This is a genomic window from Bacillus sp. MT(2024) (genome assembly GCF_036362845.1).
In the GTDB taxonomy this organism is placed as follows: domain Bacteria; phylum Bacillota; class Bacilli; order Bacillales; family Bacillaceae; genus Bacillus; species Bacillus velezensis.
In genome coordinates this window covers 2,416,238-2,529,982 of the sequence record NZ_CP143632.1, presented here as the reverse complement: position 1 = coordinate 2,529,982, position 113,745 = coordinate 2,416,238, and the positions used below count along the sequence as shown (strand labels likewise).

General features: G+C 46.0%; 133 protein-coding genes, 1 tRNA gene, 1 pseudogene and 1 riboswitch (2 of these 136 only partly in view). Of the genes and pseudogenes, 106 read left to right on the top strand and 29 right to left on the bottom strand.

Translation table 11 applies throughout. The features are described from left to right. The 8 genes from hemW to mtaB all read left to right on the top strand — a co-directional run. Positions 1-944, top strand: partial view of a radical SAM family heme chaperone HemW gene (gene hemW / locus VP472_RS12305; protein ID WP_070082131.1) — the 3' portion only. It extends 196 nt beyond the left edge of the window; the window shows 944 of its 1,140 coding nt (coding positions 197-1,140); the start codon falls outside the window, past its left edge; the stop codon is at positions 942-944. An 80-nt stretch (positions 945-1,024) separates the two neighbouring features. Beyond that, entirely contained in the window at positions 1,025-2,056 is a 1,032-nt protein-coding gene (hrcA, locus tag VP472_RS12300; RefSeq protein ID WP_017418176.1) for a heat-inducible transcriptional repressor HrcA, read from the top strand. 59 nt (positions 2,057-2,115) lie between these two features. Then, positions 2,116-2,691 (top strand): nucleotide exchange factor GrpE, encoded by a 576-nt coding sequence (gene grpE, locus VP472_RS12295; protein ID WP_003152892.1) that lies wholly within the window; start codon positions 2,116-2,118, stop codon positions 2,689-2,691. Positions 2,692-2,715: 24 nt separating this feature from the next. Beyond that, complete coding sequence (dnaK, locus tag VP472_RS12290) at positions 2,716-4,554, top strand: molecular chaperone DnaK (RefSeq protein WP_003152893.1); 1,839 nt, start codon at positions 2,716-2,718, stop codon at positions 4,552-4,554. Positions 4,555-4,739: 185 nt separating this feature from the next. Beyond that, positions 4,740-5,867 (top strand): molecular chaperone DnaJ, encoded by a 1,128-nt coding sequence (gene dnaJ / locus VP472_RS12285; protein WP_003152895.1) that lies wholly within the window; start codon positions 4,740-4,742, stop codon positions 5,865-5,867. Between the two features lie 23 nt (positions 5,868-5,890). After that, positions 5,891-6,826: a 50S ribosomal protein L11 methyltransferase gene (gene prmA, locus VP472_RS12280; RefSeq protein ID WP_003152897.1), complete on the top strand. Its 936-nt coding sequence runs from the start codon at positions 5,891-5,893 to the stop codon at positions 6,824-6,826. 22 nt (positions 6,827-6,848) lie between these two features. Then, positions 6,849-7,619, top strand: a complete 771-nt coding sequence (locus VP472_RS12275) for a 16S rRNA (uracil(1498)-N(3))-methyltransferase (protein ID WP_007408275.1) — start codon at positions 6,849-6,851, stop codon at positions 7,617-7,619. After that, the gene (gene mtaB, locus VP472_RS12270; protein ID WP_025852978.1) at positions 7,619-8,974 is read left to right on the top strand and encodes a tRNA (N(6)-L-threonylcarbamoyladenosine(37)-C(2))-methylthiotransferase MtaB; all 1,356 of its coding nucleotides are present in this window, start codon (positions 7,619-7,621) and stop codon (positions 8,972-8,974) included. The genes VP472_RS12275 and mtaB overlap by 1 nt, the downstream gene beginning before the upstream one ends. A 37-nt stretch (positions 8,975-9,011) precedes the next feature. Here the strand turns inward: mtaB and VP472_RS12265 are convergent, their stop codons facing one another. Further along, the gene (locus tag VP472_RS12265) at positions 9,012-9,938 is read right to left on the bottom strand and encodes a Na/Pi symporter (RefSeq protein WP_070082128.1); all 927 of its coding nucleotides are present in this window, start codon (positions 9,936-9,938) and stop codon (positions 9,012-9,014) included. 171 nt (positions 9,939-10,109) lie between these two features. On the opposite strand from VP472_RS12265, the gene rpsU reads away from it, so the two are divergent. The 25 genes and pseudogenes from rpsU to VP472_RS12140 all read left to right on the top strand — a co-directional run bounded on the left by rpsU (position 10,110) and on the right by VP472_RS12140 (position 33,094). After that, the gene (gene rpsU, locus VP472_RS12260; protein ID WP_003152957.1) at positions 10,110-10,283 is read left to right on the top strand and encodes a 30S ribosomal protein S21; all 174 of its coding nucleotides are present in this window, start codon (positions 10,110-10,112) and stop codon (positions 10,281-10,283) included. A gap of 14 nt (positions 10,284-10,297) precedes the next feature. Next, positions 10,298-10,744, top strand: coding sequence for a GatB/YqeY domain-containing protein (locus tag VP472_RS12255; protein ID WP_003152958.1), 447 nt, complete (start codon positions 10,298-10,300; stop codon positions 10,742-10,744). A gap of 122 nt (positions 10,745-10,866) precedes the next feature. Continuing rightward, positions 10,867-12,183 carry an NfeD family protein gene (locus VP472_RS12250; protein WP_146277185.1) on the top strand — a complete coding sequence of 439 codons (1,317 nt, stop codon included), beginning with the start codon at positions 10,867-10,869 and terminating at the stop codon, positions 12,181-12,183. Positions 12,184-12,207: 24 nt separating this feature from the next. Continuing rightward, on the top strand, positions 12,208-13,200 hold the full coding sequence (floA, locus tag VP472_RS12245) for a flotillin-like protein FloA (protein WP_003152961.1): 993 nt from the start codon (positions 12,208-12,210) through the stop codon (positions 13,198-13,200). A gap of 27 nt (positions 13,201-13,227) precedes the next feature. Beyond that, complete coding sequence (locus VP472_RS12240; RefSeq protein WP_070082126.1) at positions 13,228-13,662, top strand: hypothetical protein; 435 nt, start codon at positions 13,228-13,230, stop codon at positions 13,660-13,662. A 56-nt stretch (positions 13,663-13,718) separates the two neighbouring features. Then, the gene (gene yqfC / locus VP472_RS12235; RefSeq protein WP_003152966.1) at positions 13,719-14,000 is read left to right on the top strand and encodes a sporulation protein YqfC; all 282 of its coding nucleotides are present in this window, start codon (positions 13,719-13,721) and stop codon (positions 13,998-14,000) included. A 17-nt stretch (positions 14,001-14,017) separates the two neighbouring features. Beyond that, a pseudogene (gene yqfD, locus VP472_RS12230) lies at positions 14,018-15,242 on the top strand (sporulation protein YqfD). Further along, the gene (locus VP472_RS12225) at positions 15,206-16,165 is read left to right on the top strand and encodes a PhoH family protein (protein ID WP_003152970.1); all 960 of its coding nucleotides are present in this window, start codon (positions 15,206-15,208) and stop codon (positions 16,163-16,165) included. The pseudogene yqfD and the gene VP472_RS12225 overlap by 37 nt, the downstream one beginning before the upstream one ends. Positions 16,166-16,245: 80 nt before the next feature. Further along, positions 16,246-18,378, top strand: coding sequence for an HD family phosphohydrolase (locus VP472_RS12220; RefSeq protein WP_015387990.1), 2,133 nt, complete (start codon positions 16,246-16,248; stop codon positions 18,376-18,378). Further along, complete coding sequence (ybeY, locus tag VP472_RS12215) at positions 18,379-18,852, top strand: rRNA maturation RNase YbeY (RefSeq protein ID WP_003152973.1); 474 nt, start codon at positions 18,379-18,381, stop codon at positions 18,850-18,852. Further along, entirely contained in the window at positions 18,833-19,207 is a 375-nt protein-coding gene (locus VP472_RS12210; RefSeq protein WP_038461537.1) for a diacylglycerol kinase family protein, read from the top strand. Before ybeY ends, VP472_RS12210 begins: the two co-directional genes overlap by 20 nt. Positions 19,208-19,330: 123 nt before the next feature. Continuing rightward, positions 19,331-19,741 carry a cytidine deaminase gene (locus VP472_RS12205; protein ID WP_003152976.1) on the top strand — a complete coding sequence of 137 codons (411 nt, stop codon included), beginning with the start codon at positions 19,331-19,333 and terminating at the stop codon, positions 19,739-19,741. Continuing rightward, positions 19,722-20,627, top strand: coding sequence for a GTPase Era (gene era, locus VP472_RS12200; RefSeq protein ID WP_007408285.1), 906 nt, complete (start codon positions 19,722-19,724; stop codon positions 20,625-20,627). The genes VP472_RS12205 and era overlap by 20 nt, the downstream gene beginning before the upstream one ends. Positions 20,628-20,782: 155 nt before the next feature. Further along, entirely contained in the window at positions 20,783-20,926 is a 144-nt protein-coding gene (locus tag VP472_RS12195; RefSeq protein WP_007408286.1) for a YqzL family protein, read from the top strand. 36 nt (positions 20,927-20,962) lie between these two features. Beyond that, entirely contained in the window at positions 20,963-21,730 is a 768-nt protein-coding gene (gene recO / locus VP472_RS12190; RefSeq protein ID WP_003152982.1) for a DNA repair protein RecO, read from the top strand. Between the two features lie 301 nt (positions 21,731-22,031). Next, positions 22,032-22,919, top strand: a complete 888-nt coding sequence (gene glyQ, locus VP472_RS12185; protein ID WP_003152984.1) for a glycine--tRNA ligase subunit alpha — start codon at positions 22,032-22,034, stop codon at positions 22,917-22,919. Continuing rightward, on the top strand, positions 22,912-24,951 hold the full coding sequence (gene glyS, locus VP472_RS12180) for a glycine--tRNA ligase subunit beta (protein WP_146277183.1): 2,040 nt from the start codon (positions 22,912-22,914) through the stop codon (positions 24,949-24,951). The genes glyQ and glyS overlap by 8 nt, the downstream gene beginning before the upstream one ends. A 100-nt stretch (positions 24,952-25,051) precedes the next feature. Beyond that, entirely contained in the window at positions 25,052-25,690 is a 639-nt protein-coding gene (ccpN, locus tag VP472_RS12175; protein WP_003152989.1) for a transcriptional regulator CcpN, read from the top strand. A 25-nt stretch (positions 25,691-25,715) separates the two neighbouring features. Then, a complete protein-coding gene (locus VP472_RS12170) occupies positions 25,716-26,528 on the top strand; it encodes a pyruvate, water dikinase regulatory protein (RefSeq protein ID WP_146277181.1) in 813 nt (270 codons plus the stop codon). A 255-nt stretch (positions 26,529-26,783) separates the two neighbouring features. Continuing rightward, entirely contained in the window at positions 26,784-27,290 is a 507-nt protein-coding gene (locus VP472_RS12165; protein WP_014418404.1) for a YaiI/YqxD family protein, read from the top strand. A gap of 21 nt (positions 27,291-27,311) precedes the next feature. After that, complete coding sequence (gene dnaG / locus VP472_RS12160) at positions 27,312-29,123, top strand: DNA primase (RefSeq protein ID WP_003152996.1); 1,812 nt, start codon at positions 27,312-27,314, stop codon at positions 29,121-29,123. Between the two features lie 192 nt (positions 29,124-29,315). Continuing rightward, the gene (rpoD, locus tag VP472_RS12155; RefSeq protein ID WP_003152998.1) at positions 29,316-30,437 is read left to right on the top strand and encodes an RNA polymerase sigma factor RpoD; all 1,122 of its coding nucleotides are present in this window, start codon (positions 29,316-29,318) and stop codon (positions 30,435-30,437) included. Positions 30,438-30,787: 350 nt separating this feature from the next. Then, on the top strand, positions 30,788-31,150 hold the full coding sequence (cccA, locus tag VP472_RS12150; RefSeq protein ID WP_003152999.1) for a cytochrome c550: 363 nt from the start codon (positions 30,788-30,790) through the stop codon (positions 31,148-31,150). Between the two features lie 125 nt (positions 31,151-31,275). Beyond that, positions 31,276-31,980 carry a tRNA (adenine(22)-N(1))-methyltransferase gene (locus VP472_RS12145; protein ID WP_146277492.1) on the top strand — a complete coding sequence of 235 codons (705 nt, stop codon included), beginning with the start codon at positions 31,276-31,278 and terminating at the stop codon, positions 31,978-31,980. Continuing rightward, positions 31,973-33,094, top strand: coding sequence for a Nif3-like dinuclear metal center hexameric protein (locus VP472_RS12140; RefSeq protein ID WP_077722603.1), 1,122 nt, complete (start codon positions 31,973-31,975; stop codon positions 33,092-33,094). Before VP472_RS12145 ends, VP472_RS12140 begins: the two co-directional genes overlap by 8 nt. Before the next feature lie 21 nt (positions 33,095-33,115). Here the strand turns inward: VP472_RS12140 and VP472_RS12135 are convergent, their stop codons facing one another. Together VP472_RS12135 and vrrA are read right to left on the bottom strand one after the other, a co-directional pair. Continuing rightward, positions 33,116-34,060 (bottom strand): 4-hydroxy-3-methylbut-2-enyl diphosphate reductase, encoded by a 945-nt coding sequence (locus VP472_RS12135; RefSeq protein WP_003153006.1) that lies wholly within the window; start codon positions 34,058-34,060, stop codon positions 33,116-33,118. Between the two features lie 122 nt (positions 34,061-34,182). Continuing rightward, a complete protein-coding gene (gene vrrA, locus VP472_RS12130) occupies positions 34,183-34,878 on the bottom strand; it encodes a VrrA/YqfQ family protein (protein WP_146277177.1) in 696 nt (231 codons plus the stop codon). A gap of 165 nt (positions 34,879-35,043) precedes the next feature. On the opposite strand from vrrA, the gene VP472_RS12125 reads away from it, so the two are divergent. Together VP472_RS12125 and VP472_RS12120 are read left to right on the top strand one after the other, a co-directional pair. Next, positions 35,044-36,360: a DEAD/DEAH box helicase gene (locus VP472_RS12125; protein WP_017418162.1), complete on the top strand. Its 1,317-nt coding sequence runs from the start codon at positions 35,044-35,046 to the stop codon at positions 36,358-36,360. 11 nt (positions 36,361-36,371) lie between these two features. Beyond that, positions 36,372-37,265, top strand: a complete 894-nt coding sequence (locus VP472_RS12120; RefSeq protein WP_069473506.1) for a deoxyribonuclease IV — start codon at positions 36,372-36,374, stop codon at positions 37,263-37,265. A 27-nt stretch (positions 37,266-37,292) separates the two neighbouring features. Here VP472_RS12120 and VP472_RS12115 read toward each other — a convergent pair whose 3' ends face one another. Beyond that, positions 37,293-37,547 carry a DUF2624 domain-containing protein gene (locus VP472_RS12115; protein WP_003153013.1) on the bottom strand — a complete coding sequence of 85 codons (255 nt, stop codon included), beginning with the start codon at positions 37,545-37,547 and terminating at the stop codon, positions 37,293-37,295. Positions 37,548-37,665: 118 nt separating this feature from the next. Between VP472_RS12115 and VP472_RS12110 the strand changes: the two genes are divergently transcribed. Both VP472_RS12110 and VP472_RS12105 read left to right on the top strand, forming a co-directional pair. Next, entirely contained in the window at positions 37,666-38,547 is an 882-nt protein-coding gene (locus VP472_RS12110; protein WP_003153016.1) for a YitT family protein, read from the top strand. A gap of 123 nt (positions 38,548-38,670) precedes the next feature. After that, a complete protein-coding gene (locus VP472_RS12105) occupies positions 38,671-39,081 on the top strand; it encodes a zinc uptake transcriptional repressor Zur (protein WP_003153018.1) in 411 nt (136 codons plus the stop codon). Between the two features lie 30 nt (positions 39,082-39,111). On the opposite strand, the gene VP472_RS12100 is transcribed toward VP472_RS12105, so the two are convergent. Next, the gene (locus VP472_RS12100) at positions 39,112-39,693 is read right to left on the bottom strand and encodes a hypothetical protein (protein ID WP_094247727.1); all 582 of its coding nucleotides are present in this window, start codon (positions 39,691-39,693) and stop codon (positions 39,112-39,114) included. A gap of 133 nt (positions 39,694-39,826) precedes the next feature. On the opposite strand from VP472_RS12100, the gene VP472_RS12095 reads away from it, so the two are divergent. Next, positions 39,827-40,204, top strand: a complete 378-nt coding sequence (locus tag VP472_RS12095; RefSeq protein WP_087920773.1) for a DUF308 domain-containing protein — start codon at positions 39,827-39,829, stop codon at positions 40,202-40,204. Positions 40,205-40,237: 33 nt separating this feature from the next. On the opposite strand, the gene ispG is transcribed toward VP472_RS12095, so the two are convergent. The 3 genes from ispG to VP472_RS12080 all read right to left on the bottom strand — a co-directional run bounded on the left by ispG (position 40,238) and on the right by VP472_RS12080 (position 42,647). Continuing rightward, positions 40,238-41,356, bottom strand: a complete 1,119-nt coding sequence (gene ispG / locus VP472_RS12090) for a flavodoxin-dependent (E)-4-hydroxy-3-methylbut-2-enyl-diphosphate synthase (RefSeq protein ID WP_169510269.1) — start codon at positions 41,354-41,356, stop codon at positions 40,238-40,240. 132 nt (positions 41,357-41,488) lie between these two features. After that, positions 41,489-41,791 carry a LysM peptidoglycan-binding domain-containing protein gene (locus VP472_RS12085; RefSeq protein ID WP_069473505.1) on the bottom strand — a complete coding sequence of 101 codons (303 nt, stop codon included), beginning with the start codon at positions 41,789-41,791 and terminating at the stop codon, positions 41,489-41,491. A 91-nt stretch (positions 41,792-41,882) separates the two neighbouring features. Then, positions 41,883-42,647, bottom strand: coding sequence for a DUF1189 domain-containing protein (locus VP472_RS12080; protein ID WP_060562627.1), 765 nt, complete (start codon positions 42,645-42,647; stop codon positions 41,883-41,885). Between the two features lie 157 nt (positions 42,648-42,804). On the opposite strand from VP472_RS12080, the gene VP472_RS12075 reads away from it, so the two are divergent. From VP472_RS12075 to pstB (VP472_RS12035), 9 genes are all read left to right on the top strand, one after another. Next, on the top strand, positions 42,805-43,287 hold the full coding sequence (locus VP472_RS12075; RefSeq protein ID WP_017418157.1) for a DUF456 domain-containing protein: 483 nt from the start codon (positions 42,805-42,807) through the stop codon (positions 43,285-43,287). Between the two features lie 166 nt (positions 43,288-43,453). Continuing rightward, on the top strand, positions 43,454-44,059 hold the full coding sequence (sodA, locus tag VP472_RS12070) for a superoxide dismutase SodA (protein ID WP_003153025.1): 606 nt from the start codon (positions 43,454-43,456) through the stop codon (positions 44,057-44,059). A 117-nt stretch (positions 44,060-44,176) separates the two neighbouring features. Next, positions 44,177-45,466: an MFS transporter gene (locus VP472_RS12065; RefSeq protein WP_014305429.1), complete on the top strand. Its 1,290-nt coding sequence runs from the start codon at positions 44,177-44,179 to the stop codon at positions 45,464-45,466. A gap of 101 nt (positions 45,467-45,567) precedes the next feature. Next, entirely contained in the window at positions 45,568-47,715 is a 2,148-nt protein-coding gene (gene pbpA / locus VP472_RS12060; RefSeq protein ID WP_146277175.1) for a penicillin-binding protein 2A, read from the top strand. Positions 47,716-47,870: 155 nt separating this feature from the next. Then, positions 47,871-48,773, top strand: coding sequence for a phosphate ABC transporter substrate-binding protein (locus tag VP472_RS12055; RefSeq protein WP_146277490.1), 903 nt, complete (start codon positions 47,871-47,873; stop codon positions 48,771-48,773). 48 nt (positions 48,774-48,821) lie between these two features. Next, positions 48,822-49,751 carry a phosphate ABC transporter permease subunit PstC gene (gene pstC / locus VP472_RS12050; RefSeq protein WP_007612605.1) on the top strand — a complete coding sequence of 310 codons (930 nt, stop codon included), beginning with the start codon at positions 48,822-48,824 and terminating at the stop codon, positions 49,749-49,751. After that, a complete protein-coding gene (gene pstA, locus VP472_RS12045; protein ID WP_007408306.1) occupies positions 49,751-50,635 on the top strand; it encodes a phosphate ABC transporter permease PstA in 885 nt (294 codons plus the stop codon). The genes pstC and pstA overlap by 1 nt, the downstream gene beginning before the upstream one ends. 18 nt (positions 50,636-50,653) lie before the next feature. Next, complete coding sequence (gene pstB / locus VP472_RS12040) at positions 50,654-51,460, top strand: phosphate ABC transporter ATP-binding protein PstB (protein WP_146277173.1); 807 nt, start codon at positions 50,654-50,656, stop codon at positions 51,458-51,460. Between the two features lie 65 nt (positions 51,461-51,525). After that, the gene (gene pstB / locus VP472_RS12035) at positions 51,526-52,254 is read left to right on the top strand and encodes a phosphate ABC transporter ATP-binding protein PstB (protein WP_217365500.1); all 729 of its coding nucleotides are present in this window, start codon (positions 51,526-51,528) and stop codon (positions 52,252-52,254) included. A 97-nt stretch (positions 52,255-52,351) separates the two neighbouring features. On the opposite strand, the gene VP472_RS12030 is transcribed toward pstB (VP472_RS12035), so the two are convergent. Both VP472_RS12030 and VP472_RS12025 read right to left on the bottom strand, forming a co-directional pair. Then, the gene (locus tag VP472_RS12030; protein ID WP_003153042.1) at positions 52,352-52,816 is read right to left on the bottom strand and encodes an endolytic transglycosylase MltG; all 465 of its coding nucleotides are present in this window, start codon (positions 52,814-52,816) and stop codon (positions 52,352-52,354) included. After that, positions 52,813-53,166, bottom strand: coding sequence for a hypothetical protein (locus VP472_RS12025; RefSeq protein WP_003153047.1), 354 nt, complete (start codon positions 53,164-53,166; stop codon positions 52,813-52,815). Before VP472_RS12025 ends, VP472_RS12030 begins: the two co-directional genes overlap by 4 nt. Positions 53,167-53,513: 347 nt before the next feature. Here VP472_RS12025 and rpmG point away from each other — a divergent pair, with 347 nt between their 5' ends. From rpmG to VP472_RS12010, 3 genes are all read left to right on the top strand, one after another. Then, positions 53,514-53,663, top strand: coding sequence for a 50S ribosomal protein L33 (gene rpmG, locus VP472_RS12020; RefSeq protein WP_003153056.1), 150 nt, complete (start codon positions 53,514-53,516; stop codon positions 53,661-53,663). A gap of 78 nt (positions 53,664-53,741) precedes the next feature. Further along, positions 53,742-54,296, top strand: coding sequence for a 5-formyltetrahydrofolate cyclo-ligase (locus VP472_RS12015; RefSeq protein WP_129091554.1), 555 nt, complete (start codon positions 53,742-53,744; stop codon positions 54,294-54,296). Positions 54,297-54,366: 70 nt separating this feature from the next. Further along, positions 54,367-54,540, top strand: coding sequence for a hypothetical protein (locus tag VP472_RS12010; protein WP_003153061.1), 174 nt, complete (start codon positions 54,367-54,369; stop codon positions 54,538-54,540). A 76-nt stretch (positions 54,541-54,616) separates the two neighbouring features. Here the strand turns inward: VP472_RS12010 and nhaC are convergent, their stop codons facing one another. Beyond that, positions 54,617-55,981, bottom strand: coding sequence for a Na+/H+ antiporter NhaC (gene nhaC, locus VP472_RS12005; RefSeq protein ID WP_076984004.1), 1,365 nt, complete (start codon positions 55,979-55,981; stop codon positions 54,617-54,619). Positions 55,982-56,178: 197 nt separating this feature from the next. Between nhaC and VP472_RS12000 the strand changes: the two genes are divergently transcribed. The 5 genes from VP472_RS12000 to VP472_RS11980 all read left to right on the top strand — a co-directional run bounded on the left by VP472_RS12000 (position 56,179) and on the right by VP472_RS11980 (position 60,026). After that, complete coding sequence (locus VP472_RS12000; RefSeq protein WP_007408313.1) at positions 56,179-56,388, top strand: YqgQ family protein; 210 nt, start codon at positions 56,179-56,181, stop codon at positions 56,386-56,388. Positions 56,389-56,423: 35 nt separating this feature from the next. Continuing rightward, a complete protein-coding gene (gene glcK / locus VP472_RS11995) occupies positions 56,424-57,386 on the top strand; it encodes a glucose kinase GlcK (protein WP_017418148.1) in 963 nt (320 codons plus the stop codon). A gap of 82 nt (positions 57,387-57,468) precedes the next feature. After that, positions 57,469-58,596, top strand: a complete 1,128-nt coding sequence (locus tag VP472_RS11990; RefSeq protein WP_146277169.1) for a M14 family metallopeptidase — start codon at positions 57,469-57,471, stop codon at positions 58,594-58,596. 72 nt (positions 58,597-58,668) lie between these two features. Continuing rightward, positions 58,669-59,706 carry a YqgU-like beta propeller domain-containing protein gene (locus VP472_RS11985; RefSeq protein ID WP_146277167.1) on the top strand — a complete coding sequence of 346 codons (1,038 nt, stop codon included), beginning with the start codon at positions 58,669-58,671 and terminating at the stop codon, positions 59,704-59,706. 5 nt (positions 59,707-59,711) lie between these two features. After that, positions 59,712-60,026 (top strand): MTH1187 family thiamine-binding protein, encoded by a 315-nt coding sequence (locus VP472_RS11980; protein WP_003153073.1) that lies wholly within the window; start codon positions 59,712-59,714, stop codon positions 60,024-60,026. A gap of 32 nt (positions 60,027-60,058) precedes the next feature. On the opposite strand, the gene VP472_RS11975 is transcribed toward VP472_RS11980, so the two are convergent. Then, on the bottom strand, positions 60,059-60,232 hold the full coding sequence (locus tag VP472_RS11975) for a DUF2759 domain-containing protein (protein ID WP_003153076.1): 174 nt from the start codon (positions 60,230-60,232) through the stop codon (positions 60,059-60,061). A gap of 154 nt (positions 60,233-60,386) precedes the next feature. Here VP472_RS11975 and VP472_RS11970 point away from each other — a divergent pair, with 154 nt between their 5' ends. Further along, positions 60,387-61,025 carry an MBL fold metallo-hydrolase gene (locus VP472_RS11970; protein ID WP_003153077.1) on the top strand — a complete coding sequence of 213 codons (639 nt, stop codon included), beginning with the start codon at positions 60,387-60,389 and terminating at the stop codon, positions 61,023-61,025. Positions 61,026-61,065: 40 nt separating this feature from the next. Here the strand turns inward: VP472_RS11970 and VP472_RS11965 are convergent, their stop codons facing one another. Next, positions 61,066-61,311 carry a DUF2626 domain-containing protein gene (locus VP472_RS11965; RefSeq protein WP_003153078.1) on the bottom strand — a complete coding sequence of 82 codons (246 nt, stop codon included), beginning with the start codon at positions 61,309-61,311 and terminating at the stop codon, positions 61,066-61,068. Positions 61,312-61,547: 236 nt separating this feature from the next. On the opposite strand from VP472_RS11965, the gene VP472_RS11960 reads away from it, so the two are divergent. Further along, a complete protein-coding gene (locus VP472_RS11960; protein ID WP_003153079.1) occupies positions 61,548-61,928 on the top strand; it encodes a Spx/MgsR family RNA polymerase-binding regulatory protein in 381 nt (126 codons plus the stop codon). Positions 61,929-61,991: 63 nt separating this feature from the next. On the opposite strand, the gene VP472_RS11955 is transcribed toward VP472_RS11960, so the two are convergent. Continuing rightward, a tRNA-Gln gene (locus VP472_RS11955) sits at positions 61,992-62,062 on the bottom strand. Positions 62,063-62,133: 71 nt separating this feature from the next. On the opposite strand from VP472_RS11955, the gene VP472_RS11950 reads away from it, so the two are divergent. After that, entirely contained in the window at positions 62,134-62,964 is an 831-nt protein-coding gene (locus tag VP472_RS11950) for an STAS domain-containing protein (protein ID WP_070082115.1), read from the top strand. A 37-nt stretch (positions 62,965-63,001) separates the two neighbouring features. Here VP472_RS11950 and VP472_RS11945 read toward each other — a convergent pair whose 3' ends face one another. Further along, on the bottom strand, positions 63,002-64,303 hold the full coding sequence (locus VP472_RS11945) for a hemolysin family protein (RefSeq protein WP_070082114.1): 1,302 nt from the start codon (positions 64,301-64,303) through the stop codon (positions 63,002-63,004). A 145-nt stretch (positions 64,304-64,448) separates the two neighbouring features. On the opposite strand from VP472_RS11945, the gene VP472_RS11940 reads away from it, so the two are divergent. From VP472_RS11940 to VP472_RS11900, 9 genes are all read left to right on the top strand, one after another. After that, positions 64,449-65,399, top strand: a complete 951-nt coding sequence (locus tag VP472_RS11940) for a magnesium transporter CorA family protein (protein WP_071391609.1) — start codon at positions 64,449-64,451, stop codon at positions 65,397-65,399. A gap of 191 nt (positions 65,400-65,590) precedes the next feature. After that, complete coding sequence (gene comGA / locus VP472_RS11935) at positions 65,591-66,661, top strand: competence type IV pilus ATPase ComGA (RefSeq protein WP_070082113.1); 1,071 nt, start codon at positions 65,591-65,593, stop codon at positions 66,659-66,661. Beyond that, positions 66,648-67,685 (top strand): competence type IV pilus assembly protein ComGB, encoded by a 1,038-nt coding sequence (gene comGB, locus VP472_RS11930; protein WP_063174751.1) that lies wholly within the window; start codon positions 66,648-66,650, stop codon positions 67,683-67,685. The genes comGA and comGB overlap by 14 nt, the downstream gene beginning before the upstream one ends. Before the next feature lie 4 nt (positions 67,686-67,689). After that, complete coding sequence (gene comGC / locus VP472_RS11925) at positions 67,690-67,998, top strand: competence type IV pilus major pilin ComGC (protein WP_003153087.1); 309 nt, start codon at positions 67,690-67,692, stop codon at positions 67,996-67,998. After that, positions 67,988-68,425, top strand: coding sequence for a competence type IV pilus minor pilin ComGD (comGD, locus tag VP472_RS11920; protein WP_025852922.1), 438 nt, complete (start codon positions 67,988-67,990; stop codon positions 68,423-68,425). Before comGC ends, comGD begins: the two co-directional genes overlap by 11 nt. Continuing rightward, positions 68,409-68,723 carry a competence type IV pilus minor pilin ComGE gene (gene comGE, locus VP472_RS11915; protein WP_015388003.1) on the top strand — a complete coding sequence of 105 codons (315 nt, stop codon included), beginning with the start codon at positions 68,409-68,411 and terminating at the stop codon, positions 68,721-68,723. The genes comGD and comGE overlap by 17 nt, the downstream gene beginning before the upstream one ends. 13 nt (positions 68,724-68,736) lie before the next feature. Next, on the top strand, positions 68,737-69,132 hold the full coding sequence (comGF, locus tag VP472_RS11910) for a competence type IV pilus minor pilin ComGF (protein WP_094247733.1): 396 nt from the start codon (positions 68,737-68,739) through the stop codon (positions 69,130-69,132). Beyond that, positions 69,133-69,510 (top strand): competence type IV pilus minor pilin ComGG, encoded by a 378-nt coding sequence (gene comGG, locus VP472_RS11905; protein ID WP_094247734.1) that lies wholly within the window; start codon positions 69,133-69,135, stop codon positions 69,508-69,510. A 56-nt stretch (positions 69,511-69,566) separates the two neighbouring features. Further along, a complete protein-coding gene (locus VP472_RS11900) occupies positions 69,567-69,746 on the top strand; it encodes a YqzE family protein (protein WP_003153093.1) in 180 nt (59 codons plus the stop codon). 39 nt (positions 69,747-69,785) lie between these two features. Here the strand turns inward: VP472_RS11900 and VP472_RS11895 are convergent, their stop codons facing one another. Next, positions 69,786-70,115 carry a DUF3889 domain-containing protein gene (locus tag VP472_RS11895; protein ID WP_003153097.1) on the bottom strand — a complete coding sequence of 110 codons (330 nt, stop codon included), beginning with the start codon at positions 70,113-70,115 and terminating at the stop codon, positions 69,786-69,788. A 258-nt stretch (positions 70,116-70,373) separates the two neighbouring features. Here VP472_RS11895 and tapA point away from each other — a divergent pair, with 258 nt between their 5' ends. The 3 genes from tapA to tasA all read left to right on the top strand — a co-directional run bounded on the left by tapA (position 70,374) and on the right by tasA (position 72,450). Further along, positions 70,374-71,045 (top strand): amyloid fiber anchoring/assembly protein TapA, encoded by a 672-nt coding sequence (gene tapA / locus VP472_RS11890; RefSeq protein ID WP_070082109.1) that lies wholly within the window; start codon positions 70,374-70,376, stop codon positions 71,043-71,045. Beyond that, on the top strand, positions 71,017-71,601 hold the full coding sequence (gene sipW / locus VP472_RS11885; protein ID WP_012117977.1) for a signal peptidase I SipW: 585 nt from the start codon (positions 71,017-71,019) through the stop codon (positions 71,599-71,601). The genes tapA and sipW overlap by 29 nt, the downstream gene beginning before the upstream one ends. Before the next feature lie 63 nt (positions 71,602-71,664). Further along, positions 71,665-72,450 (top strand): biofilm matrix protein TasA, encoded by a 786-nt coding sequence (gene tasA, locus VP472_RS11880; protein WP_094247735.1) that lies wholly within the window; start codon positions 71,665-71,667, stop codon positions 72,448-72,450. Between the two features lie 47 nt (positions 72,451-72,497). On the opposite strand, the gene sinR is transcribed toward tasA, so the two are convergent. From sinR to VP472_RS11860, 4 genes are all read right to left on the bottom strand, one after another. Next, positions 72,498-72,833 (bottom strand): transcriptional regulator SinR, encoded by a 336-nt coding sequence (gene sinR, locus VP472_RS11875; protein WP_003153104.1) that lies wholly within the window; start codon positions 72,831-72,833, stop codon positions 72,498-72,500. 33 nt (positions 72,834-72,866) lie between these two features. Continuing rightward, positions 72,867-73,040, bottom strand: coding sequence for an anti-repressor SinI (sinI, locus tag VP472_RS11870; RefSeq protein ID WP_003153105.1), 174 nt, complete (start codon positions 73,038-73,040; stop codon positions 72,867-72,869). Between the two features lie 176 nt (positions 73,041-73,216). Continuing rightward, a complete protein-coding gene (locus VP472_RS11865; RefSeq protein WP_014305407.1) occupies positions 73,217-74,011 on the bottom strand; it encodes a YqhG family protein in 795 nt (264 codons plus the stop codon). Between the two features lie 17 nt (positions 74,012-74,028). Continuing rightward, entirely contained in the window at positions 74,029-75,699 is a 1,671-nt protein-coding gene (locus VP472_RS11860) for a DEAD/DEAH box helicase (RefSeq protein ID WP_128574830.1), read from the bottom strand. A gap of 144 nt (positions 75,700-75,843) precedes the next feature. Continuing rightward, positions 75,844-75,944: riboswitch (glycine riboswitch) on the top strand. Positions 75,945-76,122: 178 nt separating this feature from the next. Between VP472_RS11860 and gcvT the strand changes: the two genes are divergently transcribed. The 3 genes from gcvT to gcvPB are packed head-to-tail and all read left to right on the top strand — an operon-like array spanning position 76,123 to position 80,052. Next, positions 76,123-77,223, top strand: coding sequence for a glycine cleavage system aminomethyltransferase GcvT (gene gcvT / locus VP472_RS11855; RefSeq protein ID WP_094247736.1), 1,101 nt, complete (start codon positions 76,123-76,125; stop codon positions 77,221-77,223). Positions 77,224-77,237: 14 nt separating this feature from the next. Continuing rightward, complete coding sequence (gcvPA, locus tag VP472_RS11850; protein WP_077722590.1) at positions 77,238-78,584, top strand: aminomethyl-transferring glycine dehydrogenase subunit GcvPA; 1,347 nt, start codon at positions 77,238-77,240, stop codon at positions 78,582-78,584. Beyond that, entirely contained in the window at positions 78,577-80,052 is a 1,476-nt protein-coding gene (gene gcvPB, locus VP472_RS11845; protein WP_014305403.1) for an aminomethyl-transferring glycine dehydrogenase subunit GcvPB, read from the top strand. The genes gcvPA and gcvPB overlap by 8 nt, the downstream gene beginning before the upstream one ends. 52 nt (positions 80,053-80,104) lie before the next feature. Here gcvPB and VP472_RS11840 read toward each other — a convergent pair whose 3' ends face one another. Beyond that, the gene (locus VP472_RS11840; protein WP_007408335.1) at positions 80,105-80,485 is read right to left on the bottom strand and encodes a rhodanese-like domain-containing protein; all 381 of its coding nucleotides are present in this window, start codon (positions 80,483-80,485) and stop codon (positions 80,105-80,107) included. A gap of 193 nt (positions 80,486-80,678) precedes the next feature. On the opposite strand from VP472_RS11840, the gene VP472_RS11835 reads away from it, so the two are divergent. The 3 genes from VP472_RS11835 (at position 80,679) to VP472_RS11825 (ending at position 83,033) form a co-directional block, all read left to right on the top strand. Continuing rightward, the gene (locus VP472_RS11835) at positions 80,679-81,515 is read left to right on the top strand and encodes a lipoate--protein ligase family protein (protein WP_129091565.1); all 837 of its coding nucleotides are present in this window, start codon (positions 80,679-80,681) and stop codon (positions 81,513-81,515) included. A 99-nt stretch (positions 81,516-81,614) separates the two neighbouring features. Next, positions 81,615-82,043: a transcriptional regulator MntR gene (gene mntR / locus VP472_RS11830; protein WP_007408338.1), complete on the top strand. Its 429-nt coding sequence runs from the start codon at positions 81,615-81,617 to the stop codon at positions 82,041-82,043. A gap of 114 nt (positions 82,044-82,157) precedes the next feature. Continuing rightward, a complete protein-coding gene (locus VP472_RS11825) occupies positions 82,158-83,033 on the top strand; it encodes a patatin-like phospholipase family protein (protein ID WP_015388011.1) in 876 nt (291 codons plus the stop codon). Here the strand turns inward: VP472_RS11825 and VP472_RS11820 are convergent. Further along, a complete protein-coding gene (locus VP472_RS11820) occupies positions 83,030-83,425 on the bottom strand; it encodes an SA1362 family protein (protein ID WP_017418130.1) in 396 nt (131 codons plus the stop codon). The two genes, VP472_RS11825 and VP472_RS11820, sit on opposite strands and share 4 nt — an antisense overlap. Before the next feature lie 34 nt (positions 83,426-83,459). Further along, entirely contained in the window at positions 83,460-84,416 is a 957-nt protein-coding gene (locus VP472_RS11815; RefSeq protein WP_025649854.1) for a DUF1385 domain-containing protein, read from the bottom strand. 221 nt (positions 84,417-84,637) lie between these two features. Here VP472_RS11815 and VP472_RS11810 point away from each other — a divergent pair, with 221 nt between their 5' ends. The 26 genes from VP472_RS11810 to spo0A all read left to right on the top strand — a co-directional run bounded on the left by VP472_RS11810 (position 84,638) and on the right by spo0A (position 106,997). Then, positions 84,638-85,168: a YqhR family membrane protein gene (locus VP472_RS11810; protein ID WP_003153121.1), complete on the top strand. Its 531-nt coding sequence runs from the start codon at positions 84,638-84,640 to the stop codon at positions 85,166-85,168. 131 nt (positions 85,169-85,299) lie between these two features. Then, positions 85,300-86,361, top strand: coding sequence for a M24 family metallopeptidase (locus VP472_RS11805; protein WP_146277165.1), 1,062 nt, complete (start codon positions 85,300-85,302; stop codon positions 86,359-86,361). Between the two features lie 24 nt (positions 86,362-86,385). After that, positions 86,386-86,943, top strand: coding sequence for an elongation factor P (gene efp / locus VP472_RS11800; RefSeq protein ID WP_003153123.1), 558 nt, complete (start codon positions 86,386-86,388; stop codon positions 86,941-86,943). Positions 86,944-87,090: 147 nt separating this feature from the next. Continuing rightward, positions 87,091-87,372 carry a YqhV family protein gene (locus VP472_RS11795; protein ID WP_003153124.1) on the top strand — a complete coding sequence of 94 codons (282 nt, stop codon included), beginning with the start codon at positions 87,091-87,093 and terminating at the stop codon, positions 87,370-87,372. Positions 87,373-87,448: 76 nt separating this feature from the next. After that, the gene (spoIIIAA, locus tag VP472_RS11790; RefSeq protein ID WP_146277163.1) at positions 87,449-88,372 is read left to right on the top strand and encodes a stage III sporulation protein AA; all 924 of its coding nucleotides are present in this window, start codon (positions 87,449-87,451) and stop codon (positions 88,370-88,372) included. Next, positions 88,366-88,881: a stage III sporulation protein SpoIIIAB gene (spoIIIAB, locus tag VP472_RS11785; protein ID WP_146277161.1), complete on the top strand. Its 516-nt coding sequence runs from the start codon at positions 88,366-88,368 to the stop codon at positions 88,879-88,881. Before spoIIIAA ends, spoIIIAB begins: the two co-directional genes overlap by 7 nt. Before the next feature lie 22 nt (positions 88,882-88,903). Beyond that, the gene (spoIIIAC, locus tag VP472_RS11780; protein WP_003153142.1) at positions 88,904-89,110 is read left to right on the top strand and encodes a stage III sporulation protein AC; all 207 of its coding nucleotides are present in this window, start codon (positions 88,904-88,906) and stop codon (positions 89,108-89,110) included. A gap of 12 nt (positions 89,111-89,122) precedes the next feature. Next, positions 89,123-89,512: a stage III sporulation protein AD gene (gene spoIIIAD, locus VP472_RS11775; RefSeq protein WP_071392571.1), complete on the top strand. Its 390-nt coding sequence runs from the start codon at positions 89,123-89,125 to the stop codon at positions 89,510-89,512. A gap of 32 nt (positions 89,513-89,544) precedes the next feature. Continuing rightward, a complete protein-coding gene (spoIIIAE, locus tag VP472_RS11770) occupies positions 89,545-90,753 on the top strand; it encodes a stage III sporulation protein AE (RefSeq protein WP_003153145.1) in 1,209 nt (402 codons plus the stop codon). 16 nt (positions 90,754-90,769) lie between these two features. Beyond that, on the top strand, positions 90,770-91,390 hold the full coding sequence (gene spoIIIAF, locus VP472_RS11765) for a stage III sporulation protein AF (protein ID WP_015388014.1): 621 nt from the start codon (positions 90,770-90,772) through the stop codon (positions 91,388-91,390). Beyond that, entirely contained in the window at positions 91,383-92,075 is a 693-nt protein-coding gene (gene spoIIIAG / locus VP472_RS11760) for a stage III sporulation protein AG (RefSeq protein ID WP_003153148.1), read from the top strand. Before spoIIIAF ends, spoIIIAG begins: the two co-directional genes overlap by 8 nt. A 3-nt stretch (positions 92,076-92,078) precedes the next feature. Continuing rightward, complete coding sequence (locus tag VP472_RS11755) at positions 92,079-92,729, top strand: SpoIIIAH-like family protein (protein WP_003153150.1); 651 nt, start codon at positions 92,079-92,081, stop codon at positions 92,727-92,729. Positions 92,730-92,882: 153 nt separating this feature from the next. Further along, positions 92,883-93,362, top strand: a complete 480-nt coding sequence (accB, locus tag VP472_RS11750; protein ID WP_070082099.1) for an acetyl-CoA carboxylase biotin carboxyl carrier protein — start codon at positions 92,883-92,885, stop codon at positions 93,360-93,362. Between the two features lie 14 nt (positions 93,363-93,376). After that, complete coding sequence (accC, locus tag VP472_RS11745; protein WP_007408348.1) at positions 93,377-94,729, top strand: acetyl-CoA carboxylase biotin carboxylase subunit; 1,353 nt, start codon at positions 93,377-93,379, stop codon at positions 94,727-94,729. Between the two features lie 21 nt (positions 94,730-94,750). Beyond that, positions 94,751-95,158 carry an Asp23/Gls24 family envelope stress response protein gene (locus tag VP472_RS11740; RefSeq protein WP_003153156.1) on the top strand — a complete coding sequence of 136 codons (408 nt, stop codon included), beginning with the start codon at positions 94,751-94,753 and terminating at the stop codon, positions 95,156-95,158. A gap of 264 nt (positions 95,159-95,422) precedes the next feature. Then, positions 95,423-95,815: a transcription antitermination factor NusB gene (gene nusB / locus VP472_RS11735; protein ID WP_061890719.1), complete on the top strand. Its 393-nt coding sequence runs from the start codon at positions 95,423-95,425 to the stop codon at positions 95,813-95,815. Between the two features lie 11 nt (positions 95,816-95,826). Then, positions 95,827-96,678: a bifunctional methylenetetrahydrofolate dehydrogenase/methenyltetrahydrofolate cyclohydrolase FolD gene (folD, locus tag VP472_RS11730; RefSeq protein ID WP_146277157.1), complete on the top strand. Its 852-nt coding sequence runs from the start codon at positions 95,827-95,829 to the stop codon at positions 96,676-96,678. Between the two features lie 123 nt (positions 96,679-96,801). After that, positions 96,802-98,148, top strand: coding sequence for an exodeoxyribonuclease VII large subunit (gene xseA / locus VP472_RS11725; protein ID WP_003153166.1), 1,347 nt, complete (start codon positions 96,802-96,804; stop codon positions 98,146-98,148). Beyond that, positions 98,145-98,399, top strand: coding sequence for an exodeoxyribonuclease VII small subunit (locus tag VP472_RS11720; RefSeq protein WP_007408352.1), 255 nt, complete (start codon positions 98,145-98,147; stop codon positions 98,397-98,399). Before xseA ends, VP472_RS11720 begins: the two co-directional genes overlap by 4 nt. Further along, positions 98,389-99,279, top strand: a complete 891-nt coding sequence (locus VP472_RS11715) for a polyprenyl synthetase family protein (protein WP_043867281.1) — start codon at positions 98,389-98,391, stop codon at positions 99,277-99,279. Before VP472_RS11720 ends, VP472_RS11715 begins: the two co-directional genes overlap by 11 nt. Positions 99,280-99,422: 143 nt before the next feature. Continuing rightward, positions 99,423-101,324 (top strand): 1-deoxy-D-xylulose-5-phosphate synthase, encoded by a 1,902-nt coding sequence (gene dxs / locus VP472_RS11710; RefSeq protein WP_024085592.1) that lies wholly within the window; start codon positions 99,423-99,425, stop codon positions 101,322-101,324. Next, positions 101,321-102,166 (top strand): TlyA family RNA methyltransferase, encoded by an 846-nt coding sequence (locus VP472_RS11705; RefSeq protein ID WP_003153172.1) that lies wholly within the window; start codon positions 101,321-101,323, stop codon positions 102,164-102,166. The genes dxs and VP472_RS11705 overlap by 4 nt, the downstream gene beginning before the upstream one ends. 94 nt (positions 102,167-102,260) lie before the next feature. Then, positions 102,261-102,710: a transcriptional regulator AhrC/ArgR gene (ahrC, locus tag VP472_RS11700; RefSeq protein ID WP_003153173.1), complete on the top strand. Its 450-nt coding sequence runs from the start codon at positions 102,261-102,263 to the stop codon at positions 102,708-102,710. 31 nt (positions 102,711-102,741) lie between these two features. After that, on the top strand, positions 102,742-104,472 hold the full coding sequence (gene recN, locus VP472_RS11695; protein ID WP_146277155.1) for a DNA repair protein RecN: 1,731 nt from the start codon (positions 102,742-102,744) through the stop codon (positions 104,470-104,472). Between the two features lie 163 nt (positions 104,473-104,635). Continuing rightward, a complete protein-coding gene (gene spoIVB, locus VP472_RS11690) occupies positions 104,636-105,916 on the top strand; it encodes a SpoIVB peptidase (protein ID WP_007408360.1) in 1,281 nt (426 codons plus the stop codon). Positions 105,917-106,196: 280 nt separating this feature from the next. After that, positions 106,197-106,997: a sporulation transcription factor Spo0A gene (gene spo0A / locus VP472_RS11685; protein ID WP_003153177.1), complete on the top strand. Its 801-nt coding sequence runs from the start codon at positions 106,197-106,199 to the stop codon at positions 106,995-106,997. Positions 106,998-107,144: 147 nt separating this feature from the next. Here the strand turns inward: spo0A and alr are convergent, their stop codons facing one another. The 6 genes from alr to VP472_RS11655 form a co-directional block, all read right to left on the bottom strand. After that, on the bottom strand, positions 107,145-108,326 hold the full coding sequence (gene alr, locus VP472_RS11680) for an alanine racemase (protein WP_146277153.1): 1,182 nt from the start codon (positions 108,324-108,326) through the stop codon (positions 107,145-107,147). A gap of 174 nt (positions 108,327-108,500) precedes the next feature. After that, positions 108,501-108,713, bottom strand: a complete 213-nt coding sequence (locus tag VP472_RS11675) for a spore germination protein (protein WP_014305392.1) — start codon at positions 108,711-108,713, stop codon at positions 108,501-108,503. 126 nt (positions 108,714-108,839) lie between these two features. Continuing rightward, the gene (locus VP472_RS11670; RefSeq protein ID WP_003153183.1) at positions 108,840-109,052 is read right to left on the bottom strand and encodes a spore germination protein; all 213 of its coding nucleotides are present in this window, start codon (positions 109,050-109,052) and stop codon (positions 108,840-108,842) included. A 126-nt stretch (positions 109,053-109,178) separates the two neighbouring features. Next, complete coding sequence (locus VP472_RS11665) at positions 109,179-110,297, bottom strand: NADH-dependent flavin oxidoreductase (protein ID WP_003153184.1); 1,119 nt, start codon at positions 110,295-110,297, stop codon at positions 109,179-109,181. 93 nt (positions 110,298-110,390) lie between these two features. Then, entirely contained in the window at positions 110,391-110,528 is a 138-nt protein-coding gene (locus VP472_RS11660) for a hypothetical protein (protein ID WP_014470646.1), read from the bottom strand. Between the two features lie 290 nt (positions 110,529-110,818). Beyond that, on the bottom strand, positions 110,819-111,451 hold the full coding sequence (locus VP472_RS11655; protein ID WP_014418348.1) for a helix-turn-helix domain-containing protein: 633 nt from the start codon (positions 111,449-111,451) through the stop codon (positions 110,819-110,821). Between the two features lie 146 nt (positions 111,452-111,597). Between VP472_RS11655 and ytaF the strand changes: the two genes are divergently transcribed. The 4 genes from ytaF to VP472_RS11635 form a co-directional block, all read left to right on the top strand. Further along, positions 111,598-112,221: a sporulation membrane protein YtaF gene (gene ytaF, locus VP472_RS11650; RefSeq protein ID WP_070082095.1), complete on the top strand. Its 624-nt coding sequence runs from the start codon at positions 111,598-111,600 to the stop codon at positions 112,219-112,221. Positions 112,222-112,530: 309 nt separating this feature from the next. After that, positions 112,531-112,848, top strand: a complete 318-nt coding sequence (locus tag VP472_RS11645) for a hypothetical protein (RefSeq protein WP_003153192.1) — start codon at positions 112,531-112,533, stop codon at positions 112,846-112,848. 18 nt (positions 112,849-112,866) lie between these two features. After that, the gene (locus tag VP472_RS11640) at positions 112,867-113,493 is read left to right on the top strand and encodes an N-acetylmuramoyl-L-alanine amidase family protein (RefSeq protein ID WP_003153193.1); all 627 of its coding nucleotides are present in this window, start codon (positions 112,867-112,869) and stop codon (positions 113,491-113,493) included. A gap of 87 nt (positions 113,494-113,580) precedes the next feature. Further along, positions 113,581-113,745, top strand: the beginning of a protein-coding gene (locus tag VP472_RS11635; RefSeq protein WP_094247796.1) for a glycerophosphodiester phosphodiesterase. The gene runs 573 nt beyond the window's last position; only the first 165 of its 738 coding nucleotides appear in the window; the start codon lies at positions 113,581-113,583; its stop codon lies off the right edge, out of view.

Below are 113,745 nucleotides of genomic sequence, written 5' to 3'. Positions count from 1 at the left end.
TCTCACCCGCCCAGCTGGAAAAATTGATGGATTCCATTCACCGCGTGCTGAAACCTTCTGACGGACTCATAGAATTTGCCGCGGAAGCGAATCCGGATGATTTGTCCCCGGAAAAATTAAAAATCATGAAAAATGCCGGTGTCAATCGGCTGAGCTTCGGTGTTCAAACCTTTGAAGATGAGCTTTTACAAAAAATCGGCAGAGTGCATAAACAAAAGGACGTATTCACTTCCTTTGAACGTGCGAGGGCTCTCGGCTTCGACAACATCAGTCTCGATTTAATGTTCGGCCTGCCGGGTCAGACGCTGGCCGATCTTGACAATTCCGTCAAAACGGCTTTGTCTCTTGATGCGGAGCATTATTCCGTTTACTCGCTGATCGTAGAGCCGAAAACGGTGTTTTATAATTTAATGCAAAAAGGCCGCCTGCATCTCCCGGCGCAAGAACAAGAGGCCGAGATGTATGAAACGGTCATGAGGCAGATGAGCGAAGCGGGCATCCGTCAATACGAGATCAGTAACTTTGCAAAGCCCGGATTCGAGTCGCAGCATAATCTGACGTATTGGAGCAATGAAGCGTATTTCGGTTTTGGCGCAGGCGCTCACGGATATATCAGCGGCACGCGCACCGTCAACGCCGGGCCTGTGAAACATTACATTCAGCTCATCGAAGAAAAGGGGCTGCCTTATCGTGACACGCACGAGGTGACACGTGAGGAGCAGATTGAAGAAGAAATGTTCCTCGGTCTCAGAAAAATGTCCGGCGTACAAAAGCAAGCTTTTCTCGATAAATTCGGACGCTCGGTTGACGAACTGTTTCCCGATGTTCTCAAAGATTTAACCGAAAAAGGCCTGATCTGTGACACGGAAGAATCGGTTGCATTAACGCATGAGGGCAAATTATTAGGAAATGAGGTTTTTGGCGCTTTTTTGGGTGAGTTATAATTGACATTTTTCTTTTGGTTTGTTACTTTTGATATAGAATTAGCACTCGCTGACCTTGAGTGCTAACAGGGGTGATGATGATGTTAACAAATCGTCAGCTGTTGATCCTGCAAGTGATTATTAATGATTTTATACAATCAGCGCAGCCTGTAGGATCAAGAACTCTTTCAAAAAAAGACGAGATTACATTCAGCTCTGCAACGATCAGAAACGAGATGGCTGACTTGGAGGAATTGGGCTTTATTGAAAAAACCCATTCATCCTCAGGACGGATTCCGTCGGAAAAAGGGTACAGGTATTATGTCGATCATTTGCTGTCACCCGTCAAGCTGACAAAAACCGATCTGGATTTAATTCACTCGATATTTAAAGAAAAAATCTTCGAGCTGGAAAAAACAGTCCAAAAATCAGCGCAAATCCTGTCCGACCTGACAAACTACACATCGATTGTCCTCGGGCCGACGCTGAGCGAGAACTATCTTAAACAGATTCAAATCGTTCCGATCCAGCCGGATAAGGCGGTCGCCATCCTCGTCACGAACACGGGGCATGTCGAAAACCGCACCATCAATTTCCCGGCTAAAGTGGATTTGGCCGATATTGAAAAACTGGTCAATATATTAAACGATCGATTAGCGGGCGTGCCGATGGACGAACTGAATGAGCGCATTTTTAAAGAGGTTGTCACATATTTAAGGCAGCATATCGCCAACTATGACAGCATACTTGAATCGCTCCGCTCCACATTCCATCCGGCGGCCCACGTTGAGAAATTGTTTTTCGGCGGAAAGATCAACATGCTGAATCAGCCGGAGTTCCATGATATTGAAAGGGTCCGCTCGCTCTTATCTTTAATTGAAAAAGAGCAGGATGTTCTGAAGCTGTTTCAGTCATCAAAAGCCGGGATTTCAATCAAAATCGGGAAAGAAAACGACTACGAAGAAATGGAAAACTGCAGCTTAATCACGGCCACTTATACAGTTGATACGAAACAGATCGGATCAATCGCGATTATCGGGCCGACGCGCATGGATTATTCAAGAGTCGTCAGCCTGCTGCAGCACGTGACTTCGGACTTGTCAAAAGCATTCACAAGTTTGTATGATGAATAAGGGAATTTTGGCAATCATTTTCAGTCATCTTTTTACAGCATTTGAGGGAGGTGAACACAATGTCAGAAGAAAAACAAACCGCAGAACAGGTTGAAGCAGCAGAACAAGAAGAAGTGACAGAACAGGCAGAACAAGCGGCTTCACAAGAGCAGCATGAAGAAACGGCAGGTCAGGAAGAAGCCCTTCAGCACCAAATTGATGAATTGCAGGGTTTGCTTGATGAAAAAGAAAACAAGCTTTTGCGTGTTCAAGCAGACTTTGAAAACTATAAACGACGCAGCCGCCTTGAGATGGAAGCTGCTCAGAAATACCGTTCTCAAAACGTCGTAACGGAAATCCTTCCGGCTCTCGACAACTTTGAACGGGCGTTACAGGTAGAAGCTGAAAGCGAGCAGACAAAAAGCTTGCTGCAAGGTATGGAAATGGTCCGCCGCCAGCTGATGGACGCACTTGAAAAAGAAGGCGTTGAAGCCATCGAAGCTGTCGGTCAGGAATTTGATCCGAACCTTCACCAAGCCGTCATGCAGGTGGAAGATGAAAACTTCGGCAGCAATATTGTTATCGAAGAACTGCAAAAAGGCTACAAACTGAAGGATCGCGTCATCCGTCCTTCAATGGTAAAAGTGAATCAATAACTACATAGCAGGAGGTAATTCAAAGTGAGTAAAGTAATCGGAATTGACTTGGGTACGACAAACTCATGTGTGGCAGTGCTTGAAGGCGGAGAGCCTACAGTTATCGCCAACGCTGAAGGAAACCGTACGACTCCGTCAGTCGTTGCATTTAAAAACGGCGAGCGCCAAGTAGGGGAAGTGGCGAAACGCCAATCAATCACAAATCCTAACACAATCATGTCTGTTAAACGCCATATGGGTACTGACTATAAAGTGGAAATCGAAGGAAAAGACTACACGCCTCAAGAAGTGTCAGCTATTATCCTTCAGCATCTGAAAGCATACGCTGAAAGCTACCTCGGCGAAACAGTTTCAAAAGCCGTTATCACGGTTCCTGCATACTTCAACGATGCAGAGCGCCAAGCGACAAAAGATGCCGGTAAAATCGCCGGTCTTGAAGTAGAGCGTATTATCAACGAGCCGACTGCAGCAGCGCTTGCATACGGACTTGATAAAACGGACGAAGACCAAACGATTCTTGTTTACGACCTTGGCGGCGGTACGTTTGACGTATCTGTTCTTGAACTTGGCGACGGCGTGTTTGAAGTCCGTTCAACTGCCGGTGACAACCGTCTTGGCGGGGACGACTTTGACCAAGTCATCATCGATCATCTCGTAGCAGAATTCAAAAAAGAAAACGGCATTGATCTTTCAAAAGACAAAATGGCGCTTCAGCGTTTGAAAGATGCGGCTGAGAAAGCGAAAAAAGATCTTTCCGGCGTATCATCTACACAAATTTCTTTACCATTTATCACAGCGGGAGAAGCAGGTCCTCTTCACCTTGAGCTGACACTGACCCGCGCTAAATTCGAAGAGCTTTCCGCTCACCTTGTTGAGCGCACAATGGCTCCTGTCCGTCAGGCTCTTCAAGATGCGGATCTTTCTGCGAGCGAAATCGACAAAGTTATCCTTGTCGGCGGATCAACACGTATTCCTGCCGTACAGGAAGCAATCAAAAAAGAAACGGGTAAAGAAGCGCATAAAGGCGTAAACCCTGATGAAGTTGTAGCGCTGGGTGCAGCGATTCAAGGCGGCGTCATCACGGGAGACGTAAAAGACGTTGTTCTTCTTGACGTTACACCGCTTTCTCTCGGTATTGAAACAATGGGCGGCGTGTTCACGAAACTGATCGACCGCAACACGACAATTCCGACGAGCAAGTCTCAAGTATTCTCAACTGCAGCTGACAACCAAACGGCTGTTGACATTCACGTGCTTCAAGGTGAGCGCCCGATGTCTGCGGACAACAAAACGCTCGGCCGCTTCCAGCTTACTGATATCCCGCCTGCACCGCGCGGCGTACCGCAAATCGAAGTTTCTTTCGATATTGACAAAAACGGTATCGTAAACGTAAGAGCGAAAGACTTAGGCACAGGAAAAGAACAAAACATTACAATCAAATCTTCTTCAGGTCTTTCTGATGATGAGATCGAACGCATGGTAAAAGAAGCGGAAGAAAACGCTGACGCTGATGCGAAGAGAAAAGAAGAAATCGAAGTCCGCAACGAAGCTGACCAGCTTGTGTTCCAAACGGAAAAAACATTAAAAGATCTGGAAGGCAAAGTGGACGAAGAGCAAGTGAAAAAAGCAAACGACGCGAAAGACGCGCTGAAAGCCGCTATCGAGAAAAACGAAATTGAAGACATCAAAGCGAAAAAAGATGAGCTTCAAACAATCGTTCAAGAGCTTTCTATGAAGCTTTATGAAGAAGCGGCAAAAGCGCAGCAGGCTGAAGGCGCAGCAAACGCTGAAGGCAAAAAAGCGGATGACAACGTTGTCGATGCGGAATACGAAGAAGTAAAAGACGACGAAACGAAAAAATAAGTTCTTTCCCGCATGGCTTTAGGCGGAAGAACACACAGCATATTCTGATTCAACAGACAGAAAGTCAAAGTCAGGCATCTCTTGGCTTTGACTTTTTTTCTTGCCCGGGATAAAAGGAATTGAAAAAACATAATTCAAAATGATACAATCTAATTTATGTGAGAAATTCGGGAGAGTGAAGCGAGATGAGTAAGCGTGATTACTATGAAGTGCTTGGGGTAAGTAAGAGCGCTTCAAAGGATGAAATCAAAAAAGCCTATCGGAAGCTTTCAAAAAAATATCATCCTGATATCAATAAAGAATCCGGAGCAGATGAAAAATTCAAAGAGGTAAAAGAAGCGTACGAAGCGCTCTCAGACGACCAAAAACGCGCTCAATATGACCAATTCGGCCATACAGACCCTAACCAGGGATTCGGCGGCGGTTTCGGAGGCGGCGGAGACTTCGGCGGCTTCGGTTTCGATGACATATTCTCAAGCATCTTCGGAGGCGGCACGAGACGCCGTGACCCGAATGCGCCGCGGCAAGGCGCGGATCTGCAGTATACAATGACCCTGTCATTTGAAGACGCGGCTTTCGGAAAAGAAACGATCATTGAAATTCCGCGCGAAGAGAATTGCGAAACATGTAAAGGATCGGGCGCAAAGCCGGGAACAAAGCCGGATACGTGCTCGCACTGCGGAGGTTCAGGCCAGCTGAACGTCGAACAGAACACGCCGTTTGGCAAAGTGGTTAACCGAAGAGTCTGCCACCACTGTGAAGGAACAGGAAAAATCATCAAAAACAAGTGTTCTGACTGCGGCGGCACGGGCAAAGTGAAAAAACGGAAAAAAATCAATGTCACGATTCCTGCCGGTGTGGATGACGGACAGCAGCTGCGCGTTCCGGGCCAAGGTGAACCTGGCGTAAACGGAGGGCCTGCGGGAGATCTGTTTGTCGTATTCCATGTGCGCGCCCACGAGTTCTTTGAACGCGATGGAGACGATATTTATTGCGAAATGCCGTTAACGTTTGCCCAAGCGGCACTCGGAGACGAAGTGGAAGTGCCGACGCTTCACGGAAAAGTGAAATTGAAAATACCTGCCGGCACACAAACCGGCACGAAATTCAGATTAAGAGGCAAAGGCGTTCAGAACGTCCGGGGCTACGGACAAGGCGACCAGCACATTGTCGTCCGCGTCGTCACACCGACGAATCTGACAGACAAACAAAAAGACATCATCCGCGAGTTCGCTGAAGTCAGCGGAAACCTGCCGGATGAACAAGAAATGAGTTTCTTTGACAAAGTAAAACGCGCATTTAAAGGCGAGTAATGATTGGATAGGAGTTGGTAGTTTTGAAATGGTCCGAAATCAGCATTCACACAACACATGAAGCGGTCGAACCCATCTCAAATATTTTGCATGAAGCTGGTGCGAGCGGGGTTGTCATCGAAGATCCGCTTGATTTAATGAAAGAGCGTGAGAATGTTTACGGGGAAATCTACCAGCTCGACCCCAATGATTACCCCGATGAGGGTGTCATTGTCAAAGCGTATCTGCCGATCAACAGTTTCCTCGGCGAAACGGTGGACGGCATTAAAGAGACGATTAATAATCTGCTTTTGTACGACATTGATTTAGGCAGAAACACAATCACCATTTCTGAAGTTAATGAAGAAGAATGGGCGACAGCTTGGAAAAAGTATTATCATCCGGTGAAAATTTCTGAAAAATTCACGATCGTGCCCACATGGGAAACGTATACACCCGTGAATACCGATGAACTGATTATCGAAATGGATCCGGGCATGGCATTCGGTACGGGAACGCATCCGACAACCGTTCTGTGCATTCAGGCGCTTGAGCGTATCGTTCAAAAAGGCGACCGTGTCATTGATGTCGGCACCGGTTCAGGAATTTTAAGCATCGCGGCCGCCATGCTTGAGGCCGAATCGGTTCATGCATATGACCTTGATCCGGTCGCTGTTGAAAGCGCGCGTCTGAATCTAAAATTGAACAAAGTGAGTGATACGGCCGAAGTGAAGCAGAACAATTTGTTAGACGGCATCACGGGCGAACATGATGTCATTGTCGCAAATATTTTGGCGGAAGTGATTCTCCGCTTTACATCACAGGCGTACGATCTGCTCAAAGACGGAGGCCATTTTATTACTTCAGGCATTATCGGCCAGAAAAAACAGGAAGTAAAAGAAGCGTTGGAAAAAGCCGGCTTTACCATCACAGAAATTCTGTCTATGGAAGATTGGGTCAGCATCATCGCGAAAAAATAACAGTTAGTAGGTGTCACAGCGTATGCAACGATATTTTATCGAGCTCACGAAGCAGGAGATGGACGAAACTCCCGATTTTCAAATTACGGGGGAAGACGTCCACCATATAGCGAACGTCATGAGAATGAGTGCGGGAGACCGGATTATCTGCTGTTCGAAAGACGGCCATGAAGCGTTATGCCTGCTTAAAGAGGTTTCTAAAGACCATATATCATGCAGCATTGCTGAATGGACGGGTGAAAACCGTGAACTGCCTTTGAAGATCAGGATCGCCAGCGGCCTTCCGAAAGGCGATAAGCTTGAATGGATTATCCAAAAAGGGACCGAGCTGGGGGCTAGTATGTTCATCCCCTTTCAAGGCGCCAGATCCGTCGTTAAGCTAGACGACAAAAAGGCAAAGAAAAAGCGGGAGAGATGGGCGAAAATCGCGAAGGAAGCGGCGGAGCAATCGTACCGCAATGAAATTCCCGAAGTGAAAACCGTTCATACGTTCCGGCAGCTGCTTGAAATGGCGGAGAATGTCGATAAATGTGTCGTTGCATACGAGGAGTCATCAAAGCAGGGGGAAACGGGCGCTTTCGCCGCGGAGCTTAAAAGCCTTCCGCAAGGTTCGTCTCTTTTAATCGTATTCGGCCCTGAAGGCGGTCTGACTGAGTCTGAAGTTCATCAGCTTTCAGAAAAAGGCGCCGTCTTATGCGGCCTCGGACCGAGAATTTTACGGACTGAAACTGCGCCTCTTTACGCGTTAAGCGCAGTTTCCTATCATACAGAGTTATTAAGAGGTGATCAGTAATGGCAACTGTTGCTTTTCATACCCTTGGCTGCAAGGTCAATCATTATGAAACAGAAGCAATCTGGCAGCTGTTTAAAGATGCGGGTTATGAACGAAAAGAATTCGAACAGACAGCAGATGTATATGTCATTAATACATGTACGGTAACAAACACGGGAGATAAAAAAAGCCGTCAAGTCATCAGACGGGCGATCCGCCAAAATCCTGACGGCGTCATCTGCGTAACAGGGTGCTATGCGCAAACCTCTCCGGCAGAAATTATGGCCATCCCGGGTGTTGACATCGTCGTCGGCACGCAGGATCGTGAAAAAATGCTCGGTTACATTGAGCAGTACAGGGAAGAGCGTCAGCCGATCAACGGCGTCGGCAATATTATGAAAGCACGCGTGTTTGAAGAGCTGGATGTTCCCGCTTTTACTGACCGCACAAGAGCGTCGTTAAAAATCCAAGAGGGCTGCAACAACTTCTGTACGTTCTGCATTATCCCTTGGGCGCGCGGCCTGCTTCGTTCCCGCGATCCGGAAGAAGTCATTAAACAGGCGCAGCAGCTGGTGGATGCCGGCTATAAAGAAATCGTCCTGACGGGGATTCATACGGGCGGCTACGGCGAAGATATGAAAGATTATAATTTCGCCAAGCTTCTCCGCGAGCTTGATACACGTGTAGAAGGACTGAAGCGGATCAGAATTTCATCTATTGAAGCAAGCCAAATCACTGATGAAGTGATTGAAGTGCTGGACGCGTCTGATAAAATCGTCCGCCACCTTCATATCCCGATTCAGTCAGGATCAAACACCGTTCTGAAACGGATGAGACGCAAATATACGATGGAATTTTTCGCGGACCGTTTAAATAAGCTGAAAGAAGCGCTGCCGGGTCTTGCCGTCACATCTGATGTCATCGTCGGTTTCCCGGGTGAAACGGAAGAAGAATTTATGGAAACATACCGGTTCATTAAAGAACATAAGTTTTCAGAGCTTCACGTATTCCCTTACAGCAAACGCACCGGAACACCTGCGGCCAGAATGGAAGACCAGGTTGACGAGAACGTGAAAAACGAACGGGTGCATAAGCTGATTGCGCTGTCTGACCAGCTTGCCAAAGAATACGCCTCCGATTATGAAGGAGAGGTTCTGGAAATCATTCCGGAAGAGGCATTTAAAGAGTCTGATGAGGACGGCATGTTCGTCGGCTATACGGACAATTACATGAAAGTCGTCTTCAAAGGCACGGAAGATGTAATCGGCAAACTTGTCAAAGTCAAAATTCAAAAAGCGGGCTATCCGTATAACGAAGGACAATTCGTCCGCGTCGTTGAGGGTGAAATGACCCGGAACATGCGCATGTCTTCATAACAGATAAAAAAACCGGTGCCTTCCCGCATCGGTTTTTTTACGGTTTCGGAGGAATCATCCTGTCAATCAGCCGGTAAAACAAATGTGTGAACGGCAGAAACAATAAGGCGGTGACTACGTTAAATAACAGGCTGAAATGCGCAATCATCTGCGCGGGATCATCAGACAGGCGCTCCGTAATACCTGCTGATGCAGACAGGAAGGGAAAGACGAGCAGTACGCCGAGAATATTAAACACTACGTGAGCACCGGCGGTCTGTCTGGCGGCATAACCGCCTGAAACAGCAGCCATGACGGCCGTGACGCATGTCCCGATATTAGATCCCAGAACGACGCTGACCGCTTGTTCAATGCCGATCACCCCTTCGTTCATAAAACTCATCAAAATGCCGATGCAGACGGAGCTTGAATGAATGATTGCCGTCAATATCATACCGATAAAAAGAGCGGACCAGCTCGAATCATTCACATGGCGCAAAACCTCCGCCCCCGCCTTCATTTCTGTCAGCGGAACGGCAAGCCGGCTGAAGCATGTGATGCAAAAAAAGATGATGCTGAGACCGAGGAAGCTTATACCGATCTGCCTGAACGGATATTTACGGATGAGGATAAACACAAGGCCTCCGATAAAAAGCACCCAAATGAGCACGTCCATCTTTATGGCTAAAAACTCCGTCGTAAACGTGGAGCCGACATTCGTGCCGAGAATCATCGGAATGGTCCGTTTAAAAGATAAAGCGCCTGCGCTGACAAAGCCGATGACAATGACCATGAAGGCTGAGCTGCTCTGAAGAAAACCGGTGAATATGATGCTTATGAGAAAAGCTTTCAAAGGGTGGTCGGTAAATAAGAGCAGGCTTTTCTCAATTTTTGAATACGTTAATGCGATCAGGCCCTGCCTGAGCAGGCTCATTCCGAGTAAAAAAAACAGGATAAGTGCGGTAAAGAGAATCAGTATTATCAAACGAAACACCCCTTTCCATCATTATATAGACAAGCAGCCTTATTCATGACGGAAAAGTGAGCTCGCTTAGTTGACCTGACTGATGGCTTATATTATAATGTCAAAGTACATGTTTATATATGTATCTTTTTAAAGGTAGTCGATTGGTGTATTCGGAGGGAGGGAAAGAGAATGTCAAAAACGGTCGTTAGAAAAAACGAATCGCTTGAAGATGCTCTTCGTCGCTTCAAACGCAGTGTATCAAAGACAGGTACTTTGCAAGAAGCAAGAAAGCGCGAATTTTATGAAAAACCTAGCGTAAAGCGCAAGAAAAAGTCAGAAGCTGCTAGAAAACGCAAATTCTAAAAGAGGGTGGATTTATGAGTCTTCTTGAGCGACTTAACCAAGATATGAAGCTGTATATGAAAAGCCGTGAGAAAGACAAACTGACTGTCGTTCGAATGGTGAAAGCTTCACTTCAAAACGAAGCAATTAAGCTTAAGAAAGACAGTTTGACCGAGGATGAGGAACTTACTGTCCTATCTCGTGAACTTAAGCAACGTAAAGACTCCCTCCATGAATTTTCAAACGCTGATCGTTTAGATTTAGTAGATAAAGTTCAAAAAGAGCTGGACATTTTAGAAATTTATTTACCGAAGCAGCTTTCTGAAGAAGAGCTGCAGACAATTGTAAATGAAACCATCGCTGAAGTCGGTGCGAGCTCCAAAGCGGACATGGGCAAAGTGATGAGTGCTATTATGCCTAAAGTAAAAGGTAAAGCTGACGGCAGCGTAATTAACAGACTTGTCAGCAGTCAATTATCTTAATTGACAAGAAAAAAGACATCTTTCCTAGAGAGATGTCTTTTTTTATACATAAAAAAATGAAACTAAAGTACATTTGTTACGTATATAAAGAAGAACGAAACGGGAAGGAGGGTATATTTGCCTTGTTCCGAAAAAAAACCGGAATTGCTGTTGCTCTATTGGGCTTATTTGTATTATCTTTATTAGGGGTTCAATTGAACGCGAAAGCTGATCATCCATCGGTTTATGTCATCCCGGTTGAGAAAAATGTCGAACAGGGGCTCGCCTCGTTTTTATCGCGTTCTTTCAAAGAAGCGAAGGAGTCCGGCGCGTCACACATTATTCTTGATATCAATACACCGGGAGGCGCCGTTCAATCAGCCTTGGATATTGCGGATATCATCGGCCGCGCGGATGTGCCTGTTACCGCTTACGTTAATAAACGGGCGCTTTCTGCCGGAGCGTATATAGCGCTTCAGGCAGATGAAATCTATATGGCGCCGGGCGGAAAAATGGGTGCCGCAGCCATCATCGACGGAAAAGGAAACGCGGCGGACAAAAAGGCTCAATCACTGTGGCATGCAGAAATGGAGGACGCAGCGGTTAAAAACAACCGCAATCCGAAATACGCCCTGGCCATGGCAGATCCCGCCATCAATGCAAAGGAAGCGGGCGCCCCAAAGGGAAAACTGCTGACACTGACAGCTGAAAAAGCCAAGGAAGTCGGATATTCGGAGGGCACGGTTTCAAACCTTGATGCTTTATATACAAAGCTCGGTTTTGACAAAGCGGATGTTCACCATGCAAAAGAAGGTTTTGTCGGCAAATTGGGCAGATGGCTGACAAATCCGTTTGTTGTCCCCGTCTTATTAACGCTTGCTTTGCTTGGTTTGACCATTGAATTGTTCTCGCCGGGCCTCGGAATACCGGGTGCCGTCGGACTGACGGCCATGCTGCTGTTTTTCACCGGGCATATCGCTGCCGGATTCGCCGGCTATGACAGCGTATTCTTATTTTGCACGGGCTTGGTTTTTATCCTTTTAGAGATATTTCTGCCCGGAGGCATAATCGGTCTTATCGGTATTGCAGGCGTCATCGCGAGTCTCTTTCTCGCTGCGGGCAGCTTTACCGTAATGGCGGTTTCTCTCTTGATCGCCATTGCTGTGTCTATTACAGCCTTTATCATATTAACAAGGGTGTTGGGGAAACGAATGAAATTCTTTAAAAAATTAATATTAACTGATTCAACAAGCACGGAGAGCGGTTATGTTTCAAATCAGAACCGGACGGAGCTGTTGGGGAAAGTCGGCATTACCGCTACAGCCCTCAGACCGTCAGGCACCGTCATTATTGATGATGAACGTCTGGATGTCGTCTCGGAAGGATCATTCACTGAAAAAGACAGACAGGTGAAAGTAGTGAAAGCGGAAGGCTCACGCATTGTCGTGAGAGAAATATAGATGATAACCTTGAGGAGGAATTAGATGGAACTGTCAAGTTTGGCGATTTTAGCAATAGTTGCAGCTGCCATAATCGTGTTAGCCATATTCTTCACCTTTGTACCGGTGATGCTATGGATTTCGGCGCTTGCGGCAGGAGTCAGAATCAGCATTTTCACTTTGGTCGGAATGAGGCTGCGGCGCGTCATACCAAGCCGCGTTGTCAATCCGTTAATTAAAGCGCACAAAGCCGGCCTATCCGCAACAACAAATCAGCTCGAAAGCCATTATCTGGCCGGTGGTAATGTTGACAGGGTGGTCAATGCCCTGATTGCGGCACAGCGCGCCAATATTGAGCTGACATTTGAACGCTGCGCAGCCATTGACCTGGCCGGGCGTGACGTATTGGAAGCCGTACAGATGAGCGTCAATCCGAAGGTCATTGAAACACCGTTTATCGCGGGTGTCGCCATGGACGGAATTGAAGTAAAAGCAAAAGCCAGAATCACCGTAAGAGCCAATATCGAGCGCCTTGTCGGAGGAGCGGGAGAAGAGACGGTTGTCGCCCGTGTCGGAGAAGGGATTGTCTCGACAATCGGTTCCTCGGGTAATCATAAAAAAGTGCTTGAAAACCCTGATATGATTTCGCAGACCGTACTTGGCAAAGGGCTGGATTCAGGCACCGCCTTTGAAATTCTTTCGATTGACATCGCCGACGTTGATATCGGCAAAAACATCGGAGCGATTCTTCAGACGGATCAGGCAGAAGCAGACAAAAACATTGCGCAGGCCAAAGCCGAAGAGCGCCGCGCCATGGCGGTCGCCCAAGAGCAGGAAATGCGCGCTCGCGTAGAAGAAATGCGTGCAAAAGTCGTGGAAGCAGAAGCCGAAGTGCCGCTTGCGATGGCAGAAGCGCTGCGTGAAGGAAACATCGGCGTCATGGACTATATGAACATAAAAAATATCGACGCGGATACGGACATGAGGGATTCTATCGGCAAGCTGACGAATGACCAGCAAGATGAAGACCAACAATAACCTCTCTATTAAGGAGGGAGCCGCTATATGCACGAGATTCTGACAAATCCGCTCGTCATTGCCGCCGTCATCGGCATTATATCGGCAATATTCGGCAAGAAAAACAAAGATGAAAAACGGCCGCCGGGTACACGTCCCGAAAATCAGGCAAAAAAGCAGGATCAAAAACAGCCGCAGAAAGAGCATAAGCCGGAAGCGGAAGAATTGCCTGCCGTTTCAGAAGAGAACCCTTTTGAGCAAAAAAGAAGGGAAGCTGAAAAGCGCCTAGCGGAGACGGAGCAGATGTTTAACGGGCTTGAACATAAGCTGACATCTCAACGCGCACGAAACGCATCTCTGAAGAAATCAGCCCTCAAAATAAATAAAGAAACTGCGGTCCAAGGCATCATATTCAGTGAGGTTTTGGGTCCGCCCCGTGCAAAAAAACCGCATCGGACCATGCGGAACATCGGTAAAAAATAAAGTGTTAGAACCCCTTTTCAAATCATACATATGAGATGAAAGGGGGTTCTTTTTTTATGGGGCAAAGAAAGAATCGTGTAAAGGCATGGCTGACAAGAGCATTGGAAATTCCCCCGGACGTTATGATGGATCTGCCTCGTATTACGATGGTCGGCAGACTTCATATCTACATAGAGAATCACAGAGGCCTCCTGCTGTTCAGCGAAGAAGAAGTCAGGCTGATGCTCAAGCAGGGGCAATGTATCATATCAGGAAAAAACTTGGTCATTAAGGCAATCCTTCCTGAGGAAATCCTTTTGGAAGGCACGATAGATCACGTACGATATGTCGATTCATAAAGCCGGGGGGAAATAATGTGAAAAACAAATGGCTGTCATTTTTTTCGGGTAAAGTCCAAATGGAAGTCAAAGGAAAAGGGATTGAACGGCTGCTGAATGAATGCACGAGAAACGGAATCGCCATCTTTGCGGTGAAAAAAAAGCAAGACTGTGTTCTGCTGATGATTCAGCTTCAAGATGTACATGCTTTCAGAAGAGTCATCAGAAAACATGAATGCAAAGCAAGCTTTACAAAAAGAAAGGGTCTTCCCTTTCTGCTTCTCAAATCAAAATTAAACCTGGGCTTCACTGCGGGATTTGTGATGTTTTTCATTATATTGTTTCTTTTGTCCAACATGATTTGGGACATTGATATTAAAGGGGCCAAGCCCGAAACCGAGCATCAGATGGTAAAGCACCTTGAAGAAATCGGTGTGAAAAAAGGCCGTTTGCAATTTTTAATGATGACGCCGGAGAAAATCCAAAAATCATTAACAAACGGCATTGATAATATTACGTGGGTCGGTGTGGAATTGAACGGGACAGCCCTTCATATGAAAGTGGTCGAAAAAAACGAACCGACAAAAGAAAAGTACGTGAGCCCCCGCCATATCGTTGCCAAAAAGAAGGCGGTCATCAAAAGGATGTTCGTGCAAAAGGGGCAGCCGATGGCTTTTGTGAACGATCATGTTGACAAAGGACAGCTTCTCGTCTCAGGACTGATCGGAAATGAAGACCGGAAAGTCGCCTCAAAAGCGGAAATTTACGGAGAAACATGGTACAAGTCTGAAGTAACCGTGCCTCTTGAAACATCATTTACGCTATATACGGGTAAAGTAAGGACGAAGCACAAGCTGTCTTTCGGATCATGGGGCGTGCCTTTTTGGGGCTTTGAATTTAATGAGGAGCCGCTGAAACATCCGAAAACAGAGGAAGAAAAGCACCCGTTTCAATTTCTGGGGATGAAGCTTCCGGTGTCTTACGTTCAAGAACAGACAAGAGAAAGTGAAACAACCGTGCGGACTTATACGAAAGGCGAAGCGGTTCAGGCCGGTATCAAAATGGGAAGACAAGATGTAGAAAAGCGATTAAACGGCAGCGGAGAGGTGGAAAGTGAAAAAGTTTTGCACCAATCCGTTGAGAATGGTAAAGTAAAGTTGATTATTCTCTACCAAGTTATAGAAGATATCGTTCAAACCACACCTATTGTTCAGGGAGACTAAAGAATGGCAGAACATTTACTTGCGATTAATCACAAACTGAAAAGCCCGGACGAAGCACTTTCTTTGTTCGGCAGCCAAGATGCCTTTTTACATTTAATGGAGAAGGATCTGGGCATTAGCCTCATCACACGCGGTGAAACCATTTACGTTTCCGGGAATGATGAAACATTTGAGATCGCTGACAGATTATTGGGCTCGCTCCTTACTTTAATTCGCAAGGGGATCGAGATTTCGGAACGTGATGTGCTGTATGCCGTGAAAATGGCAAAAAAAGATGAACTGGACTATTTTGAAAGTATGTATGAAGAGGAAATAACGAAAACGGCAAAAGGCAAACCGATCCGTGTCAAAACCCTCGGCCAAAGAGAATATGTGGCGGCGATGAAGAAAAACGACATGGTGTTCGGCATCGGGCCGGCGGGAACCGGCAAAACTTATTTGGCGGTCGTAAAAGCGGTGCATGCTTTAAAAAACGGCCACATTAAAAAAATCATTTTAACAAGACCCGCTGTGGAAGCCGGCGAGAGCCTCGGTTTTCTGCCCGGAGATTTAAAGGAAAAAGTAGATCCTTATCTGCGCCCGCTGTATGACGCGCTCCATGATGTGCTCGGAAGCGACCATACGGAGCGTCTTATGGAAAGAGGGGTTATTGAAATCGCCCCGCTTGCCTATATGAGAGGGCGGACGCTTGACGACGCGTATGTGATTCTTGATGAAGCCCAGAATACCACTCCCGCTCAAATGAAAATGTTTTTGACGAGATTGGGTTTTGGCTCTAAAATGATCATTACGGGCGACGTAAGCCAAATTGACCTGCCGAAAGGCGTCACATCGGGACTTGCAGTAGCGAAGGATATGCTGAAGGACATAAACGGCATCTCCGTTATTGAACTTGACCAGACAGATGTGGTCAGGCATCCGCTTGTTGCAAAAATTATTGAAGCTTATGATAAGCAAAAGTAATGCGAAAATGACCCGATCTCCCGTTATCGGGTCATTTTTATATGATGTGTTCCTGATGTTTCAGGGAGGAGGTTCTTGTTTTGAAAAAGAAGGGAAAGGGCAAAAGCGCCCGGGAACGGTTCCGCAGTTTCAGACATGCCCGCTCAGCCCATGTGCTGCTGTACCTGCTGCTTTCAGCGATCATGTTTGGTTTGCTCTTTATTCATGTAAAACCTGAATCACTTAATTTGGATTTGTTTTCAGTCAGTGATAAGACGATTTACGCGCCCGCCACAGTGGAAGATCAGCAGGCGACGGAATCGAAAAAACAGGCGGCCGAAGATGCGGTGGAAGATCAATACACTCTAAAAAAAGGCTATACCGACAACCGGCTTGACCTGATCACTTCCATTTTTGACAGCATCGGCGAAGTGAAAAAAGATGCGGAAAAAGACAAAAAGTCACCTTCGGAAAAATCACTGGTCAAATCGGTGAAAAACAAGCTGACACAGGATGTCAATGAATCCGTCTCGGAAGATGCCATTAAATCGCTTCTCCATGCAAACAATGAAGATTTCTCATTTGTGAGGGATTCCGTCATTACCGCGGTGAATACGGTGATGAGCAGTGAAATTCCTTCTGAAAAGCTTGCCGAAGCGAAGGATAAGGTCGCAAAAGAGCTCAAAAGCGCTTCTGTGCCGTCAAAATATTTAGCGGCTGCGACTGAAATCGGAAAATACGCGGTCATCCCGAATTACGTATTTGATCCGAAAGCGACGGATGAAAAACGCCAGGAAGCGTCAGACAGCGTCCAGCCGGTACAGATCAAACAGGGACAGGTTCTCGTGGAAGAGAATGATCTGATCGACCGGGAAGTATACAGGAAGCTTGAACTGACGGGGCTTTTGAATAATTCCAACCTGTTAAAACCGATCAGCGGTCTGCTTCTGATGATCGGGCTGTTTATTGCCACGCTTGTCTACTATTTTGAGAAACAGCAGCAGGAGCTTAAGCTGAAAAATAAATCTCTTTTGCTGTTTTCTATCATTACAACGCTTATTCTCGTCATTATGGAAGTCGTCAGTCTCTTTCAGAAGATTGAATACACCAATATCGGCTATCTTGTGCCGATCGCCGCCGGCGCGATTTTAATCAGGCTGCTGCTCAATGAAAGGCTCGCCATTTTAGGAAGCATCATTCTGGCGATCTGCGGCAGTATGATGTTTAATCAGGGTGTGACGGGAACATTTAATTACGTCATCGGCATTTACTATTTAATCAGCAGCATTTCAGGCATTCTGTTTTTGGGGAAACACAATGCGAGATCAAAAATATTGCAGGCGGGACTGTTCGTCTCATTTATTAATATGATTATCGTGCTGTCGCTTTTATTAATACAAAATACGGCGCTGTCACCTGTTGAAATCGGAACGCTGATGCTGATGGGGGTCGTCTCGGGACTTGCTTCATCCGTTTTAATTATCGGTCTGATGCCGTTTTTTGAGACGGGATTCGGCATTCTTTCAACGATGAGGCTGATTGAACTGTCTAATCCGAATCATCCCCTGCTTCGAAAGATTTTAACGGAAACACCCGGTACATATCATCACAGCGTCATGGTGGCAAATCTGTCGGAAGCGGCTTGTGAAGCCGTAGGGGCAAACGGTCTTTTGGCACGGGTCGGAGCGTATTATCACGATCTCGGCAAAACGAAACGTCCGCAATATTTTATTGAAAATCAGATGAATATGGATAATCCGCATGACAAGCTGTCTCCGCAGCTCAGCAAAAATATCATTATCGCACATACGACAGACGGTGCGAATATGCTCAGAAGCTATAAGTTTCCGAAAGAGCTTGTGGATATCGCGGAGCAGCATCACGGAACGTCCCTTTTAAAATTCTTTTATTATAAAGCGAAAGAAAAGGGCGACCAGATTACAGAGAAAGAGTTCCGCTACCCGGGGCCGAAGCCGCAATCGAAAGAAGCGGCTATTATCTCAGTGGCCGACAGCGTTGAAGCCGCCGTCCGTTCCATGCATAATCCCAATCCCGAGCGGATCGAAAAACTGGTGCGGGGAATTATATCCGATAAGCTTCAGGACGGACAATTCTCAGAATGTGATCTCACGTTCCGAGAACTGGATACGATCGCCAAAACACTATGTGCGACTTTAAAAGGAATTTTCCACTCCCGGATTGAATATCCGGAGGCTACGAAGAAGGTGAAATAAATGGGTTTACTCATAGATATTGTTGATGAAACGAACAGCGTCTCAGCTGATGCGCTCCAAGAAGTGGAGAAGCTGCTCCAATTCGCGGCGGAAAAAGAAGGCGTTCAGGATCAGGCTGAAGTATCGGTCACGATTGTGACAAATGAAGAAATCAGAGAAATCAACAGAGACTACCGGGGAAAAGACACTCCGACTGACGTCATTTCATTTGCGCTTGAAGAAGAAGGCGAAGACGAGGTTGAAATCGTAGGCGCCGACATGCCGCCTGTTTTAGGAGATATTATCATCAGCGCAGACAGAACGAAAGAGCAGGCGGAAGAGTACGGCCATTCGTTTATGAGAGAGCTCGGTTTTCTGGCCGTGCACGGCTTTTTGCATTTGCTTGGCTATGATCACATGACAAAAGAAGAAGAGGAAGAAATGTTTTCAAAGCAAAAGGATTTGCTGGATGAGTATGGACTCACGAGATCATAAAAATGAGTGGAGCAGGTTCCTGAAGAGCTTTGTCCATGCATGGAGGGGAATCTGGAAAACGGCGCGGGCAGAGCGGAATTTTCAATTTCATATTACCGCGGCCTGCGCCGTTATCGTTTGCGGTTTTCTCACCGGGCTGAGCACAGCCGAATGGGCCGTTGTTTTGGTGCTGATCGGAGGGATGCTTGCTTTGGAGCTTTTAAATACGGCGATAGAGCATGTTGTGGATTTAGTTACCGATCAGTATCACCCGCTCGCAAAAGCGGCAAAAGACGCGGCCGCCGGAGCCGTTTGCGTCTTTGCCGTGATATCGTGTATCATTGGTTTACTCATCTTCCTGCCGAAGATATGTTAGCAGAAGATTCTTACAATTATTTTACATTGCCAAAAATGGGCGTGAAAAACCGATCATAATTATGTAAAATAAAAGTGACAGCGGTATCATACAGGATAAAGGTAAGAGAGGAATTAAGTACACATGAACAGACAAGAATTGATTGCAGAAGCATTAAAAGCACGGGACACAGCGTATGTACCGTATTCAAATTTCAGAGTGGGAGCCGCTCTTCTTACCAAAGACGGAAAAGTGTACAGAGGCTGCAACATTGAAAATGCGGCATACAGCATGTGCAACTGTGCTGAACGCACGGCGATATTCAAAGCTGTTTCCGAGGGGGATACGGAATTTGCGATGCTCGCCGTGGCTGCGGATACTCCGGGACCGGTTTCGCCGTGCGGAGCCTGCAGACAAGTAATTTCCGAGCTGTGCTCAAAGGATATGCTTGTTATTCTGACCAACTTACAAGGACAAATAAAAGAAATGACTGCGGAAGAATTATTGCCGGGCGCATTTTCATCGGAGGATTTACATGACGAACGAAAGCTTTAAATCAGGATTTGTATCTATCATCGGAAGACCGAACGTAGGAAAGTCTACCTTTTTAAACAGGGTCATCGGTCAAAAGATCGCCATCATGAGCGACAAACCCCAGACGACAAGAAATAAAGTCCAAGGGGTGCTGACAACCGGCACGTCGCAGACCATTTTTATTGATACACCGGGCATTCACAAACCGAAGCACAAGCTTGGCGATTTTATGATGAAAGTGGCGCAGAATACGCTGAAAGAAGTTGACTTGGTGTTATTTATGATTAACGCCGAAGAAGGGTACGGAAAGGGCGACGAGTTTATCATTGAAAAGCTCGGACAGACGTCCACGCCGGTCTTTCTGATCGTAAACAAAATTGATAAGATCCACCCTGACCAGCTGCTTCTTTTAATTGATGAGTACCGTACGCGCTATCCGTTTAAAGAAATCGTGCCGATCTCAGCTTTGGAAGGGAACAACGTTGAAACCCTTCTCGCGCAGATTGAAGCGTATTTACCGGAAGGGCCTCAGTTCTATCCGAGCGATCAGGTGACTGACCATCCCGAGCGGTTCATTATTTCTGAACTGATCAGGGAAAAGGTGCTCCATCTGACAAGGGAAGAAGTGCCGCACAGCATCGCTGTCGCTATCGAGTCCATTAAAGGGCAGGAAAACGGCTCTGTCCATGTCGCCGCCACCATTGTGGTCGAGCGGGATTCTCAAAAAGGCATCGTCATCGGGAAAAAAGGAGCACTTCTGAAAGAAGTCGGCAAAAGAGCGCGGGCTGATATTGAAGCGCTGCTGGGTTCACGCGTTTACCTCGAATTATGGGTGAAAGTGCAGAAGGACTGGCGGAATAAAATGTCTCAGCTGCGTGATTTCGGCTTCAAAGAGGATGAATATTAATTCATCTGAGGCGCATGCCTGATGTGTGGGATTACCTCACAGAAACAGGGATTCGTTAGCAAAATTTGTTTAACATGAAAAGGAGGACATCAGGTCAAGATAAGGGTAAGAATTTGGATTGGCAAGCTAGTTTAATGATGAAAGGTGGGTTTTTTGTGTTGAATTTTACCTGGAACGTATTTTCTCAAACAGGAAGTGTTGATACGTACCTTCTTTTTAAAGAACTGGAAAAAGAGAACCTGGAAAGACCCGAAGAACCGGAAGATGAGCTAGCCCGAATTGATTTTCCAATTTTGTAAACCTCTTGGCCCCTCCCGTTGTTGGAAGGTGCGGAAATGCTGACTAAATGTGAAGGAATCGTGCTCCGTACGAATGACTACGGGGAGACGAATAAAATCGTGACATTGCTGACGAGGGAACACGGCAAAATCGGCGTCATGGCAAGGGGCGCCAGGAAGTCAGCCAGCCGGCTGTCAGCAGTCAGCCAGCCGTTTTTGTACGGGTCATTTTTAATGCAAAGAACATCCGGACTCGGCACGCTCCAGCAGGGTGAAATGATTCTCAGCATGAGAACGATCAGAGAAGATTTATTTTTGACGGCGTATGCCGCTTTTATCGCTGAACTCACTGACAAAGGAACGGAAGAGAAGAAACCGAACCCCTATTTATTCGAATTGATTCTTGAATCCTTTAAGAGGCTGAATGACGGGACTGACCCGGACGTGATCACCTTCATCGTGCAGATGAAAATGCTCGGCGTCATGGGGCTGTATCCGGAGCTGAATCATTGTGTCCACTGCAAAAGCGGGGAAGGGACGTTTCATTTTTCGATAAGAGATAACGGTTTTATCTGCCACCGCTGCTTTGAAAAGGATCCGTACAGAGTTCCGATTTCGCCGCAAACGGCAAGGCTGCTAAGGCTTTTTTATTACTTTGATATCGGAAGGCTCGGCAGCGTCTCGTTAAAACAGGAAACCAAAAACGAAATTAAACAGGTCATTGATCTGTATTACGAGGAATATTCAGGACTTTATTTAAAGTCAAAACGGTTTTTAGACCAGATGGAAAGCATGAAGAACCTTTTGGATGAAAACAAAAGTTGACATTCTGCCCATCTTTTTATATGATCATTTATTATAAAATATGTTGCAGTGACAGAAAGAAGTACTTGCGTCCAACTCATACAAGCGACCTTAGGACAGTGTAAGCTAAGGATGAGCGCGCAACGAAAGGCATTCTCGAGCAACCCTTTAAAAAGAGGCTGAGTGATTCACATCCTCAGCAACTAGGGTGGAACCGCGGGAGAACTCTCGTCCCTATGTTTGCGGCCGGCAAGCATAGAGACGGGAGTTTTTTGGTTGCCGCCGCACTTGTAAAAGAATGGAGAAAGTGGAGGTGCTTGAAATGAACATTCAAGATATGATTTTAACCTTGCAGAAGCACTGGTCGAATGAAGGCTGTGTGCTCATGCAGTCGTATGATGTGGAGAAAGGCGCAGGCACAATGAGTCCGTATACATTTTTACGAAGCATCGGGCCGGAGCCGTGGAGAGTGGCTTACGTTGAGCCGTCCAGACGGCCTGCGGACGGACGGTACGGTGAAAACCCGAACAGGCTCTATCAGCATCACCAATTTCAAGTCATTATCAAGCCGTCGCCTGATAACATTCAAGAGCTTTACCTTGATTCATTGCGTGCGCTCGGCATTGACCCGCTTGAACATGATATCCGTTTCGTAGAAGACAACTGGGAAAACCCGTCTTTAGGCTGTGCAGGTCTCGGCTGGGAAGTATGGCTTGACGGGATGGAAATTACTCAGTTTACATACTTCCAGCAGGTGGGCGGAATTGAATGTAAACCGGTGTCCGTTGAGATCACATATGGTATTGAACGTCTCGCGTCATATATTCAGGATAAAGAAAACGTCTTTGATCTTGAATGGACGTCAGGATTTACTGTGAAAGATTTATTTATGATGGCTGAATATGAGCATTCCGTTTATACTTTTGAAACATCTGACGTGGATATGCTTTTCCATTTGTTCAGCACCTATGAAAAAGAAGCGATCAGACAAATGGATAACGGGCTTGTGCATCCGGCCTATGATTATGTGCTGAAATGCTCTCACACATTTAATCTGCTTGATGCAAAAGGCGCGATCTCGGTGACAGAGCGGACGGGTTATATCGGCCGTGTCCGCAACTTAGCGAGAAAAGTGGCAAAAACGTATTATGAAGAACGGGAAAAATTAGGGTTCCCAATGCTTAAAGAGGAGGGCTCTTCCCATGAGTAAACAAGACTTGCTTTTAGAGATCGGACTCGAGGAAATGCCGGCGCGGTTTTTACATGACAGCATGGTGCAGCTCGGTGAAAAGCTGACCGGCTGGCTTGCTGAAAAAAATATCGCCCACGGCGAAGTGAAACTTTTTAATACGCCGAGACGTCTGGCAGTATATATAAAAGACGTAGCAGAAAAACAGGCTGATATTCAGGAAGAAGCAAAAGGCCCTGCGAAAAAAATCGCTCTGGATGCTGACGGAAACTGGACAAAAGCCGCTATCGGATTTTCAAAAGGCCAAGGCGCCGGAGTGGATGACCTGTATATAAAAGATGTAAACGGCACGGAATATGTCTTCGTTCAAAAATTCCAGGCGGGACAAGAGACGAAGACACTTTTACCGCAGCTGGAAAATTTGATTGCCGGAATGCATTTTCCGAAAAACATGCGCTGGGGCACGCAGGATCTGCGTTATATCCGTCCGATCAAATGGATTGCCGCCCTCTTTGGAAAAGATGTCATTCCGTTTGAAATCACAAATGTCGAGACGGGCCGGAACACGCAGGGACACCGCTTTCTCGGCCAAGAAGTATCTGTTGATGCGCCGTCATCATACGAAAAGCTGCTGAAAGAACAAAGCGTCATTGCTGACCCGAAAGAACGCAAACAAATGATCCAAAGCCAGCTGGATGCGCTTGCGGCCAAGAAGAAATGGAACATTCCGGTCGATGAGGATCTGCTGAACGAAGTCAACCATCTGGTGGAATATCCGACGGCGCTTTACGGATCTTTTGAATCCGAGTTTCTTTCTATCCCTGAAGAAGTGCTCGTGACAACAATGAAAGAGCATCAGCGCTACTTCCCGGTAAAAGATGAAAACGGGAATCTGCTTCCTCATTTTATTACGGTGCGAAACGGGAACAGCCATGCAATTGAAAATGTTGCCCGCGGAAACGAGAAAGTGCTGAGAGCAAGGCTTTCAGATGCTGCGTTCTTCTACAAAGAAGACCAAAAGCTGAACATTGATGAGAACGTGAAGAAACTGGAAAATATCGTTTTCCATGAAGAGCTCGGCTCCCTTGGAGATAAAGTAAGAAGAGTGGTCACCATTGCGGGCAAACTTGCCGTCCGCCTGAAAGCGGATGAACAGACGCAAAAACTTGTGAAGCGCGCCGCAGAGATTTCTAAATTTGACCTGGTTACACATATGATCTATGAGTTCCCTGAGCTTCAAGGCGTGATGGGAGAAAAATATGCGCGCATGCTCGGTGAAGATGAAGCCGTCGCTGCCGCTGTCAATGAGCACTATATGCCGAGAGCGGCCGGGGGAGAAGTGCCTTCAACCTTTACCGGCGCGGTCGTGGCGTTAGCTGATAAACTGGACACGATTGCTTCCTTCTTCAGCATTGACGTAATTCCGACAGGTTCTCAGGATCCGTACGGATTGCGCCGTCAGGCAAGCGGCATTGTTTCCATTCTGATCGACCGCAACTGGGGCATTTCTTTTAAAGAACTGCTGTCGTTGACAGAAACGGAAAAAGAAAATGAACTCCTCGATTTCTTTACACAGCGTCTGAAATACGTCTTAAACGCCGAAGACATCCGTCATGACGTTATTGAAGCCGTTCTGGACAGCACAGAACTTGAGCCGTATGCAGCCGTTCATAAGGCAAGAGTGCTTGAGAAGCACCTCGGCACACCCGGCTTTAAAGAAACGGCTGAATCACTCGGCCGGGTTATCTCCATCAGTAAAAAAGGCGAGAGCCGCGATATCAAGCCGGATCTGTTTGAAAATGAACAGGAGAAAAAGCTGTTTGACGCTTATGAAAAAACAAAAGACAGTGTCGCGGAAAGCTTTGCCTCCAAAAACTATGAACAGGCGCTTGCCGTGCTCAGCGGATTAAAAGAGCCGATCGAAGATTACTTTAATCACACGATGGTAAATGCGGACGATGAAGCATTAAAAACCAACCGTTTAGCGCAAATGACCGCTCTTGCAGATGTAATCAAGTCTTTTGCTAATATGAATCATCTTATTGTAAAATAAAGAAAAAGACGGTTGCTGTGTGATCGGCAATCGTCTTTTCCCCTTTTACATAAACATCACAGAATGAAAACATAGATAAAGAAACCCTTCCATAAAGGTGGTGAGTACGATCGAATTAAATAAACGGCAAGAACAAATTTTACAGATTGTAAAGGAAAACGGCCCGATTACCGGAGAGCATATCGCAGAACAGCTCAATTTAACGAGGGCCACGCTGCGGCCGGACTTGGCCATACTCACCATGTCAGGCTTCTTAGAGGCCCGTCCGCGGGTCGGTTATTTTTATACGGGGAAAACGGGAAATCAGCTGCTTGCGGATAAATTGAAAAAGCTGCAAGTGAAAGATTTTCAATCGATCCCTGTTGTCATCAATGAAAATGTCTCGGTATACGATGCCATCTGCACCATGTTTTTAGAAGATGTCGGCACGTTATTTGTCGTAGATCGTGATGCTGTCTTAGTCGGTGTGCTGTCACGCAAAGATTTGCTGCGGGCGAGCATCGGCCAGCAGGAACTTGCCTCAATACCGGTTCATATTATCATGACAAGAATGCCGAATATCGCCGTCTGCCGGCGTGATGATTATGTGATGGACATCGCCAAGTATTTAATTGAAAAACAGATCGATGCCCTGCCCGTTATTAAAGATACGGATAAAGGCTTTGAGGTCATCGGCCGGTTTACCAAAACGAATATGACTAAGATACTTGTCAGTTTATCAGAAAATGAAATCATATAAGCTTGAAAACTAACGGGGGGATAACATGGACAATCGCATCATTTATGTAGTATCAGACTCAGTCGGAGAAACCGCCGAACTCGTTGTAAAAGCCTCGCTTAGCCAGTTTAACGGCTCAGCCGATGATACGCATATCAGACGAATACCTTATGTGGAAGATATCGGCACCATTAATGAAGTCGTGTCTCTCGCCAAAGTGGACGGCGGCATTATTTGTTTTACGCTCGTTGTTCCTGAAATGCGCAAATACCTGGTTGAACAAGCGGAAAAAGCGAATGTGCTGTATTACGATATTATCGGTCCGCTCATCGATAAAATGGAATCGGCTTACGGTCTGACCGCCAAATATGAACCGGGCCGCGTCCGGCAGCTTGATGAAGATTATTTCAAAAAGGTCGAGGCGATCGAGTTTGCCGTCAAATATGACGATGGCAGGGATCCAAGAGGCATTTTAAAAGCCGATATCATCCTGCTCGGAGTATCCAGAACGTCTAAAACCCCATTATCACAATATCTTGCCCATAAGCGTCTGAAAGTGGCCAATGTGCCGATCGTTCCTGAGGTCGATCCGCCGGAAGAACTGTTCAGCGTTGATCCGAAAAAATGCATCGGCTTAAAAATCAGCCCTGATAAACTGAACCATATACGTAAAGAACGGTTAAAATCTCTCGGCTTAAATGACAAAGCCATTTACGCCAATATCAACAGAATTAAAGAAGAGCTGGAGTATTTTGAGAAAATCGTGAACCGGATCGGCTGCCAAGTCGTTGACGTTTCGAATAAAGCGGTCGAAGAAACAGCGAACATCATTCATCATCTCAAAACAAAGGGCCGATAACTCAGGACGCTTTATCCTGGGTTTTTGGGTATGCAAATAGGGAATAAACAAAAAGGATGGCATCTTCGCGAAGTTTGTATTATAATAAAAAATTGTGATAAAATGTTTATTTTTAGGTTTAAGCTTCGTGTGATACGAATAAACTATTATGGGTAAGATGTCAAGAATAACTCCCGGAAATTTTTCGACAAAGCTCAAAATAGATCCGCAGTCATGGAGCATATGCGATTTCGCTTGTTTTTATGCAGGAGATTGATGGAGGGATGGAGAATTAGTCTTCTAAATGAAAAAGAAAAGACGATTTTTGTCGATGCAGACGCATGCCCCGTAAAAGAGGAAATAATGCTCATTGCATCGCAATTCAGCGTTCGGGTTATTTTCGTCGCATCATTTGAACACTACCAGCTTTCCAGAAGCAAAGACGAGAACTGGGTATACGTTGATCCTCATAAAGAAGCGGCAGATTTATATATCGCAAACCATGTGAGATCGGGAGACGTCGTAGTCACGCAGGATATCGGTTTAGCATCTCTTTTGCTGAACAGAAATATTGCCGTCTTATCGGAAAGGGGCCGTTCTTATACTGAAGACACGATTGACTTCGCTCTGATGAGCCGTCATATGTCAGGCAAAATGAGAAGAAGCGGCATTCATTCCAAAGGACCTAAAAAATTAAATAAAGAAGATCGGAATCGATTTGTTACCCTGCTTAAAAAAATCCTGTCGAATGATGAAGGGATTTCAAATCAAAACATCGAATAATGTACGACGGAGTGTTATAAGATGGGAAACCGCATACCAGATGAAGTAGTTAATCAGGTGCAGCAGTCAGCAGACATTGTTGAAGTCATAGGTGATTATGTCCAATTGAAAAAGCAAGGCCGCAACTACTTTGGGCTCTGTCCGTTTCACGGGGAAAACACGCCCTCGTTTTCCGTCTCCAGCGATAAGCAGATCTTTCATTGCTTCGGATGCGGAGCGGGCGGGAACGTTTTCTCTTTCTTACGGCAGATGGAAGGCTATTCATTTACGGAAGCTGTTTCTCACCTTGCGGATAAATATCAGATTGATTTCCCTGATGATATAACGATTCACTCTGCATCCAGGCCTGAATCTTCCGGAGAGCAGAAGATGGCGGAAGCCCACGAGCTTCTGAAGAAATTTTACCATCATTTGCTAATAAATACAAAGGAAGGCCAGGAAGCGTTAGATTACCTTTTATCAAGGGGTTTTACGAAAGAGCTCATAGATGAGTTTGAAATCGGCTACGCGCTGGATTCCTGGGATTTCATGACGAAATTCTTGAAAAAGCGCGGTTTTGAGGAAGAAATGATGGAAAAAGCGGGTCTGCTGATCAGAAGGGAAGACGGCAGCGGGTATTTTGACCGTTTCAGAAACAGAATTATGTTTCCCATTCATGATCACCACGGAGCCGTGGCGGCTTTTTCAGGAAGGGCGCTCGGAAGCCAGCAGCCGAAGTATATGAACAGCCCGGAAACGCCGCTGTTTCATAAATCTAAGCTGCTGTATAACTTTCATAAGGCGCGCCTGCCGATCAGGAAAGAGGAGAGAGCCGTTCTGTTTGAAGGCTTCGCTGACGTCATATCCGCCGTCAGCTCAGGCGTAAAAGAAAGTATCGCCACAATGGGGACGTCGCTCACCGAAGAGCATGTGAAAATCCTCAGAAGAAATGTTCAGGAGGTCATTCTCTGCTACGATTCGGATAAAGCCGGGTACGAAGCTACGCTGAAAGCGGCCGGCCTGCTCCAGAAAGCCGATTGTAAGGTAAGAGTAAGCATGCTGCCTGACGGGCTTGATCCTGATGATTATATCAGAACCCGGGGCGGAGAAAAATTCCGGACCGATATCATTGATGCAAGCGTTACGGTCATGGCTTTTAAAATGCAATATTTCCGCAAAGGGAAAAACTTATCTGACGAAGGAGACCGGCTCGCTTACATGAAAGAAGTGCTGAAAGAAATCAGCGCTCTTTCCGGGTCGCTTGAGCAGGAAATGTATGTGAAGCAGCTCGCCTCTGAATTTTCTCTTTCGGTAGAATCTTTGACGGAACAGCTTTCCATCTACGCCAGACAAAACGCCCCCGGCGACAAAAACGCCGAACCGCAGACAAGACGGGCCCGGGTGACGACAAAAGCGAAACGGCGCCGTCTCCGTCCCGCCTATGAGAACGCGGAAAGACTTCTGCTCGCTCATATGCTGAGAGACCGAAACGTCATAAAGAAAGTGATTGAGCGTGTCGGCTTTGAATTTAACATTGACGGACATCGTGCGCTGGCAGCATACCTGTACGCTGTTTATGAAGAGGGTGCTGACATGACGCCGCAGCATCTTATGGCGAGAATGCAGGATGAGGAAATCAGCCAGCTGCTTTCAGATATAGGGATGCTCCAAGTAAACGAGGAGCTCTCAGAGGCCGAGTTATCCGATTACGTAAAAAAAGTGTTGGATCACCGAAAATGGTCAATGATAAAGGAAAAAGAAGCAGAAAGAGCGGATGCGGAGAGGCAGAAAGACTTCGTGAAAGCTGCGTCTCTGGCTCAAGAAATTGTTGCATTGAACCGATCATTAAAGTAACACCAAAAAGAGGCTTGCGTTCTGATTGGCAATGATTCCTTGCGGAGGAGCAAATAGATCGCTTAACCTCATCATGAATTGTCATTTATTATCCGCAGCCCTGCATGCTGAAAAAGAGAGAAGGCTTCCGGGTCGGATAAGAAACATACCGCTTTTAGAATTCGTTGCAAGCTTTGGAAGGAGGGATCCATAATGGCTGATAAACAAACCCACGAAACAGAAACAGAACTTACATTAGACCAGGTAAAAGAGCAGCTTACTGAAACTGGAAAAAAACGTGGCGTTTTAACATATGAAGAAATTGCTGAACGCATGTCCAGCTTTGAAATTGAATCAGACCAAATGGATGAGTATTATGAATTTTTAGGAGAACAAGGTGTTGAATTAATTAGTGAAAATGAAGAAACGGAAGATCCTAATATTCAACAGCTTGCCAAAGCCGAAGAAGAATTTGACCTTAATGACCTCAGCGTACCGCCTGGCGTAAAGATCAATGATCCAGTCCGCATGTACCTTAAGGAAATCGGACGGGTAAATCTTCTTTCTGCTAAAGAAGAAATCACCTACGCTCAAAAAATTGAAGAGGGTGACGAGGAATCTAAACGCAGACTGGCTGAAGCAAACCTTCGTTTAGTTGTCAGCATTGCTAAACGGTATGTCGGCCGCGGCATGCTTTTCTTAGACTTGATCCAAGAAGGAAACATGGGTCTCATGAAAGCCGTCGAGAAGTTTGACTACCGTAAAGGATATAAATTCAGTACGTATGCGACTTGGTGGATCAGACAGGCGATTACACGCGCCATCGCTGACCAGGCGAGAACAATCCGTATCCCGGTTCATATGGTGGAAACCATCAACAAATTAATCCGGGTGCAGCGTCAGCTTCTTCAGGATCTTGGCAGAGAGCCCACACCGGAAGAGATTGCTGAAGACATGGATCTTACGCCTGAAAAAGTCCGTGAAATATTAAAAATTGCTCAAGAGCCAGTTTCTTTAGAAACGCCGATCGGTGAAGAAGACGACTCACATCTCGGTGATTTTATCGAAGACCAGGAAGCGACATCTCCGTCGGATCATGCGGCATATGAGCTATTAAAAGAACAGCTGGAAGATGTGCTGGATACGTTGACAGATCGTGAAGAAAACGTGCTGCGTCTCCGTTTCGGTCTGGATGACGGACGCACAAGAACTTTGGAAGAAGTCGGCAAAGTGTTTGGAGTAACGAGAGAGCGTATTCGCCAAATTGAAGCAAAAGCGCTTCGCAAATTGAGACATCCGAGCAGAAGCAAACGTCTGAAGGATTTTCTCGAATAGAATGGAACGGGTCTTTTTGATCCGTTCTTTTTTGTGTATAAGATATATGGATAATATACCTTTATTTTACTGGATAAGCATATGTTTTGCAAATGAGTTCGGAAAAAATGCGGCATGTCCTGGGAGGGGGAAAATGAGATAAGTTTATTTATATTCTTTATTGTAAGCGTATACAATTCATTATACAATAGAATAAAGATAATTTTGTGATAAACAAAACAGTTATTTTTGCTTTTTGTATAAATTGTGAAATCAATGAAATTGCTGAGCAAGACCATTTACTTTTTGTAAAAATAAGTTAGAATTAGAAGTGTTTACATAGGGGGAGAATGAAAAAGGGGGATGGAGATATGAAGTGGAATCCGCTGATTCCTTTTTTGCTCATTGCAGTGCTGGGAATAGGGCTGACTTTCTTTTTAGCTGTAAAAGGCAATGGAGATGCGCATCAGATCGCAAGCGGCGGTGAAAGCAAAAATGCCGAGAAGGAAACTGCAAACGCTTCACCTGAAGAGATTTATAAAGCGAACTGCATCACCTGTCACGGGGAAAACTATGAAGGTGTGTCAGGGCCGAACTTAAAAGGCGTCGGCAAAAGAAAAGATGTCGCTGAGATTAAAACAAAAATTGAAAAAGGCGGCAACGGGATGCCTGCGGGCCTTGTGCCGGCCGAAAAGCTGGATGACATGGCAAAATGGGTTTCTGACATTAAATAAAGCTTTACCGGTCCCTATATAAAAGACATATGAAAAACTCTATCCGCCGCTTGGATTCCGGGCGGTTTTTTTATATGATAGTAAAGGAAAAAGAACCTGAGAAAAGTTGTGATATTGTGAATGAAATGAAGTTATCTAAAAGATTGCAGTCTGTGGCGGAATTTATCCCTCCGGGTGCCCTGGTTGCTGATATCGGGTCAGACCACGCGTATCTTCCTTGCTATGCCGTTTTGAATCATTTGGCAAGCCGCGCAATCGCCGGTGAAATTACAGACGGACCGTTTCTATCCGCCAAACAGCAGGTGGAAAAACTGGACTTAAGCACTCTTATCTCCGTAAGGAAAGGTGACGGGCTGAGCGTCCTTGAAAAAGGAGAAGCCGGCGCCATTACGATCGCTGGCATGGGCGGAGCGCTGATCGCTCATATTTTGGAGTCGGGAAAAACGAAATTGACGGGGCGTGAACGGCTGATTCTGCAGCCGAATATTCATGCCGTTCATATAAGAGAGTGGCTGTATCAGGAAGGTTATGAACTGCTTGATGAAGTGATTCTCGAAGAAGACGGAAAGTGTTATGAAATCCTCGTTGCGGAAACTGGCGACCGTGATGCGCCGTATCGGGACGTGCCGATGGCTGCCGGAATGCTTGCGGGTCCGTTTTTATTAAAAGAGAGGAATGAAGTGTTTCTTCGGAAATGGAGCCAGGAACTTAAGCATACTGAACAAATTTATGAACAGATCAGCCGCAGCGCAAAGCATGAAAATCATGAAAAATTAGCTGAATTGAAAGAGCGGATTTCTCTGCTGAAGGAGGTAATCGGACATGCCTAAACATGTGAACGGACAGGAAATCATCCAGCTGTTTGAACAATTTTCACCGAAGGCTTATGCGGTGGAAGGAGATAAAATCGGACTGCAGATCGGTACATTGAATAAGCCGGTGAAAAATGTCATGGTGACACTGGATGTTTTGGAACAAACGGTAGATGAAGCCATTGAGAAAAAAGTTGACTTAATTATCGCCCACCATCCGCCGATTTTTCGGCCGCTTAAACAGATCACCACTGATCAGCCGGGCGGAAGACTGATTGAGAAATGTATAAAGCATGATATTGCCGTATATGCGGCTCATACGAATCTTGATGTAGCGGACGGCGGTGTTAACGATCTGCTTGCCGAAGCTCTCGGCCTGACAGACACAGAAGTGCTCGTCCCGACATATTCGGACCCGATGAAAAAACTTGCCGTATATGTTCCGAAAGACTATGAAGAAGCTGTAAGAACCGCACTCGGCAACGCCGGAGCGGGACATATCGGCAATTACAGCCATTGCGCGTTCTCTTCTGAGGGAATCGGGAGCTTTAAGCCGCTGGAGGGGGCAGACCCGTTTATCGGACAGACGGGAGAGCTGGAACTCGTCCATGAAGTGAGACTTGAGACCGTTTTTCCGGCAAGTATGGAGAAAACCGTCGTAAAAGCGCTGAAAAAAAGCCATCCGTATGAAGAGGTGGCGTATGATATTTATCCGGTGGAGCAGTCTCCGCTTGAAAAAGGCCTCGGCCGGATCGGAAAACTTCAGCAGGACATGACGCTTGAAGAGTTTGCTCTGTTTGTGAAAGAAAAGTTTGACGTTAACGGAGTCCGGATGGTCGGAGAGCGAAACAGCAAGGTGAAAAAAGTCGCGGTTCTTGGCGGGGACGGAAATAAATATATTTATCAGGCAAAGCGGAAAGGTGCAGATGTTTACGTGACGGGCGACCTTTATTTTCATGTAGCGCATGATGCGATGATGATGGGATTAAACGTCGTGGACCCGGGGCATTATGCTGAAAAGATCATGAGAAAAGGCACGGCTGAGAAGCTTACGGCGATGGCCGTAGAGAAAAACTATGACGTGCGCATTTTCGCTTCCGAAACAGATACAAACCCATTTACCTTCCTATAAAAAAAACTGAGGCCCCGGGCCTCAGTTTTTTATTTTTACTTTCGGAAGGATTTTTTTGAGCGGCACACTGTGTTCAAGCTGCCATGTCGATTCATCGTTGTGGTCAAACTGCTCTAAAAAGCGGATGACTTCCTTTGTAATCGGTGTCGGTGTTGATGCGCCCGCGGTAACGGCGACGGTATTGACGTCTTTCAGCCATTCGAGCTTCAGTTCACTGATGTCTCCGATTCGGTAGGCTTTTGTTCCGGCGATCTCTTCTGACACTTGAGCCAGCCTGTTGGAGTTATTGCTTTTCGGATCGCCGACAACAATGGTTAAGTCCGCTTTTTTTGCCTGCTCCGATACAGCCTCTTGACGAACCTGTGTGGCCAGGCAGATTTCCTGATGGTATTCCACGTGCGGGTACTTTTCTTTGACTGATTCCATAATATCGTGGACGTCCCACTGGGACATTGTCGTTTGGTTTGTAACGATTAATTTCTCAGCCTGAATATCGAGATTTCTCACGTCTTCTTCTGTTTCAACGAGATGAACGATTTCAGGAGCGACGCCGACGGCTCCTTCAGGCTCGGGGTGGCCTTTTTTGCCGATGTATATGACATGATAGCCTTCAGCTTTTACTTTTCGGATTAAGTCATGTGTTTTCGTGACGTCCGGGCATGTGGCGTCAATCGTAACAAGCCCTTTTTCCTCAGCAGCTTTTCTTACTTCCGGAGATACCCCGTGAGCCGTGAAAATAACGGTTCCTTTTTCCACCTGCTTTAAAATCTCCAGACGGTTTGTGCCGTCAAGCGTGTAAATGCCGTCTTCCTCAAACGCATCTGTGACATGCTTATTATGAACAATCATTCCGAGTATATATATAGGTCTTGGCAGTGTTTTATCGAGTGACGCGTTTTTGGCTATGACCATGGCATCAACAACGCCGTAACAGTAGCCGCGCGGCGATATTTTGATAACGTCCAATGTAGATGTCCTCCTATCAAAAGTGAGTGTAGAGGCAATATAAAAAGCCGTAGTTAAACGGCTCAAATCTTGCATTCTTCTGATCTCATTATAGCTAATCTTTCGTGAGATATCAAAGAATGTTAAATATATAATTTCGGCTTTGATCTGCCCGATGTTCTTTTTGGACGCGGCTGTTCCGCTGATTCTGCCTGTGCGGCGTCTTTTTCTTTTGAAGCGGATGCTTTTTCAGACGTCTTCTTTGATGTTTTGGATGAGGCGTCTGATTTGTTTTCATCTTCTGTTTCATCTGTTTTTTCAGCTTCATCCTTTTTGTCCTGTTCGTCTGTTTCTTTTGTCTCGTCAGATTCATTCTCATCATCGCTGCTGCTTAATTGGCTGTAAAGCTTCATCATGGCGGGCAGACTCCGTACTAAAGGACCGTACTGCTGGATCATCGGCGTAACCTGCTGCGCCACGCCGAGCACCTTCTGAACGTTGCCGAGCATGCTCGACAGGGATGCCGGACTTGCCAGGTTCTGTATTCCCTGCAGTCCTGCACCTGCTCCTCCGCTGGCCGCCGCCGGTGCCGACGCGGCAGCGCTTCCTCCTCCTGAACCGGGTAAAAAACGGGAAAGCATCCCTTTTAAGCCCCCTCCGCCGCCCGTGCCTGCGTTTCTCAGGCCCGCTCCGGCAATCTGCTGCTGAGGGAAAAGCTGCCGGCCCTGCTGCATCAGCTGCCGGCCCGGCAATGACGGTCTTCCTCCCATCCTCATACGCGGATTCATCAACGGCCGGCCCTGCTGCGCCATATTTCTCATCGGCTGCTGTGGAAACATACTTGTACCTCCTTTCTGTCTCTCTGCTATTACAATATGCATCGGAGGGGGCATTTGCTTTTCTGTCTCGAAAACAGGATTCCCCCAAGACATGGTGTTTTTAAATAAAATCGGTTATAATGTGATGATGGACACAGAATGTGCCGCTTTAAGGAGCTGGGAAAAATGAAAGAAACTAAATTTGATGGATACAACTTAAAACCGTTTATTATAGATGCAGTTCACCGCCTTGGTTTTTATGAACCGACAGATATTCAAAAGCGGCTGATACCTGCCGTACTGAAAAACGAAAGCGTGATCGGGCAGTCCCAGACGGGGACGGGGAAAACCCACGCCTATTTATTGCCAATTTTGAATCGGATTGATCCGGGTTCTGATACGGTGCAGGCTGTTATCACGGCGCCGACGAGAGAGCTTGCCAATCAGATTCATCAGGAAGCGCTCAAAATCACACAGGGTGCGGAAGATGAGCCGATCCGGACAAAATGTTTCATCGGCGGGACGGACAAGCAAAAATCAATTGATAAGCTGAAAACACAGCCTCATCTCGTCGTCGGAACGCCGGGCCGGATCGCGGATCTGATTAAGGCGCAGGCATTGAACGTCTATAAAGCGCAGTCTCTCGTCATTGACGAAGCTGATCTGATGCTTGACATGGGCTTTTTAGAAGACGTTGATTATATCGGATCGCGGATGCCGGAAGAACTTCAGATGCTTGTGTTCTCAGCTACGATTCCGGAAAAGCTGAAGCCGTTTTTGAAAAAGTATATGGAAAATCCGAAGTACGCGCATGTTGAGCCGAAAAGAATCACAGCCGAAAAGATTGAACATGTTTTGGTTCCTTCTAAACAGCGTGATAAAGACAAACTGCTTTTTGATATGATGTCTCATCTGAACCCTTATCTGGGCATTGTGTTTGCCAATACGAAAAACACGGCTGACCATATTGCGAAATACCTGACTGAAAAGGGCATGAGGATCGGTCTTCTGCACGGGGGATTAACGCCGCGTGAGCGTAAGAAGGTAATGAAGCAGATTAATGATCTGGAATTCACTTATGTCATTGCGACAGACCTTGCGGCAAGAGGAATTGACATTAAAGGCGTAAGCCACGTCATCAACTATGAGCTTCCGGACGATCTGGATTTTTATGTTCACCGCGTCGGGAGAACCGCACGCGCCGGTTCATCAGGCCAAGCACTGACCATTTATGAGCTTTCTGACGAAGATGCGCTCGTAAGACTCGAAAAGATGGGTATTGTGTTTGAATATGCGGAGCTTGTAAACGGCGAATGGAAGAAAGGCGATGACCGCCACCGCCGCAAAAATCGCAAAAAGACGGCAAATGAGGCTGACCAAATGGCGAAACGCCTTGTGAAAAAGCCGAAAAAAGTAAAGCCGGGCTATAAAAAGAAAATGAGCTACGAAATGGAAAAAATCAGAAAGAAGCAGAGAAGAAACCAATCTAACAGAGGAAAGTAGGGGGAATCGGGTTGCTGAAAATAGGCTCACACGTCTCAATGAGCGGAAAACATATGCTCCTTGCCGCAAGCAAGGAAGCCGTTTCATACGGGGCGAACACATTTATGATCTATACGGGCGCTCCCCAAAACACGCGCCGCAAAAAAATTGAAGACTTGAATATCGAAGCGGGCCGCGCCCATATGAAGGAAAACGGCATCGACGAGATTGTCGTGCATGCGCCGTACATCATTAACATCGGAAATACGACAAATCCGGCAACGTTTGAGCTGGGCGTTGATTTTCTGCGTTCTGAAATTGAAAGAACGGCAGCGATCGGCGCGAAACAGATCGTGCTTCATCCGGGAGCGCATGTCGGAGCCGGGGCTGAAACGGGCATCAAAAAAATCATTGAAGGTTTAAACGAAGTGATTGTTCCCGGTCAACACGTGCAGATTGCGCTGGAGACAATGGCGGGCAAAGGATCAGAATGCGGAAGAAGCTTTGAAGAGCTGGCCGAGATCATTTCGGGGGTTACGCATAATGAACATCTATCCGTCTGCTTTGACACTTGCCACACCCATGATGCAGGATATGATGTCGCCAATGATTTTGACGGCGTTCTTAACGAGTTTGATAAAATCGTCGGCATCGATCGGATAAAAGTCCTTCATGTGAATGACAGTAAAAATATTAAAGGCGCCCGGAAAGACCGCCATGAAAATATCGGGTTCGGAGAGATCGGTTTTGACGCTCTGCAGTACATCGTTCATCACGAGCAGCTTGCCGATATTCCGAAAATCCTCGAAACACCGTATGTAGGCGAAGACAAGAAAAATAAGAAGCCGCCGTACCGTTTTGAAATCGAAATGCTGAAAGAAAAGCAGTTTGATCAGGAGCTTCTTGAAAAAATATCAGCTCAATAAAAAAGGAGGGGGAATTGCCCTCCTTTTTTATCCTGAGAATTGATTGAAAAGTTCGTCAACTTTCCGAGCCGTTTCTTTTGAGGTTATCGTTTCCACTTTTTTCAGCAGGCGCAGCCGCTCCTGTTCATCAAAAATATTGATGTTTTTTCCGTGCATCAGAGCCGCTACCTCAGCCGCTTGACTTCTCGTAATGCTGATTCCGTATTGCTTGGAATATTTCAGAAGATCGTCCGCAGTGACTTGATTGAGCCGCTGCAAAATAATTCTTTGTATTAAAATCATCGATACTTTCACCTCTTTAGACATAATGTATTGAGCAAATCATTAAAATGTTACGGCTTTTAATGGTAAAATGAAGTTGCTTACTGTTTAAAATAGTTATTACAGGAAAGGAGATTTTATGACCCCAAATAAACAGCACAAAAGAGAATCATTTTTACACTTTATCTTCAGGGTCATCATGATTCTGATCGGGGCGGGTTCAGCCGCCGTAAGTATTGAATTGTTTCTGGTCCCTAATAATTTTATCGACGGAGGCATTATCGGTGTTTCATTAATTTTAGACCACCTCTTTATGTCCAATCCCCTCCTCAATTTCGCCTTATTCGTTGTGTTACTCAACATTCCATTTATGATTTTCGGATATAAATATATCGGAAAAACATTTCTCATCTCTACTGTTATCGGAATTGTCGGTTTAGCGCTGATTGAATCCTCCTTGCACCATGTGGAGGCCATTACGACCCAGCCTATTTTGGCGACGGTATTCGGCGGGCTTTTGCTCGGTTTCGGGGTAGGCCTTGTCATCCGAAACGGAGGCTCGATGGACGGTACTGAAATACTCGGTATCCTTCTCACAAAAAAGCTGCCCTTCTCAGTCGGAGAATTCGTTATGCTCATCAATGTGTTTATTTTTATTTGGGCCGGTTTTGTGTTCGGTCCGGAGCAGGCGATGTATTCTTTCATGACTTATTATATTGCCATGAAAACGATTGACGCCGTCATCCAGGGGCTTGATGAAACAAAAGCGGTCATTATTGTGGCAGATCAGTATGCGGAAATTTCAGATGCAATCTTGCATCGGCTTGGAAGGGGAACCACCAAGCTTCAGGGAAAAGGCGGATATACGGATGAATCCAAAGAAGTCATTTACGCGGTCGTGACAAGGCTTGAAGTGACTAAATTGAAATCCATTGTGTTTGAAATTGATAAAAACGCCTTTATTACGATCATGAATACCCATGAAACGAGGGGCGGTAAGTTCAAAACCGCGATTCACTAGGCTTTCATTTACTTTTCATCATTTTATAGGTATAATTTGATACATCATAAGAAAATGGCCTGCTGTTCAGACAGCTGCCATTTTCTTTTTGGAGCGATACCGTGTTGTAAAGGGGAGGTCCTCATGAACGTACAAGAAGCGTTGAACCTGCTGAAAGAAAAAGGGTATAAATATACGAGTAAGCGAGAAGACATGCTGCAGCTTTTTGCTGATTCTGATAAATATCTGACCGCCAAAAACGTGCTTGCCGCATTAAATGACGACTATCCGGGTCTGAGCTTTGATACCATATACAGAAATCTTTCGTTATATGAAGAACTCGGCATTTTGGAAACGACGGAGCTTTCCGGAGAAAAACTGTTCCGTTTTACATGCTCTTATACCCATCATCATCACCATTTTATCTGTTTAACCTGCGGGAAAACGAAGGAAATTGAGTCCTGTCCGATGGATAAGCTGCACGATGATTTGGAAGGGTATGAAATCAGCGGCCATAAGTTTGAAATTTACGGCACCTGTCCGGCGTGCCGATAAAAAACCTCCTGCTTATACAGGAGGTTTTTTTCAGCTTTTAACATGCTGAAAGCTGTGTTTGTTTTTATGAACCCAGGCGACGGCTTCAAGCCAATTCTGCACCCTGATAATATTGGAATCGATGGGGAGCTGATTATATGGGGAGTTAAAAAGGATAACCGGAATGCCTGCTTCTTTTGCGATCATTGTCGCGTTGCCGTGGTGATCTTCGAAAAATAAATCAATGCCGTGTTTTTTGACGGCTTCCACTTTGTGATGGCCTCCGACAAGCTCAATGTGATCGTAATGAATGTCCCGGTTTGCAAACCAGTCCAGCGTAACATCTTCTAAGTGGCCGCGTCTTGCCGTAATGTAGATAAGACGGTGCTCTTCTTTCAGTCCGTCCAGTGCCTGCTTGGCAAATTCCGCGAGCTTCGCTTCTTTATATATGGCTGCTTCATGAACGTTCATCCATTCCCAAAATTCCTCGTCTGTAATGTTCAAAAGCTTCGTCAGATCATAATCAGTCATATCATCCAAGGTAATGGAAAGATGAAATGAGCGGTTTAAATAAGGGACAAATGTATCCTGTGCCGTAACTGTGCCGTCAATATCTATACCTAACCGTAACATGTCCACACTCCTATAAATTCATCCCTTCAAGTGTAACATAAACAATTAACAATACCAGAAAAGTTTAGCAAACATGAATTCGTAAAAAACGCGGAAACTAAAAAAGCTCCTTTCATAAAAGAAAAAGGGGGAATTGAAGGTGGCATACGATTACGAAAATCGAAAAGGCAACGATTACTATGTAGATCATGGATCGGAAGGAACCGATATCACGCGTGATGTTTATTCAGAAGAAACAGCGGCCGAAATCTCAGAGCCATATCGTGCTTCTGACCGGGCAGCAGACCGTGATGATAATCGGGACGGAGTAAGTGAAGGCCGGGGGATAGGGTATGCAGCATTGGCTATTTCTATCATTTCCCTGTTTGTGCTCCCTGTTTTATTAGGGGCATGCGGCATTATCGTCGGCTATATCGCCAGAAGAAGAGGAGCAGGCGCTTTAGGCGGATGGGCGATGGGAATCGGTATTGTTTCCCTTGTGCTTGGCATCTTCATTACACCGTTTTTTTAACACAACGCAAAAAAAAGCTTGGCGGAATATCCGTCAAGCTTTTTGTGTTTCTTGTTCTGCTTTTGCTTTTTCTGCTTCAAGCTTTGCATAGTGTTCTTCTGCCAGCTTGTCGATTTCTTTTTTGAGCTCTTCGACCATTGTTTCTTCAGGGACTTTGCGGACGATTTGGCCTTTGCGGAAAAGAAGTCCTTCGCCGCGCGCGCCGGCAATCCCGATATCGGCTTCTCTTGCTTCTCCCGGTCCGTTAACGGCACATCCGAGAACCGCTACTTTAATCGGCGCTTTGACTTTAGAAATGTATTCTTCCACTTCATTTGCGATGCTGATGAGATCAATTTCGATCCGTCCGCATGTCGGGCATGAAATAAGTGTAGCCGCGTTTGAAGCGAGACCGAATGATTTCAGCAGTTCTCTGGCTACTTTCACTTCTTCAACCGGGTCGGCGCTCAGAGAGATCCGGAGCGTGTTTCCGATTCCTTTGCTTAAAATCGCTCCGAGTCCGGCCGCGCTTTTTACCGTTCCGGCAAACAGCGTGCCCGATTCTGTAATTCCGAGGTGAAGCGGATAATCAAATGCTTTTGACGCTTTTTCGTATGCTTCTATGGCGAGATTAACGTCAGAGGCTTTCATGCTGACGATGATGTCATGAAAGTCAAGGTCTTCCAGGATTTTGATATGATGAAGCGCACTCTCAACCATTCCGTCAGCAGTCGGATAGCCGTATTTTTCTAAAATACGCTTTTCCAAAGATCCCGCGTTTACGCCGATCCGGATCGGAATTCCTTTTTCTTTCGCCGCTTTTACGACGGCTTCCACTTTTTCGCGCCGGCCGATGTTACCCGGGTTGATTCTGATTTTGTCGGCCCCGCCCTCAATTGCTTTTAATGCAAGCTTGTAGTCAAAATGAATATCGACAACGAGAGGGATGGAAATTTGTTTTTTGATGTCGGCAATCGCGTTAGCGGCGCGTTCGTCCGGACATGCCACCCGGACAATTTGGCAGCCGGCTTCGGCTAAACGGTTGATTTCCGCAACTGTTGCTTCTACGTCGTGTGTTTTAGTCGTCGTCATACTCTGAATGACGACTTCGTTATTTCCGCCTATTGTTAAAGGTCCCACTTTGACGGGACGCGTTTTTGTACGATGTGTGATTTCACTCACTTGTCAATCGCTCCTTAATTGTAGTTACCGCTTTTGCAGGCTGAGCCTTTTACATGTCAGGCAACTTCTATTTACATATTATATTGTAACAGTGTATTTGCCGAACTGACAAGAAATTAACGTTTAATTGCGGTAGACGGGGAATTTATAAGCGGTGCCTGCCTGAATGGCATTTGCTTTTACATTCGGATTCAGCGCCTCAAAATCTTGTGCAATATCATCTGGCGCTTTATGTGCGCCGACTATCGACATCACCGTATCGCCTTTTTTGACCGTAACCGTTCTGTATGAAGCTTCCTGTTGGGCTGGCTGTGCCGCCGCTGCGTATGCTGGAAGGTTTTGAGAAGGGATCGTGCCGATTTTAAGATCGTAAAAGATAATGAATATCACAAATAAACTGCCGAATACAAAAGTAAGCCGCTTCATTCCAACCGCCTCCCGCATACATTTTTACTTCATTGTATGCTTGTCCCGTTTTGTTCATGACAAAAAAGAAGACCGCCGGGGGCAGTCTTTGTTACACAGCTGTTTTACTTCGCGGTATCTCTTTTAAGACGAGGAAAAGGATGATAAAGTTTACAAACCAATTCACTAAAAATTCACTCGGCACCGTAATAACAAGCGCGCGCATGATCGTAAAGAATATGGTCGAAAGTGTAATGGAATAAGCCGAAAGCTTCCAGAGCTGCTGGTAATTCAATGTCTTTCTTTGCGCATTTTTCAATATCAGGCCGATGACGGCGAGAAATGATACTTCAATGAATTTGCCGGCCGCTGTCATGATGAACAGCAAAACGGACAGGACGGTGACGATCATTGTTTTATTTTGGTTTAATGCTGATATGATTTCTTTTTTTGTGATATCGGCAGGCATCAGCGAATAATTCATTTCTGTCGCCTGTCCGTCTACAGCAAGCACCATTTTATTTTTCAAAATGCCGATCGCATTTTGTTTCGCCGCTATTTGTTTAGCGCCGTAAGCATCTGTGGGATCAAATACGATGACGAACCCGTTCGCTTCCGTTTCCTTAGAGGCGGATGCTTTCGTCTGCAATTCTCCGTTTGAAATGCTGAAATCAGGGAAATCTTTCTTTAACACGGTTTTGAAACCGTTCATTGAGTTTACGGTGCCGGAGCAAAGGTAATAAGCGCTTGGCAGCGTAAAAAGGACAGACAGCAAAAATACATAAAGGATCGCTTTTCCTATCCCCTGAAACCGTGTTTTTGCAATATCTGCCGGAGAGTATGTACTTTTCAATAAAGCCGTAAATATGTTCAACATCTTCACTTCCTAGCCTAAACTGGTATATGTTGCTTATTGTATCGTTCACAGGGGATGAACACAAGTGAGAGTATTTAAAGCGGTGATAAGGAATCATACATAATAAGATAAAGCGGGAAGCGGTGTCGCCCGCAAAACAAAGGAGGGTGTTTTTGTCATGAGTGTTTTGTATTGGCTGATTATCATTGCGGTCTTCGTCATTGCTTTTATCGGGCTTGTATATCCGGTGATTCCAAGCGTTATTTTTATTGTGGCCGGTTTTCTTCTCTACGGATTTTTGTTTTCCTTCAGTCCTTATTCTTACCTGTTTTGGCTCATTGAGGCGGTATTTGCGGCCGTTTTATTTGCAGCTGATTATGTGTCAAATTTACTTGGCGTTAAAAGGTACGGAGGAAGCAGGGCGGCAATCTGGGGAAGCACGATCGGATTGTTGATCGGGCCCTTCGTTATTCCTGTGGCAGGCATTATAATAGGCCCGTTTATCGGTGCTGTCTGCGCTGAGGTGTTTGTTCATCAAAAGGATATCAAGTCCGCGGCAAAAGTGGGGCTCGGCTCGTTAATCGGCTTTTTAACAAGCGTGGCGGCAAAAGGCGTCATTCAGCTCTTTATGATCGGATATTTCTTATGGACGGTGCTTTAGAAAGGTTTAATTTCGGCAGTGAACGGATAAAGTGTAATATGTCTGCTGGAATCGCCGGATTGTGAGCTTTTTCATTGATTACCATGCTTTCTTTTGTTACATTGAGATTAGAAAAGTTCGCGTTAAGCGGCATTTCAGTACATATATTTAAAGGAGGAAAAAAATTATGGCTTACAAACTTCCAGAATTGCCTTACGCTTATGATGCTTTAGAACCTCATATCGATAAGGAAACGATGACGATTCATCATACGAAGCACCATAACACATACGTGACAAACCTCAACAAAGCGATCGAAGGATCAGCGCTTGCAGAGAAATCTGTAGATGAGCTTGTTGCTGATTTGAACGCAGTGCCGGAGGACATCCGCACAGCTGTCCGCAACAATGGCGGCGGACATGCCAACCACTCTTTATTCTGGACTCTTTTATCTCCGAACGGCGGAGGCGAACCGACTGGTGAGCTTGCTGAAGAGATCAAAAGCACGTTCGGAAGCTTCGATCAATTTAAAGAAAAATTCGCCGCCGCAGCTGCCGGCCGTTTCGGTTCAGGCTGGGCTTGGCTTGTTGTAAACAACGGCAAACTTGAAATTACAAGCACGCCAAACCAAGATTCACCGCTTTCAGAGGGTAAAACGCCTGTCCTCGGTCTTGATGTTTGGGAGCATGCGTACTACCTGAACTACCAAAACCGCCGTCCTGATTACATTTCAGCTTTCTGGAATGTTGTGAACTGGGATGAAGTTGCCCGTCTTTACAGCGAAGCAAAATAAATAGTTCGATCAAACAAGGTCTCCCGCGGGAGGCCTTGTTTTTTTATTGACTTTGAATCCTTTTACATATCTCAGTTTGAGTGAGACAAACTAATGTGTAGTAAAGGGGAGTCAATGATGAGCAAAATAAAAAAAATTATCGGCGACATCGAAATAAATAAAGGGCTGCTGCTGTTATTGACGATTGGCGGCCTTTACTCATTGGGCATCGCGCTGTCAAATACATTTGTCAACGTGTATTTGTGGAAGCAGTCGGGAAAATTTATTGATTTGGCCATATACAATTTGTCGGTCGTAACGATGCAGCCGGTTACCTTTCTGCTGGCCGGCCGGCTGGCTAAAAAAATTGACAGGGTGTTTATTCTCAGGTTCGGCGTTATCTTTTTGGCCGCTTTTTATTTAAGTGTGCTGCTTGCCGGAGAAACTGCGGCTTCCCGTCTCGTTTTGATAGGGGCCGTGCTCGGAGTTGGATACGGCTTTTACTGGCTGGCTTTTAATGTGCTGACGTTCGAAATTACGGAACCGGAAACGAGAGATTTTTTTAACGGGTTTTTAGGCATTTTGTCTTCATCGGCGGGCATGATCGGTCCGATTGTGGCCGGATATGTCATTTCAAGACTTGAAAACAATACGGGTTATACAATCATTTTCAGCCTGTCGCTCGGCTTATTTGCCCTTGCCGTGGTTATGAGCTTTTTTCTGAAGCGGAGGGAGTCGAAAGGCCGGTTTATGCTGAAAAAAGTTTTTGATGAGCGCCACACGAATCTGAATTGGCGCCGGATTACCAACGCGCACTTTTTTCAAGGCTTGAGAGAAGGGATTTTTGTTTTTTTAATCAGCGTATTTGTATTCATTGCGACAAACAGTGAGCTGGCGCTCGGAACATTCGGTCTCGTCAATTCCGCGGTTTCTTTTTTTGCCTATTATTTTGCATCAAGGCTCATCAAAAAAAGAGCGCGGAAAAAGGCGATTCTTATCGGCGGATTGATCTTGTACGGCGCCCTGTTTCTTATCATTTTTAAAATGAGCTTCACGACGCTCCTTTTGTACGGAGTGTTTATTGCGATCGGCTATCCAGTTCTGCTCGTGCCGTATGTCTCGCTTACATATGATGTGATAGGCCGGGCGCGGCTTGCCAGAAAAGCCAGAATTGAATACATTGTGCTCAGGGAGTTATTTTTAAATGCGGGCCGGATCGTTTCCATCCTTTGTTTCCTTGTAATCGTTACATTATTCAAGGAAAAAGTGGGAATACCGGCGGCGCTCGTGCTGCTCGGAGCCGGCCATCCGCTGATTTATTACTTTATAAAAGACATCAGACTGGATACGGAAACTTCTGATGAAACAGTAGAAGAAGACCGACAAAAACAGGCGGCGGAACCGAATTTTATAAAAGGAGAAAGATAAAAGGGTTATCTGTAGAAAAATATCGAAAAAACCTTTAGAATGAAAAATGGCACCTGAACAGAAGGTGTCATTTCTTTCTGTAAATAAGAAAAGGTGATGTCATGAGGAGAAATAAAAAGAAAATAGCTGTAAACAAAGAAAAGAAAAAATCACTGCCGATCCGGCTTAATTTTTTGTTTTTGGCCGCGTTTCTTATTTTTACTTGGATTATCGTCGAGCTTGGCATCAAGCAGATCGTTCAGGGTGATGATTATAAAAACGCCGCTAATAAGCAGGAGGAGTCTGATGTCAGCACGGCGGTTCCGAGAGGGAAAATATACGACCGGAACCTAAATCCCATCGTAACGAATAAAGCATTAAATGCGATTACATATACACGTTCAGCCTCAACCACCCAGGCGCAGCGTTTAAAAATCGCAAAAAAACTGTCGGGTATGATTAAGGTAAGCACCAAAAAGGTGACTGAGCGGGATAAAAAAGACTATTGGATGTTAACGAGGCCTGATGAAGCGAAAAAACTGATTACGGCCGAAGAAAAGCAAAAAGCTGAAGACAAAAAACTGTCTGAAGATGATTTATATCAGCTTCAGCTGAAACGTATCACAGACAAACAGCTGAATGAGCTCACTTCAAAAGATATGCAGATCCTTGCGATCAAAAGGCAGATGGATTCAGGCTACTCACTGACGCCTCAATACATCAAAAATGAAGGGGTGTCGGCAAAAGAAATGGCCGTCGTCAGTGAACATTTAGATGAACTGCCGGGAGTTGACGTGACGTCTGACTGGGAACGGTCTTATCCTTATAAAAGCCTGATCCGGACATTGCTCGGCAGTGTATCCAGTGCGAACGAAGGTCTTCCTTCCAATCTGCTGGATCACTATCTGTCACTCGGCTACAGCCGGAATGACAGGGTCGGAAAAAGCTATTTAGAATATCAATATGAAAGCCTGCTGCAGGGTCAAAAAGAGAAAGTGCAGAACTTAACCGACTCATCCGGAAATGTCACGGGCAGCAAAGTGATTTCAAAAGGACAGGCCGGCAAAGACCTTGTTTTATCCATTGATATGGACCTGCAGAAATCCGTTGAAAAAATCATTGAGAAAAATTTAAGATCGGCAAAAGCGAGACCGAGCACGAAGCTTCTTGATCGGGCCTTCGTCGTCATGATGAACCCGAAAAACGGAGAAGTGCTGACGATGGCCGGCAAGCAGATTACGAATGACCATGGAAAGTACAAAATTAATGATTATGCCCTCGGCGCAATGACTTCCTCCTACGCAATGGGATCGGCGGTCAAAGGAGCGACGGTGTTGACCGGACTGCAGACGGGCGCGATTAATTTGAACACCGTTTTCCAGGATGAACCTATGTATTTCAAGGGAAGTAAAAACCCGAAAAAATCATGGACGAATTTAGGACCCGTAGATATCCAAAAAGCGCTTCAGGAATCATCAAACGTGTTCATGTTCAAAACGGCGATTGCTGTTGGTAAAGGGGAGTACAAAAAAGGCCAGTCCCTGCCGCTTGATATGAAGGCATTCGATACTTTCAGATACTACTTCAATCAGTTCGGACTCGGAGTTAAGACGGGGATTGATCTTCCGAATGAAGCAACCGGGTACCAAGGGACACAGCGAATTTCCGGGCTTCTGTTAGACTTTGCCATCGGACAGTATGATACGTTTACACCGCTGCAAATGGCGCAGTATGTATCAACGATCGCCAATGGAGGCTATCGTTTGAAACCTCAGCTTGTAAAAGAGGTCAGACAGCCTGATTCGAAAAAAGGAATCGGAGCCGTTGTAGAGTCTGTTCAGCCTCAAGTACTGAATAAGATTGATATGAATCATGCAGACATTAAAGAAGTGCAGGCAGGTTTCAGACGTGTCATGACAAAAGGGACAGCCGCAACTGATTTTGCGACGGCAACATACAGTCCTGCCGGTAAAACGGGTACGGCGCAATCTTTCTATGATGGTCCCGACAAATCAGAGACAGGTGAAGGAACGTATAATACGACTCTTGTCGCGTATGCACCTGCTGATAATCCGGAAGTGGCTATTTCTGTAGTCGTTCCTTGGGCCTATATTAATTACAGCGATCGATATTCGATTACGAATGATATAGGAAGAGCAGCTCTGGACAAATACTTTGAGCTGAAAAAGAAACAAGAAGATAATAATACGAAGCAGAAAAACGAAGATAAAATTCAGGAAAACGCTGAAAACGGCAATACAAGCAACTAACAGAAAAACGCTCACAACCTGTGAGCGTTTTTTTTATACAAAAAAACATCCGGATTTACAAAACCTTAACACTTGATTTATACGCATTTTACAAGAACCCTTTACTCTATACGTGTAGGACAAATTACACATTAAATGCAGGGGGAATTCAGGAAATGAAAAAAAACAAATGGATGCTTATGCTTCTGATGGCAGCTGTTATGATTGTTGCTGCAGCATGCGGAAATGCAAAGGAAAGCGGCAAGACAGACAGTCAATCTGCAAGTGAGGATAAAAAAGCATCAGGTTCTTTAACCATTTCTGGTTCATCAGCCATGCAGCCGTTAGTACTGGCAGCGGCGGAAAAGTTTATGGAAAAACATCCGGATGCTGATGTGCAGGTGCAAGCGGGAGGTTCAGGAACAGGACTTTCGCAAGTGTCTGAAGGGGCAGTGCAAATCGGCAACTCAGATGTCTTTGCTGAAGAAAAAGAAGGCATTGATGCGAAAGACCTAAAAGACCACCGAGTAGCGGTAGTGGCGATGGCGGCTGCGGTCAACCCCGGTGCGGGCGTAAAGGATATAACCAAAAAACAGCTGACAGACGTCTTTACAGGCAAAATTAAAAACTGGAAAGAGCTTGGCGGTAAAGATCAAAAAATTACACTCGTGAACCGTCCTGATTCATCTGGAACACGCGCTACGTTCGTCAAATATGCTCTTGACGGAGCAGAGCCTGCAGAGGGCATTACAGAGGATTCCTCCAATACAGTCAAAAAAATCATTGCGGAAACGCCGGGAGCAATCGGTTATCTGGCATTCTCTTATATAAACGATAACAAAGTAACGCCTTTATCGATCGGAGGCATCAAACCGGAAGAGAAAAACGTCGTCACAGGCGAGTATCCGATTTGGGCTTACGAGCACTCTTATACGAAAGGTGAAGCGTCAGGCCTTACAAAAACGTTTCTTGACTATATGAACAGCGATGAAGTACAGAAAAGTATCGTAAAAGATCAGGGCTACATTCCGATCTCTGATATGAAAGTCACACGTGACGCAAACGGCAAGCAAAGCTGAGGGGAGGGCGGGCTCCCCGCCTCTTCTTCTTTATAGGAGTGTAAACAAATGATAAATCACAGAGAAAAAGAGTCTGTAAGCGAACGCTTAATAAGCTCAAAACAAAACAGGCAATTGGATGAAGTCCGCGGAAGGGTGATTGTGTCTGTGTGTGCCGCGATTATCATTGCGGCATCAGCGGCGATCACAATTTTTCTCGGCATAAAGGGGCTGCAATCTTTTTTTGTAAATGGTGTAAGCCCGATTGAGTTCTTAACAAGTCTGAATTGGAATCCAACCCAGGCAAAACCTGAGTTCGGCGCGCTGCCTTTTATTTTCGGATCATTTGCGGTCACGGTTCTGTCCGCTCTGATCGCAGCGCCCCTCGGTATTGCGGGTGCCGTGTTTATGACGGAAATTGCGCCGACTTGGGGAAAAAAGGTGCTGCAGCCGGTAATTGAGCTGCTTGTCGGCATTCCGTCCGTCGTTTATGGATTCATAGGTCTTACAGTATTGGTTCCGTTTATCGGCTCTTTTAAATCAAGCGGAACGGGTCACAGCCTTCTGGCGGGGACGATCGTACTCTCGGTAATGATTCTGCCGACTGTTACATCGATTTCCGCTGATGCGCTTGCGTCACTTCCGAAACACCTTCGCGACGGTTCATACGCGCTTGGTGCGACGAGGTGGCAGACAATCAGAAAGGTGCTTATCCCGGCGGCGTTTCCGACATTGCTGACCGCTGTCGTGCTCGGGATGGCAAGAGCGTTCGGAGAAGCACTCGCCGTACAGATGGTTATCGGAAATACAAAGCTTCTGCCGGAAAGCCTGCTTGATACGGCGGGAACATTAACGACGATTATCACGTTAAACATGGGCCATACCACATACGGCAGTATTGAAAATAATACGTTATGGTCTATGGGGCTTGTTCTTCTCATCATGTCGTTTCTGTTTATATTGCTCATACGCTACTTGTCATCTAGGAGGAAAGTGTAATGAACCGGAAAATAACGGATAAATTGGCCACCGGTGTATTCGGGTTATGCGCCGCTGTAATCGCGGCGATTTTGGCAGGATTGTTTTTGTACATTCTTATTCACGGCGTCTCTGAAATCTCCTTGCATTTTCTTACGTCAAAATCGAGCGCCATTGCGTCAGGCGGCGGAATACGGGATCAGCTTTTTAACTCCTTTTACATTCTGTTTATCACCATGCTGATCACGATACCGCTTGGTGTGGGGGGCGGAGTCTTTATGGCTGAATATGCGCCCCAAAATAAAATCACCGATTTTATCAGAACGTGTATTGAGGTGCTGTCTTCGCTTCCGTCCATTGTCATCGGGATGTTCGGCATGCTGATGTTTGTAAACCTGACCGGATGGGGCTACACGATTATCGGGGGCGCGCTCGCATTAACGGTCTTTAACCTTCCCGTTATGGTCCGGGTGACAGAAGGCGCGCTCACTGCAGTCCCTAAGGAGCTGAAAGAAGCTTCTCTCGCTTTAGGCGTATCGAGATGGCATACCGTCAAAACGGTGCTGATTCCGAGTGCGATTCCTTCGATTTTAACCGGCGCCATTCTCGCATCAGGAAGAGTATTCGGAGAAGCGGCCGCATTGTTATTTACAGCGGGGCTGACAACGCCGCGGCTGAACTTTACGGATTTGAACCCGTTTTCTGAATCATCTCCTTTCAATATTTTCAGGCCGGCTGAGACGCTGGCGGTTCATATATGGAGTGTCAATACGCAGGGAATCATCCCTGACGCCGAAGCGATTGCAAACGGCGGCTCGGCGGTGCTGGTGATTTCGGTTCTCTTGTTTAACCTTTGTGCGAGATGGCTCGGGTCTGTCATTTATAAAAAGCTTACGGCAAATTAATCGGAAAGAGGCGAAAACATGATTGATCACATCATCAGGGAACAAGCGGAACAGACAAAGCGTTTGCCGGAGTCTTCGATTTTGGAAGTGAAGCATTTATCAATTTATTACGGTGACAAACAAGCGGTAAAAGACGTAAACATGAATATTGAAAAACATGCGGTGACGGCTCTGATCGGTCCGTCCGGCTGCGGGAAATCAACATTTTTGAGACAGATTAACAGAATGAACGATGCCATTGCTTCGGCAAGAAGCGAGGGAGAGATCCTTTATGAAGGGCTGAATATTTTGGGTGAAGCGATTAATGTCGTGTCTCTCAGACGGGAGATCGGTATGGTGTTTCAAAAACCGAATCCGTTCCCGAAATCCATTTACAATAACATCACACATGCGCTGAAGTATGCGGGGGAACGCAGGAAAGCCGTTTTGGATGATGCGGTCGAGGAAAGCTTAACGAAGGCGGCGCTTTGGGATGAAGTCAAAGACCGGCTTCATTCATCGGCTCTGTCGTTATCAGGCGGCCAGCAGCAGCGCCTTTGCATCGCCCGTACGCTTGCGATGAAACCTGCCGTGCTTCTTTTAGATGAACCGGCATCCGCTCTGGACCCTATTTCAAACGCCAGAATCGAGACGCTTTTGACAGAACTGAAAAAAGATTATTCGATTATTATCGTTACGCATAACATGCAGCAGGCGCTGAGGGTGTCTGACCGAACGGCTTTCTTTTTAAACGGGGAAGTGGTAGAAGACGGGCAGACAGAACAAATTTTTACGAGTCCTAAAGCGCAAAAGACAGATGACTACATTAACGGAAAGTTCGGATAGGGGGAAGGACTGTGAGACTTGTGAAGGAAGCGGTGCACACACAGAATTTATTTGATATTCACGGCATGAACGTATGGTACGGAGCCCATCAGGCTTTAAAAGACATTACGATCGGTTTTGAGGAGCGGAAGGTAACTGCGATCATCGGTCCGTCCGGCTGCGGGAAATCCACTTTTATTAAAACATTAAATTTAATGCTGCAAATGGCTCCGAATGTCAAAGTGACAGGCGACATGATCTATAACGGGCGCAATCTGCTGAAGGAAAAGACGGATGCGGCAGAATTAAGAAAACAGATCGGTATGGTGTTTCAAAAAGGCAATCCGTTTCCGCAGTCAATATTTGAGAATGTCGTGTACGGTCCGAGAATTCACGGCGAAAAAAATAAAAAGAAACTGCTTGAAATCGCTGAGGAATCTTTAAAAGCAGCTGCGCTCTGGGATGAAGTGAAGGATCGCCTTCACCAACAGGCGCTTTCACTGTCAGGCGGTCAGCAGCAGCGGCTGTGCATCGCAAGGGCGCTCGCCACCAAACCGGACGTCCTTCTGATGGATGAACCGACGTCCGCTCTTGATCCCGTGTCCACGCGGAAAATAGAAGAGCTGATTTTGACATTGAAAGAAAAGTATACAATCGTCATTGTGACTCATAACATGCAGCAGGCTGCGAGGGTCTCTGATCAAACCGCGTTTTTCTATATGGGCGAACTGGTGGAGTGGGGCGATACAGGCAAAATATTTTCTCAGCCGGATCATCACAAAACACATGATTATATCACCGGAAAATTCGGATAAAAAAAAGGGCCCGGCCATTGACCGGGTCCTTTTTATATGCCTATTAAAAAAGCCTGCCGGCCGTATCCATCTGAATGGACGATGCCTGCAAGCTTTTTTAGCGGGTTAATGTTTTGACGATTTTTTTAAAGCTCATATCTGAGTCGACTTTGAAATGGCCGGCGCGGATTTCTTTGTGGTAGCCTGCGTCAATGACGTAATCATTGAAGTCTTTCGCTGAAGGAATAATCCCTTCTTTTTCAAGAATGGATGACACATCAGCAGTGCTCATTCCGTCTTTAATCGTCAGTTTGTATGTTACTTTTTTCTTTTTAGCGTCTGTGTTTTGGTCGTTGTTTAATGATTTTTCTTTAGAATCAAGCAGTTTTTGATAGTCATCCCGGTTGACGGAGACTTTGTGCTGATCGTCGAGGTAGCTGTTTACTTCTTTTTCTGTCAATGCTGTTTTTTCAGTTTTAACGGCGGCTGCCTGGTCATGGTCAGTCAAATAGAAGACAGCGGCGAGAACGGCCGTCGCTAAAATCATGCCTGCTGCAAAAGCCTGAATGCCCCGTTTTGTCATACGAGCACCTTCTCATTATCTTTAATAATGGTATTGACGTCCTCGACAGACACGTGCTCCGCTTTTGCGATGGCTTCCGCAGACATTCCGTTGTTATATTTTGAAATGATTTGTTTGGCGATTTTTTGGTTAATGCCGCTGCTTTTGGCTTTGCGGATCACGAGGTTGGTTTCCAGCAATTCTTCTTCAAGCACCGTCATTTTCTTTTTCAACTTGTAAATTTCCTGCATGGCGGAAAGCTGAAGCGTTTCTAGCTCCTGTTCCACGTCTTTCATCGGATCTCTTTGAGAATATGAGAATGCAATAAGCGCTATACTGACGATAAACAACGCAATAATAGCAATTTCCACGTTTCATCACCTTCTATTATTAATTTGCCCTTCTTTTTTATACCATAAAACGCCGCCATTCTAAAGGAAATAGAGAAAAAAACGGAATTTTGTCGGAAAATCTTTTTTACTCGGGGAGCAAACGGTTATTTCTCTATAGATTTCGTATCGGAAAGCCCTTTTTTGTCCTGTTTCGTCATATTTTGCCTTCTTCTGACGCAAGCTCATTCAGAGGATCAGAAGCGTAAACTGATGTTTTCTGCACTTAAACAACATTTCATGTAAATCAGCTCTAGCATTCCGTCCATTATAGTGGTATTATATATAAGTCTGAATAAGTAAATGATATTTAGTTTGGAGGGAAAATAATGCGCGTTAATATTACTTTGGCTTGCACTGAATGTGGTGAGCGTAACTATATTTCTAAAAAGAACAAACGCAACAATCCGGACCGCGTTGAATTTAAAAAATATTGCCCACGTGATAAAAAATCTACGTTACACCGTGAAACAAAATAAGCTGTTTAACACAGCGGAAAAAGCTGGAGCTTTCAATAAAGTTCTGGCTTTTTTGTCTTTCAGGGAGGTTTGAGAAACGTGAAAGCACAAATCAGAACCGATATAAAAGCAAAGCTTTCTGACATGACAGAAAGTGAATGGGAGAAAAAATGCCGCAGCATGCGTGAAACGCTGTTTTCTTTAAAAGAATGGAAACAGGCCCGCATGATCGCCGTTACTATCTCGACACGCCTGGAAATTCCGACACGGCCGATCATTGAACAGGCCTGGCAAGAGAAAAAACAAGTCTGTATCCCAAAATGCTTTCCGCAGACGGGAGCAATGGAGTTCCGTACATTTTCTGCGTATGATCAGCTGGAAACCGTATATGCGGGCCTCAGTGAACCGATCGAGAGTCTGACGGAAAAAGCCGCCCAAAATGACATTGACCTTGTGATTGTGCCCGGCGTGGCTTTTGACCGGGAAGGCTTCAGAATCGGATACGGCGGAGGATATTATGATCGGTACCTGTCCGGTTATAAAGGCCGTACCGTGTCGCTTCTCTTTGACTGCCAGCTGACAGACCGCATTCCCCGCATGCCCCACGATATTCCGGTCGATATGATCGTGACTGAATCTGAAACCATCGCTTAATCGCATAAAAAACTTCTTGCACCGGAATAATTCTCGCTGTTTGACAAACGATAGGGGCAGGAGGGATAAGATGAAAAAATTGTTGATCTACTCATTATGCGCCGTATCTGTTTTAGCCGTTTACCAAAACCGCTACCGTCTGATGAACAGCGTGCTCAGCCAGCCGGGGATCAGACGGACATTCATTCATTTCTTTTTAAAAATACCGTTTATCAGAAACAAATTCATTCAGCAGGCATTTTAAACAAATCCCGTTTTTTCAGCGGGATTTTTTGCATAAGAAAACCTGCCGGTAAAAAACGGCAGGTTTTCTCGTATTGTCAGCTTTTTTTCAGGAAACCGAGCAGAATTGAGATCATAGGAGAAATGTACAGGAAAAAGGTAAACGGCAGGTAGTCGATGACGGAAACCCCTAATGCGCTTGCCATAAAAGCGCCGCTTACTCCCCAGGGAATCAGCGGGTTGATCAATGTTCCGCCGTCCTCAAGCGACCGCGCAAGGTGAATCCGCTTAATGCTGAGCTTGTCATATAAAGGTTTATAAGATTGACCCGGAATTAAGATCGACAAATACTGCTCACCTGTCGCAAGGTTTACGCCTATACTTGAGAAGACGGTCGCCATGACAAGACGTCCTTTCGTATGCACGCCTTTTATCAATCCTTGAAGCAGCGCCGCGATCAGGCCCGTTTTTTCCATCAGGCCGCCGAGCGCAAAGGCGATCATGATCAGAGAGACTGATCCCATCATCGATTGGAGCCCGCCTCTGTTGATAATGCTGGCCACAGCCTGGTCGCCGGTTTTAAACGCCGTCCCGCTTTGCAGGGCGGATATAAATCCTTGAATGCTGCTGTCAGGAATAAAAACAGCAGTCAGAAGCCCTGCGGAAATAATACCGGCGGTAAGCACCGGAATCACGGAAACCCGTCTCACAGCTAAAATGATCACCAACAGAGGTGAAAGAAGCGACCAAGGCGTAACGTGCACGGCCTCTTTTATTCCGGAAATGACCGCCTCAATATTTTGCGTTGAAGCGGCATTTATTGAAACAGATGAACCGAGAATATAAAAAAGAACGATCGTGATCAGCAGTGCCGGAACGGTAGTGCCCATCATATGGCGAATATGCTTAAAAATCGGAATTTCGCCGATTCCGGCGGCAAAATTCGTCGTGTCGGACATCGGTGACATTTTATCACCGAAACAAGCTCCGCAAATGACTGCTCCCGCCGTCCATTCGAGCGGAACTCCCGCCGCGCTTGCTACCCCTAACAGCGCGACGCCGATTGTACTGACAGTTGTCAGACTTGAGCCGACAAGCGTGCTGATAATCATGCAGGAAAATAATGCGGTCAAAAGCAGCTGACTCGGCTGTATAATTGACAAAGCGTAAACGGTGACGGTGGGAATGGCGCCGCTGTACATCCAGGCGCCGATCAGCACACCGATCAAAGCCAGCACGATAATCGGCTGCACACCGTTTTTCAATCCGCTGACAATTCCTTTTTCAAGACTCTCCCACGAGAAACCGAGCCACAAACCTGCCAGAGACAGAATAATGACGCAAAAGAACAGCGGCATATGCGGCTCTGTATGAAAGAAAAACAGGCAGGAAATAATGACTGCTAACATCAAGACAAATAAACTGATGGCTGAGATGAACGTCAGCCTTTTTTCTTGTTTCAAAACAACACCCCATCAAACTTTAATCCTTTTGTGCTTTTGGGCACGAAAGTATTGTAACAGAAAAACGCATAAATGAGTGTTTTTTTACAATTGTGAATATACAATTTATGAAAATAATACAAGGATATTTTCTCCAATCGTTTTTTGCTTGACGCCCGGATCAGAGATGAAATACGCTTATACTAAGAAGAATAGAAATGGTGAAGAAGATGAATTCATTTTATGACGTGCAGCAGCTGTTTAAGTCATTCGGACATATCGTTTATTTCGGTGACAGACAAGCCGAAATTGACTTTATGAAAGATGAATTAAAGGAAATGTACTTGTCAAACGTGATTGAAAGAGAATTATGGCAAAAAGCCGCCGGAGTTCTTCAGAGAGAATCGGAGCGGATTAAAGGCAGATAACACAGCAGGATTTTAAATAAGAAAAGGAGATTATTATGGAAGATACATGGTTTGCGGGGATTGATCTTGGCGGAACAACCATCAAGCTGGCCTTTATCAACATGTACGGTGAAATTCAGCATAAATGGGAAGTTCCGACCGATAAATCAGGAAACACAATTACGGTCACGATCGCCAAAGCGCTTGATCAGAAGCTGGAAGAACTGAACAAGCCGAAACGGATCGTAAAATGGATCGGAATGGGAGCGCCCGGACCCGTGGAAATGGCGACGGGAATGGTCTATGAGACGACAAATATGGGGTGGAAAAACTATCCGCTGAAAGACCATCTCGAGGCGGAAACGGGTATTCCGGCCGTCATTGAAAACGATGCCAATATCGCGGCGCTCGGAGAAATGTGGAAGGGTGCAGGTGACGGGGCCAAAGATGTCATTTTAGTGACGCTCGGAACCGGAGTCGGCGGAGGCATCATCGTCAACGGAGAAATCGTTCACGGTAAAAACGGGGCCGGCGGAGAAATCGGTCATATTTGCAGTATTCCGGAAGGAGGAGCTCCGTGCAATTGCGGAAAATCCGGCTGCATCGAAACGATTGCGTCCGCAACCGGCATCGTCCGCATCGCGAAAGAAAAGCTTGCGGCGGTTTCCGACTCTTCGCTCTTACAAGTGCGCGATCTGACGGCACGTGACGTGTTCGAAGCGGCTAAACAGCAGGATAAGACAGCGCTTGAAGTCGTCGATTACGTCGCAAAACATTTAGGCCTCGTGCTCGGAAATCTGGCAAGCGCCATGAATCCGACGAAAATCGTGCTCGGCGGAGGCGTGTCTAAAGCGGGTGAAATCCTGCGGTCAAAAGTGGAAGAGACCTTCAAAATCACCGCGTTCCCGCGTTCTGCGGAAGCGGCCGATATTTCGATTGCGGCACTTGGAAATGACGCCGGAGTCATCGGCGGGGCGTGGATTGCCAAAAATGAATGGCTCAAACATCAAAACTGCTGAAGAAAGTCTGCCTGCCCATATCGCGGGCAGCTTTCTTTTTTTATCTCCCCTGTCATATAGTTTTAAAAAAAGGGGGATGAACATGGCGGGAATTCGTGTCAAACCTGAATTGAAACAGCATATGAAAGATATTGCAAAGGTGCTTTCAATTGATGAAAAACTGTTGAAAGCCGCTGATAAAACGGCGGAAAGCGATGAATTATTTTGTCCCGGCTTTGCCGTGAGCGGGCAGTCAGAGGGGCCGCCGCTTGAGACGCTGAGCGGGCTTTCGCGATACATCCGGCACTGTGAAAGCGTTCTTTCCGCTGATCAATGGCTGAAGGAAGAAAAGGTGTACGGCTCCCAATCGGTTTATGAAGAAATTGAGAAAATAACGGATGTCTTTCCGTTTGTCACATGCCGTAAAATCGGCAGTTCCGTATTGGGAAAGCCGCTTTATGAGCTGAAAATAGGTGCGGATACGGCCGAAAGAAAAGTCCATGTAAACGCCTCATTTCATGCCAATGAATGGATCACCACCTCGGTCGCGATTAAATGGTGTAAAGAATATTGCGCGGCATTATGCGAAAATAAAACCGTTTTCGGGCAGTCTGTGCTTGATATATTCAGCCGGACATCATTGTCATTCGTTCCGCTCGTAAATCCCGACGGTGTTGATCTCGTACTTTACGGATGTGAAGATTTATCAGAAAAAAATGAATTTCTCAACGAATTAAATGAGCACCGCCCGGATTTCCGCGAATGGAAGGCGAATATAAACGGTGTGGATTTAAATAAACATTTCCCATCCAATTGGGATATTGAACAAAGGCGCAAACCGAAAGCCCCTTCATACCGTGATTTTCCGGGAACGGCGCCGCTCACTGAACCGGAGGCGCAGGCGATGCATCGGCTGATAACGGATCAGCCGCCTGACCGGCTGATCGCGCTTCATACGCAGGGAGAAGAGATTTACTGGGGATACGAAGGATGTGAACCGGAGCAATCATCTCAGATGATTCGGGAGTTTGAAGCGATAAGCGGAAACCGCTATCAAGGCGTTAAAACCATTGACAGCCATGCCGGTTTTAGGGATTGGTTTATACAGCAGTATGGAAAAGAGGGCTATACCATTGAGCTCGGGAAGGGAAAAAACCCTTTGCCTTTTCACCAGTTTGCTGATATTTATCAAGCGACGGAAGGTATTTTGTGGAGGTCGCTTGTTTTTTGAGACATCTGTGAAATTTCTCATTTGTTTACATAAACAAATATGGGACAATAGAAAAGAATGGAGGGAAGGCTGATGAGATACTTGGTTTGTGTTCTGCTGTCCGCATTCGTTCTGTGTTTAGCGGCCTGTGAACCATCTCATCAGCAGCAAGACACAGGCGTTTCGGCAAAATCGGCAGAACAGAAAATCGTTCCGCTCAGTAAAAAGGAAGCGGAAAAAACGGAAGGATGGCTGGATAACAGAACAATTCTGTATACAGCACATCATCAGCTGATGAAATATGATCTTTTCAGCGGAAAATCCGAACGGCTCTATGAAACAAAGGGCAATATTGTCAATGTAAAGATCAGCCGGAAAAAACAGCTGATTCTTGTACAGGTGACAAGCAGCGGTCAGACTGAGCTTGTGCTTATAAACAAGCAGGGGAAAAGACTTTATCACAAAGCCTTTAACTCTTATGAGCTGGAGACGGCTTGGAATCCGTATGACCCGTATCAAATGATGATTACCGTTTTTACTGAAACATGGGACTTCACAGCCTATACGGCCGATATGAACAATGGCATTTTAAAAAAGAGTCCCGTTCAGGCCCCTTTTGTTCATTGGACCTCCCCTAATGAATTCCAATATATCAAGCAAGGAAAAACGGAGGAAGAGGGTCCTTTATATTCTTATGACTTGCAGACGAAAAAAGAAAAAAGAGTGCTTCATCACGTCATCTGGGCTGATTCCCGCCCGGGCATGACGATTGCCGTCAGACAAACGGATCAATCGGACGGAGACGGCGAGTTCCTTTTCCAAAAGCCGGCATCCGTGACACACCGCTTTCCTCTCCAAAAAAAGTATGAGAGCTTTGCGCCGATGGAATATGATTACGATCAGACACACAAGCGGTTTTACATATTTAAGCCTGAAGGCCGCTCTTACAATCTGATCAGCTTTGACTTAGGAGACGAACGGGAGCGGACGGTGCTCAAAAACACGGAAATGGAGCCGATTCAGATCTCTCCGAACGGGGAATACGCTTTATACGGCTTTACGTATGACCGTCTGATTTCACTGAAAACAGGCATGACAGAACCAATCATAACAAATGAAAAAGGAGTTTGAACCAAATGGCAATTGCAGATGTCACAATCATTCCGATCGGAACAAAAACACCGAGCGTCAGTGAGTATGTAGCGGATGTGCAAAACATTTTGGAGGGTTACAAAGCTGCCGGCAAAATCAAATTTCAGCTCACGCCGATGAACACGTTGATTGAAGGTGAGCTGAGCGACTTATTCGCAGTCATTCAGGACATTCACGAAGCCCCGTTCCAAAAAGGGCTGCACAGAGTGGCGACAAATATCCGCATTGATGACAGACGTGATAAAGAAACGACGCTGGAGAGCAAAATCAAAAGTGTCAGCAAACATTTGCAGCAATAAAAAATAAGCCTGTATCCATTGGATACAGGCTTTTAATGTGCAGTCGGATAGCCGCTGGTTACAACGGTCATTACGGTAAACCAGCCAAACACACCCAGCGTGGCGGCGGCTAACAAAAATCCCAGGATATTTCTCTGTCTGACAGCCCGCAGGACTCCTAATACAGCTAATAATGCGACAAGGCCGAAGATTACAACTAGTAACATCATGCTCCTCCTTTGTCATTGGAACCTGAAAATCTTTCCATTTTATTTTAACCGTTTTCATTTTATTTGTCGATAGCGTTTTCCCATCCGCATTCATTGAATCTTCCGCAGAAAACCTTCATAATAAGGGCATATACATAAAGAGGTGATGAAAGTGAAATGGAGACGAATGCCGGCCGGTCCGATTCAGGCAAACGCGTATTTTCTTGTCAGTGAGGATCAGTCCTGTCTTATTTTTGATCCGGGCGGGGAAGCGGACAAAATCAACAATTACATAAAAGAAAACAATCTGAAGCCGCTGGCCATCTTACTGACGCACGCCCATTTTGACCATATCGGCGCACTTGACGAAGTAAGAGACAGATGGGATGTTCCCGTCTATCTTCACAAAAATGAAGAAAAGTGGCTGGAGGACTCTTCCTTAAACGGATCAGGCATATTGCGGGGCATTGCCGTAACGGCACGGCCCGCCGAACGGCTCATCGAAGGCGACGGCATTTTGGACATCGGGCCTTTCCATTTGGAAACATTGTTTACGCCGGGACATTCACCGGGAAGCGTTTCTTATTATGTGAAGGACGCGGATCTGGTGATTTCAGGTGATGTGCTCTTTCAGGGAGGCATCGGCCGAACTGATTTACACGGCGGAAGTCAGGACGTATTGCTTGATTCCATTCATCAAAAACTGCTCACGCTTCCCGGACATACACTTGTATTAAGCGGGCACGGGCCGGAAACGGACATCCAGACAGAGCAGGAGCGAAACCCGTTTATCAATGGTTTTTCACTGTAAATGAAAAAAGACAGACCATAATCGGTCTGTCTTTTTCTGTTCAATGGGTTCCGCCGCCCGGTGTCATAATAAAAATAGAGTAATATGTAAATCCGGCGAAAAATACGGTTAAGTAAGCTCCAAAAATATAAATATACATCCGCTCAGTCAGATTCAAATAAGAAAGAAATACGAAAAAGATCGTCTGTCCAAAAAACAAAAGAGAAGCGTCTTTCATGCCCCCTAGAAAAAACATGACTGCAAATATCCCCGTCCAAAATCCTAACACCCGGAACATGCGATTCATTCCTTATCCCCTCCCGAGAGTCTATCTGAAGTTTATTATAATAGATCGGCACTCAAAATGTAAACATTTTCATGATTATATTTATTGTGGAATTTATGTCTTTCCCTGTGTTTTATATCTTATGCCGCTCTCTAAAAAAGATCCGAAAAATCTTTTTGAAATACGTTTAGGGAAAAAAAGTTCAGGGTACTTATGTTAACAAAGAGACGGATTATCCGAGGGAGGAATTTTTAAAAATGAAAGAACTTATTTTTTATTCATACCCGAGCTGCACATCATGCCGAAAAACGAAACATTGGCTAAAAGCCCACAATGTTGACTTTCAAGAGCGCCATCTATTCAGGGAGACACCGACAATTGATGAATTGAAGCAGATCTTATCATTAACGACCGAAGGAATTGATGAAATATTGGCGACGAGAAGCCAAACATTTAAAAACCTCAACCTGAACATTGAAGAAATGACTGTAAATGAAGTGCTGAAGCTTTTGACTGAGAAGCCGAAACTGCTGCGGCGTCCGATTCTGATCGATCGCAATAAGCTCGTTATCGGATACAATCCGGGAGAACTGATGAAGCTGACGAAGAAAAAAACGGTACATCAATCTGTATCATAAGAGAAAAACGAAGATCCGCTGATCAAATTTATCAGCTAATCTTCGTTTTTTGCGGTTGCGGGACTGGGCTAGCTGGATTCGAACCAACGATCACGGAGTCAAAGTCCATTGCCTTACCGCTTGGCTATAGCCCATCGGATGTAATTACAGTATGTGCGTCCGGCGCCGATTTATACATACAAAGTAATTTGAATGGAGGAGACCCGTGAAACATTTGAATGAAACATTATCTCGAACCTTAATTGAAGAATCAGGTGAAATCACACGCCAGTGGCTGCTCATACCAAAATCGGGGCGGCCTTCAGATGATCAGAAAGCGGAAATGCAGCACCGTCTGTTAATTGAAATCGTTGCCGGCATTTTATCGGAAAAAGACGGCGGGGAAGAGGAGCTGACAAAGTGGGCGCTTCAGTTCGCAAGGGACCGGGCCGTCCATGAAGTACCGGTCTATGAAAGCGTCACGAGCTTTAAAGAATTCCGGAGATTGGTCTGGAACCGCATACAGACATGCTGTGAAACGATGTCTGAGAAGCCCGGGGCGAATGCGGTATTCCATTGGGGAGAGAAGCTGAACAAAGCAATTGACCATATGATTGAAGTATTTACAGAGGAATATTATAAAGTGACGGTTACACAATTAAACGCCCAAAAGGAAATGATTAACGAACTGAGCGCGCCGATTATGCCGATTGCCGACGGTATTGGAATTTTGCCGCTCGTCGGCGAAATTGATACCTACCGGGCAAAAATGATTTTGGAATCGGTGCTTGACCAATGTTCTTCACTCCGTCTTTCTTATTTATTTTTAGATATATCAGGAGTGCCGATTGTGGATACGATGGTCGCTTATCAGATTTTCAAAGTGATTGACAGCACAAAACTTCTTGGCATAGAAACGACAATCTCAGGCATCAGACCGGAAATCGCGCAGACTGTCGTGAAGCTCGGCATCGATTTTTCTCAGGTGAAAACAGAGCAGAGTCTGGCGAAGGCGCTGGCAAAAAACGGATTTATCGTAAAAGAATCATTAAGATGATAAAAAGCTGAATGGCCGGGGAGGATTTCTCCCTCAGCTATTCAGCTTTGTCAGCTTCAATCGTCATGATATGATGGCTGTCGATTTCTTTTACCGTAAATGTGTAGCCTTCAAAATCAATGGTGCTCCCGGGCTTCGCGTCAATATGCTGAGTAAGAAACCAGCCCCCGAGTGTATCGACTTGATCAGCCGTAATCTCTGTTCCGAGTAAATCATTGACGTCACTGATCAGCAATTTGGCGTTCAGGAGATAGCGGTTCTTCCCAAGCTTTTGAACGGAAGGTGTTTCGTCCGTATCAAATTCGTCGCGGATTTCGCCGACGATCTCTTCAATGATATCTTCCGCCGTTACTAATCCCGCGGTTCCGCCGTACTCATCAATGAGAATGGCCATATGGGCGTGTTCCCGCTGCATTTTAACGAACAATTGATAAATCGGAATCGTCTCAATCACGTGTATCGCCGGCTGGATGTAAGGGCTGAGTTCGTGTTTTGTAAACGCCCCTCCTTCTGACAGGAATCTGAATAAAACTTCTTTAATATTGATGATGCCGACTACATGATCTTTATCTCCTTTTACTACGGGATACCGGGTATATTTATTTGTTTTGATAATGTCCCGGAGCATATGTCCCGATCCGCTGTCTAACGGCAGGCTCACCATTTCATTCCGGGGCACCATAATTTCTTTGGCAGTGCGCTTATCAAATGTAAAAATGTTATTTACGTAATGCAGCTCGCTTTTTTTGATCATGCCGCTTCGATAGCTTTCGGCAAGGAGCACCCGCAATTCCTCTTCCGTATAAGCCATTTCATGTTCGGAAGCAGGCTTCAAGCCGAACATGGCTGTAATCAGGCGGGCGGAATGATTGAGCAGCCAGATGAATGGAAACATTAACTTATAAAACAAAATCATCGGTCTGGCAGATAAAAGTGTAATCCGCTCGGCTTTTTGGATAGCAAAACTTTTCGGGGCGAGTTCGCCGATGACGACATTCACATATGTAACCAGCAGAAAGGCGATGATCAATGACAGTACTTGGGCAACCGCTTCGTGAACTCCGGTTTTTAAAAATAACGGCTGAAGCATTGCTTTGACTGTCGGTTCACCCAGCCAGCCGATCCCCAAAGCGGTGACGGTGATGCCCAATTGGCACGCCGATAAATATTCATCGAGGTGTGTAATGACATGCTTGGCTGCTTTTGCTCCTTTTACATCTTCCTCAATGAGCTGATTAATGCGGGAGCGCCTTGCTTTAACAATTGAAAACTCTATGGCGACAAAACACGCCGTTAATAAAATAAATAGTACGATGGCAGATAGTTTGATGATATACAATGTAACGCCTTCCGCGAAGGAAGGCTTGCACCTCCCTTTTTTCGGAATAATACCACTGTAGAAAGCTGCTCAAACATCGAACCTGGTTTAGCCCGCCTCATTTACGGTAATAAAACAAGAAAGCGATACTGGAGGATGACAAGAGATGAAGGTACATTCGGGAGCGGACTGGCTGTGGTACCAGCTCGGTCCGCATGAAAAAGCGGAAGCGAAAAAAATGATCCATCACAATCACTGGCCGCAATGCGAAAAGTGGTTTGAACATGAAAATCATATAAACTTTCTGCGCTCAGATACAAATGATCAGAATAATGAAGCGGTTTTCGGATCTTTAATCTATCATCAAGGATTAGATGATGAAAAAAACCATACCGTATTTCACTTTTATATTACGAGAGACTTCTTTTTTACGATTAATTTTGATTTTTCGCTGCTGCGCGGTGTAAAAGAAAAGCATGCCACACAGCAGATTCAAACCTGTGAAAATCCGATTGAAGGCTTTTTTGTTCTGCTGGGAGAGCTGATGAATTCCTATCTGATCGGACTGGATGAATTTGAAGTCAAGCAGCGGACGCTGAAATGGCAGATTCATGATGACAACAGCAAAGGAATCTTGGAAAATGTGCATAAACTGCGCCATGAGCTGTTCATTTGGAAAGGTCTTACACTGGGAGCTAAAAAAGTGGAAATGGCTTTAAAAGAAGCGTTTCTCCCGAAAAATGACAGGCAGAAAGATTACCTCAGGGCTCATCATAAGATGGAAAGAGGGATTACATATATCAATGAGTTTGATCAGGAACTGAGCAATCTGCTGCACGCCGAGGAAGTCATTACCTCCCAAAGAGGAAATGAAATTGTGAAAGCCTTGACGATCTTTACAACTCTCTTTACACCGATGACCGCGCTTGGAGCTCTCTGGGGGATGAACTTTGATAACATGCCGGAGCTTCATTGGAAATATGCGTATATCTGTTCCATCGTGCTCATTATTGTATCAACCCTGCTGATTTATATTTATCTGCGGCAGAAAGGCTGGACAGGGGACATTTTGAGGGAGCATCAAAAAAAATATTTGCGGAAAGAAAAGAAACGCTAAGAAGAGCAGGCATACGCCTGCTTTTTTGATGGCTGAAAATGGCCGAATGGTTCCGGATTTCATTCAGTAAATCAAAGTCAGGGGGCTTATTTTTTATTTTTTTGCGTTTTACACAGTGTAAAACGCATAATCTCTCCTTTGCCGGCTTTTGTGTATCTGATTTACAATACGTGCGGAAGGAGGAAAGTCTTGTGAAAAATATTGAAACATACAGCAGGAACATCATAAATGAGGCCTATACAGCAAGGGCTTCAGATATACACATTGTGCCGAGAGAAAAGGATGCTTTCATTCATTTTCGCATCGGCCATGCTCTTGTGAAAAAAAGAGTCTTAAAAAAAGAGGAATGCGTAAGGCTTATTTCTCATTTCAAGTTTTTATCGGCCATGGATATAGGAGAAAGACGTAAGCCGCAAAACGGGTCATTGTCTCTGCCGCTTCCGACGGAAACCGTTCATTTGAGAATGTCAACCTTGCCGACAATGAATGATGAAAGTCTTGTCATCAGGCTTTTGCCTAAGCGGCAGATTCCCCCTCTGGATAAACTGTCTTTATTTCGGGGGGCGGGCGCCGCACTATTGTCCTTTCTGAAGCATTCGCACGGCCTGCTTCTGTTTACCGGACCGACCGGATCTGGAAAAACGACCACCCTTTACTCGCTTGTCAACTATGCAAAAAGGCATTTCAACCGGCGGATTGTCACGCTTGAAGACCCCGTAGAAACAAGAGATGAGGATGTGTTGCAAGTCCAGGTGAATGAAAAAGCCGGAGTCACATATTCCGCCGGTTTAAAAGCGATTTTAAGACATGATCCCGATATGATCATCTTAGGGGAAATCAGGGATGCCGAGACGGCTGAAATCGCAGTCCGCGCGGCCATGACGGGACACCTCGTTCTTTCAAGCCTGCACACAAGGGATGCTAAGGGCGCCATATACAGACTGCTGGAGTTTGGGGTGAACATGACAGAAATTGAACAAACCGTCATTGCCATCGCTGCTCAGCGTCTGGTTGATTTAACATGTCCGTTCTGCAAAGAGGAAAACTGTTCGGTGTACTGCCGGATGTACAGGCAGACACGCCGTGCGGGCATTTATGAACTGCTCTACGGGAAAAACCTCACCCAATGCTTTCGGGAAGCAAAGGGAGAGCACGCCAATTTTCAATATCAGACGCTCCGCAGGCTGATCAGAAAAGGAATCGCGCTCGGCTATGTCACGACCGACAATTACGATCGGTGGGTGTATCATGAAGCGGATTAAACGAACCTGGCCGTTGAAGGATCAAGCGGCTTTTTTGAAAAGGCTCGGTGAAATGACGGAAAAAGGATACAGTCTGATTGAAGGGCTCAGACTGCTGAAACTCCAGCTGCATAAACGTCAGCTTGCAGAGCTGACGGACGGAATCCGCCGGCTGAGGGAAGGTGATGCGTTTTACGAAGTGCTTGAGGCACTGTCTTTTCATAAAGAAGCCGTCTCTATCTGCTATTTCGCAGAGAAACACGGAGAATTGCCGGGGGCGATGAAACAAAGCGGCGAATTATTACAGAGAAAGCTCATGCAGACGAATCAAATCAAAAAAATGCTCCGGTATCCGATGTTTTTAATTTCTTCCGTCTGTGTCATGTTTTATATTCTGCAAAGTTTAATTATTCCGCAGTTTTCTGGGATTTATCAATCAATGAATATGAATACATCCGGTGCGACTGCTTTCATCTTTGCGTTTTTTCGGCATTTTCATGAAGCCTGCGCACTGGCGCTGTCCGCCGCTTTCTGCTTGTTTTTGTACGTTTGGTTCTTATGTAAGAAAAAATCCCCGCAAGATAAAATGCTCATTGTTGTGAAAATACCCCTCTTAGGAAAAGCGGCCGTTCTTTTTAACAGCTACTTTTTCTCTTTACAGCTCAGCAGTCTTCTGAAATCCGGCCTTTCTATCTATGACAGCTTAACAGCTTTTAAAGAACAATCTTTTCTGCCTTTTTATCGTGAAGAAGCAGAGATGCTCATTACACGTCTGAAAGCCGGAGAAACCATAGAATCCGCTCTTTCCGGGCATCCGTGTTATGAAAAAGATCTTGCGGCTGCAGTCAGCCACGGACAGGCAAACGGCCTGCTTCACCGCGAACTTTATACGTACAGCCAGTTTATGATGGAGCGTCTTGAACAAAACGCGGCGAAGTATACCGGCATTCTCCAGCCTGTCATTTACGGTGTTGTGGCCGGTATGATTTTAATTGTCTACATGTCAATGCTGATGCCGATGTACCAGATGATGAACCAAATGTAAGGGAGTGCTTCGTCTGAAAAATCAAGATGGATTTACTTTAATTGAAATGCTGATCGTTTTATTTATCGTTTCCATTCTGCTTTTAATCACCATTCCTAACGTTACAAAACATAATCAAAGCATTCAGCATAAAGGCTGTGAAGGACTGCAGAATATGGTGAAAGCCCAAGTGACGGCGTACGAAATCGACCATGAAGGTAAAATGCCGGATATGAACGATTTACAATCAGAGGGGTATATCAAAAAGAATACAGCCTGCCCGAATGGTAAACAGATCTTAATTAGTGGCGGAGAAGTTACAGTTGAACAATAACAGGCGGACAGAAAACGGGTTTACCCTTCTTGAAAGCCTGATTGTGTTAAGCCTGGCGTCCGTCCTGCTGACGGTTTTGTTCACGACGGTTCCGCCGGTCTGCACCCACCTTGCCGTGCGGCAAAAAACAGAACAGCTTCAAAAAGATATTCAGCTTGCGCAGGAAACGGCTATCGCAGAACATAAAAGAACAAAAATCACTTTTCTTCCAAAAGAGCATAAATACAAACTGCAGTCAGCCGGAAGGATTGTCGAGCGTTCTTTTGATTCGCTTCACATTACACTTGTAACTTTACCGGAGAGCCTTGAATTTAACGAAAAAGGCCATCCGAATTCGGGAGGAAAGATTCAATTGAAGAGCGCCGGGTTCACCTATGAGATCACAGTTTACTTAGGGAGCGGAAATGTCCATGCTAAACGGAAATAAAGGGTTCTCTACTATTGAAACACTATCAGCAATGGCCATTTGGCTGTTCCTTATGACGTCTATCATTCCGGTCTGGACGGGCATGCTGACAGATGGTCTGAAAATAGAAGATCGCCAGGAAGCGTACCAGCTTCTTCAGAAACATATCAGCACTTATATGATGACCGGAAAAAAGCCGCCGTCTCCCGGTGTGAAGTGGAAGGAGGATGGTGAGTATTACAAAGTGTGTGCGGCTGACCGCGGCGAAAAAGAAATGTGCCTCAGCATTCTCAAAACAGACTGGCTTTACGCTTCTTAATGTTTTGTTCTCCTTGGCAGTCTGTCTTTTCCTATCAGGCACCCTGGGCCCGATTTTACATCTGTTTTTATCAAACCGGACCGATAACGGCGGATTAGACAGCCGGGAGCATCAAATTGCCGTTCAGCAGATCATGAACGAATGTAAACAGGCTGAGACTGTGAAGCCGGCGGACGGCGGACGGGCGTTAGCATGCCGGGAAACAGGAGGCGAAGAAGTGCGTTTTGAAATTTATCATAAGATGATAAGGAAAAGAGTAAACGGAAAAGGCCACGTGCCGATCCTGCAAAACGCGGCATCATTAACGGCTGATGTGAAAAACGGCCTGCTCTTATTAGAGATCTCAAGCGTTACAGGTAAAAAGAATCAGGCGGTCATTCCGGTTTACAGCTCTTTAAAAGGTGATTAAATGCACAAATCTGACGGTTTTATCTATCCCGCGGTTCTGTTTGTTTCTGCCGCAGTTTTACTTGTCATCAGCTATACTTCATCTGATTTCATCACCCGAAAAACATTTGCGAAAGAGGCCGGGGAGTACTGGATCGGAGAGAATCTGCTCCAAAACGGCGCGCTGCTGTCAAGCCGCCATATGACACAGGGACAAAAGGTCCAAACTGGTACACAGCGTTTTCCGTACGGAACTGTTTCCTTCCACATCACCGGGAGTGATCGCCGGGAAACGGTTCAGGTTACAATTCAGGCCGAAACAGTGTCAGGCACGAGACGCGAGGCTCACCTTTTGTTCGATCAGAAGAAGAAACAGCTGATTCAATGGACGGAAGTATAAAAAAGAGGCGGCGGGACAACACTTCATAGTAAAGACAGCACTATGAGGTGAGAGCCGTGAAAACAAATGATTATGTAAAATATATGACTGAGCAATTCGTTAAATATTTCGATACGCCGAAACAGGAACGGAGAGAGCGAAAAGAAGTGCGGAAAGAAAAGAAAGTGCCGGCTTCTCAGCACTGGTTCGGAATATTGCCGTACAGTTTTAAGCTGTGGATGCAGCGGAAAAAATAAAGTGAATCACACGAAAGGTCCTCCTGTATCAGGAGGGCCTTATTGGTATTCCTCAATGACGGCAATTTTATTTACCTTTTGGCTGTAGGGATTAAAAGAAATCGTAACAAACACACCAAATTCTTTTGCGCCATCCCGCAATGTCAAGTGGTATTGTTTGACTGCTTCATCCGTTCTTTTCCGATCCCACACCTTTTGAATAAATAATGTTTGGGCGAGCGGATATCTTTTTTTAGCTTCTTTTTCTGCTAATTTTTCCCATTTTGATTTATGGTGAACAGCATAATAAGGCACCGTTTCCGCCTGAGCTGTTCCTGAAACCCCGAAAACAAGAAGAGAAAGGCAAATCAGACTTTGTGTGATCATCATTCTTCGTCCTTTCGCTGTATATACTTTCCATTTTGTTCTAGTCACCTCGTTATTTTCTCACGTTTTATTAGAAAAAATTCCAAAAAGGTGTGTAATTTGAAGCAAAACGATGTTTTTGAAAGATACCATTCTTAAAAACGAACAATTTGACCGATTTTGACATTTTTCAAGACGATAATCCTTGATTATACTTTGTTCATGCGGTTCTTTAAAAAGAACGGTTGTCATATTTATTAACAGTTTTACAGGGGGTAAGGCATGTTCCGATGGTTGCGAATGGAAAAAAAGGGCAAGGTGAGATGGCGGATGATGCTATTTTTACGGCTTTCGTTCATTTTTTGCCTGTCCGTGACGATATGTGCTCAGTTCACAGGTGATACAAGTTCCTCCTTCAATGATGTGAAAAGCTTCAGTCTCCCGGTTCAAACGTGCGGAGATTTTCAATATACGGATGACGATTGCCGTTATGACGAACGCTGGGATCAGAGTGATTTACATATAACAAATCAAACTGATACGTCAGGCACCGTGTGTGCGCCGCTTCAACTCTATGCCGAGCTGGAGAATAAGGGAAAAGAGCGGACTGTTTCTGACTGGAAATGGGAGCTCCATAAAATCGCTTCTCAGCAGCAGCCTTTACGAAACGGCAATGTTGTGGATAAAGGGCTTATTACTGATAAAAAAAGCAAAACGATTTATAAAATTGAGTCAAAGCGGTCTTTGCAGCCGGGCATATACGCATTCAAGGTTTACAAGCCTGAAGGGTATCCGGCGGACGAAGAAAAATTTGAGTGGTCAAAACCGATGAAACTCGTCAAATGCCGGGAACAGGCAACCGTTTCTGATCTAAAGAAAACGGAGAAAGAGCCGGCTGAGCCGGTAAAAGAAAGCGGGGAAGAACATGAAAAAAACGCTGAAACTGATCAGTAATATTTTGTATGCCGTCATCTTCAGTCTGATTATTGTGCTGACGTTAACGGTGATTTCGACCCGGGCTTCCGGGGGTGAGCCGGCCATCTTCGGCTATACGCTGAAATCCGTGCTGTCGGGTTCAATGGACCCGGAATTTAAGACGGGTTCGCTCATAGCGGTAAAGAAAATTTCTGACGTGAATGACTTAAAAAAAGGGGATGTGATCACCTTTACGCAAGATGACGGAACAGCCGTCACACACAGAATAATCGGGATCACAAAAAAGGACGGGAACCTGCTGTTTGAGACAAAAGGGGACCATAATGCCGCCCCGGATGCCGCACCCGTTCAAGCTGAAAAAGTGGCGGCCCAGTATACGGGATATCAGCTTCCGTATGCAGGATATGTCATACATTTGGCAAGCCAGCCGATCGGAACGGCGATTCTGTTAATCGTTCCCGGCGTCATGCTTTTGATTTACTCAATAACAGTCATCGTCAGCGCCCTCCGCGATATTGAGCGGAAAACGAAAGCGCTGGAAGAACATGCGAAAAAGGGAACCATCTCCACATGAATACGGTTGCAACCTGGCGACAGGATTTGATAACAAAAAATAAAAAGTAAGGGGAGTACAAACATGGGTATGAAAAAGAAATTAAGCTTGGGCGTTGCCTCTGCCGCACTCGGTTTAGCATTAGTAGGAGGAGGCACATGGGCCGCATTTAATGATGTGAAGTCGACGGACGCTACATTTGCGTCAGGAACACTTGATTTATCGGCTAAAGAACAATCAGCCAATGTCAATTTGTCAAACTTAAAACCAGGTGATAAATTGACGAAAGATTTTGAATTCAGAAACAACGGTTCACTTGCCATTAAAGAAGTGCTGATGGCTTTGAATTTTACTGACTTTAAAGGAGCAAAGAAAGGAAATGAATCTGCGGAGGATTTCCTCAACCAGTTTGAAATTACGGTTCTGACAGTCGGTAAAGAAGGAGGCAACGGCTATCCTAAAAATATCATTTTAAAGGCGGCCAGCCTGAAAGACTTATACTTAATGTCAACAAAACAGGATAAAGCAGCTGCCGAAGCGATCAGCAAGCACATTGATCCGAAATTCCTGAGTGAGAGCGGAAAAGTCAATGTGGCAACCATTAACGGCAAAACAGCTCCTGAGTACGACGGAGTTCCGAAAACGCCTGCTGATTATGACCAGGTGAGAATGGAAATCCAATTTAAAAATGACACCGCAAAAACTGCGGACGGATTAAGTGTGCAAAACAAGTTCCAAGGCAATGCGATTTCTCTTCAATTCTCTTTTGAAGCAACGCAATGGAACGGCTTGACCATTACGAAAGATCATACGGATAAAGACGGTTACGTCAAGGAAAATGAAAAGGCTCACAGTGAGGATAAAAACTAATCCGAAAGTCGGACAGTTAAAAGAGGAGTTGTGCACATATGGCGGCACTACTCCTCTTTTTGCGCTTTTCTCCATTTTTGATAATCTAAAAATTCACGAAATTGTTTTTTTGATACCCCGGATGTCATCGCATCGCGAACTAATTTCTCCCATTCACTATCTAATTGACCATCGTATTCGGTTTCATGTTTTTCATCAAGTAAAGTATGAACCGAGACGTCCAGAACAGCGGAGACTTTTTCGAGAAATTGAATGGAGGGGTTCGTCTGTAAATTTCGTTCTATTGAGCTTAAATAAGACTTCGCTACCCCAGCTTTTTCAGCTAGTTCTGATAGTGAGTAGCCTTTTTCTTTTCGGTATTGTTTAATACGCTGGCCAATCAATGTCATCACCTTCCTTGTGATATTATAGCACATTCAGAAAGGATTTACGGTATGACTTCTGGCTGCCTGGATATGTTGAGAAGACTTTTTATGCGAAAGCAGGTATTTGCGTATTTCTTCTAGGCTGATATTTGCTTTTTGGGCTTCTAATATCAGCTCAACCCATTCCTTATCTAATTGCGAAAATTCCATTTTTGCATTTTTCATGCATTTTCTCCTCCTAAAATACTTGTTTATGTATTTCAGCCAATCCGCCCATGACCTTATCTTTACATGTCTGGAAGTGATTCATCGCATGCGAAACGCCAGAAATTTTTTCTATATACTTTTATTATAATATAGAATTTCCAGAAAAAACGGGAAAGGTGTCGAATGGATAACGCTTATCCAGAAAAATTACTTTGCAGGAAAAATAAACCGCCATTTTCAATCTGAATGTGAATTTTCGGCTGATATAAGGCTTTCAGCGCTTGTTTTTCCAAATGGTATTCCTCAGGTTTTTCTTCTGTCTGCTCATAAAACTGATCGAGCAGCCTGAGGTCCTTTTTCCATCTGGCGATCGCGCTGTCAGCCCAGTCTGACGGCTCTTTGGCGGCAGCGTCTTTTAAGTAATGCTCCATCCTTTTAATCCCGCTTTCCGGCTTAATCATCGGCGATATGGTAAAGCAATAGTCTGATATTTGCGAGGTCAGCGGAAGCGGTGCAAGCTTCTGCTGAAACCCTTCTATAATTGTTCCAGAAACAAGATGCAGGCCTAAAGACAAAAGTCTGTCTTTTTTCATGTCGGATTGGTATGAAATCACTACATTTAATCCAAGCCAGGGCTGAAGCGGCACTCTGGCTCCGGCTGATACAATTTTCTCATATATTCTTGTAAATCTCCCATTTTGTTTAACTGCTTGAAAGATTTGAAAGAGGCGCGGGGCTCCAAAGTAAATAAACTCGCCGTCCATATCCTCCGGAGCCGTTTCTTTATCAGTGATGAACGTAATCTTCATCGGGTTCGGTTCGCCGCCCGTTTTTTCACGCCAATGCCAATAAAACGGGCGGTTCATAATTTGTTTGTCCATCTCGACCGTCAACTGAACCGTCATAAAACCCGGCCCGTGTTCTGTAATCGGGCAGTGGTTCGCTTCAAAAAAGCGCAGTAAAAATTGGTGAACCTCCTGCTGTCTCATGTCGCGCTTCCTCCTTTTTAAGAGCCTTTTTTTCTGGCGGGCTTTTCCGTACTGTACGACAGAAAAGAGGTGAGATTGTCCATTTTGATTCTCATTTCCTCCTCTGTCAGCGAATGGCATAAAATATCATGCAAATGGTCTTCAAAATTGCTCACTTTGATTTTTGTTAAAATGTCATCTAATTCTCCGACGACATTTTCAAATAAATGAATTTTGTCATACAGAAGTTTTAAGATATGCTCTTCCACCGTATGTTTTGTCGCCATATTGTAGATATGGACATCTCTTTCCTGACCGAGTCTGTGAATCCTTCCGATTCTTTGTTCAAGCCGCATCGGGTTCCACGGGAGGTCATAATTGATAATATGGTTGCAGAATTGCAGGTTGATCCCTTCGCCTCCTGCTTCTGTAGCGATCAGCACCTGCACTTTGCCGCGGAAGAGATCCTTCATCCAGTCTTTTTTTCCGCGTTTAAATCCGCCTCTGAACGGAACGGAGCTTATGCCGTTCTGCTGAAGGAACCATTGCAGGTAAATCTGTGTCGCCCTGTATTCAGTAAAAATAATGACTTTGTCATTAATCTTTTGGATCAAGTCAACAACTTGAATCGCTTTTGAGTTTTGCGTGACTTGATTGATGCGGTCCATTAAATTAGCGATCGTCTGTTCATCGAATGCGGGCGCTTGTTTGTCTTTTTGGTCAAGCATTTTTTTGAGCGTCATATACACGGCTTCCCGGCTTGAACAGCACTCTCTTTGCAGCGTCATAATGGAAAATGCGCTTGCGGGCTTTTCCGTGCCGTTTTTCAGTGCGGCAATGTCATCGTAAAGCGCCTGTTCCGTCGGTGAAAAGGTGATCGGCACTGTTTCCACGTGGCGCTTCGTCCATGTAAGTCCGGTGTCGCTCCGCGTGTTGCGGATCATCACCTTATTGACGAGTTCTTTCAAATGCTCATGAGCGTCAATCCCGTCCTTCTGATTGAAGGTTTCTTGAAATCCGCTTTCGTTTCCTAAATGGCCGGGCTTTAACAGTGACACTAAATTGAAGATTTCTTCGATCCGGTTTTGAATCGGCGTCGCCGTCAGAAGCAGGCAGTATTTCTTCACAAGACTTCTCGCAAATTCATAATTTTTCGTTTTGCTGTTTTTGAGCTTGTGCGCCTCGTCAATAATGACGAGATCATACGGAATAGAAAGGACAATGTCTTTGTGAGGGGAGCGTTTGGCCGTATCAATAGAAGAAACGACGATATCGCACTGTTCCCACACATAGCTTTTCTTCTGTTCAACAGCGGGTATTAAAAACTTCTCCTGAAGCTCTTTCACCCACTGGGAAACGAGTGATGCCGGCACAAGAATCAGGATTTTTTTGGCCAGCCCGCGAATCATATATTCTTTTAAAATCAGGCCCGCTTCCACCGTTTTTCCGAGCCCTACTTCATCAGCCAAAATCGCCTTGCCGTTCATTTTTTCAACGACTTTCTGCGCGACCTCAAGCTGATGGGGAAGCGGAGTGAAATCGGGAAGGTACAAAGGAGCCCTCAACCCTTCGAATTCAGGAATGGCAAGGGTCTGCTGGACTTCAGCCGACAGTTTGTACATCTCCCAATTTGACCAGGGACCGTCCGTTTTCAGCCGCTCAGAAAACTCTCCCGGCCAGTTTGCATCAAATATGATCTCTGCTGTCATATGTAACAAAACCGCCTTTCTTTTAAAAAACTGATTTATCATAATTTTTGTTGCCGGACGTAAATGAGGGTGGTAGGATATAAGTAATGATTTCACTAAAAGATATTGCTTTAGTATGTCCATAAAATTGGTAAATATGAGCGAATGACAGCAAGGGGAGAGACTCGGACGAAAGATGGGCGTCCGGGCGCCGAAGGAGCAAACTGCGGAGTGAATCTCTCAGGCAAAAGAACTCTTGCTCGACGCAACTCTGGAGAGTGTCTGCACTTAGAAGAAGCAGGCCACCAAAGGGGACGTCTTTATGATATGTTCATAAAGTAAACTTTCAGGTGCCGGGACAGAGAAACCTTCATTTTCATGAGGTGTTTCTCTGTCCTTTTTTATATGTTTTTACAATGCGCCAATGACTGAAGGGGGAAGATGATGCTGAAACGAACACCGCTTTATGACGTGTATAAAGAATACGGCGGAAAAACGATTGATTTTGGAGGATGGGAGCTGCCGGTTCAATTTTCTTCTATAAAAGAGGAGCATGAAGCCGTCCGCACAAAAGCGGGACTGTTTGATGTGTCTCATATGGGGGAAGTTGAAGTATCCGGTAAAGACGCCCTGTCTTTTCTGCAAAAAATGATGACAAATGACGTTGCCGATTTAAAGCCGGGAAACGCGCTTTATACCGCCATGTGTTATCCTGACGGCGGTACGGTCGATGATTTGCTGATCTATCAGAAAAGCGAGAGCTGCTATCTGCTCGTGATAAACGCGTCTAATATTGAAAAAGACATCGCCTGGCTGACGGAACATGCGGAAGGCGACGTCACGCTGACGAATCAGTCTGACGGGATTTCACTGCTTGCCGTTCAGGGGCCGAATGCCCAGACGGTTCTTGCGAAGCTGACTGAATGTGATTTGTCCTCCTTAAAACCGTTTGCATTTATTGACGAGGCGGACGTTGCCGGACGCCAAGTCCTGCTTTCAAGAACAGGCTATACCGGTGAAGACGGGTTTGAGTTATATTGCCGAAATGAAGATGCGGTTCATCTATTTAAGGAGATACTTGCAGCGGGAGAGCATGAAGGCCTCGTTCCGTGCGGCCTCGGCGCCCGTGATACGCTGAGATTTGAAGCGAAGCTTGCTTTATACGGTCAGGAATTGACGAAAGATATTACACCGATTGAAGCCGGAATCGGATTTGCCGTGAAACACAAGAAAGATTCCGATTTTTTCGGGAAATCTGTATTGCGTGAACAGAAAGAAAAAGGAGCCCCGCGAAAGCTGGTCGGACTTGAGATGATTGAAAAAGGGATTCCGAGACACGGGTACGCCGTGAAAAAAGACGGTGTTCCGATCGGGGAAGTCACGACAGGCACGCAATCTCCGACTTTAAAGAAAAATATCGGCCTTGCCTTAATCAAAACGGAATTCAGTGAAGTCGGAACGGAAGTAGAAGTGGAAATCCGTAAAAAAACGGTAAAAGCGAAGGTTGTCCGCACACCGTTTTATAAACGTCCAAAACAGAACTGAAAAAGGAGAGTCATATGAAGCATCGATATTTGCCCGCGACAGAACAGGATAAAAAAGAAATGCTGAAAGCCATCGGCGCAGAAACAATTGATGAACTGTTTGCCGATATTCCGGAAGATGTGAGGTTTCAAAAAGACTACCAAATTAAACAAGCAAAATCTGAAACGGAGCTGACGAGAGAGCTGACAAAGCTTGCGGCGAAAAATAAAGACGCTGTTACATATGCATCTTTTCTGGGCGCAGGAGTGTACGATCACTATCAGCCGGTTATCGTCGATCATGTGATTTCCCGATCAGAGTTTTACACGGCTTATACGCCTTACCAGCCTGAAATCTCACAAGGGGAGCTGCAGGCGATTTTTGAATTTCAAACGATGATCTGTGAATTAACGGGAATGGATATCGCAAACTCCTCTATGTACGACGGGGGAACGGCGCTTGCGGAAGCGGCGATGCTTGCATCGGGACATACGAAAAAGAAAAAAATCGTCATTTCCGCAGCCGTTCATCCGGAATCACGGGATGTTTTGAAAACATACGCAAAGGGCCAATATATTGAGGTTGTAGAGGTGCCCGCGAAAAACGGCGTCACAGATCTTGAAGCATTGGAACATGCCGTTTGTGATGAGACGGCCGCCGTGATCGTTCAGTATCCGAACTTCTTCGGACAAATCGAGCCGTTAAAGGGCATTGAGCCGCTCGCACATAAAGGAAACAGCCAGCTGATTGTTTCTTCAAACCCGCTCGCGCTCGGTATTTTGACACCGCCCGGGGCATACGGAGCTGATATTGTCGTCGGGGACGCGCAGCCTTTCGGCATACCTGCGGCATTCGGCGGCCCGCACTGCGGCTATTTTGCAGTAACGAAAAAACTGATGAGAAAGGTGCCGGGCCGGCTTGTCGGCCAAACGGAGGATGAAAACGGGCGAAGAGGTTTTGTTCTCACTCTTCAGGCGCGCGAGCAGCATATCAGAAGAGACAAAGCCACGTCTAACATTTGTTCAAATCAGGCGCTGAATGCTTTAGCGGCTTCAGTCGCAATGACGGCGCTCGGAAAAAACGGCGTCAAAGACATGGCCCGTCAAAATATATTGAAAGCTGATTACGCGAGACGCCAAGCGGAAAAAGCCGGCTTGCACGTAGCATTTGACGGCCCGATATTTAATGAATTTGCCGTCAGGCTGAATCTTCCCGTCAAGGAAGCAAACCGGCGGCTCCTGCAAGACGGCATCATCGGCGGATATGACTTAGGTCTTGCGTATCCGGAACTGAATCAGCATATGCTGATTGCCGTCACAGAGCTGAGAACGAAAGAAGAGATCGATTCGCTTATTGCGGGATTGGGGGATCAACATGAATAATCAAGATCAGGCGCTTATTTTTGAAATGTCCCGCGAAGGGCGTGTCGGTTACAGCCTTCCGGAGCTTGATGTGCCGGAAACAGAGCTTGAAAGCCTTCTTCCCGGTGACTATATCCGCGATGAAGACGCAAAGCTGCCGGAAGTATCAGAGCTTGATATTATGCGGCATTATACCGCTCTTTCTAAGAGAAACCACGGAGTTGATTCAGGCTTTTATCCGCTCGGCTCCTGTACGATGAAATACAATCCGAAATTAAATGAAAAAATTGCCCGGTTTGCAGGTTTTTCCGCTATTCATCCGCTTCAGGACGAGGACACAGTTCAGGGGGCGCTTGAGCTTTTATACGATTTAAGCGGACACTTGGAGGAGATTACGGGCATGGACGAGGTGACGCTGCAGCCTGCGGCGGGCGCTCACGGCGAATGGACCGGCCTGATGATGATCCGCGCCTACCACGAAGCGCGGGGAGACTTCGGACGGACGAAGGTCATTGTCCCTGATTCAGCCCACGGTACGAATCCGGCATCCGCCACGGTCGCCGGTTTTGAAACGATTACCGTTAAGTCAAATGAGCACGGGCTGGTTGACATTGAAGATTTGAAAAGAGCGGTAAACGAAGAAACAGCGGCGCTGATGCTGACGAATCCGAACACCCTCGGGTTATTTGAAGAAAACATTACGGAAATGGCTGAAATCGTCCATCAGGCCGGCGGAAAGCTTTATTATGACGGAGCGAATTTAAATGCCGTTTTAAGTAAAGCAAGACCGGGAGATATGGGATTTGACGTCGTTCACCTTAATCTGCATAAAACATTTACCGGGCCGCACGGCGGGGGAGGACCGGGCTCAGGGCCGGTCGGAGTGAAAAAAGAATTCATTCCGTATCTGCCGAAACCCGTTCTTACGAAAAAAGAGGGCCGTTTGACTTTTGACTATGACCGGCCGCAGTCGATCGGGCGCGTAAAACCTTATTACGGCAACTTCGGCATTAATGTCAGAGCCTACACGTATATCCGTTCCATGGGGCCTGACGGCTTAAAAGCTGTGACCGAAAACGCGGTTTTAAATGCAAATTATATGATGAGAAGACTCGCGCCTTATTATGATCTCCCGTTTGACCGTCATTGCAAGCATGAATTTGTGTTATCGGGAAGAAGGCAGAAAAAGCTCGGCGTAAGAACGCTTGATATTGCCAAACGGCTTTTGGATTTCGGCTATCATCCGCCGACTGTGTATTTTCCTCTCAATGTTGAAGAAAGCATCATGATCGAACCGACGGAAACGGAATCGAAGGAAACGCTTGATGCGTTTATAGATGCCATGATTCAAATTGCGCGGGAAGCGGAGGAATCGCCTGAAATCGTTCAGGAGGCGCCGCATACAACAGTTGTCAAAAGAATGGATGAAACCAAGGCGGCAAGAAAGCCGGTTTTAAAATACGAACGTACACCTGACGTCAGCCGCTGACACGGTATAAAAAAAGAGCTTCCGTATAAAACGGACAGCTCTTTTTTCATGATTAGTTTTTTGCTTTAATTTTTCCGCCCCATTTTTTAAATCCGCCTTTCAGGTTGTAAATATCTTTGCAGCCGTGTTTGCGGAGCGTCTGTGCCGCGCGTCCGCTGCGGACATTGTTTTGGCAGTACAGATAAACGGGTTTATCAGGACGGATTTCACTTTTGCGCTGTTTCAGCTGTGACAGCGGAATGTTGCGCGCGCCGAGAATATGGCCGCCTTCAAATTCATTCGGTTCACGGACGTCAATCAGCTGCGCTTTTCTGTAGCCCGCGCGGAATTCCTCTTCCGTAAGTGTTTTCATTAAACGCTGCTGGTAAAAATACGACACGATCATATAAACGATAAACGCCGCAACAATAATTAAAGCAATCATATTAGACAATGCAATTCTACTCCTTTAGCTTATAAAATCAAAACCCTGCTTCCTGAAAACAAGGCTTACCGGACGTTTTGGGACAAATACTATTATAGTAAAGCATGAAGCGATTGTCATCCTTAATGAAACGAAATATTTTTCATTTTCAAGGCAGTTTGTTAAACTGATTTTATTAAAACGATAAAGAAGGGTTCAGTATATGGAAAAAGAAACATGGCGGTTTATTGACTCAGGGAATGAAAGCCCGGCATTTAACATGGCGCTGGATGAAGCGCTTTTATATTGGCACAGCCAAAAGAAAATTCCTCCGGTGATCCGATTTTACGGCTGGAATCCGGCAACTTTGTCTGTCGGGTATTTTCAAAATATTAAGAAGGAAATTAACTTTGACGCAGTACATAAACACGGCCTCGGGTTTGTCAGAAGACCGACAGGCGGACGGGGTGTTCTGCATGATAAAGAATTGACATACAGCGTAATCGTTTCAGAGAATCACCCGGAAATGCCGGCCACGGTGACAGAGGCGTACCGGGTGATTTCAGAAGGTATTCTGCAGGGATTCAGAAACCTTGGACTTGATGCCTGCTTTGCGATTCCGCGAACGGAGAAAGAAAAAGAAAGCTTGAAAAATCCGCGCTCGTCCGTCTGCTTTGATGCCCCTTCGTGGTATGAGCTGGTCGTCGAAGGACGGAAAGTTGCCGGAAGCGCACAGACACGCCAAAAAGGCGTCATTCTTCAGCACGGTTCCATCCTGCTTGACATTGATGAGGATAAGCTGTTTGATCTGTTTTTATATCCGAGCGACAGAGTCCGTGAGCGCATGCAGCGGAATTTCAAAAACAAAGCGGTAGCCATCAACGCCTTAGCGCCGAAACGGGTAACGATGGATGAGGCCAGAATCGCTTTTAAAGCCGGTTTTGAGGAAGGGCTGAACATTCATCTTGAGCCTTACACACTCACGTCTGAAGAGCTTGCATTTGTCAATGAGCTGGCTGAGACGAAATACGCGTCTGATGAATGGAATTATAAGCGCTGATAAGGCTTGACAGACCGGAAGCATCCTTGTTTTTTCATGACCGTTAGTGTAAACTTGTAATGGTTTATAAAGTTAAGGTGCTTTTTGGGAGGGTTACTTATGACAACACCAAGTATGGAAGATTATATTGAACAGATTTATATGCTGATAGAAGAAAAAGGATATGCACGGGTTTCTGATATCGCGGAAGCTTTGGCAGTCCACCCCTCCTCTGTAACGAAAATGGTTCAAAAACTAGATAAAGACGAGTATTTGATTTATGAAAAATATCGCGGGCTCGTATTGACGTCAAAAGGCAAAAAGATCGGCAAACGGCTCGTATACAGACACGAATTGCTTGAGCAGTTTTTAAGAATCATTGGTGTTGATGAAGAGAAGATTTACAATGATGTTGAAGGAATCGAACATCATCTGAGCTGGAACAGCATTGACCGCATCGGCGACCTCGTTCAGTATTTTGAAGATGACGAAAGCCGGAAAAAAGAATTGAAATCCGTACAGAAAAAAACCGAAAATCCCGGTGAATAAAGGGCAGCCCGAAATGGGGCGCCCTTTTTTTAATGTCTTCATTCTTTGGTCTATTTCGCCCAGCCGTTTCTTAAAATAATAATACACCTTGAGATGGAAGGGAGAGGGCGCGCTATGCAGATTGACGGCGTATTTTCGGGAGGGGGGATAAAAGGGGTGGCGCTTGCCGGCGCTTATGAAGCGCTGGAAGAAAAGGGCTTTCGCTTTGAAAGGCTCGCCGGAACAAGCGCCGGCGCGATTATTGCCGCATTTATCGCTGCGGGCTATACGAGCAGAGAGGTTCATTCCATCATAGATGAGGTGGACGGAAGGCAATTGCTTGATCAGAGATGCTCATTCCTCCCGCTGAAAATCCTGCAGTGGGTGTCGATATATTGGCGCCTCGGACTATACAGAGGCGATATGCTGGAAAAATGGATTGCGGATAAATTAAAAGCGAAGGGCATCATCGCGTTCGGCGATTTGAAAAAAGGCTCGCTCCGTCTCATCGCTTCAGATCTGACGAACGGAACGATGATCGTGCTTCCTGACGATCTTCCCCGCTACGGATTGAATCCGGAGATGTTCCCGGTTGCCAGAGCCGTCAGAATGAGCTGCAGCATTCCTTATTTTTTTGAACCGATAAAACTGAAGACCGAAAAAGGCACCTCAACGGTCGTTGACGGCGGTGTGTTAAGCAATTTCCCGATTTGGCTGTATTCAAAAGAACGCAAACGGCCGGTCATCGGAATTTCGCTTTCGCCCAACGAAAAAGAGCGCCCGAAAAAATCAATCCGCAACGCTTTTGAGCTGTTCGGGGCTTTGTTTGAAACGATGAAAGACGCTCATGATGCCAGGCATATCGCGACAAAGTACGAACAGAATATTATTTTTATTCCGGTGGAACATGTGATGGCGACGGAGTTTCATCTCACACCGCAAAAAAAACTAGCTCTCATTGAGCTAGGAAAAAGCAGAACAGAGCAATTTTTGAAGCAATGGAGCTATTAAAAAAGCGCTCTGTTTTTCTTTTTATTCTTTTTGCCTTCTATGACGGTAAGCTGGGTCTGGCTTTTTTTCTTAAGAATCATCGGCTTCGGTCTGCTGCTGCTCGGCACGCTCCGCAAATGGCTGACCCGGCCTCTGTGTCCGGCGCGGTGCTTCGCTTTTTGCTCCTTCATTCGGAGCCGCGATTGTCTGGCCGCTTTTTTGAAAGCGGTTCCGTCACGGCCGGTGCGGCGGTTCAGGACCGTCCTCACGATAAAATAAATAATAACGCCTGCGATAATAACGGTGATCGCTCTTGAAATCATCTGCCCGGGGTTGGTTACCGCCGCATAAATGAAACCGAATGCGCCAAGCGCTATCAATACAGCAAAAAAAGGTTGTACACGATGATTCATAACTGCCCACCTCCAAAATAATAACGGTAACGGTTCAGATTACGTTGTGAGACGGCTTTTCGCTCTGTTCTGAAATGTCTTCCAGTCTGAGAAGCTCGTTAAAGCTTTCTATGGCAACCTCGACCTGATCATCCGCCGGTTCCTTTGTCGTTAAAAGCTGCAGCCACAGGCCGGGATAACCGAGCACTTTCAAAACGGGGATATTCCGCACTCTGTTCGTCAGCTGGAGCACTTCAAAGGAGATGCCGAGAACGACCGGTATAAGCGCAATCCTGTCTAAAATCCGCAGCCAAAGCGGATCTGTCGGAACAAGTAAATAGACGAACATGCCGACAATGATCGTAAATAAAATAAAGCTTGAACCGCAACGGTAATGAAGCCGTGACTGTTTCTGAACATTTTCTATTGTAATTGGCAAATTCTGTTCATAACAGTTTATGACCTTATGTTCGGCTCCATGATATTGAAACACTCTTTTAATTAACGGCGTCATTGATAAAAAATAAATGTAGCCGAGAAGCAGAATCAGCTTAAACAGACTTTCGATTCCGATCTGCGCGGCGTCTGAGGAAAATACGGGCCTTACAAGCTCCGCTAAGAAGACCGGGACGAGCGTAAAAACGAATTTGCTGAACAAAAACGACAGAACGCCGATCACCGCCAGGCTGAAAAACATCGATAAGCCGGAACCCTTCTTATCTTCCTGCTCCAGCTTGGCGTCATCCTGAGGATCAAGCCCGTAACGTTCGCTGGAAAAGTTTAAATGCTTTGTGCCGTTGGCGCTCGCCTCAATGATGGCGACGATTCCCCGCAAAAAAGGAATCTTTTTTAAAGCCGAAAGCTTGGCGTTCGGCACTCTCGGAAGCTTGAAAAAATCAATGCTTCCGTCATTCCTGCGGATGGCGGTAACATAATTTTTTCTGCCGCCGAACATTACCCCTTCAACGACAGCCTGCCCGCCGTATGCAGGGGGCGTTTTTTGTTTGGACATTGTTTATCAACCTGCCTGTTTTCTTAGGATTTACTAACCATTTCCTTTCACTCTATTGTACAGGAAACCGCGGTAAACCTCTAGTTAGACAGCCGGAAAATCAATGCTTTTTCTACATGCAGTATACCCCGTTTCTTTAGATTTTACTCATTGAATGAAAATATGGCGCATCTTTTTATGACTTTTTAATTTTTGGGCAGTCTATGACTGGAGGTGCCATGATGACAAGCGAAAAACATTCAGAACAGGAAGAAAAAAAGAAGCAGGATGATGATCAGCAGCCTGTTTCATTTACCGGCAGAATTTGCGGTATCGGATTTGCCGGCGGTGTATTTTGGAGTTTGATCGGCTATCTCGGGTATGTCTTTCATTTTTCAGAGATCAGCCCCAACATGATTCTTCAGCCGTTTATGATCGGAGAATGGAAAAAACAATGGCTAGGCACGATGGTCAGCATCGTTGTCATCGGATTCATTTCAATTGCCGGGGCGTTTATTTATTTCGTCTGCCTGAAGCGTTTTAAAACCATGTGGCCGGGGATGGTGTACGGCGTCATTTTATGGTGTGCGGTTTTTTTCTTATTCAATCCGATTTTCGAAGATGTGAAATCCGTCACTGAATTGAAATCAGATACAATCGTGACGACGCTTTGCCTTTACATTCTGTACGGTTTGTTTGTCGGCTACTCAATTTCCTTCAACTACAATGAACTTACGTCAGACAAGCTTGCAAGGGCGCTCGGCAACAAGTGAATAAGTGTATAATCCCTGTCCGGTATGGTAAAATGTTCACGAGAAGTGAACATTTTTTGTGCTGAAAACCGGGCGGGGATGCTCCCGCGTTGTCAGGCGGCAGTCAAGAATCGGCGAGGAGGAGAAAGGGAATGAAACTGGAGAAATTGCGAAATCTTTTCGGTCAGCTGGATATAGACGGAATGTTGGTGACAAGCTCCGCCAATCTGCAGTATATGACGGGATTTAGGGGTTCGTCAGGCCTTGCGGTCATATCGAAAGAACGTGCGGCATTTATCACGGATTTCCGTTACACCGAGCAGGCGAAGACGCAAGTGAAGGGTTTTGACATTATCGAGCACGGCGGTAGCTTAATCCAAACGGCTGCGGATACGATTCTTGAGTACGGCGTTAAAAAACTCGGCTTCGAGCAAAACAGCATGACGTACGGAACATATGCATCCTACCAAGCGGTGCTGCAGGAAGCGGAGATGGTTCCCGTCGCGGATTCCGTTGAAAAGTTGCGCTTGATTAAGTCAAGTGAAGAGATTAAGATATTAGAGGAAGCTGCGAAGATTGCGGATGATGCGTTTGAACATATTCTGACGTTTATCAAACCGGGCATCTCAGAGATTTCAGTTGCAAACGAGCTCGAATTTTATATGAGACGTCAAGGAGCAGACGGCTCTTCCTTTGATATGATCGTCGCCTCGGGAGTCAGATCCAGCCTTCCCCACGGAGTGGCAAGCGGCAAATTGATTGAAAAGGGAGACTTGGTCACGCTTGATTTCGGCGCTTATTATAAAGGCTATTGTTCTGATATCACACGCACCGTCGCGGTCGGAGAGCCAAGTGATAAACTGAAAGAGATTTATCAGGTCGTATACGATGCCCAAGCGCTTGGTGTCCTGCATATAAAACCCGGCATGACGGGAAAAGAAGCGGATGCCCTGACGAGGGATCATATCACCGCAAAAGGCTACGGACAGTATTTCGGCCATTCGACAGGACACGGGTTCGGAATGGAAGTCCATGAATCACCGGGGCTGTCTTTCAGGTCATCGGCCGTTCTTGAGCCGGGCATGGCGGTAACGGTTGAGCCGGGCATATACATACCGGAAGTCGGGGGCGCAAGAATCGAAGATGATATCATCATCACTGAGGACGGCAACCGGACAATTACGCATTCCCCTAAAGAATTAATTATTTTGTGATCGGAATATAGGAGGACATCAAACATGATTTCAGTTAACGATTTTCGTACAGGACTAACGATTGAAGTAGACGGCGGCATTTGGCGCGTCGTTGACTTTCAGCACGTAAAACCGGGAAAAGGAGCGGCATTTGTCCGTTCTAAATTGCGTAACCTGCGCACGGGCGCTATTCAGGAGAAAACATTCCGTGCAGGTGAAAAAGTCGCGAAAGCTCAAATCGAAACAAAAACGATGCAGTATCTTTATGCCAACGGCGATCAGCACGTGTTCATGGATACAAGCTCATATGAACAGCTTGAATTGAACGAAAACCAAATCGAAGAAGAATTGAAATACCTTCTGGAAAATATGTCTGTGCATATCATGATGTATCAGTCTGAAACGCTCGGTATTGAACTGCCGAACACAGTTGAACTGAAAGTTGTTGAAACAGAGCCGGGAATTAAAGGCGACACGGCGTCAGGCGGCACGAAACCTGCCAAAACGGAAACAGGCCTTGTCGTAAACGTACCGTTCTTCGTGAACGAAGGCGATACGCTGGTTGTAAATACATCAGACGGTTCTTACGTGTCAAGAGCGTAGTTAAAGAAATTCGGAGTCTGCTCCTTTTACGGGGCAGGCTTTTTTTGCGTTCTGCCTCAGAATCTTTCTTCTATATGAAAATAGTGAGACTACTTCCGTCAGCTAGAGCATATAGTGTAACAAAATGCTTGAAGTTGGGGGATTGCAATGAAATTTTTGTTCGGTTCAATCAATTCTACTGTTTTAACGATGGCCGGTTTACGAGTTTTGTCCTCGCTCATTGAATTATCGGCCGCTATTATCATGCTTTTGACAAACGACATCAGAAAAGCGGTTGTGGTGAATAGTATTTTGGCAATCGTCGGCCCTCTGATCTTTATCATCACAATGACGATCGGCATTTATCAGATTGCCGGACAGCTCTCATATGCAAAATTAATATTGATTTTTGCGGGGGTGGTGCTGATTTTGGCCGGTGTGCATAAATAGAGGGCCGGGGTGTCATAAAGTCTGTCCCGGATCATACATTTTAAAGAAGCCAATCGGTAAAAAGGAGGAGACTCTATTGAATGAAATTACAGAGGTTCTCCCTGAATTATTGAGAGATGCCATCTCCGCCGTGCCCGAAGAAGCAAGGCGGGATACAGAAGAAATCAGAATCCGGGTCGACAGGCCGGTTGAACTGATCCAAAAAGGACAACCTTTGTATTTGTCATATGTGTGTACGGCCGGCGACGCACAGCTGATCCTCAGCCGGCTCAGCAATTACAGTATGTACACGCTGGAAGAAGAGCTGAAAAAAGGATACATCACAATCAGAGGAGGCCACCGTGTGGGGCTGGCCGGAAGAGTCATCGTCGAAAACGGAGCCGTCAAAGGACTCCGGGATATTACATCTTTTAATATCCGAATCGCCCGGGAGAAGCTGGGGATCGCAGAACCGCTCATTCCTTTCTTATGGAAAGAAAACTGGCTGAACACGCTGATCATCGGTCCTCCGCAAACGGGGAAAACGACCTTGCTTCGTGATTTGGCCCGGCTTTCCAGCACCGGATCAACACGCATCCCGGCAAAAAAGACAGGTATCGTAGATGAACGGTCGGAAATTGCCGGCTGCCTGCGGGGCATTCCCCAGCACAGTTTCGGCCGCAGAGTCGATGTCCTTGATGCCTGTCCGAAGGCGGAAGGGCTGATGATGATGATCCGCTCTATGAGTCCTGATGTCATAATTGTGGATGAGATCGGCAGAATGGAAGACTCACAAGCGCTGCTGGAGGCGCTCCATGCGGGCGTATCCGTTATCGTCTCTGCGCACGGATGGAATATGAAAGACTTGGTCAAGAGGCCGTCGCTGAAAATGCTGTGGGAGGAAAACGTGTTTGACCGGTATGTGGAGCTGTCAAGACGCCGCGGTCCGGGAACGATCAGCAGGATTTACGGAAAGGACGGGAAACCTGTTCCGCATGCTGAAAGCGTGATGTCATGCTGAAGCTTTTAGGTGCCGTGTTCATTCTGACAGCGACGACATGGACGGGATTTGAGATCGCCAAAATGTATATTGAAAGGCCGAGGCAGATCCGTCAGCTGCGCGCGGCGCTCCAATCGCTAGAAGCGGAAATCATGTTCGGGCATACGCCGCTGCATACCGCCTCGGGACAAATTGCCGCACAGCTTTCCGAACCTGTATCGTCATTGTTTCAAGCTTTCAGCAGGAGGCTTGAGCAGGGAAGCGATTCCGCCAAAACGGCCTGGGAACAGAGCTTGAAACATAACTGGCCCTCCATGGCGATGAAAAAAATCGAATACGATGTGCTGAAGCAATTCGGAGAGACGCTCGGGCTCCATGACCGTGTTTCTCAGCAGAAACATATCAAGCTTGCGCTTACACATTTGGAAGCGGCGGAAGCGGATGCCGGACGGGCGCAGGCGAAAAATGAAAAAATGGTGAAAAGCTTAGGATTTTTAGCCGGACTGTTACTCATTCTTCTATTGATGTAAACATGAGGGGAGCAAACATAAAATGGGAGTCGACGTAAATGTCATTTTTCAAATCGCCGGAGTCGGTATCGTGGTTGCGTTTCTGCACACCATACTTGACCAAATGGGAAAAAAAGAATACGCCCAATGGGTGACGCTGCTTGGCTTTATCTATATTTTATTTATGGTGGCGACGATTGTCGATGACCTGTTCAAAAAGATCAAAGCTGTGTTTCTATTCCAAGGATAGGGGGGCTTACAGATTGAGATTGTTCAAATTGTAGGTTTAGGCCTGATCGCCACATTTCTCTCCCTGATCGTAAAAGAACAGAAACCGACTTTCGCGTTTATGATTGTCGTCTTCAGCGGCTGCGTGATCTTTCTCTATCTCATCGATCAGATTTACGACATTATCAGAATGATAGAAAAAATAGCCGTCAATGCAAATGTCAATATGGTCTATGTGGAAACCATTTTAAAAATTATCGGCATCGCCTACATCGCTGAATTCGGTGCGCAGCTGACAAAGGATGCGGGCCAGGGAGCGATTGCTTCGAAAATAGAGCTGGCCGGAAAAATTTTGATACTGGTAATGGCCGTGCCGATACTCACCGTCATTATTGAAACGATTCTCGGACTTATTCCTTCTTGATCATCAATAAAATGGAAAGGGGGGCACAAAAAATGAAGCGCTTTCGGTGGGCGGGGGCTTTTTTGTTCATCCTCTTATTTTTTCAGACTGAATGTGTACAAGCTGCCGGAACAGACGGTGCGTCGCAGGAAACCGCAGTTCACCAAGAATCCGCTGATGAAGTGGCCAAAAAGCAGGCCGAAGCGCTGAAAACAGAAGGCATCGGAAAGTTTTGGGACGACATCATGACAGAATACGGCGGTCTTCTGCCTGAAAGCCAAAAGGGAAGCATCATCGACTTTATTAACGGAGAAAAAACGTTCTCGCCGGAGGCATGGCTGAAGGCTTTATTTTCATACTTGTTTCATGAAGTGCTCGCAAACGGAAAGCTCCTGGGAACTTTGATTCTTCTCACCATTTTTTGTGTCATTCTGCAGCTTTTGCAAAATGCGTTCCAGCAGAGCACCGTCAGCAAAGTGGCTTATGCAATCGTCTACATGGTGCTGATTATTCTCGCTTTAAACAGCTTTCATGTTGCCGTCAATTATGCCAGTGAAGCGATCCAGACGATGACAAGTTTCATTCTCGCGCTCATCCCGCTTTTACTCGCGCTTTTGGCGTCTTCCGGGGGAGCCGTCTCCGCAGCTTTTTTTCACCCCGTTATTTTATTTCTGATGAATACGAGCGGCCTTCTCATTCAAAACATTGTCATGCCGCTTATCTTCCTGTCAGCGATTTTAAGCATCGTAAGCACGATGACGGATCAATATAAAGTCACGCAGCTTGCCAATCTGCTCAGAAATATCGCGATCGGCGCGCTTGCCGTATTTCTCACCGTGTTTCTCGGCGTCATCTCCGTACAGGGGGCTTCGGCTGCCGTGACGGACGGGATTACGCTCAGGACTGCAAAATTTATCACAGGCAATTTTATTCCCGTGCTCGGCCGGATGTTTACGGATGCGACGGATACGGTCATCAGCGCCTCGCTCCTATTAAAAAACACCGTAGGAATCCTAGGAGTCGGAATTTTGATCTGCATCTCCGCGTTTCCGGCGATTAAAGTGCTCTCGCTCGCTTTTATTTATAAGCTCGCGGCCGCTATTCTGCAGCCGCTCGGAGGCGGGCCCGTCATTACGTGCCTCGGCGTCATCAGCAGAAGCGTGCTGTATATTTTCGCGGCGCTCGCCATCGTCTCTCTCATGTTTTTCCTCAGTATTACAGTCATTATTACAGCAGGCAACCTCACCATGATGATGAAATAAAGGAGGCCCATTGGATATGAGCTTTTTAACAGAATGGCTGACAAGCATTATTTTATTTATCTTATTCGCCATCGTCATCGACATGCTGCTGCCCAGCTCCAGTATGCAAAAATACGCCAAGATGGTTGTCAGCCTGCTGTTAATCATTGTCATGCTCAACCCGATCTTCAAACTTTTCAAAACAGACCCGGAAATCATCTTCGATTATTTGACAAAACAAGAGCAATCTCAATCCGCTGATATAAAAAATCAAATCAAATCAGAAAAAAAAGAAATACAAGCATCAAACCGCGCATATGTTTTAGAAGAAATGGCTGTCCAACTAAAAAAGAAAGCGGAGGAGATGTTCAGTCATGACGAATACAAAATAGACGACATCCGCCTTACAGCGGAAGAACAGGTTCGTTCAGAAGAAGATGTAAAAACGATCAGCGTGTATATGGCCCCATCTTCTGAAAAAACCGTGCAAACCGTCGCACCGATCGACATCCGCACAGACCGCAAATACGAACCGGAAGGCGCAGCCGAAAAAAAAGAGGCCGCAGACATCAAAGAAAAACTTGCGGATATATGGGAAATCGGCAGTGAGAAAATTACGGTTTATATGGAAGGCGGGGAGAAAAACGGCCATGAATAAAAACGGACTATGGACCATACTCAAAAAACAGCTGATGATCGGACAGGCGAAAGACGGAGAAAAACCAAAACTGACAAAATATCATTACTTTCTGTTCGTGTTTGTGCTCGGAGTATCTTTTATGCTGGTGAGCCAGCTGTTCTCTTCACCGGAGAAAACCGGGAAGGACCAAGCGGCGCAGACCGTCATGTCCGGCCGAACGGAAGACAAAAGCGGGCAAAAAAGCGCACCCGTTTTTAAGGCATCGAAAGACAGCAGCGCCAAAAACACGATCGATGATTATGAAAGAGACTATGAAAACCAGCTGAAAGAAATCCTTGAAACGATTATCGGCGTGGAGGATGTATCAATTGTCGTGAACGTAGACGCAACATCTTTGAAAGTGTTTGAGAAAAATAAAACGAAAAAAGACACCACCACCGAAGAAACCGATAAAGAAGGCGGCAAAAGAAGCGTAACCGATCAAACTTCTGAAGAACAAATTGTCATGATTCGAAACGGGGATCAGGAAACCCCGGTCGTCGTCCAGACGAAAAAGCCCGATATCCGCGGTGTACTCGTTGTCGCTCAGGGAGTGGACAACGTTCAAATAAAAAAAACCATCATTGATGCCGTCACAAGGGTGCTTGATGTTCCGAGCTACCGTGTAGCGGTTGCCCCTAAAAAAATCAAGGAGGATTCATAAATCATGCTGAAAAAACAAACGGTTTGGCTTTTAACAATGCTCAGTCTCGTCGTGGTATTAAGTGTTTATTATATTATGTCGCCGGAAAGCAAAAATGCCGTGCAGATGAAAAGCGAAAAAAGCAGCGGAGAAGTGGCAACTGAAAAAACGCCGGCTCCTGAAACGAAAGATAAGAACGGAAGCGGCACGGATAAAGAAGACGGAACAAAAGGAACGAAAGATTCTAAAGGCACAAAAGAAGATAAAGAAACATCAGCTGAAGCATCGGACAAAGACGGATCGGTCGCTACAGAAACAGCTGATGAAAACTTATTTACCGCATACCGCATGGAGCTTGAAGACGCGAGAAGCAAAGAAAGGGAACAGTTAAACAGCATTGTTTCAAGCGATGATGCGACCGCAAAGGAAAAAAGCGAAGCCTACGATAAAATGACGGCGCTGAGCAATGCTGAAGGGACGGAAAAACAGCTGGAAACGCTGATTAAAACACAAGGCTATAAAGATGCGCTCGTGGATGCTGAAGGAGACAAAATCAATATTACGGTCATGTCTGACAAACATTCAAACGCAAAAGCTTCCGCTATCATTGACCTGGTGGAAAAAGAAATCAAGACGATGAAAGACGTCGCCGTCACGTTTGAACCGACAAAATAAGGGATCCCCACCGCCCGCACCTGCTGCGGGCTTTTCTGATGTCATTTTAGATCAGTGTTGAATTTACACAAGCGCTCCTGTAAGATAAACATAGTATGTACTTTTAGTAGCAACCCATAAATTTCTATTTTTTATACATAGGAGTGGAAACTGATGTTAAAAATCAACGAAATTCATGAACTGATAAAAAGAATCGATGAATCTTCCATCGACGAATTCGTTTACGAAATCGAAGGCGTAAGCCTCAAACTGAAAAAAAATGAAGCGCCGGCAGTGAATGTAACGGGACAAGCCCAAGCCGTTCCCGCCGCTTACGCACCTGCTCCGCAGGCTGCAAAACCGGAAGCGCGTGAAGCCGCTCCTGTTCAGGAAGCGCCGAAACAAGACGAAAACCTGCACAAAATTACGTCTCCGATGGTCGGAACGTTTTATGCTTCTTCATCGCCGGAAGCCGGCCCTTACGTAAACCAAGGTTCAAAAGTGAGCGAAAATACAGTTGTTTGTATCGTAGAAGCAATGAAACTCTTTAACGAGATTGAAGCCGAAGTAAAAGGAGAAATCGTTGAAGTGTTAGTTGAAAACGGCCAGCTGGTCGAATACGGACAACCTCTATTTCTTGTAAAAGCTGAGTAAGGAGACCTGCTATTATGATTAAAAAGCTATTGATCGCCAACCGAGGAGAAATCGCCGTCAGAATCATCCGGGCCTGCAAAGAGCTGGGCATTGAAACTGTAGCCGTTTATTCTGAGGCAGATAAAGACGCCCTGCATGTCCAAATGGCCGATGAGGCTTTTTGTATCGGGCCGAAAACATCAAAAGAAAGCTATTTAAATGTAACGAACATCGTCAGCGTCGCAAAGCTGACCGGCACGGATGCGATTCATCCGGGATACGGGTTTTTAGCTGAAAACGCCGACTTTGCCGAGCTGTGCGAGGAATTGAACGTAACGTTTGTCGGCCCTACGGCTGACGCCATTTCAAAAATGGGAACAAAAGATATCGCGCGCGACACGATGCAGCTGGCGGGCGTGCCGATTGTGCCCGGTTCAAAAGGAATCATAAAAAATACGGAAGAAGCGGTTTCGCTTGCAGGTGAAATTGGGTATCCTGTCATTATAAAAGCCACTGCGGGCGGAGGCGGAAAAGGCATCCGGGTCGCACGCACAGAAGAAGAACTGATCAAAGGCATTGAGATTACCCAGCAGGAAGCCGCTACGGCATTCGGAAATCCGGGTGTGTACATCGAGAAGTACATAGAAGATTTCCGCCATGTTGAAATTCAGGTGCTTGCGGATAATTACGGAAACACGATCCATCTCGGAGAGCGTGACTGTTCTATCCAAAGACGTCTGCAAAAACTTCTTGAAGAGTCACCGTCACCTGCGCTTGATTCTGAAATCAGGGAGCAGATGGGCGAAGCTGCGGTAAAAGCAGCGAAGGCCGTCGGTTACACGGGAGCCGGCACAGTAGAATTCATTTATGACTACAGAGAACAGCGCTACTACTTCATGGAAATGAACACGCGTATTCAAGTAGAGCACCCTGTCACAGAAATGGTGACGGGAACGGATCTGATCAAAGAACAGATCAAAGTGGCATCCGGACAGGAGCTTTCGCTCAGACAGGAAGACGTTGAATTTAACGGCTGGGCGATTGAATGCCGCATCAATGCTGAAAATCCTGCGAAAAACTTCATGCCTTCACCCGGTAAAATTAACATGTACCTGCCGCCGGGCGGACTCGGCGTACGCGTGGATTCAGCCGCATATCCCGGCTATTCGATCCCGCCGTACTATGACAGTATGATTGCTAAAGTCATCACATACGGAACAACGCGTGATGAGGCAGTCGCACGGATGAAACGCGCGCTGAGCGAATTCGTGATTGAAGGTATTGAAACGACGATTCCGTTCCATCTGAAACTGCTTGAACACGAAACATTTGTCAGCGGAGAGTTTAATACAAAGTTTTTAGAAACATATGATGTAATGGGCTCATAATTTTTGCGGGAGGTGAATTGAATGGAAGACAACAGTGTGCTTAAAATGGATCATGACGAGGCTCATTTAGGCAAGGTTGAAATTGCTCCTGAGGTCATTGAAGTCATTGCCGGCATCGCCGCTTCCGAAGTTGAAGGAGTTGCTGAAATGCGCGGCAATTTCGCCACCGGCGTCGTAGAGCGCTTCGGCAAAATCAATCACGGTAAAGGCGTAAAGGTCGATTTAGCCGATGACGGGATTACCATCGACGTCTATTGCGTCGTTCAATTCGGGATCTCGATCCCGAAAGTGGCGGCAAGCGTTCAGGAGAATATCCGCCAAACCTTATTAAACATGACGTCTCTGACCATTAATGAAATCAATATTCATATCGTCGGCATTCAATTTGACACGAAAGCCCAAGAAGTCGAAATCGACGAAGAAATGTAATGAGCGTATAAAAACCAAGGGGATGGGCAGCCCTTTGGTTTTTTATACGTTTCCCGTCATTTCAGGCATGAAGAAAGCCGGCTTACAAACGGCAGCCGAGTTTCTTCATGCTGTGAAATCCGAATGAAATTAATACGGTTTGTGAAAATATTCGGCATTAGGGTGAAAAAACCTAAATTTCGACATGCGATTGAGAAAAAAATATGTTATGATCTCTTTAAGCTTAACGACAAGCGGATAAAGCGGATCTGAAGGAGAAAGAAAATGAAAAGAAGAACAGCTAGAGAAAAAGCTTTGCAGGCACTTTTTCAGATTGATGTCAGCGATATTGCACCGAACGATGCCATTGAGCACGCGCTTGATGGTGAAAAAACAGATGCCTTCTTTGAACAGCTGGTGTACGGAGTGATCGAACATCAGGTTCAGCTTGATGAAATGATTTCCGGCCATCTCGTCAATTGGAAGCTTGACCGGATTGCAAACGTAGACCGCGCGATCCTGCGTCTGGCGGTGTATGAAATGGTTTATACTGACGACATTCCTGCTAACGTGTCATTAAACGAAGCAATCGAGCTGGCAAAACGGTTCGGCGACGATAAAGCTGCAAAATTCGTAAACGGGGTTCTTTCTAACATTAAAACTGATATCGAATCATAGGAGGAAAGAAAATGACTGCAACAATCATCGACGGAAAAGAAACGGCTAAAGAAAAACGCGAACAATTGGCAAAAGAAGTAGAAGAGCTGAAAGCACAAGGCGTAGTGCCTGGTTTGGCGGTCATTTTAATCGGAGACGATCCCGCTTCTGTTTCATATGTGACAGGCAAGAAAAAAGCCGCTGAAACAATGGGAATGAAATTTAAGCTTGACCGCTTTGACTCAAGCTTAACCGAGGCGGAGCTTTTAACAGTGATTGATCAGTATAATCAAAATCCGGAATTCCACGGCATTCTCGTCCAGCTGCCGCTCCCGGATCATATTTCTGAAAAAGCCGTAATCGAGCGGATCTCTCCCGATAAGGATGTTGACGGTTTCCACCCTCTCAACGTCGGGAAAATGCTGCTTGGCGAAGATACATTTCTTCCATGCACGCCGCACGGAATTGTCGAGTTATTGAAAAAGACGAACGTAGATCTTTCCGGCAAAGAAGTTGTTGTAGTCGGACGAAGCAATATTGTCGGTAAACCGGTCGGCCAGCTGCTGCTGAACGAAAACGCGACCGTCACATATTGCCATTCCCGCACGAAAAATATGGCTGAGCATACGAAAAAAGCAGATATTCTTGTGGTAGCGGTCGGTAAAGCGAATTTCATCAAAGCCGATCAAATCAAAGAGGGCGCCATTGTCATTGATGTCGGCGTCAACCGTCTCGAAAGCGGAAAACTCTGCGGAGACGTTCAGTTTGATGAAGCGAAAGAAAAAGCATCTTTCATTACACCGGTGCCGGGCGGAGTAGGTCCGATGACCATCACAATGCTTGCGCATAATACTGTTAAATCTGCCAGACGTACGTTATCATAGATAACCGGAGACAGTCACAAAAAGTGTGACAATGAGCACGATACCCGCTTCTTAAGGCTCCTTTCAGCCAGAGCGGGTTTTCTTAGTTTAGGGCAAAAAGCCTTTATGAAAGGAGTGCAGGATGTGAGTGAAGCGGCATATGTCACGGTTTCCGCGCTGACCAAATACATTAAACGAAAATTCGATGTGGACCCTCATCTTGAAGACATTTGGATTAAGGGTGAGCTCTCCAATGTTAAAATTCATACGAGAGGCCACATCTATTTTACATTAAAAGATGAGCATGCCCGCATGCAGGCCGTCATGTTTCAAAGACAAAGTTCGAGGCTTGCGTTTAAGCCCGAGGACGGAATGAAGGTCATCGTAAGAGGCGGGATCTCCGTCTATGAACCGAGCGGAAGCTATCAGCTGTACGCGAAAGAAATGCAGCCGGACGGTGTGGGGGCGCTCTACTTAGCATATGAAGAATTAAAGAAAAAACTTGCCGGCGAAGGGTTGTTTGATGACCGGCATAAGCAGGCCATCCCCGCTTTTCCGGCTACGATCGGGGTCGTCACGTCACCGACGGGAGCAGCCGTCAGAGACGTCATTACCACACTTAAAAGAAGATACCCCCTTGTGAAAGTCATTGTGCTTCCCGCGCTCGTTCAAGGTGAAAATGCCAGCAGATCGATTGTGAAGCGCATTGAAGAAGCCAATGCACAAAAAATGTGTGACGTCCTGATCGTCGGAAGGGGAGGGGGCTCGATCGAAGAATTGTGGGCATTTAACGAAGAAATCGTGGCCCGGGCGATTTTTGCTTCCGCCATTCCGATTATATCAGCCGTCGGACATGAAACAGATTTTACAATCAGTGATTTCGTCGCGGATATCCGGGCGGCAACGCCGACAGGAGCGGCAGAAATCGCCGTCCCCCACACGACGGACTTAATGGAACGGACAAAAACGGCGGAAGTCCGCCTGACAAGAGCGATGCAGCAGCATATCAGCAAGAAAAAAGAACGGGTTCAATCGCTCCAGTCATCCTACGCGTTCCGTTTTCCGAAACGATTGTATACCCAAAAAGAACAGCAGTTTGATCTTTTGTATCAGCAGTTCCAATCACAGCTCACAGGGCTTACGGACAGGAAACAAAGACAGCTGGAGCGGAATACGTACAGATTAACGGCGCTCCACCCTGAAACCCAGCTGAAACAGGCGAAAAAACGGTACGAGGAGCGCTCAAATCAGCTCGCCCGAAGCATGAATGTCCAACTGAAGCAGCTTCATTCGCAGTTTCAGACGGTTCTTGGTAAACTGAATGCATTAAGTCCCCTTCAGGTGATGGAGAGAGGATACAGTCTGGCCTATAAAGACAAAGAGCTGATCAAAAGCGTTGATCAAGTGGAACAAAATGATACGCTTGAAGTAAAGATGACAGACGGCGTTCTGACGTGTGAAGTATTGCAAAAGAGAGGCGAACGAAAATGACAGAAACCAAAAAAAGTGAAGAGCTGACATTTGAAGAGGCGATGAAAGGCCTTGAAGGTATTGTGGCAAAGCTTGAAGAAGGAGACGTGCCGCTTGAGCAGGCGATTAATTATTTTCAGGAAGGGATGGCCCTTTCAAAAATGTGCCATGAAAAGCTTCAGCATGTCGAAAAGCAAATGGACTTTATTTTAAAAGATAACGGCGAACTTGCACCTTTCAGCGTTCAGGAGGAAGACGAAGGTGACAAATAAACTGGACGCATTTTTAGCATCGCGCAAACAACTGATTGAACAGCAGCTTTCTTTGTATACGGAACGGCTTGCGATGCCTGAAATCCTCAAAAAATCTATGCTGTATTCTTTGGAAGCAGGCGGAAAGAGGCTGCGCCCCCTCGTCGTCTTAGCCGTTCTGAATGCTTACGGAAAAGATGAAAAAGACGGGATTCCGGTCGGATGCGCTGTCGAAATGATTCATACGTATTCCTTAATCCATGATGATCTTCCTTGCATGGACGATGATGATCTGCGCCGAGGAAAGCCCACAAACCATAAAGTCTTCGGAGAAGCGGCAGCCGTATTGGCCGGAGACGGGCTTCTGACAGAAAGCTTTAAATTGATCACATCTCACGTGTCTGAGGCGGTTTCAGCAGAAAAACGGCTCCGTCTCGTCGATGAGCTGATCAGCGCGGCAGGAACGGAAGGAATGGTCGGCGGGCAGGCTGCCGACATGGAAGCGGAACAAAAGCGGATAACGCTTGAGGAGCTGGAATCCATCCACGAGCGGAAAACGGCCAAGCTCCTCGGTTTTTCTGTGACGGCGGGCGCCATTTTGGCAGATGCGCCGGAGGATGAAGTCGAAAAGCTGCGTCTGTTCAGCAGCCATATCGGCATCGGATTTCAAATCAGAGATGACATCCTTGATATTGAAGGGCATGAGGAGAAGATCGGCAAACCGGTCGGCTCAGACACGTCGAATGAAAAGTCAACGTATCCGTCGCTTTTAACGCTTGAAGGCGCGAAAGAGAAGCTGGCGTATCATATCAGCGAGGCGAAACGGATCATCAGCGGCCTTTCTCTTCAGAAAGAACTGCTGCATGACCTCTGTGATTTAATCGCGGCGAGAGATCATTAAAAACGGTCCTGATTTGAAGGGGCTGCCGCTCCTATGGTAAAATGTAAGCAGTTTCGATGAAAATACAAAGGGAGTCTTTTTCTTTTTTCAAAAAGACACTGTTTAATTTGCAGAAATTCATGCTGAAAGTGAGTTGATCCGCTTTGGATCTTTTATCAATACAGGACCCGTCATTTCTTAAAAAGATGTCAATTGAACAGCTGGAAGAGCTGAGTGAGGAGATCCGCAATTTCCTCATCACATCGCTGTCTGCCTCTGGCGGCCATATCGGGCCGAACCTCGGGGTTGTCGAGCTGACAATTGCGCTTCACAAAGAATTTGACAGTCCGAAAGATAAATTTTTATGGGATGTCGGACATCAGTCCTATGTTCATAAACTGTTAACCGGGCGCGGCAAGGAGTTTGAAACCTTGCGCCAATATAAAGGGCTTTGCGGTTTCCCGAAACGCAGCGAAAGCGAACATGACGTATGGGAAACAGGCCACAGCTCAACATCGCTCTCAGGCGCGATGGGAATGGCTGCCGCCCGTGATATTAAAGGATCGAAAGAATATATCATCCCGATTATCGGAGACGGCGCTTTAACCGGAGGAATGGCGCTTGAAGCGCTGAACCATATCGGTGATGAGAAAAAAGATATGATCGTCATTCTGAATGATAATGAGATGAGCATTGCGCCGAATGTCGGGGCGATTCATTCTATGCTGGGACGGCTTCGCACGGCCGGCAAATATCAATGGGTAAAAGACGAGCTTGAATATTTATTTAAGCGCATCCCGGCCGTCGGCGGAAAATTGGCCGCCACAGCGGAACGGATAAAAGACAGCTTAAAATATATGCTTGTGTCAGGTATGTTTTTTGAAGAGCTGGGCTTTACGTATTTAGGCCCGGTTGACGGTCATTCCTACCACGAACTGTTTGAAAACCTGCAATACGCCAAAAAAACGAAAGGCCCTGTCCTTTTACATGTCATTACGAAAAAGGGCAAAGGCTATAAACCGGCTGAGACCGACACAATCGGCACATGGCACGGAACGGGTCCTTATAAAATCAATACGGGTGATTTTGTCAAACCGAAAGCCGCGGCGCCTTCATGGAGCGGACTTGTCAGCGGCACCGTGCAGGAGCTGGCGCGCGAGGATGACAGAATTGTCGCGATTACACCGGCTATGCCGGTCGGCTCTAAGCTTGAAGGATTTGCGAAAGAATTTCCTGAGCGCATGTTTGACGTCGGAATCGCAGAACAGCATGCGGCGACAATGGCCGCGGGAATGGCGCTTCAGGGTATGAAGCCGTTTCTTGCGATCTATTCGACCTTTTTGCAGCGGGCGTACGATCAGGTCGTCCATGATATCTGCCGTCAAAACGCGAATGTATTTATCGGCATTGACCGCGCCGGTTTGGTCGGCGCTGACGGGGAGACGCATCAAGGCGTCTTTGACATCGCCTTTTTGCGGCATATACCGAACCTCGTTTTAATGATGCCGAAGGATGAAAATGAAGGCCGCCATATGGTCAATACAGCCCTTTCCTATGAGGAAGGTCCGATCGCGATGCGCTTCCCGCGCGGAAACGGGCTCGGCGTTAAGATGGATAAAGAGCTGAAAACCATTCCGATCGGAACATGGGAAGTGCTCCGTCCCGGAAAAGACGCGGTCATTTTAACATTCGGTACGACCATTGAAATGGCGCTTGAAGCGGCTGAAGAACTGCAAAAAGAAGGCCTGTCCGTGCGTGTCGTGAATGCGAGGTTCATAAAGCCGATTGATAAACAAATGATGAAGGCCATTCTTAATGAAGGTCTGCCGATTTTAACGATAGAAGAAGCCGTGCTTGAAGGCGGATTCGGCAGCACGATTCTTGAATACGCTCATGACCTCGGCATGTATCATACACCGATTGACAGAATGGGCATCCCTGACCGGTTTATTGAACACGGCAGCGTAACCGCCCTGCTTGAAGAAATCGGTCTCACGAAGGCTGAGGTTATGAACCGGATAAAACTGCTGATGCCGCCGAAGACACATAAAGGAATTGGATCATGACAGCAAAAAAAGAACGATTAGATGTACTTCTTGTAGAAAAAGGCCTTGCGGAAACGCGGGAAAAAGCGAAACGCGCCATTATGGCGGGCATCGTATACTCAAATGAAAACCGATTGGACAAACCGGGTGAAAAAATCGCCCGGGATCTTCCGTTAACGGTAAAAGGAAACCCTCTTAAATACGTCAGCAGAGGCGGATTAAAGCTTGAAAAAGCCTTGGAAGTGTTTCCTGTCTCGGTAAAAGGCAAAACGATGATTGACATCGGCTCGTCTACAGGGGGATTCACGGATTGCGCCCTCCAAAACGGAGCTGAGCGGTCCTACGCAGTGGATGTCGGCTATAATCAGCTTGCTTGGAAGCTCAGACAGGACGAGAGGGTCGTCGTCATGGAACGGACGAATTTCCGCTATTCCGAGCCTTCCGATTTCACAGAGGGTTTGCCGGAATTTGCGACAATCGATGTTTCTTTCATCTCACTCCGCCTCATTCTGCCGGTTTTAAAAACGCTGCTTGTACCGGGGAGCGATTGTATCGCACTGGTGAAGCCGCAATTTGAAGCCGGACGGGAATCCGTCGGAAAAAAAGGCATTGTCAGAGATCCCGGCGTTCATGCTGACGTTCTCCGCCGCATGAATCAATTTGCAGCTTCTGAAGGATATACAGTGAAAGGACTGTCCTTCTCACCGATTACGGGGGGAGACGGCAATATTGAGTTTCTGCTTCATTTGGAATGGGGCGGAGAAGACGGAAACGGCGCTGAACTGCCGGAAGAAGACATTCTCCGTACCGTCCGCGAAGCACATGAGACATTAAAAGCCAAAAAGACAGATGTACCGGAATAATAGGGGGCTATTATTCCTTTTTTCTGCCATCATGTACTTTTTATCAAGAAGCGGTTAACATAATGACAAACAGCTTGAAAACAGAGGTGCTTACATGACAAAAGGCCAAAGGCATATAAAAATCAGAGAGCTTATTACAAGCCATGAGATTGAAACGCAGGATGACTTAGTTGACATGCTGAGAGAAGAAGGATATAAGGTAACCCAGGCGACTGTCTCCAGAGACATTAAAGAGCTGCATCTCGTAAAGGTGCCGACGAACAACGGCTCCTACAAATACAGCCTGCCGGCGGATCAGCGGTTCAATCCGCTGTCAAAACTGAAGCGTTCATTAATGGATGCGTTCGTAAAAATTGACTCAGCAAGCCATATGATCGTATTAAAAACGATGCCGGGGAATGCTCAGGCAATCGGCGCTCTGATGGATAATCTCGAATGGGAAGAAATCATGGGCACGATCTGCGGAGATGACACGATCTTAATCATCTGCAGGACGCCTGAAGATACGGAAGGCGTACAAAGCCGTCTTTTGGAGCTGCTGTAGCGTAATTATCAGATAAAAGGTGGAATGCTGTTTGTTAGCTGAACTATCAATAAAAAACTTTGCCATTATAGAGGAACTGACGATTTCGTTTGAACGGGGGCTCACCGTCCTGACGGGAGAAACAGGGGCCGGCAAGTCAATTATTATAGACGCCGTTTCCCTATTAGTCGGCGGACGCGGCTCGTCCGAATTTGTCCGTTACGGTGAAACAAAGGCCGAGCTTGAAGGACTGTTTCTATTGGACAGCGGTCATCCCGTTTTTGAAGTATGCCGTGAGCAGGGAATAGACGCATCTGACGACATGATTGTCATGAGAAGGGACATCAATGCCGGAGGAAAAAGCGTCTGCCGTGTCAACGGAAAATTAGTGACGATTGCGGCTTTAAGGGAAATCGGCAGACTTTTATTAGATATTCACGGACAGCATGATAACCAGCTGTTAATGGAGGACGACAAACACTTGGAGCTTTTGGATAAATTTGCGGGCGCTGAGGCCGAATCCGCGCTTCAGGCTTACCATGAAGGCTATGAGCGTTATATGAAGCTGCTCAAAAAAGTGAAGAAGCTGTCAGAAAGCGAGCAGGAAATGGCGCATCGGTTAGACCTGATTCAATTTCAGCTTGAAGAAATCGAGTCGGCGAAGCTTGAATTGAATGAAGACGAACTTCTTCAGGAAGAGCGGAAGCAGATATCCAACTTTGAAAAAATTTATGAATCATTGCAAAACGCCTATAATGCGCTCCGCAGCGAGCAGGGGGGGCTTGACTGGGTCGGAATGGCCTCTGCTCAGCTTGAAGATATTTCGGATATCAATGAACCGCTGCAAAAGCTGTCTGAAAGTGTGTCAAGTTCCTATTATCTGCTGGAGGATGCAACCTTTCAGATGCGCAATCTGTTAGATGATCTGGAATATGATCCGGAACGGCTGAATTTTATTGAAACCCGTTTAAATGAGATCAAACAGCTGAAGCGCAAATACGGAGCGACGGTAGAAGACATTTTGGAATACGGATCTAAAATAGAAGAGGAAATCGATCAAATCGAGAACCGCGACAGCCACCTTGAAGCCCTGAAGAAGGAATTGGAGTCGGTCGGCAAAGATGTGGCCGTAGAAGCCGCCAATTTATCAAAAATCAGAAAAGCATGGGCCAAGAAACTGGCGGAAGCGATTCATCAGGAATTACAAAGTCTGTATATGGGCAAATCAACGTTTGATACGGAATTTCTCGTGAAAACCGATCCGTCAGCCAGTGAAGCACCGGTTGTCAACGGGCAGCCCGTGCAGCTTACCCAAAAGGGGATTGACCTTGTGAAGTTTTTAATTTCAACAAACACCGGTGAGCCTTTAAAACCGCTGTCAAAGGTCGCTTCCGGAGGCGAGCTTTCAAGGGTGATGCTGGCGATGAAGAGTATTTTTTCTTCCCAGCAGGATGTCACCTCCATCATCTTTGACGAAGTGGACACCGGTGTAAGCGGGCGGGTTGCCCAAGCCATCGCGGAAAAAATCCATAAAGTATCGACCGGTTCACAGGTGCTCTGCATTACACACCTGCCCCAGGTTGCCGCCATGGCGGATACGCACCTTCTGATCGCAAAAGAATTCAAAGACGGACGGACGACAACGCATGTCACGCCGCTTTCCAAGCAGGATAAGGTAGCGGAAATCGGCCGTATGATTGCGGGTGTTGAAGTGACCGAGCTGACGAAGCGGCATGCACAAGAGCTTTTAAAACAGGCCGGACAGGTAAAAACGACAGGATAAGCTGCTGATACAGGCAGCTTATTTTTTTGTTCCATTTCTCTAACAGTGTATCCAATGTTTTTCTTCGTATGCCGGTTATAAATCAAGCGCAGGAAGGCAAAAGTATAGATGTAGCAGAAAAAGAAAGTGGTGTGGGATAGGAGCGAGGAGAGTGAAGGAATGAATGCACGATAACATGAGGAAAGCAATAGGTGTAATTCTCCTTGTTTCTTTACTAAGTGTAGGCTTTTTTAAGCCGTTTAAAGAATATTTACTGATACCGTCAGAAATGAGCGTCTTTGAAAACCAGACTCAGGCCGTTCCGGTCAATGCATCAATAAGCGCTGAAAAGGGCGAATTATCAGAAGCCTTTACGCTGAAAGAAGAGCACGGTCATGCAAACATAACAGGGCAAACACAAGGCCGGTCAGAAGTAGTATATGATCTTGCCGGGTTTCCCATTAAAAAAACGAAAGTGCGTGTCCTTCCTGAATTGAAGGTCATTCCGGGCGGACAGTCCATCGGTGTAAAACTGCATTCAGTCGGTGTTTTGGTCGTCGGTTTTCACCAGGTGATGACAAAGGATGGGAAAAAGTCTCCGGGAGAACAAGCGGGTATTGAATCTGGCGACATCATTATTAAAATGAACGGACATAAAATTGAAAAAATGAGCGACATCGCCCCGTTTATTCAAAAAGCGGGCAAAACCGGTGAATCTTTGGATTTATTGGTGAAACGCGATAAGCAAAAAATCAAAACAAAGCTGATTCCGACAAAGGACGAAGCCGAGGGGAAATATCGAATCGGCCTTTATATCCGCGATTCGGCAGCCGGCATCGGCACCATGACATTTTTTGAACCGAAAACAAAAAAATACGGCGCATTGGGCCACGTCATCTCTGATATGGATACAAAAAAACCGATTGTTGTAGAAGACGGAGAAATCGTCCGTTCTACTGTAACATCGATTGAAAAAGGAAAAGGCGGCAATCCCGGCGAAAAACTGGCAAGGTTTTCGTCAGAACGGAAAACGATCGGCGATATTAACCGCAACAGCCCGTTCGGCATTTTTGGGACACTGCATCAGCCGATTAAAAACAACATTTCCGACAAAGCGCTTCCGATTGCTTTGTCAAATGAAGTAAAAAAAGGACCTGCGCAAATGCTGACGGTTATCGAAAACGATAAAGTAGAGAAATTTGATATTGAAATCGTCAGCACCACGCCGCAAAAATTCCCGGCGACAAAGGGAATGGTGTTGAAAGTGACAGATCCGAAACTGCTGAAAAGAACCGGCGGAATCGTTCAGGGGATGAGCGGAAGCCCGATCATTCAGAATGGAAAGGTCGTCGGAGCCGTAACCCACGTATTTGTCAATGATCCGACAAGCGGCTACGGCGTTCATATCGAATGGATGCTGTCTGAAGCGGGTGTTGATGTTTACGGGAAAGACAAAGCAAGCTGACTGCCGGATGATCCGGCAGTTTTTTTATGTGATGCGTTCTTCACTTCTTTCCGGGATTCATGTAAAATAAGACATGAAGATTTTTCGACAAATTCACGTTTCCTGATTTGTCAAACTTAATTTTTAGTCGAAAAACCTAGAAAATGCTAGAAAAACAAAGATATACCACTATTATTGGTAAATATGGATTTTTTAAAAGGGGAAGTAGTGGTTTTGTCGAATGTAACATATAGCAGTCAAATGGGTTGCGTCCTGTTAATACATTGGGGGAGGAAGAAACGTGGAGAAAATTAAAGTTTGTGTTGCTGATGATAATCGAGAGCTTGTAAGCCTGTTGAGTGAATATATAGAGGGACAGGATGATATGGAAGTGATCGGCGTTGCTTATAACGGACAGGAATGTCTTTCTTTGTTTAAAGATAAGAATCCCGATGTGCTCGTTTTAGACATTATCATGCCGCATCTGGACGGACTTGCGGTTTTGGAGCGTCTGCGGGAATCAGAGCTCGAGAAGCAGCCGAACGTCATCATGCTGACGGCATTCGGTCAGGAAGACGTTACGAAAAAAGCCGTCGATTTAGGCGCGTCCTATTTCATCCTGAAGCCGTTTGATATGGAAAACCTTGTCGGCCATATCCGCCAGGTAAGCGGAAATGTCAGCAGTGTCACACACCGTGCGCCGTCCGCGCAAAGCAGCATTATCCGCAGCCAGCCGGAGCCGAAACGGAAAAATCTCGATGCCAGCATTACAAGCATTATCCATGAGATCGGTGTACCTGCCCATATCAAAGGCTATCTTTATTTGCGTGAAGCCATTTCCATGGTGTATAACGATATTGAACTCCTCGGCAGCATCACAAAAGTCCTTTATCCCGACATCGCCAAAAAATTCAACACGACCGCAAGCCGTGTAGAACGGGCCATCCGCCACGCCATTGAAGTCGCATGGAGCAGGGGAAATATTGATTCCATTTCTTCACTGTTCGGATATACGGTAAGCATGACAAAAGCAAAACCAACCAACTCGGAATTCATCGCGATGGTTGCTGACAAGCTGAGATTGGAGCATAAAGCTTCGTAACGCAAGCCTTTGGCTAAATGTCTTTTTGCGCCTTCTATTCCGTGCATGAACGCGGAAGAGAAGGCGTTTTGAGATTTTGCTGACGAAAACAATGGGAACCACTCACGCCGGTACTTGTTCTATACATAAATACGGGAACTATGCCGTCTATACGTATAATACCGGAGCTGATATTTTAATGATTTTGCCGTCTCTGAAATAAAAGCGGGGGATGCGGCGGCTTAACACAGACAGGACTTCGTAGCTGATCGTACCGAGCATTTCGGCAATTTCATCAACGGAAATCTCGGCTCCTTGTTGTTTGCCGTAGATGACGACTTCTTCTCCTTGTTTGCCCTCATTCTCACCTAAACTGACCATTATCATATCCATTGTCACTCTCCCCGCCACCGGCACCCGTCTGCCGCGGTGCAGAATAAACCCGCGGTTGGACAGGGCGCGGGAGTAACCGTCAGCATAGCCGATCGGAATCGTGGCGATGATTTCACCCGGTTCGGCGATATATGTGGCACCATAACTGACGGTCCGGGGATCTGTCACCATGGCTTTCACATAAGCGATACGCGCCTTTAAACTTAGTGCGGGCGTGAGATCCACGAGGCTCAGCTCCTTTATCGAGGCGGACGGATATAAACCATATAACCCAATGCCTAAACGGATCATGTCGGCGCTGAATTCCGGGAATGCGATAGCGGCGGCTGTATTGCACATATGCACGGTAGGCAGCGTAATGTCTTGATTTTTTAAAAAGCGGAGGAAGCTGATAAACTTTTCGTGCTGCAGCATCGTCAGCTCAGTGTCCGGTTCATCCGCTGTTGAAAAATGTGTAAAGATGCCATCCCATGACAGGTATGTACTCGACTTGAGCGCTTTCACCACTGCTAAAAGATCTTCTTCCGTGCGCACACCCAGCCGGCCCATTCCGGTATCCACATTGATATGAATGGACAGCCGTTTCGAATCTGCTTCTTTTTCCAATATCCGATTCGCTTTTTTGATCCAGCTGACCTGAAACGCTGATAATGTGATGTTCCAAACGGCAGATTTTTTCACACAGCTGAGAGCTGTGAAGCCGAGCACGAGAATAGGTGCCGTAATTCCCGCTCTCCGTAACACAATTCCCTCTTCGACGCTTGCGACAGCAAGCTCGCTCGCCCCGCTTTCCAGTGCCTGCCGCGCTACTTCCACAGAGCCGTGGCCATAAGCGTTCGCTTTTACGACGGCCATAATTTTAGACGTATTCGGAATATGGCGGCGGATCGCCCGTACGTTCTTTTTTATCGCATCAAGGTCAACTTCAATCCAAACTTCCCGGCAAAGTTTTTTCATCACGATTCCTTCTTTCCTTAATGAGATTCAGTACTCATGCTTTCAATCTGCATTCTATTCATCTTTAACTGAAATCATTCAAAACATGAGAAGGTGACCGCTGATGTTTAAAATCAAGTTTTCGGGAAATCATGCGCCTGCTTTATTTATGCAGTAAGGGCTGCATGGCAGCCCTTACAATGACTTCACAATATTCTGATCTGAAAATTGATGTTCAAACATTTTGGACTGGCTTACAGCATTGTTTTGAATGACAATGCCGATATTTCCCCCTCCGGCACCGAAAACGGTTTTTGATGCAGTCAGCGGACTGATGGATATGGCGCCGCCAACATTGACAACTCCGTTTCCTGATACGTTGTTTATCGTAATCGGGCAACCGCTCATTCTATTTTTTCTCCTTTCTCTCTCAGTCTACTAACTATATGTACGCTGTGATATTTGAATAAGATTAAACAAAACGGCAAAAAGAATCCGGCTGCTGCCAGCCGGAAAGGGAGGGAAATACGGATGTCATAATGTTTTCGTTACATTTTGATCAGAGTATTGAGAGTTTGAAGATTGAGATGTGCTGGATTGATTCATTTGCAGGACCATACCTGTATTTCCCCCTCCTGAGCCGTAGACGGTTTTTGATACGGTTAAAGGACTTATCGAAAACGCACCGCCGACATTGACAACCCCGTTTCCGGAAAGACTGTTAATCGTAATAGGGAAACCAGCCATCATATACGGTCTCCTTTCTATTAATCTATTTACTATATGTACGCTGTGTGTTGGAAATAAGAGTAAACAAAGCGGTAAAAACTTGTGAATCAAAAAAACTGCCGGACATCCGGCAGTTTTTTTAGTCTACTTTTCAAACGGCACCCAGCCGCCTGTATTCTGAATCATTTCCCATAACGGTTCAGGAAGTCGGTATTTCTCAATTTCAGATGCTTGAATGGCTTTTTCGATTTCCTGTTCGCGGCCTTCTTTGACCAGCACCGCCCATTCGGGGTTAATCAAAATGACACGTCCCAGAGCCACCAGCGGAATTCCGCTTTCTAATACGGCAAGCGCTTCGTCCGCGGTATAGATGGAACCGACGGCCATCAGCGGCACTTTATGGCCGACGCGTTCGTTTAATAAATCCATCCGGGTCCGTGAAGTATCCGCGCCGCGGCGGGCTTTGGAATTGACATCCATCAGTGAAATATGCAGATAATCCAAGTTCTCTTCCGCAAGCGCGTCGGCGAGCATGAATGTTTCTTTCATTGTAAGCCCCGGTGTTTCCGGCTCTTCCGGTGACAGGCGGTAGCCGAGAACGAATGGATTTTCAGCGTGTGTATCAATCGCCTGTTTGACAGCGTCAACGACTGCAAGCGGGAACGCAAGGCGCTTTTCATCGCTTCCGCCCCAGCGGTCTGTGCGCCGGTTTGTTTTCGGTGAATAAAATTGGTGAATCAGGTACCCGTTTGCCCCGTGAATTTCAACACCGTCAAAGCCGGCTTCAATCGCTCTGCGTGTCGCTTCGCCGAATGCTTTCACGATGTGCTCAATTTCTTGTTCGGTGAGAGCCCGGGACGTTTGTCTGCCGTCTTCTTCTGAGCCGCTCGGACTGACGACGTCGTTGTTTGGCACGAGTTCAGGAGGGCATTCCAATCCTCCGTGGTGAATCTGCACAACGGCTTTCGCTCCTTGAGACTGGATCGCCTGAGCGAGTTTTTTCAAGCCGGGAATGTGAGAATCATCATAGATGCCGGGCTGGCCTGGAAACGCTTTGCCGTCCGGCGTTACGTTTGCACATGCCGTAATGACCATGCCCATTTCTTTTGAACGGGGAGTAATGTAGCTTAATTCACGGTCGGAAATCGTTCCGTCATCATTTGATGAATAGTGTGTCATCGGTGCGACTGAAATACGGTTTGGTATGGTGACGCCGCTTTCGAACGTAAAAGGTTCAAACAGCGGTTGATAAGTTTGCTTCATCATTTCGCCTTCTTCCTTAGGAGTTTAACTCGTCCGTATTCTAGCTTATGTTTTCATTGTGTGCAATTATTTTGCTTGTTCTTCTTCCTGAGGTTATGACCGGCTGAACCATTTAAACGAATGAAACGGTTTTCTCCGTTCCTTTTCAGGATCTTTATATCCTCCTGAAATTTGATGGCCGATCGAGCTGAATATGACAGCGGCGGCGAAGAGGAGAATGATTTTTTTCATATGCATATCTTCTTTCTTATCTTTTACAAGGTTATTTATAAGCATACGCTTGTGCGAAAAAACCGTCAATTTGTTTATTCTTTTTTCCACTTTCCTGCGGCGAATATCGTTCCGATCTGAATCACAACACTTAACAGAGCGCACACTGCCACAACTGTGTTGCTGTCCATAGAAGACACCCTCCTTTTTGTTAGGTTGATGTATCATATGATAGCTGTCTCTGTTTTGACAAAACCGTAATGCGGTGTTTCATATTTTTCAACACAAAAAGGGCGCTTTTTTAAGCGCCTTTACTTTTTTTTCAGCCGGTTCAAAGCGATTTGAACGGCGATGGCGTCATCCAGGTAGCCGATCGGAAACATGTAATCCGGAATGACGTCGGTCGCTAAAATATAATACAGCAGCGCGCTCCCAAGAATCGCGCGGTCTTCAGCCGGTGTTGATTCATCCATATACTGATGATGCATGTTTTTCAAATGATCAATAAAAGGGCCGACGCTTTCTTCATTGTCCATTTTCTTTTGAAACTCATCGCAAATCAGGCGATGGCCCTGCTGGGTTTTGGCGTATTGTTCATATCTGGTCAGTTCGCGCTCAATTTGCTCCCGGGAAAAAGGCTGATCAAACATCTCGGCCATATTCAGCATATCCTGAATCGCGTGCATCGGGTCTTGCGGCGCAGCTTCTTTTTCATGACCGATGTCTATGCCTGACGCCTCAAGCAATTCCTCCAGCGGGGTGCGGAGGTGTTTTGAAAATTCCTGAAGATGCTTTAAATTGGCCTTCTGTTTGCCGTTGATAATCCGGGAGATGGTGGCCGTATCAATGTTTGTTAAGGCGCCGAGCTTTCTCATGGAGAGCGAGTGCTTATCAAGCAGTGATTTTAAAAGGGGTCCCAGTGTCTTATTTTTATTTTCTGTCAAGGGTGTCACCTCGTTTCCGCCGGAATGATGATCGTCAATCAATAATTTTTGCAGAAAAGGTACCTTTTCTGTGCTGCTGAATAGAATAGTGTAGATTCAACGGCACAACATGTTGAAAAGACATCAAAGAATGGAGAGAAACGAACATGGCTTGGTTATTGATTTTAGGTTTGGCAGTGTCCTCAAGCATTGATAATTTAGGAGTGGGGATGTCATACGGCATCAGAAAAATCAAAATATCGCATGCGTCAAATATGATGATCGCTTTTATCTGTTTTGTATTCAGTTATATCGGAATTTATTTCGGCAAATGGATTTCAGCCGTTTTACCGGGCTTTCTTCCTGTATTGCTGGCGGCGTTTATTTTATCTGTCATCGGTATCCGCATCATTCTGCTGGCTGTGCCGAGAAAAACAGCGCGTGTTGGCGCGTCAGGAAAAAAAGGCCGTTTTGCCGGTCTGCTGCAAAATCCGGAGGCAGCGGATGCCGACGGTTCGGGAGAAATCGGTATATTGGAATCCATGGTTCTCGGGGTGGCCGTATCCGCAAATGCGCTGACCAACGGATTAAGCGCGGGGTTGATCGGGCTTTCTCCTGCTGCCATTTCCATCACTGCGGCGATCGGAAGCTTTCTGACCATATGGATCGGCTGCTCGCTTGGAAAAAAAGCCGCGTCATTGCGCATCGGTTCTTTTCACGTCGGACAGTTCAGCACGGTGCTGAGCGGAGTGATTATTCTCATCATTGCCGCCAATACGCTGCTCTTTTAAGTTGTCCCGTTCATTTTATGAAAAGCTCAAAATAAATATGAATGTTTCTATTCGGGAGAGTGCATGACGCGGCTCTCTTTTTTTTGCCGATCTGATATTTTTTCAAAATGAACAGAAAGTCGTCCGTTTCCGTTAAATTCTGCATATTCGGCCTTCAGACAGAACCTTTTTCATAGACTGATCAGCTTGTTTTCTTTCTAAGTTCAGGTAAACAGCAGGTCAGATAGCCTTCATTCCAAATATGGAAAAGCGCTGGAGGAATGGAGGCTCCCTTTACAAATCGGCCAATCTGTTCAAAGATAAAGCCGAATGAGAAAACGTGAGGTGATCTGTGTGAAGTCTGTCATACTTCTGATCTTCACCGCATGGCTGTTATCAGGCTGCGAGTATACCGCGGAGGCTGATGCGGCGCCGTCATTTACACAGGAAGGAACATTTATAAAAGCGGCCGGAAACGATACGATCGCGGTCGAAATTGACGGAGAAAGGCAAGAGGTGAAGGTGCCTTTCGCTAAGCGGTTTGAATGTCAGTCGCTGCCTGAACATACGGCGGTGCAAATCACCTATAAAAAAGAGAGCAACGGACAATTACGGCTTGAGAAACTGAAAAAAGAAACAGATATGTGAAAACGGGGAGGAAAAAACGTGGGTTTACTGACAAAAAGCGCTGCTGCCTTCGGTGCCGCTCTGCTTCTGCTTGCGCCGTCCGCTTATGCAGCCGAACCTTTGCAAGGGAAAACCATTTATATCGATGCCGGACATGGCGGAGAAGACAGCGGGGCCGGCGGAAATGGACTGCTTGAGAAAAACATCAATTTAGCGGTGTCAAACAAGGTGATCGCCAAATTGGAGGCAGAAGGTGCAAAACCTGTAGCTTCAAGGACTGACGATACTTTTTTACGTTTGGACGAGCGGGTGGCGAAAGCGAGCGCCAGCCAATCCGATTTATTCGTCAGCCTCCATACGAATTCAGCCGTATCAACGGCATCGGGCACGGAAACGTATTTTAATTCGACATATGAAGGCGCGGACAGCGAAAGGCTTGCTTCCGACATTCAGCAGCAGCTTGTCACGTCTTTAGGGATGAGGGACAGAGGCGTAAAAGAAGCTCCTTTTTATGTTATTACATATTCAAAGATGCCGAGTGTGCTGGCTGAATTAGGTTTTATCACAAATCCTCAAGATGCGGACAAGCTGAAAAGCGATAACGGACAAGAGCATGCCGCGGACGCCGTTGTAAACGGAATCGAAACCTATTACAGCGGACGGTAATGATAAAATATGTGTAAATAGCGCCCTCCTGATGTGCATAACGATTATAATAGAGAAAACCGATGACAAACATCTGAGGTGACACATATGACGAATATTTTTGCCCACCGGGGGGCGTCGGGCGACTGCCCTGAAAATACGATGCCCGCATTCAAAAAAGCGATTGAGGACGGGGCTGACGGAATCGAACTTGATGTACAGATGACAAAAGACGGCCGGATCGTGGTCATTCACGATGAAACCCTCGACCGC

Bases quoted from the DNA above. Each gene is read 5' to 3' on its own strand.
- VP472_RS11960 (WP_003153079.1), top strand. From the start codon at position 61,548: ATGAAAGAACTTATTTTTTATTCATACCCGAGCTGCACATCATGCCGA.
- VP472_RS12115 (WP_003153013.1), bottom strand. From the start codon at position 37,547: ATGATTTTAATACAAAGAATTATTTTGCAGCGGCTCAATCAAGTCACT.
- recO (WP_003152982.1), top strand. From the start codon at position 20,963: ATGCTGACTAAATGTGAAGGAATCGTGCTCCGTACGAATGACTACGGG.
- spoIIIAC (WP_003153142.1), top strand. From the start codon at position 88,904: ATGGGAGTCGACGTAAATGTCATTTTTCAAATCGCCGGAGTCGGTATC.
- VP472_RS11895 (WP_003153097.1), bottom strand. From the start codon at position 70,115: ATGATGATCACACAAAGTCTGATTTGCCTTTCTCTTCTTGTTTTCGGG.
- spoIIIAG (WP_003153148.1), top strand. From the start codon at position 91,383: ATGAATAAAAACGGACTATGGACCATACTCAAAAAACAGCTGATGATC.
- VP472_RS11740 (WP_003153156.1), top strand. From the start codon at position 94,751: ATGGAAGACAACAGTGTGCTTAAAATGGATCATGACGAGGCTCATTTA.
- ytaF (WP_070082095.1), top strand. From the start codon at position 111,598: ATGGCTTGGTTATTGATTTTAGGTTTGGCAGTGTCCTCAAGCATTGAT.
- VP472_RS11755 (WP_003153150.1), top strand. From the start codon at position 92,079: ATGCTGAAAAAACAAACGGTTTGGCTTTTAACAATGCTCAGTCTCGTC.
- VP472_RS11795 (WP_003153124.1), top strand. From the start codon at position 87,091: ATGAAATTTTTGTTCGGTTCAATCAATTCTACTGTTTTAACGATGGCC.
- VP472_RS12100 (WP_094247727.1), bottom strand. From the start codon at position 39,693: ATGTTACGGTTAGGTATAGATATTGACGGCACAGTTACGGCACAGGAT.
- VP472_RS12170 (WP_146277181.1), top strand. From the start codon at position 25,716: ATGGACAATCGCATCATTTATGTAGTATCAGACTCAGTCGGAGAAACC.
- yqfC (WP_003152966.1), top strand. From the start codon at position 13,719: ATGGGGCAAAGAAAGAATCGTGTAAAGGCATGGCTGACAAGAGCATTG.
- mtaB (WP_025852978.1), top strand. From the start codon at position 7,619: ATGGCAACTGTTGCTTTTCATACCCTTGGCTGCAAGGTCAATCATTAT.
- pstB (WP_217365500.1), top strand. From the start codon at position 51,526: ATGAACGTATGGTACGGAGCCCATCAGGCTTTAAAAGACATTACGATC.
- VP472_RS12065 (WP_014305429.1), top strand. From the start codon at position 44,177: ATGAGCAAAATAAAAAAAATTATCGGCGACATCGAAATAAATAAAGGG.
- efp (WP_003153123.1), top strand. From the start codon at position 86,386: ATGATTTCAGTTAACGATTTTCGTACAGGACTAACGATTGAAGTAGAC.
- VP472_RS11805 (WP_146277165.1), top strand. From the start codon at position 85,300: ATGAAACTGGAGAAATTGCGAAATCTTTTCGGTCAGCTGGATATAGAC.
- pstB (WP_146277173.1), top strand. From the start codon at position 50,654: ATGATTGATCACATCATCAGGGAACAAGCGGAACAGACAAAGCGTTTG.
- VP472_RS11820 (WP_017418130.1), bottom strand. From the start codon at position 83,425: ATGAATCATCGTGTACAACCTTTTTTTGCTGTATTGATAGCGCTTGGC.
- VP472_RS11810 (WP_003153121.1), top strand. From the start codon at position 84,638: ATGACAAGCGAAAAACATTCAGAACAGGAAGAAAAAAAGAAGCAGGAT.
- VP472_RS11940 (WP_071391609.1), top strand. From the start codon at position 64,449: ATGAAGGTACATTCGGGAGCGGACTGGCTGTGGTACCAGCTCGGTCCG.
- pbpA (WP_146277175.1), top strand. From the start codon at position 45,568: ATGAGGAGAAATAAAAAGAAAATAGCTGTAAACAAAGAAAAGAAAAAA.
- VP472_RS11720 (WP_007408352.1), top strand. From the start codon at position 98,145: ATGACAGAAACCAAAAAAAGTGAAGAGCTGACATTTGAAGAGGCGATG.
- VP472_RS11865 (WP_014305407.1), bottom strand. From the start codon at position 74,011: ATGAGACAGCAGGAGGTTCACCAATTTTTACTGCGCTTTTTTGAAGCG.
- VP472_RS11825 (WP_015388011.1), top strand. From the start codon at position 82,158: ATGCAGATTGACGGCGTATTTTCGGGAGGGGGGATAAAAGGGGTGGCG.
- ybeY (WP_003152973.1), top strand. From the start codon at position 18,379: ATGGGTTTACTCATAGATATTGTTGATGAAACGAACAGCGTCTCAGCT.
- comGG (WP_094247734.1), top strand. From the start codon at position 69,133: ATGCACAAATCTGACGGTTTTATCTATCCCGCGGTTCTGTTTGTTTCT.
- tasA (WP_094247735.1), top strand. From the start codon at position 71,665: ATGGGTATGAAAAAGAAATTAAGCTTGGGCGTTGCCTCTGCCGCACTC.
- gcvPB (WP_014305403.1), top strand. From the start codon at position 78,577: ATGAATAATCAAGATCAGGCGCTTATTTTTGAAATGTCCCGCGAAGGG.
- accB (WP_070082099.1), top strand. From the start codon at position 92,883: ATGTTAAAAATCAACGAAATTCATGAACTGATAAAAAGAATCGATGAA.
- VP472_RS11665 (WP_003153184.1), bottom strand. From the start codon at position 110,297: ATGAAGCAAACTTATCAACCGCTGTTTGAACCTTTTACGTTCGAAAGC.
- VP472_RS11980 (WP_003153073.1), top strand. From the start codon at position 59,712: ATGGCAATTGCAGATGTCACAATCATTCCGATCGGAACAAAAACACCG.
- spoIIIAE (WP_003153145.1), top strand. From the start codon at position 89,545: ATGAAGCGCTTTCGGTGGGCGGGGGCTTTTTTGTTCATCCTCTTATTT.
- VP472_RS12000 (WP_007408313.1), top strand. From the start codon at position 56,179: ATGGTGAAGAAGATGAATTCATTTTATGACGTGCAGCAGCTGTTTAAG.
- VP472_RS12125 (WP_017418162.1), top strand. From the start codon at position 35,044: ATGAAAGAAACTAAATTTGATGGATACAACTTAAAACCGTTTATTATA.
- VP472_RS12085 (WP_069473505.1), bottom strand. From the start codon at position 41,791: ATGAAGCGGCTTACTTTTGTATTCGGCAGTTTATTTGTGATATTCATT.
- pstA (WP_007408306.1), top strand. From the start codon at position 49,751: ATGAACCGGAAAATAACGGATAAATTGGCCACCGGTGTATTCGGGTTA.
- VP472_RS11815 (WP_025649854.1), bottom strand. From the start codon at position 84,416: ATGTCCAAACAAAAAACGCCCCCTGCATACGGCGGGCAGGCTGTCGTT.
- VP472_RS12145 (WP_146277492.1), top strand. From the start codon at position 31,276: ATGAAGTTATCTAAAAGATTGCAGTCTGTGGCGGAATTTATCCCTCCG.
- VP472_RS12240 (WP_070082126.1), top strand. From the start codon at position 13,228: ATGCACGAGATTCTGACAAATCCGCTCGTCATTGCCGCCGTCATCGGC.
- tapA (WP_070082109.1), top strand. From the start codon at position 70,374: ATGTTCCGATGGTTGCGAATGGAAAAAAAGGGCAAGGTGAGATGGCGG.
- sipW (WP_012117977.1), top strand. From the start codon at position 71,017: ATGAAAAAAACGCTGAAACTGATCAGTAATATTTTGTATGCCGTCATC.
- pstC (WP_007612605.1), top strand. From the start codon at position 48,822: ATGATAAATCACAGAGAAAAAGAGTCTGTAAGCGAACGCTTAATAAGC.
- VP472_RS12010 (WP_003153061.1), top strand. From the start codon at position 54,367: ATGAAAAAATTGTTGATCTACTCATTATGCGCCGTATCTGTTTTAGCC.
- VP472_RS12225 (WP_003152970.1), top strand. From the start codon at position 15,206: ATGGCAGAACATTTACTTGCGATTAATCACAAACTGAAAAGCCCGGAC.
- VP472_RS12030 (WP_003153042.1), bottom strand. From the start codon at position 52,816: ATGACAAAACGGGGCATTCAGGCTTTTGCAGCAGGCATGATTTTAGCG.
- VP472_RS11835 (WP_129091565.1), top strand. From the start codon at position 80,679: ATGGAAAAAGAAACATGGCGGTTTATTGACTCAGGGAATGAAAGCCCG.
- hrcA (WP_017418176.1), top strand. From the start codon at position 1,025: ATGTTAACAAATCGTCAGCTGTTGATCCTGCAAGTGATTATTAATGAT.
- VP472_RS12205 (WP_003152976.1), top strand. From the start codon at position 19,331: ATGAACAGACAAGAATTGATTGCAGAAGCATTAAAAGCACGGGACACA.
- dnaG (WP_003152996.1), top strand. From the start codon at position 27,312: ATGGGAAACCGCATACCAGATGAAGTAGTTAATCAGGTGCAGCAGTCA.
- comGE (WP_015388003.1), top strand. From the start codon at position 68,409: ATGCTAAACGGAAATAAAGGGTTCTCTACTATTGAAACACTATCAGCA.
- sodA (WP_003153025.1), top strand. From the start codon at position 43,454: ATGGCTTACAAACTTCCAGAATTGCCTTACGCTTATGATGCTTTAGAA.
- alr (WP_146277153.1), bottom strand. From the start codon at position 108,326: ATGAAAAAACTTTGCCGGGAAGTTTGGATTGAAGTTGACCTTGATGCG.
- VP472_RS11705 (WP_003153172.1), top strand. From the start codon at position 101,321: ATGACAGCAAAAAAAGAACGATTAGATGTACTTCTTGTAGAAAAAGGC.
- rpmG (WP_003153056.1), top strand. From the start codon at position 53,514: ATGCGCGTTAATATTACTTTGGCTTGCACTGAATGTGGTGAGCGTAAC.
- comGB (WP_063174751.1), top strand. From the start codon at position 66,648: ATGAAGCGGATTAAACGAACCTGGCCGTTGAAGGATCAAGCGGCTTTT.
- grpE (WP_003152892.1), top strand. From the start codon at position 2,116: ATGTCAGAAGAAAAACAAACCGCAGAACAGGTTGAAGCAGCAGAACAA.
- VP472_RS12055 (WP_146277490.1), top strand. From the start codon at position 47,871: ATGAAAAAAAACAAATGGATGCTTATGCTTCTGATGGCAGCTGTTATG.
- cccA (WP_003152999.1), top strand. From the start codon at position 30,788: ATGAAGTGGAATCCGCTGATTCCTTTTTTGCTCATTGCAGTGCTGGGA.
- glcK (WP_017418148.1), top strand. From the start codon at position 56,424: ATGGAAGATACATGGTTTGCGGGGATTGATCTTGGCGGAACAACCATC.
- era (WP_007408285.1), top strand. From the start codon at position 19,722: ATGACGAACGAAAGCTTTAAATCAGGATTTGTATCTATCATCGGAAGA.
- vrrA (WP_146277177.1), bottom strand. From the start codon at position 34,878: ATGTTTCCACAGCAGCCGATGAGAAATATGGCGCAGCAGGGCCGGCCG.
- glyS (WP_146277183.1), top strand. From the start codon at position 22,912: ATGAGTAAACAAGACTTGCTTTTAGAGATCGGACTCGAGGAAATGCCG.
- VP472_RS11645 (WP_003153192.1), top strand. From the start codon at position 112,531: ATGAGAAAACGTGAGGTGATCTGTGTGAAGTCTGTCATACTTCTGATC.
- VP472_RS11860 (WP_128574830.1), bottom strand. From the start codon at position 75,699: ATGACAGCAGAGATCATATTTGATGCAAACTGGCCGGGAGAGTTTTCT.
- VP472_RS12275 (WP_007408275.1), top strand. From the start codon at position 6,849: ATGCAACGATATTTTATCGAGCTCACGAAGCAGGAGATGGACGAAACT.
- VP472_RS11660 (WP_014470646.1), bottom strand. From the start codon at position 110,528: ATGAAAAAAATCATTCTCCTCTTCGCCGCCGCTGTCATATTCAGCTCG.
- VP472_RS11990 (WP_146277169.1), top strand. From the start codon at position 57,469: ATGGCGGGAATTCGTGTCAAACCTGAATTGAAACAGCATATGAAAGAT.
- gcvT (WP_094247736.1), top strand. From the start codon at position 76,123: ATGCTGAAACGAACACCGCTTTATGACGTGTATAAAGAATACGGCGGA.
- mntR (WP_007408338.1), top strand. From the start codon at position 81,615: ATGACAACACCAAGTATGGAAGATTATATTGAACAGATTTATATGCTG.
- spoIIIAB (WP_146277161.1), top strand. From the start codon at position 88,366: ATGCTGAAGCTTTTAGGTGCCGTGTTCATTCTGACAGCGACGACATGG.
- VP472_RS12080 (WP_060562627.1), bottom strand. From the start codon at position 42,647: ATGTTGAACATATTTACGGCTTTATTGAAAAGTACATACTCTCCGGCA.
- rpsU (WP_003152957.1), top strand. From the start codon at position 10,110: ATGTCAAAAACGGTCGTTAGAAAAAACGAATCGCTTGAAGATGCTCTT.
- VP472_RS12255 (WP_003152958.1), top strand. From the start codon at position 10,298: ATGAGTCTTCTTGAGCGACTTAACCAAGATATGAAGCTGTATATGAAA.
- glyQ (WP_003152984.1), top strand. From the start codon at position 22,032: ATGAACATTCAAGATATGATTTTAACCTTGCAGAAGCACTGGTCGAAT.
- VP472_RS11675 (WP_014305392.1), bottom strand. From the start codon at position 108,713: ATGAGCGGTTGCCCGATTACGATAAACAACGTATCAGGAAACGGAGTT.
- spoIIIAF (WP_015388014.1), top strand. From the start codon at position 90,770: ATGAGCTTTTTAACAGAATGGCTGACAAGCATTATTTTATTTATCTTA.
- floA (WP_003152961.1), top strand. From the start codon at position 12,208: ATGGAACTGTCAAGTTTGGCGATTTTAGCAATAGTTGCAGCTGCCATA.
- VP472_RS11975 (WP_003153076.1), bottom strand. From the start codon at position 60,232: ATGTTACTAGTTGTAATCTTCGGCCTTGTCGCATTATTAGCTGTATTA.
- folD (WP_146277157.1), top strand. From the start codon at position 95,827: ATGACTGCAACAATCATCGACGGAAAAGAAACGGCTAAAGAAAAACGC.
- nusB (WP_061890719.1), top strand. From the start codon at position 95,423: ATGAAAAGAAGAACAGCTAGAGAAAAAGCTTTGCAGGCACTTTTTCAG.
- spoIVB (WP_007408360.1), top strand. From the start codon at position 104,636: ATGCACGATAACATGAGGAAAGCAATAGGTGTAATTCTCCTTGTTTCT.
- VP472_RS11965 (WP_003153078.1), bottom strand. From the start codon at position 61,311: ATGAATCGCATGTTCCGGGTGTTAGGATTTTGGACGGGGATATTTGCA.
- rpoD (WP_003152998.1), top strand. From the start codon at position 29,316: ATGGCTGATAAACAAACCCACGAAACAGAAACAGAACTTACATTAGAC.
- VP472_RS12210 (WP_038461537.1), top strand. From the start codon at position 18,833: ATGGACTCACGAGATCATAAAAATGAGTGGAGCAGGTTCCTGAAGAGC.
- VP472_RS12075 (WP_017418157.1), top strand. From the start codon at position 42,805: ATGAGTGTTTTGTATTGGCTGATTATCATTGCGGTCTTCGTCATTGCT.
- VP472_RS12165 (WP_014418404.1), top strand. From the start codon at position 26,784: ATGGAGGGATGGAGAATTAGTCTTCTAAATGAAAAAGAAAAGACGATT.
- VP472_RS11670 (WP_003153183.1), bottom strand. From the start codon at position 109,052: ATGGCTGGTTTCCCTATTACGATTAACAGTCTTTCCGGAAACGGGGTT.
- ahrC (WP_003153173.1), top strand. From the start codon at position 102,261: ATGACAAAAGGCCAAAGGCATATAAAAATCAGAGAGCTTATTACAAGC.
- VP472_RS11985 (WP_146277167.1), top strand. From the start codon at position 58,669: ATGAGATACTTGGTTTGTGTTCTGCTGTCCGCATTCGTTCTGTGTTTA.
- gcvPA (WP_077722590.1), top strand. From the start codon at position 77,238: ATGAAGCATCGATATTTGCCCGCGACAGAACAGGATAAAAAAGAAATG.
- sinI (WP_003153105.1), bottom strand. From the start codon at position 73,040: ATGAAAAATGCAAAAATGGAATTTTCGCAATTAGATAAGGAATGGGTT.
- VP472_RS12105 (WP_003153018.1), top strand. From the start codon at position 38,671: ATGAACGTACAAGAAGCGTTGAACCTGCTGAAAGAAAAAGGGTATAAA.
- VP472_RS12140 (WP_077722603.1), top strand. From the start codon at position 31,973: ATGCCTAAACATGTGAACGGACAGGAAATCATCCAGCTGTTTGAACAA.
- VP472_RS12110 (WP_003153016.1), top strand. From the start codon at position 37,666: ATGACCCCAAATAAACAGCACAAAAGAGAATCATTTTTACACTTTATC.
- accC (WP_007408348.1), top strand. From the start codon at position 93,377: ATGATTAAAAAGCTATTGATCGCCAACCGAGGAGAAATCGCCGTCAGA.
- dnaJ (WP_003152895.1), top strand. From the start codon at position 4,740: ATGAGTAAGCGTGATTACTATGAAGTGCTTGGGGTAAGTAAGAGCGCT.